General features: G+C 38.9%; 118 protein-coding genes and 3 riboswitches (1 of these 121 running past the window's edge). Of the genes, 80 read left to right on the top strand and 38 right to left on the bottom strand.

Annotation, left to right across the window (positions count from 1 at the left end):
• From ACSKT4_RS12350 to ACSKT4_RS12340, 3 genes are all read right to left on the bottom strand, one after another.
• A protein-coding gene (locus tag ACSKT4_RS12350; RefSeq protein ID WP_465823485.1) for a nuclear transport factor 2 family protein crosses the window boundary here: on the bottom strand, window positions 1-142 show its beginning. The gene continues 236 nt to the left of window position 1, outside the view; 142 of the gene's 378 nt are visible here — the first part of the coding sequence; it begins with the start codon at window positions 140-142; its stop codon lies beyond the left edge, outside the window.
• 309 nt (window positions 143-451) lie between these two features.
• Window positions 452-538 carry a putative holin-like toxin gene (locus ACSKT4_RS12345; protein WP_465823532.1) on the bottom strand — a complete coding sequence of 29 codons (87 nt, stop codon included), beginning with the start codon at window positions 536-538 and terminating at the stop codon, window positions 452-454.
• 171 nt (window positions 539-709) lie between these two features.
• Entirely contained in the window at window positions 710-880 is a 171-nt protein-coding gene (locus ACSKT4_RS12340) for a hypothetical protein (RefSeq protein ID WP_465823484.1), read from the bottom strand.
• A gap of 376 nt (window positions 881-1,256) precedes the next feature.
• Between ACSKT4_RS12340 and ACSKT4_RS12335 the strand changes: the two genes are divergently transcribed.
• On the top strand, window positions 1,257-1,814 hold the full coding sequence (locus tag ACSKT4_RS12335) for a class I SAM-dependent methyltransferase (protein ID WP_465823483.1): 558 nt from the start codon (window positions 1,257-1,259) through the stop codon (window positions 1,812-1,814).
• A gap of 70 nt (window positions 1,815-1,884) precedes the next feature.
• On the opposite strand, the gene ACSKT4_RS12330 is transcribed toward ACSKT4_RS12335, so the two are convergent.
• Window positions 1,885-2,673 carry a CAP domain-containing protein gene (locus ACSKT4_RS12330; protein ID WP_465823482.1) on the bottom strand — a complete coding sequence of 263 codons (789 nt, stop codon included), beginning with the start codon at window positions 2,671-2,673 and terminating at the stop codon, window positions 1,885-1,887.
• 155 nt (window positions 2,674-2,828) lie between these two features.
• Here ACSKT4_RS12330 and ACSKT4_RS12325 point away from each other — a divergent pair, with 155 nt between their 5' ends.
• Together ACSKT4_RS12325 and ACSKT4_RS12320 are read left to right on the top strand one after the other, a co-directional pair.
• Window positions 2,829-3,503, top strand: a complete 675-nt coding sequence (locus ACSKT4_RS12325; RefSeq protein ID WP_465823480.1) for a response regulator transcription factor — start codon at window positions 2,829-2,831, stop codon at window positions 3,501-3,503.
• Entirely contained in the window at window positions 3,496-4,857 is a 1,362-nt protein-coding gene (locus tag ACSKT4_RS12320; RefSeq protein WP_186868091.1) for a sensor histidine kinase, read from the top strand. Before ACSKT4_RS12325 ends, ACSKT4_RS12320 begins: the two co-directional genes overlap by 8 nt.
• A 72-nt stretch (window positions 4,858-4,929) precedes the next feature.
• Here ACSKT4_RS12320 and thiE read toward each other — a convergent pair whose 3' ends face one another.
• The 5 genes from thiE to thiW all read right to left on the bottom strand — a co-directional run bounded on the left by thiE (window position 4,930) and on the right by thiW (window position 8,496).
• Window positions 4,930-5,553 carry a thiamine phosphate synthase gene (thiE, locus tag ACSKT4_RS12315; RefSeq protein WP_222618943.1) on the bottom strand — a complete coding sequence of 208 codons (624 nt, stop codon included), beginning with the start codon at window positions 5,551-5,553 and terminating at the stop codon, window positions 4,930-4,932.
• Window positions 5,553-6,329 (bottom strand): hydroxyethylthiazole kinase, encoded by a 777-nt coding sequence (thiM, locus tag ACSKT4_RS12310; RefSeq protein WP_186868092.1) that lies wholly within the window; start codon window positions 6,327-6,329, stop codon window positions 5,553-5,555. The genes thiE and thiM overlap by 1 nt, the downstream gene beginning before the upstream one ends.
• Window positions 6,310-7,131: a bifunctional hydroxymethylpyrimidine kinase/phosphomethylpyrimidine kinase gene (thiD, locus tag ACSKT4_RS12305; protein ID WP_186868464.1), complete on the bottom strand. Its 822-nt coding sequence runs from the start codon at window positions 7,129-7,131 to the stop codon at window positions 6,310-6,312. Before thiD ends, thiM begins: the two co-directional genes overlap by 20 nt.
• Window positions 7,128-7,817 carry a thiaminase II gene (tenA, locus tag ACSKT4_RS12300; protein ID WP_186868093.1) on the bottom strand — a complete coding sequence of 230 codons (690 nt, stop codon included), beginning with the start codon at window positions 7,815-7,817 and terminating at the stop codon, window positions 7,128-7,130. Before tenA ends, thiD begins: the two co-directional genes overlap by 4 nt.
• 63 nt (window positions 7,818-7,880) lie before the next feature.
• A riboswitch (TPP riboswitch) is annotated at window positions 7,881-7,981 on the bottom strand.
• A 14-nt stretch (window positions 7,982-7,995) separates the two neighbouring features.
• Window positions 7,996-8,496 (bottom strand): energy coupling factor transporter S component ThiW, encoded by a 501-nt coding sequence (thiW, locus tag ACSKT4_RS12295; RefSeq protein WP_186868094.1) that lies wholly within the window; start codon window positions 8,494-8,496, stop codon window positions 7,996-7,998.
• Window positions 8,497-8,578: 82 nt separating this feature from the next.
• Window positions 8,579-8,685, bottom strand: a riboswitch (TPP riboswitch).
• 680 nt (window positions 8,686-9,365) lie between these two features.
• Between thiW and ACSKT4_RS12290 the strand changes: the two genes are divergently transcribed.
• From ACSKT4_RS12290 to ACSKT4_RS12260, 7 genes are all read left to right on the top strand, one after another.
• The gene (locus ACSKT4_RS12290) at window positions 9,366-10,037 is read left to right on the top strand and encodes a zinc metallopeptidase (protein ID WP_186868465.1); all 672 of its coding nucleotides are present in this window, start codon (window positions 9,366-9,368) and stop codon (window positions 10,035-10,037) included.
• Window positions 10,038-10,056: 19 nt separating this feature from the next.
• Window positions 10,057-10,482 carry a YwnF family protein gene (locus ACSKT4_RS12285; RefSeq protein WP_186868095.1) on the top strand — a complete coding sequence of 142 codons (426 nt, stop codon included), beginning with the start codon at window positions 10,057-10,059 and terminating at the stop codon, window positions 10,480-10,482.
• 28 nt (window positions 10,483-10,510) lie between these two features.
• On the top strand, window positions 10,511-10,798 hold the full coding sequence (locus tag ACSKT4_RS12280) for a hypothetical protein (protein WP_186868096.1): 288 nt from the start codon (window positions 10,511-10,513) through the stop codon (window positions 10,796-10,798).
• 39 nt (window positions 10,799-10,837) lie between these two features.
• Complete coding sequence (locus ACSKT4_RS12275) at window positions 10,838-11,254, top strand: Spx/MgsR family RNA polymerase-binding regulatory protein (RefSeq protein WP_186868097.1); 417 nt, start codon at window positions 10,838-10,840, stop codon at window positions 11,252-11,254.
• Between the two features lie 324 nt (window positions 11,255-11,578).
• Window positions 11,579-12,745 carry a TraB/GumN family protein gene (locus ACSKT4_RS12270; RefSeq protein ID WP_186868098.1) on the top strand — a complete coding sequence of 389 codons (1,167 nt, stop codon included), beginning with the start codon at window positions 11,579-11,581 and terminating at the stop codon, window positions 12,743-12,745.
• A gap of 90 nt (window positions 12,746-12,835) precedes the next feature.
• Window positions 12,836-14,083, top strand: coding sequence for a hemolysin family protein (locus tag ACSKT4_RS12265; RefSeq protein ID WP_186868099.1), 1,248 nt, complete (start codon window positions 12,836-12,838; stop codon window positions 14,081-14,083).
• A 260-nt stretch (window positions 14,084-14,343) separates the two neighbouring features.
• Complete coding sequence (locus ACSKT4_RS12260; RefSeq protein ID WP_186868100.1) at window positions 14,344-14,463, top strand: DUF4023 domain-containing protein; 120 nt, start codon at window positions 14,344-14,346, stop codon at window positions 14,461-14,463.
• Window positions 14,464-14,540: 77 nt separating this feature from the next.
• On the opposite strand, the gene ACSKT4_RS12255 is transcribed toward ACSKT4_RS12260, so the two are convergent.
• The 4 genes from ACSKT4_RS12255 to ACSKT4_RS12240 all read right to left on the bottom strand — a co-directional run bounded on the left by ACSKT4_RS12255 (window position 14,541) and on the right by ACSKT4_RS12240 (window position 19,289).
• The gene (locus ACSKT4_RS12255) at window positions 14,541-15,095 is read right to left on the bottom strand and encodes an NADPH-dependent FMN reductase (RefSeq protein WP_186868101.1); all 555 of its coding nucleotides are present in this window, start codon (window positions 15,093-15,095) and stop codon (window positions 14,541-14,543) included.
• Window positions 15,096-15,321: 226 nt separating this feature from the next.
• Entirely contained in the window at window positions 15,322-17,022 is a 1,701-nt protein-coding gene (locus ACSKT4_RS12250) for a methyl-accepting chemotaxis protein (RefSeq protein WP_186868102.1), read from the bottom strand.
• 168 nt (window positions 17,023-17,190) lie between these two features.
• The gene (dacB, locus tag ACSKT4_RS12245; protein ID WP_186868103.1) at window positions 17,191-18,696 is read right to left on the bottom strand and encodes a D-alanyl-D-alanine carboxypeptidase/D-alanyl-D-alanine endopeptidase; all 1,506 of its coding nucleotides are present in this window, start codon (window positions 18,694-18,696) and stop codon (window positions 17,191-17,193) included.
• A 119-nt stretch (window positions 18,697-18,815) separates the two neighbouring features.
• Entirely contained in the window at window positions 18,816-19,289 is a 474-nt protein-coding gene (locus ACSKT4_RS12240) for a GyrI-like domain-containing protein (protein ID WP_186868104.1), read from the bottom strand.
• 140 nt (window positions 19,290-19,429) lie between these two features.
• On the opposite strand from ACSKT4_RS12240, the gene ACSKT4_RS12235 reads away from it, so the two are divergent.
• The 5 genes from ACSKT4_RS12235 (at window position 19,430) to ACSKT4_RS12215 (ending at window position 22,495) form a co-directional block, all read left to right on the top strand.
• Window positions 19,430-19,834, top strand: coding sequence for a hypothetical protein (locus ACSKT4_RS12235; RefSeq protein WP_186868105.1), 405 nt, complete (start codon window positions 19,430-19,432; stop codon window positions 19,832-19,834).
• Window positions 19,835-20,100: 266 nt separating this feature from the next.
• Complete coding sequence (locus tag ACSKT4_RS12230; protein ID WP_425516466.1) at window positions 20,101-20,649, top strand: phosphatase PAP2 family protein; 549 nt, start codon at window positions 20,101-20,103, stop codon at window positions 20,647-20,649.
• A gap of 17 nt (window positions 20,650-20,666) precedes the next feature.
• Window positions 20,667-21,809 (top strand): glycosyltransferase family 4 protein, encoded by a 1,143-nt coding sequence (locus tag ACSKT4_RS12225; RefSeq protein WP_186868106.1) that lies wholly within the window; start codon window positions 20,667-20,669, stop codon window positions 21,807-21,809.
• Between the two features lie 307 nt (window positions 21,810-22,116).
• Complete coding sequence (locus tag ACSKT4_RS12220; protein WP_186868107.1) at window positions 22,117-22,314, top strand: small, acid-soluble spore protein, H family; 198 nt, start codon at window positions 22,117-22,119, stop codon at window positions 22,312-22,314.
• Window position 22,315: 1 nt separating this feature from the next.
• Window positions 22,316-22,495: an H-type small acid-soluble spore protein gene (locus ACSKT4_RS12215; RefSeq protein WP_186868108.1), complete on the top strand. Its 180-nt coding sequence runs from the start codon at window positions 22,316-22,318 to the stop codon at window positions 22,493-22,495.
• Between the two features lie 41 nt (window positions 22,496-22,536).
• On the opposite strand, the gene ACSKT4_RS12210 is transcribed toward ACSKT4_RS12215, so the two are convergent.
• Window positions 22,537-23,100 (bottom strand): YpjP family protein, encoded by a 564-nt coding sequence (locus ACSKT4_RS12210; RefSeq protein ID WP_186868109.1) that lies wholly within the window; start codon window positions 23,098-23,100, stop codon window positions 22,537-22,539.
• Between the two features lie 251 nt (window positions 23,101-23,351).
• On the opposite strand from ACSKT4_RS12210, the gene ACSKT4_RS12205 reads away from it, so the two are divergent.
• The 4 genes from ACSKT4_RS12205 to pstB all read left to right on the top strand — a co-directional run bounded on the left by ACSKT4_RS12205 (window position 23,352) and on the right by pstB (window position 27,184).
• Entirely contained in the window at window positions 23,352-24,377 is a 1,026-nt protein-coding gene (locus tag ACSKT4_RS12205) for a PstS family phosphate ABC transporter substrate-binding protein (RefSeq protein WP_186868110.1), read from the top strand.
• Between the two features lie 109 nt (window positions 24,378-24,486).
• Entirely contained in the window at window positions 24,487-25,443 is a 957-nt protein-coding gene (pstC, locus tag ACSKT4_RS12200) for a phosphate ABC transporter permease subunit PstC (RefSeq protein ID WP_186868111.1), read from the top strand.
• Between the two features lies 1 nt (window position 25,444).
• Window positions 25,445-26,329: a phosphate ABC transporter permease PstA gene (gene pstA, locus ACSKT4_RS12195; protein WP_186868112.1), complete on the top strand. Its 885-nt coding sequence runs from the start codon at window positions 25,445-25,447 to the stop codon at window positions 26,327-26,329.
• Window positions 26,330-26,380: 51 nt separating this feature from the next.
• Window positions 26,381-27,184 (top strand): phosphate ABC transporter ATP-binding protein PstB, encoded by an 804-nt coding sequence (gene pstB, locus ACSKT4_RS12190; protein WP_255488060.1) that lies wholly within the window; start codon window positions 26,381-26,383, stop codon window positions 27,182-27,184.
• 224 nt (window positions 27,185-27,408) lie between these two features.
• Here pstB and ACSKT4_RS12185 read toward each other — a convergent pair whose 3' ends face one another.
• A complete protein-coding gene (locus ACSKT4_RS12185) occupies window positions 27,409-28,968 on the bottom strand; it encodes a methyl-accepting chemotaxis protein (RefSeq protein WP_255488045.1) in 1,560 nt (519 codons plus the stop codon).
• Between the two features lie 411 nt (window positions 28,969-29,379).
• Between ACSKT4_RS12185 and ACSKT4_RS12180 the strand changes: the two genes are divergently transcribed.
• The 3 genes from ACSKT4_RS12180 to ACSKT4_RS12170 are packed head-to-tail and all read left to right on the top strand — an operon-like array spanning window position 29,380 to window position 30,425.
• Window positions 29,380-29,742: a DUF2089 domain-containing protein gene (locus tag ACSKT4_RS12180; protein ID WP_186868114.1), complete on the top strand. Its 363-nt coding sequence runs from the start codon at window positions 29,380-29,382 to the stop codon at window positions 29,740-29,742.
• A 13-nt stretch (window positions 29,743-29,755) separates the two neighbouring features.
• Window positions 29,756-30,130, top strand: a complete 375-nt coding sequence (locus ACSKT4_RS12175) for an SHOCT-like domain-containing protein (RefSeq protein WP_186868115.1) — start codon at window positions 29,756-29,758, stop codon at window positions 30,128-30,130.
• A 4-nt stretch (window positions 30,131-30,134) separates the two neighbouring features.
• Window positions 30,135-30,425 (top strand): hypothetical protein, encoded by a 291-nt coding sequence (locus ACSKT4_RS12170; RefSeq protein WP_186868116.1) that lies wholly within the window; start codon window positions 30,135-30,137, stop codon window positions 30,423-30,425.
• Between the two features lie 48 nt (window positions 30,426-30,473).
• On the opposite strand, the gene ACSKT4_RS12165 is transcribed toward ACSKT4_RS12170, so the two are convergent.
• Window positions 30,474-31,724 (bottom strand): MFS transporter, encoded by a 1,251-nt coding sequence (locus ACSKT4_RS12165; protein ID WP_186868117.1) that lies wholly within the window; start codon window positions 31,722-31,724, stop codon window positions 30,474-30,476.
• A 177-nt stretch (window positions 31,725-31,901) separates the two neighbouring features.
• On the opposite strand from ACSKT4_RS12165, the gene ACSKT4_RS12160 reads away from it, so the two are divergent.
• Together ACSKT4_RS12160 and ACSKT4_RS12155 are read left to right on the top strand one after the other, a co-directional pair.
• Complete coding sequence (locus tag ACSKT4_RS12160; protein WP_186868118.1) at window positions 31,902-32,444, top strand: PadR family transcriptional regulator; 543 nt, start codon at window positions 31,902-31,904, stop codon at window positions 32,442-32,444.
• 11 nt (window positions 32,445-32,455) lie between these two features.
• A complete protein-coding gene (locus ACSKT4_RS12155; protein WP_186868119.1) occupies window positions 32,456-32,950 on the top strand; it encodes a DUF4188 domain-containing protein in 495 nt (164 codons plus the stop codon).
• 112 nt (window positions 32,951-33,062) lie between these two features.
• On the opposite strand, the gene ACSKT4_RS12150 is transcribed toward ACSKT4_RS12155, so the two are convergent.
• The 6 genes from ACSKT4_RS12150 to ACSKT4_RS12125 form a co-directional block, all read right to left on the bottom strand.
• Window positions 33,063-33,989 (bottom strand): ABC transporter permease, encoded by a 927-nt coding sequence (locus ACSKT4_RS12150; protein WP_186868120.1) that lies wholly within the window; start codon window positions 33,987-33,989, stop codon window positions 33,063-33,065.
• 12 nt (window positions 33,990-34,001) lie between these two features.
• The gene (locus ACSKT4_RS12145) at window positions 34,002-35,003 is read right to left on the bottom strand and encodes an ABC transporter permease (RefSeq protein WP_186868121.1); all 1,002 of its coding nucleotides are present in this window, start codon (window positions 35,001-35,003) and stop codon (window positions 34,002-34,004) included.
• 83 nt (window positions 35,004-35,086) lie between these two features.
• Window positions 35,087-36,793: an ABC transporter substrate-binding protein gene (locus ACSKT4_RS12140; protein ID WP_186868467.1), complete on the bottom strand. Its 1,707-nt coding sequence runs from the start codon at window positions 36,791-36,793 to the stop codon at window positions 35,087-35,089.
• 17 nt (window positions 36,794-36,810) lie between these two features.
• Window positions 36,811-37,788 (bottom strand): ABC transporter ATP-binding protein, encoded by a 978-nt coding sequence (locus ACSKT4_RS12135; RefSeq protein WP_186868468.1) that lies wholly within the window; start codon window positions 37,786-37,788, stop codon window positions 36,811-36,813.
• Window positions 37,763-38,779, bottom strand: a complete 1,017-nt coding sequence (locus ACSKT4_RS12130; protein ID WP_186868122.1) for an oligopeptide/dipeptide ABC transporter ATP-binding protein — start codon at window positions 38,777-38,779, stop codon at window positions 37,763-37,765. Before ACSKT4_RS12130 ends, ACSKT4_RS12135 begins: the two co-directional genes overlap by 26 nt.
• Before the next feature lie 342 nt (window positions 38,780-39,121).
• Window positions 39,122-39,682: a CDP-alcohol phosphatidyltransferase family protein gene (locus ACSKT4_RS12125; protein ID WP_186868123.1), complete on the bottom strand. Its 561-nt coding sequence runs from the start codon at window positions 39,680-39,682 to the stop codon at window positions 39,122-39,124.
• A 610-nt stretch (window positions 39,683-40,292) separates the two neighbouring features.
• On the opposite strand from ACSKT4_RS12125, the gene spxA reads away from it, so the two are divergent.
• Window positions 40,293-40,688 carry a transcriptional regulator SpxA gene (gene spxA / locus ACSKT4_RS12120; protein WP_186868124.1) on the top strand — a complete coding sequence of 132 codons (396 nt, stop codon included), beginning with the start codon at window positions 40,293-40,295 and terminating at the stop codon, window positions 40,686-40,688.
• A 657-nt stretch (window positions 40,689-41,345) separates the two neighbouring features.
• On the opposite strand, the gene guaC is transcribed toward spxA, so the two are convergent.
• Together guaC and ACSKT4_RS12110 are read right to left on the bottom strand one after the other, a co-directional pair.
• Window positions 41,346-42,329 carry a GMP reductase gene (guaC, locus tag ACSKT4_RS12115; RefSeq protein WP_186868125.1) on the bottom strand — a complete coding sequence of 328 codons (984 nt, stop codon included), beginning with the start codon at window positions 42,327-42,329 and terminating at the stop codon, window positions 41,346-41,348.
• A 199-nt stretch (window positions 42,330-42,528) separates the two neighbouring features.
• Complete coding sequence (locus ACSKT4_RS12110) at window positions 42,529-43,182, bottom strand: YdeI/OmpD-associated family protein (RefSeq protein WP_186868126.1); 654 nt, start codon at window positions 43,180-43,182, stop codon at window positions 42,529-42,531.
• Between the two features lie 119 nt (window positions 43,183-43,301).
• Between ACSKT4_RS12110 and ACSKT4_RS12105 the strand changes: the two genes are divergently transcribed.
• On the top strand, window positions 43,302-43,838 hold the full coding sequence (locus ACSKT4_RS12105) for a D-glycero-alpha-D-manno-heptose-1,7-bisphosphate 7-phosphatase (RefSeq protein ID WP_186868127.1): 537 nt from the start codon (window positions 43,302-43,304) through the stop codon (window positions 43,836-43,838).
• Window positions 43,839-43,883: 45 nt separating this feature from the next.
• Here the strand turns inward: ACSKT4_RS12105 and ACSKT4_RS12100 are convergent, their stop codons facing one another.
• From ACSKT4_RS12100 to ACSKT4_RS12090, 3 genes are read right to left on the bottom strand one after another with little or no spacing between them, the layout of a single operon-like run.
• Window positions 43,884-44,663 (bottom strand): ABC transporter permease, encoded by a 780-nt coding sequence (locus ACSKT4_RS12100; protein ID WP_186868128.1) that lies wholly within the window; start codon window positions 44,661-44,663, stop codon window positions 43,884-43,886.
• Window positions 44,623-45,585: an ATP-binding cassette domain-containing protein gene (locus tag ACSKT4_RS12095; protein ID WP_186868129.1), complete on the bottom strand. Its 963-nt coding sequence runs from the start codon at window positions 45,583-45,585 to the stop codon at window positions 44,623-44,625. Before ACSKT4_RS12095 ends, ACSKT4_RS12100 begins: the two co-directional genes overlap by 41 nt.
• A gap of 3 nt (window positions 45,586-45,588) precedes the next feature.
• A complete protein-coding gene (locus tag ACSKT4_RS12090; protein WP_186868130.1) occupies window positions 45,589-46,188 on the bottom strand; it encodes a TetR/AcrR family transcriptional regulator in 600 nt (199 codons plus the stop codon).
• A gap of 304 nt (window positions 46,189-46,492) precedes the next feature.
• Here ACSKT4_RS12090 and ACSKT4_RS12085 point away from each other — a divergent pair, with 304 nt between their 5' ends.
• The 4 genes from ACSKT4_RS12085 to ACSKT4_RS12070 all read left to right on the top strand — a co-directional run bounded on the left by ACSKT4_RS12085 (window position 46,493) and on the right by ACSKT4_RS12070 (window position 49,223).
• Window positions 46,493-47,059 carry a DJ-1/PfpI family protein gene (locus ACSKT4_RS12085; RefSeq protein WP_186868131.1) on the top strand — a complete coding sequence of 189 codons (567 nt, stop codon included), beginning with the start codon at window positions 46,493-46,495 and terminating at the stop codon, window positions 47,057-47,059.
• 211 nt (window positions 47,060-47,270) lie between these two features.
• Entirely contained in the window at window positions 47,271-47,849 is a 579-nt protein-coding gene (locus tag ACSKT4_RS12080; protein ID WP_186868132.1) for a GNAT family N-acetyltransferase, read from the top strand.
• Window positions 47,850-47,953: 104 nt separating this feature from the next.
• Window positions 47,954-48,883 (top strand): fumarylacetoacetate hydrolase family protein, encoded by a 930-nt coding sequence (locus tag ACSKT4_RS12075; protein ID WP_186868133.1) that lies wholly within the window; start codon window positions 47,954-47,956, stop codon window positions 48,881-48,883.
• 124 nt (window positions 48,884-49,007) lie between these two features.
• On the top strand, window positions 49,008-49,223 hold the full coding sequence (locus tag ACSKT4_RS12070) for a CDGSH iron-sulfur domain-containing protein (RefSeq protein ID WP_186868134.1): 216 nt from the start codon (window positions 49,008-49,010) through the stop codon (window positions 49,221-49,223).
• Between the two features lie 108 nt (window positions 49,224-49,331).
• Here the strand turns inward: ACSKT4_RS12070 and ACSKT4_RS12065 are convergent, their stop codons facing one another.
• Entirely contained in the window at window positions 49,332-50,078 is a 747-nt protein-coding gene (locus tag ACSKT4_RS12065; protein WP_465823472.1) for a hypothetical protein, read from the bottom strand.
• Complete coding sequence (locus tag ACSKT4_RS12060) at window positions 50,071-50,664, bottom strand: sigma-70 family RNA polymerase sigma factor (protein ID WP_186868136.1); 594 nt, start codon at window positions 50,662-50,664, stop codon at window positions 50,071-50,073. Before ACSKT4_RS12060 ends, ACSKT4_RS12065 begins: the two co-directional genes overlap by 8 nt.
• A 303-nt stretch (window positions 50,665-50,967) precedes the next feature.
• Here ACSKT4_RS12060 and ACSKT4_RS12055 point away from each other — a divergent pair, with 303 nt between their 5' ends.
• Together ACSKT4_RS12055 and ACSKT4_RS12050 are read left to right on the top strand one after the other, a co-directional pair.
• Window positions 50,968-51,114 (top strand): hypothetical protein, encoded by a 147-nt coding sequence (locus ACSKT4_RS12055; RefSeq protein WP_186868137.1) that lies wholly within the window; start codon window positions 50,968-50,970, stop codon window positions 51,112-51,114.
• Window positions 51,115-51,294: 180 nt separating this feature from the next.
• Window positions 51,295-52,035, top strand: a complete 741-nt coding sequence (locus tag ACSKT4_RS12050; RefSeq protein WP_186868138.1) for a hypothetical protein — start codon at window positions 51,295-51,297, stop codon at window positions 52,033-52,035.
• Window positions 52,036-52,224: 189 nt separating this feature from the next.
• On the opposite strand, the gene ACSKT4_RS12045 is transcribed toward ACSKT4_RS12050, so the two are convergent.
• A complete protein-coding gene (locus ACSKT4_RS12045; protein WP_186868139.1) occupies window positions 52,225-53,286 on the bottom strand; it encodes an NAD(P)/FAD-dependent oxidoreductase in 1,062 nt (353 codons plus the stop codon).
• Between the two features lie 240 nt (window positions 53,287-53,526).
• On the opposite strand from ACSKT4_RS12045, the gene ACSKT4_RS12040 reads away from it, so the two are divergent.
• Entirely contained in the window at window positions 53,527-54,300 is a 774-nt protein-coding gene (locus ACSKT4_RS12040; RefSeq protein ID WP_186868140.1) for a transporter, read from the top strand.
• Between the two features lie 57 nt (window positions 54,301-54,357).
• Here ACSKT4_RS12040 and ACSKT4_RS12035 read toward each other — a convergent pair whose 3' ends face one another.
• Entirely contained in the window at window positions 54,358-55,032 is a 675-nt protein-coding gene (locus tag ACSKT4_RS12035; protein ID WP_186868141.1) for an SIMPL domain-containing protein, read from the bottom strand.
• A gap of 220 nt (window positions 55,033-55,252) precedes the next feature.
• Entirely contained in the window at window positions 55,253-56,128 is an 876-nt protein-coding gene (htpX, locus tag ACSKT4_RS12030; RefSeq protein WP_186868142.1) for a protease HtpX, read from the bottom strand.
• Window positions 56,129-56,268: 140 nt separating this feature from the next.
• On the opposite strand from htpX, the gene ACSKT4_RS12025 reads away from it, so the two are divergent.
• The 4 genes from ACSKT4_RS12025 (at window position 56,269) to ACSKT4_RS12010 (ending at window position 59,493) form a co-directional block, all read left to right on the top strand.
• Complete coding sequence (locus ACSKT4_RS12025) at window positions 56,269-56,754, top strand: PaaI family thioesterase (RefSeq protein ID WP_186868143.1); 486 nt, start codon at window positions 56,269-56,271, stop codon at window positions 56,752-56,754.
• A gap of 15 nt (window positions 56,755-56,769) precedes the next feature.
• Window positions 56,770-57,060, top strand: a complete 291-nt coding sequence (locus tag ACSKT4_RS12020; protein WP_186868144.1) for a DUF3219 family protein — start codon at window positions 56,770-56,772, stop codon at window positions 57,058-57,060.
• A 165-nt stretch (window positions 57,061-57,225) separates the two neighbouring features.
• Window positions 57,226-57,852: a LytTR family DNA-binding domain-containing protein gene (locus ACSKT4_RS12015; RefSeq protein ID WP_186868145.1), complete on the top strand. Its 627-nt coding sequence runs from the start codon at window positions 57,226-57,228 to the stop codon at window positions 57,850-57,852.
• A gap of 123 nt (window positions 57,853-57,975) precedes the next feature.
• On the top strand, window positions 57,976-59,493 hold the full coding sequence (locus ACSKT4_RS12010) for an acetyl-CoA hydrolase/transferase family protein (protein ID WP_186868146.1): 1,518 nt from the start codon (window positions 57,976-57,978) through the stop codon (window positions 59,491-59,493).
• Window positions 59,494-59,691: 198 nt separating this feature from the next.
• On the opposite strand, the gene ACSKT4_RS12005 is transcribed toward ACSKT4_RS12010, so the two are convergent.
• Window positions 59,692-61,131: a potassium/proton antiporter gene (locus ACSKT4_RS12005; RefSeq protein ID WP_186868147.1), complete on the bottom strand. Its 1,440-nt coding sequence runs from the start codon at window positions 61,129-61,131 to the stop codon at window positions 59,692-59,694.
• Window positions 61,132-61,293: 162 nt separating this feature from the next.
• Between ACSKT4_RS12005 and ACSKT4_RS12000 the strand changes: the two genes are divergently transcribed.
• Window positions 61,294-63,225 carry an ATP-dependent DNA helicase gene (locus ACSKT4_RS12000; RefSeq protein WP_465823470.1) on the top strand — a complete coding sequence of 644 codons (1,932 nt, stop codon included), beginning with the start codon at window positions 61,294-61,296 and terminating at the stop codon, window positions 63,223-63,225.
• Between the two features lie 405 nt (window positions 63,226-63,630).
• Here ACSKT4_RS12000 and ACSKT4_RS11995 read toward each other — a convergent pair whose 3' ends face one another.
• Window positions 63,631-64,257, bottom strand: coding sequence for an NUDIX domain-containing protein (locus tag ACSKT4_RS11995; RefSeq protein WP_186868149.1), 627 nt, complete (start codon window positions 64,255-64,257; stop codon window positions 63,631-63,633).
• A gap of 193 nt (window positions 64,258-64,450) precedes the next feature.
• On the opposite strand from ACSKT4_RS11995, the gene ACSKT4_RS11990 reads away from it, so the two are divergent.
• The 11 genes from ACSKT4_RS11990 (at window position 64,451) to ACSKT4_RS11940 (ending at window position 74,720) form a co-directional block, all read left to right on the top strand.
• Window positions 64,451-64,963 (top strand): DUF3231 family protein, encoded by a 513-nt coding sequence (locus tag ACSKT4_RS11990; RefSeq protein ID WP_186868469.1) that lies wholly within the window; start codon window positions 64,451-64,453, stop codon window positions 64,961-64,963.
• Between the two features lie 203 nt (window positions 64,964-65,166).
• The gene (gene desA / locus ACSKT4_RS11985; RefSeq protein WP_186868150.1) at window positions 65,167-66,219 is read left to right on the top strand and encodes a Delta(5) desaturase DesA; all 1,053 of its coding nucleotides are present in this window, start codon (window positions 65,167-65,169) and stop codon (window positions 66,217-66,219) included.
• Window positions 66,220-66,313: 94 nt separating this feature from the next.
• A complete protein-coding gene (locus tag ACSKT4_RS11980) occupies window positions 66,314-67,447 on the top strand; it encodes a sensor histidine kinase (RefSeq protein ID WP_186868151.1) in 1,134 nt (377 codons plus the stop codon).
• A complete protein-coding gene (locus tag ACSKT4_RS11975) occupies window positions 67,444-68,046 on the top strand; it encodes a response regulator transcription factor (RefSeq protein WP_186868152.1) in 603 nt (200 codons plus the stop codon). The genes ACSKT4_RS11980 and ACSKT4_RS11975 overlap by 4 nt, the downstream gene beginning before the upstream one ends.
• A gap of 199 nt (window positions 68,047-68,245) precedes the next feature.
• On the top strand, window positions 68,246-69,355 hold the full coding sequence (locus ACSKT4_RS11970) for a carbohydrate kinase (protein WP_186868153.1): 1,110 nt from the start codon (window positions 68,246-68,248) through the stop codon (window positions 69,353-69,355).
• The gene (locus ACSKT4_RS11965) at window positions 69,352-70,266 is read left to right on the top strand and encodes a pseudouridine-5'-phosphate glycosidase (protein ID WP_186868154.1); all 915 of its coding nucleotides are present in this window, start codon (window positions 69,352-69,354) and stop codon (window positions 70,264-70,266) included. The genes ACSKT4_RS11970 and ACSKT4_RS11965 overlap by 4 nt, the downstream gene beginning before the upstream one ends.
• Before the next feature lie 218 nt (window positions 70,267-70,484).
• Window positions 70,485-71,243: a helix-turn-helix domain-containing protein gene (locus ACSKT4_RS11960; RefSeq protein ID WP_186868155.1), complete on the top strand. Its 759-nt coding sequence runs from the start codon at window positions 70,485-70,487 to the stop codon at window positions 71,241-71,243.
• Entirely contained in the window at window positions 71,244-72,278 is a 1,035-nt protein-coding gene (locus tag ACSKT4_RS11955) for a C45 family autoproteolytic acyltransferase/hydolase (protein WP_186868156.1), read from the top strand.
• Between the two features lie 49 nt (window positions 72,279-72,327).
• A complete protein-coding gene (gene wrbA, locus ACSKT4_RS11950) occupies window positions 72,328-72,933 on the top strand; it encodes an NAD(P)H:quinone oxidoreductase (RefSeq protein ID WP_186868157.1) in 606 nt (201 codons plus the stop codon).
• A 236-nt stretch (window positions 72,934-73,169) separates the two neighbouring features.
• Window positions 73,170-73,955 (top strand): ion transporter, encoded by a 786-nt coding sequence (locus ACSKT4_RS11945; protein WP_186868158.1) that lies wholly within the window; start codon window positions 73,170-73,172, stop codon window positions 73,953-73,955.
• Window positions 73,956-74,084: 129 nt separating this feature from the next.
• Window positions 74,085-74,720, top strand: a complete 636-nt coding sequence (locus ACSKT4_RS11940) for a pentapeptide repeat-containing protein (RefSeq protein ID WP_186868159.1) — start codon at window positions 74,085-74,087, stop codon at window positions 74,718-74,720.
• A gap of 202 nt (window positions 74,721-74,922) precedes the next feature.
• Here ACSKT4_RS11940 and ACSKT4_RS11935 read toward each other — a convergent pair whose 3' ends face one another.
• Entirely contained in the window at window positions 74,923-75,945 is a 1,023-nt protein-coding gene (locus tag ACSKT4_RS11935) for an LLM class flavin-dependent oxidoreductase (RefSeq protein ID WP_186868160.1), read from the bottom strand.
• Between the two features lie 226 nt (window positions 75,946-76,171).
• On the opposite strand from ACSKT4_RS11935, the gene gltB reads away from it, so the two are divergent.
• The 8 genes from gltB to ACSKT4_RS11895 all read left to right on the top strand — a co-directional run bounded on the left by gltB (window position 76,172) and on the right by ACSKT4_RS11895 (window position 89,602).
• A complete protein-coding gene (gltB, locus tag ACSKT4_RS11930) occupies window positions 76,172-80,806 on the top strand; it encodes a glutamate synthase large subunit (protein WP_465823466.1) in 4,635 nt (1,544 codons plus the stop codon).
• A gap of 16 nt (window positions 80,807-80,822) precedes the next feature.
• Window positions 80,823-82,307 carry a glutamate synthase subunit beta gene (locus ACSKT4_RS11925; RefSeq protein WP_186868162.1) on the top strand — a complete coding sequence of 495 codons (1,485 nt, stop codon included), beginning with the start codon at window positions 80,823-80,825 and terminating at the stop codon, window positions 82,305-82,307.
• 142 nt (window positions 82,308-82,449) lie between these two features.
• Window positions 82,450-83,517 (top strand): dual-specificity RNA methyltransferase RlmN, encoded by a 1,068-nt coding sequence (gene rlmN / locus ACSKT4_RS11920; protein WP_186868163.1) that lies wholly within the window; start codon window positions 82,450-82,452, stop codon window positions 83,515-83,517.
• A gap of 104 nt (window positions 83,518-83,621) precedes the next feature.
• Window positions 83,622-85,451 (top strand): asparagine synthase (glutamine-hydrolyzing), encoded by a 1,830-nt coding sequence (asnB, locus tag ACSKT4_RS11915; protein ID WP_465823463.1) that lies wholly within the window; start codon window positions 83,622-83,624, stop codon window positions 85,449-85,451.
• 387 nt (window positions 85,452-85,838) lie between these two features.
• On the top strand, window positions 85,839-87,020 hold the full coding sequence (locus tag ACSKT4_RS11910; RefSeq protein ID WP_186868165.1) for a carboxylate--amine ligase: 1,182 nt from the start codon (window positions 85,839-85,841) through the stop codon (window positions 87,018-87,020).
• Window positions 87,021-87,032: 12 nt separating this feature from the next.
• Window positions 87,033-88,526 (top strand): Mur ligase family protein, encoded by a 1,494-nt coding sequence (locus ACSKT4_RS11905; protein ID WP_186868166.1) that lies wholly within the window; start codon window positions 87,033-87,035, stop codon window positions 88,524-88,526.
• A gap of 37 nt (window positions 88,527-88,563) precedes the next feature.
• On the top strand, window positions 88,564-89,298 hold the full coding sequence (gene cuyB, locus ACSKT4_RS11900) for a cysteate racemase (protein WP_186868167.1): 735 nt from the start codon (window positions 88,564-88,566) through the stop codon (window positions 89,296-89,298).
• Window positions 89,299-89,398: 100 nt separating this feature from the next.
• Window positions 89,399-89,602 carry a hypothetical protein gene (locus tag ACSKT4_RS11895; protein ID WP_186868168.1) on the top strand — a complete coding sequence of 68 codons (204 nt, stop codon included), beginning with the start codon at window positions 89,399-89,401 and terminating at the stop codon, window positions 89,600-89,602.
• A gap of 375 nt (window positions 89,603-89,977) precedes the next feature.
• On the opposite strand, the gene ACSKT4_RS11890 is transcribed toward ACSKT4_RS11895, so the two are convergent.
• On the bottom strand, window positions 89,978-90,967 hold the full coding sequence (locus ACSKT4_RS11890; protein ID WP_186868169.1) for an NAD(P)/FAD-dependent oxidoreductase: 990 nt from the start codon (window positions 90,965-90,967) through the stop codon (window positions 89,978-89,980).
• A gap of 360 nt (window positions 90,968-91,327) precedes the next feature.
• Between ACSKT4_RS11890 and ACSKT4_RS11885 the strand changes: the two genes are divergently transcribed.
• Together ACSKT4_RS11885 and ACSKT4_RS11880 are read left to right on the top strand one after the other, a co-directional pair.
• Window positions 91,328-91,744: a PaaI family thioesterase gene (locus ACSKT4_RS11885; RefSeq protein WP_246521266.1), complete on the top strand. Its 417-nt coding sequence runs from the start codon at window positions 91,328-91,330 to the stop codon at window positions 91,742-91,744.
• A gap of 98 nt (window positions 91,745-91,842) precedes the next feature.
• Window positions 91,843-92,292, top strand: a complete 450-nt coding sequence (locus ACSKT4_RS11880; protein WP_186868170.1) for a GNAT family N-acetyltransferase — start codon at window positions 91,843-91,845, stop codon at window positions 92,290-92,292.
• A 99-nt stretch (window positions 92,293-92,391) separates the two neighbouring features.
• Here the strand turns inward: ACSKT4_RS11880 and paaX are convergent, their stop codons facing one another.
• Complete coding sequence (paaX, locus tag ACSKT4_RS11875; RefSeq protein ID WP_186868471.1) at window positions 92,392-93,225, bottom strand: phenylacetic acid degradation operon negative regulatory protein PaaX; 834 nt, start codon at window positions 93,223-93,225, stop codon at window positions 92,392-92,394.
• A 331-nt stretch (window positions 93,226-93,556) separates the two neighbouring features.
• Here paaX and paaA point away from each other — a divergent pair, with 331 nt between their 5' ends.
• The 17 genes from paaA to ACSKT4_RS11790 all read left to right on the top strand — a co-directional run bounded on the left by paaA (window position 93,557) and on the right by ACSKT4_RS11790 (window position 109,135).
• Window positions 93,557-94,546 carry a 1,2-phenylacetyl-CoA epoxidase subunit PaaA gene (gene paaA, locus ACSKT4_RS11870; protein ID WP_186868171.1) on the top strand — a complete coding sequence of 330 codons (990 nt, stop codon included), beginning with the start codon at window positions 93,557-93,559 and terminating at the stop codon, window positions 94,544-94,546.
• Window positions 94,547-94,565: 19 nt separating this feature from the next.
• Complete coding sequence (gene paaB, locus ACSKT4_RS11865) at window positions 94,566-94,919, top strand: 1,2-phenylacetyl-CoA epoxidase subunit PaaB (protein WP_186868172.1); 354 nt, start codon at window positions 94,566-94,568, stop codon at window positions 94,917-94,919.
• Window positions 94,916-95,737: a 1,2-phenylacetyl-CoA epoxidase subunit PaaC gene (gene paaC / locus ACSKT4_RS11860; RefSeq protein WP_465823457.1), complete on the top strand. Its 822-nt coding sequence runs from the start codon at window positions 94,916-94,918 to the stop codon at window positions 95,735-95,737. Before paaB ends, paaC begins: the two co-directional genes overlap by 4 nt.
• Before the next feature lie 45 nt (window positions 95,738-95,782).
• Complete coding sequence (gene paaD / locus ACSKT4_RS11855; protein ID WP_186868174.1) at window positions 95,783-96,289, top strand: 1,2-phenylacetyl-CoA epoxidase subunit PaaD; 507 nt, start codon at window positions 95,783-95,785, stop codon at window positions 96,287-96,289.
• 11 nt (window positions 96,290-96,300) lie between these two features.
• Window positions 96,301-96,606 carry an EthD family reductase gene (locus ACSKT4_RS11850; protein WP_186868175.1) on the top strand — a complete coding sequence of 102 codons (306 nt, stop codon included), beginning with the start codon at window positions 96,301-96,303 and terminating at the stop codon, window positions 96,604-96,606.
• The gene (locus ACSKT4_RS11845) at window positions 96,599-97,369 is read left to right on the top strand and encodes an enoyl-CoA hydratase/isomerase family protein (protein WP_211741077.1); all 771 of its coding nucleotides are present in this window, start codon (window positions 96,599-96,601) and stop codon (window positions 97,367-97,369) included. The genes ACSKT4_RS11850 and ACSKT4_RS11845 overlap by 8 nt, the downstream gene beginning before the upstream one ends.
• Window positions 97,370-97,373: 4 nt before the next feature.
• On the top strand, window positions 97,374-98,150 hold the full coding sequence (locus ACSKT4_RS11840; RefSeq protein WP_465823454.1) for an enoyl-CoA hydratase-related protein: 777 nt from the start codon (window positions 97,374-97,376) through the stop codon (window positions 98,148-98,150).
• A gap of 12 nt (window positions 98,151-98,162) precedes the next feature.
• Entirely contained in the window at window positions 98,163-99,683 is a 1,521-nt protein-coding gene (locus ACSKT4_RS11835; protein WP_186868178.1) for an aldehyde dehydrogenase family protein, read from the top strand.
• A gap of 286 nt (window positions 99,684-99,969) precedes the next feature.
• On the top strand, window positions 99,970-100,845 hold the full coding sequence (locus ACSKT4_RS11830) for a 3-hydroxyacyl-CoA dehydrogenase (RefSeq protein ID WP_465823452.1): 876 nt from the start codon (window positions 99,970-99,972) through the stop codon (window positions 100,843-100,845).
• Window positions 100,842-102,044: an acetyl-CoA C-acyltransferase gene (locus ACSKT4_RS11825; RefSeq protein ID WP_186868180.1), complete on the top strand. Its 1,203-nt coding sequence runs from the start codon at window positions 100,842-100,844 to the stop codon at window positions 102,042-102,044. The genes ACSKT4_RS11830 and ACSKT4_RS11825 overlap by 4 nt, the downstream gene beginning before the upstream one ends.
• Window positions 102,045-102,132: 88 nt before the next feature.
• On the top strand, window positions 102,133-102,909 hold the full coding sequence (locus tag ACSKT4_RS11820; RefSeq protein WP_186868181.1) for an enoyl-CoA hydratase-related protein: 777 nt from the start codon (window positions 102,133-102,135) through the stop codon (window positions 102,907-102,909).
• A gap of 11 nt (window positions 102,910-102,920) precedes the next feature.
• Complete coding sequence (locus ACSKT4_RS11815; RefSeq protein WP_186868182.1) at window positions 102,921-103,889, top strand: NAD(P)H-dependent flavin oxidoreductase; 969 nt, start codon at window positions 102,921-102,923, stop codon at window positions 103,887-103,889.
• Between the two features lie 137 nt (window positions 103,890-104,026).
• Window positions 104,027-105,082, top strand: a complete 1,056-nt coding sequence (gene pdhA, locus ACSKT4_RS11810; protein ID WP_186868183.1) for a pyruvate dehydrogenase (acetyl-transferring) E1 component subunit alpha — start codon at window positions 104,027-104,029, stop codon at window positions 105,080-105,082.
• 1 nt (window position 105,083) lies between these two features.
• Complete coding sequence (locus tag ACSKT4_RS11805; RefSeq protein ID WP_186868184.1) at window positions 105,084-106,097, top strand: alpha-ketoacid dehydrogenase subunit beta; 1,014 nt, start codon at window positions 105,084-105,086, stop codon at window positions 106,095-106,097.
• Between the two features lie 153 nt (window positions 106,098-106,250).
• Complete coding sequence (locus tag ACSKT4_RS11800) at window positions 106,251-107,231, top strand: ABC transporter substrate-binding protein (RefSeq protein WP_186868185.1); 981 nt, start codon at window positions 106,251-106,253, stop codon at window positions 107,229-107,231.
• Window positions 107,232-107,358: 127 nt separating this feature from the next.
• Window positions 107,359-108,339, top strand: a complete 981-nt coding sequence (locus ACSKT4_RS11795; protein ID WP_186868186.1) for an ABC transporter permease — start codon at window positions 107,359-107,361, stop codon at window positions 108,337-108,339.
• Window position 108,340: 1 nt separating this feature from the next.
• Window positions 108,341-109,135, top strand: a complete 795-nt coding sequence (locus ACSKT4_RS11790; RefSeq protein ID WP_186868187.1) for an ABC transporter ATP-binding protein — start codon at window positions 108,341-108,343, stop codon at window positions 109,133-109,135.
• A 272-nt stretch (window positions 109,136-109,407) separates the two neighbouring features.
• Here the strand turns inward: ACSKT4_RS11790 and ACSKT4_RS11785 are convergent, their stop codons facing one another.
• Window positions 109,408-110,127, bottom strand: coding sequence for an NAD-dependent deacylase (locus ACSKT4_RS11785; protein WP_186868188.1), 720 nt, complete (start codon window positions 110,125-110,127; stop codon window positions 109,408-109,410).
• Between the two features lie 139 nt (window positions 110,128-110,266).
• Between ACSKT4_RS11785 and ACSKT4_RS11780 the strand changes: the two genes are divergently transcribed.
• The 4 genes from ACSKT4_RS11780 to ACSKT4_RS11765 all read left to right on the top strand — a co-directional run bounded on the left by ACSKT4_RS11780 (window position 110,267) and on the right by ACSKT4_RS11765 (window position 114,786).
• Entirely contained in the window at window positions 110,267-110,938 is a 672-nt protein-coding gene (locus tag ACSKT4_RS11780) for a response regulator transcription factor (RefSeq protein ID WP_186868189.1), read from the top strand.
• Window position 110,939: 1 nt separating this feature from the next.
• A complete protein-coding gene (locus ACSKT4_RS11775; protein ID WP_186868190.1) occupies window positions 110,940-111,950 on the top strand; it encodes a sensor histidine kinase in 1,011 nt (336 codons plus the stop codon).
• 111 nt (window positions 111,951-112,061) lie between these two features.
• Window positions 112,062-112,829 (top strand): ABC transporter ATP-binding protein, encoded by a 768-nt coding sequence (locus ACSKT4_RS11770; protein WP_465823446.1) that lies wholly within the window; start codon window positions 112,062-112,064, stop codon window positions 112,827-112,829.
• Window positions 112,822-114,786 carry an FtsX-like permease family protein gene (locus ACSKT4_RS11765; protein ID WP_465823444.1) on the top strand — a complete coding sequence of 655 codons (1,965 nt, stop codon included), beginning with the start codon at window positions 112,822-112,824 and terminating at the stop codon, window positions 114,784-114,786. Before ACSKT4_RS11770 ends, ACSKT4_RS11765 begins: the two co-directional genes overlap by 8 nt.
• A 159-nt stretch (window positions 114,787-114,945) precedes the next feature.
• Window positions 114,946-115,133: riboswitch (cobalamin riboswitch) on the top strand.
• Window positions 115,134-115,343 lie beyond the last annotated feature (210 nt).

The raw sequence follows: 115,343 nt of genomic DNA, 5'->3' as shown, positions 1-115,343 counted from the left end.
CTTCAGGCTTTTCTATCGATGAATAGCCGAAAATACCAACAAATCGTTCAGACATATAGCTTCTTATTTTGGCGTCATCCTTTGATGAGAAACCTTCGTTCCAGCTATTGTAATAGTTGGTTAATGTATTTTCTAATGACATCATATTTGTTCTCCTATTCGTATTTTTATTTAGCTTATCATAAATATTCTGATAAATGAATATGGAGAGAACAAATGTTTTTATGAAATGATTGGGGGATATAGTTGGTGAGGGCTGTAGACAGATAAAGAGGTAAGATGTATAATAATAGCCAAATTAGCATAATATGAACCGAGGATGTTACCGATCATCCCCGGCCCGCACATGGTTAAGAAGTTTCGGGGGGAGTTCCCTCTGAACATCTAACAATTGAAAAAATGAACAAAAGAACCCTCACCCTAAAGTGATTTAGCCGTCACGGGTGGGGGTTCACTTATTGTTAATCTTGTCGTCAATCAACCGCCTTATAAACTCCAGCAACGATATCAAAAAAGACCCCGCTGCGATGAGTAACATCAATATAGATATTACGATATCCAAAGGCATCCCCCCTTTCACCGATAAAATGGATCCAGAGGGAAGTGAAGGTCCCACCCTAACGACTCACCATGCTTATATTTATTGTAGCCTAAACAATGCAATTGGTAATCATCCGATAGTCATAAGGATAGGAATAGTTATAATGACCTATTTTTCTAATTTGGATTGAAGTGCGTCTACTTTTTCTGCAAGTTGATCTAGTTGCTTCTTACGCTTTCTGGAAGAACGAAAAAAAATAATAAGTACCATCGAGGTAAGTATAATGAAAGCAATAAAGGCTAATTGAAAAATCATATCCGCTATATGGAAGCCATCCATGATTATTCCTCCTTGCATTGATTTCCTATCTTTATTGTATCATTTTTTTTTCAAAGATTGTATCAGGCTTGATAATGTCCTTACGAAGGAAAGTAGAATTAGTTTCGAAAAAATTTTTATTTTCTTAATTATTATAGTTTGGTATGCTTTTATCTACAAGCATTAAAAAGGGAGATGAGGGGTATGAAAACGGAAGAAATATTACAGTTAAATAAAACAGGTTGGGAGCAATCGGCTGAGCGTTTTTTTTGGCCGAACTGCACTACCGGAATTAGGCCCATTTGCACCAACCGAGAATGATTTACATCTGTTTGGAGAGGTTGCCAATAAGAAAGTGCTTGATATTGGCTGTGGAAGCGGACATTCTCTGCAGTATATGGGGAATAATGGGGCTAAGGAGTTATGGGGATTAGATCTAACGAAGAAGCAAATTGAAACTGCTCAAGAATTACTCCAAGAACAGCGAGCGTTAGTAAAGTTATATGAATCCCCTATGGAAGAAAATCCCGGACTACCTCAGGATTACTTTGATATAGCGTATTCTATCTATGCTTTAGGGTGGACGGTTGAATTAGAGAAAACATTGACACATATCCATCGATATTTAAAGCCTGGTGGAATATTCATTTTTAGCTGGGAGCATCCGATGCATGACCGAATAAGACGAGTAGACGATTCATTTATACTAGATAAGTCCTACTTACAAGAGGGTCCCGAGTACAATGAAGCATGGAATAATACGGTAATCATACCACATCGAAAGTTAAGTACTTACATAAATACACTTGTTACGGTTGGGTTTGAAATAGAGAAAGTAATCGATGATGTCGTATTACCCAATGTAGCAACGGAAGGTAATGATCACCGGTGGTATTCGGTCGACAAGGCGAAGCTAATTCCAGCGACGTTTATAATCAAGGCTAGGAAGAAATAGTTTGGGATAAACGAAATAATACAAATCAGATCAAAAAAAGGTGCCACGATACGTTCGTGACACCTTTTAACTATTTTGTTATAAACATCTGTGTCCAGTGGTTTCCATTCTGTTCATAGCCAACACCGATGTGGGTAAAGTTAGCGTTTAAAATGTTCTCGCGATGGCCTTGGCTGTTCATCCATGCTTGGACTACTTCTTCTGGTGACGTTTGACCTTTGGCTATATTTTCACCTGCAGAACGATACGTAATACCGAAGTCACGCATCATATCAAACGGGGAGCCATAAGTAGGACTAGTATGCGAGAAATAATTTTGTTGCTGCATGTCAGTCGACTTCTGACGAGCAACTTGACTTAGACTTGTATCAATCTCTAAGGCATTTAACCCAGCTTGTCTTCTTTCTCTATTCGTTAAAGCGACAACATCGCTTTCAAATTTACTTAACCCATGATTCTCCGTTGTTTGCTGCTCTGGTGCTTGTTGCCCCTCTTGTCGTTGTTCTTGACCACGCTGTGGCTGTTGATTCTGTTGCGGTGCTTGCTGGAATTCTTGCCTGTCTTGTGGTTGTTGTGGTCCCTGTGGAGCTGGAGTTCTCGCTGTTATATTGTTTGTATTCGGAACTTGGTCTCCATCTGGTAAGTTTTGATCTTGTTGTGGTGCTTCGCGAGCCTCATACTTTGCATCTTGTGTTTTGATTGGTTGTGTATGTGGATACTCACTACTAGTTTGATCGGTGCTTATACTAGAGATATTAGGATTTTCATGGTTTTCATTATTGGCGTTATCAGTATTACATGCAGCAAGCACGAACAGTATTAGGATTCCAATCAAAAGTTTAACTAAGTTTCCTTTCATAATATATCACTCCTTTTTCATGTTTCTCATAGTATTAGTCATCTATGGAAAAATATTGATACGAATTTGGCTTTTTTTGAACGTGTTGGAGATTTACGGTACCTATTACTGGTGCTAAACTAAAAATAGTAAATACTATAGGAAGTGAATACTAGATGAATACGATTCTTGTTGTGGATGACGATGCACATATTCGAAAATTAATTCGATTATATTTGGAAAATAGTAGTTATGGTGTAGTGGAAGCAGAGGATGGAGAAGAAGCCATTAACTTGTTAGGGAAGCATAAAATTGACTTAGCTATTGTCGATGTTATGATGCCTAAGGTGGATGGGTATGAACTTACAGAAGACATTCGTTCTTATTTAGACATTCCTATCCTGATGGTGACAGCAAAAGGAGAATCACAGGATAAAGTAAAAGGCTTTCGTGCAGGAACCGATGATTACTTAGTGAAGCCATTTGATCCAGTCGAATTAATCCTGCGAATAGAAGCCTTATTAAAGCGTTATAATCTAACCAATGAAAATATTGTTAAAGTAGGGAACACCCTTATTGATAAAGAGAAATTAGTCGTTCAAACAGAAGAAGAGACGGTTACTTTAAAAAGAAAAGAATGTGAATTATTAGCGGTCTTAGCTAGTTCTCCAGGAAAGATTTTCACTAGAAATCAATTAATTGAGAAAATCTGGGGATTTGATTATGAGGGGGATGAAAGAACCGTTGATGTCCATATTAAACGGCTAAGAGAGCAGCTAGAACACTTTCACGATATCACGATAACCACCGTAAGAGGTCTCGGCTATCGGTTGGAGGCAATTCATGGTTAGGAGCTTGTATCTAAAGATCGTTGGTACATTTATATCGGTTGTGATTGTTAGTATTTGTCTGTCCTATGTGCTAACACCGTATTCCTTAAATCAGGAAGTCATCTTTAAAGAAGAATTGTCCAAAATATCTATCGGTCTAGCTGAAGTCATTCAAATGACTGGGCCAGAGAGTATCCCAGAATTAATGGATAAATTTGATGACATCGAATTTGAAGTGTTGATTACCAATGGGGAGGATATCTTTTTTAAGAAGGAAGATAAATTCTCTATTCCAGTTCGTATGGAGGACGTTGAGGAAATTTTAAGGCATTCCTTTGATGATCCGGTAGTATTACTGGATAAGAACAATAGGTCTGCGAGGATTGTCGGTGTTCCGATATATGTTTCGGGAGAACCCTACGCACTTATTACTAGAATTGATTATGAAGATGAATTTGAGGATATGAAGCAGGGGATTTTTATATCGCTATTATTAGTGTTATTGGTCGGAAGTTTATTAATATTCCTTGCTTCGAGATATTTAGTAAATCCAATTCGTAAATTAACCATTGCTGCTCGACAAATTGCTAAGGGTGACTTTTCTGTACGAGTAGATAAAAAGCGGGGTAAGCATCAAGATGAGGTTGGCGAGCTAATTGATAGCTTTAATCACATGACTGGAGAGCTAGAAAAAATCGATACGATGCGAGCTGATTTTGTAAGCAATGTATCACATGAAATCCAATCTCCACTAACATCTATAAAAGGGTTCACCAAAGCAATAATGGATGATGTGGTACCACAGGAAAATCAAAAAGAATATTTAACGATTATTTACCAAGAAATCGAAAGGATGTCTCGCTTAAGTGATAATCTCTTACGAATTGCATCTTTAGATTCCGAGCACCATCCTTATAACCCTGTTTCCTATCGCTTAGATGAGCAAATACGAAACTCGGTACTAACGACAGAACCGCAATGGACGAAGAAACATATTGATATCCAATTAGATTTAGAGCCGGTGGAAATTTTTGCTGATAAAGACTTAATGGAACAAGTGTGGCTTAATTTGATTACCAATGCGATTAAATATACGGATGAAAACGGCGTAATCCAAATTGCTATACAGATTATTGGTGGCAAAATAACGGTTAGGGTAAGAGATTATGGTATTGGAATACCAAAAGAAGCCATCCCGAATCTGTTTGCTCGCTTTTACAAGGTGGACCGTTCAAGAAATCGGTCGGTAGAGGGGAATGGATTAGGCTTATCCATCGTAAAGAAAATTTTATCCATCCATAAGTTCAGTATCAGTGTGAAGAGTGAAGAAGGAAAAGGATCTACTTTTACCGTACACATCCCAATAAGTCATTAGAATAAGGCATAAGAAATGGTTCCATTCCAAACATCTGTTTAGAATGGAACCATCTTTTACAGTTATAATACTCTATAGTTTCTCTACGGAAGACGGAATGTTAGCTGCTTGGGTAATGGCAGAAATAACGGCCACTCCATCAGCGCCAGCCTCCATAACATAGGCAGCAGTGTCTATCTGGATTCCGCCAATCCCAACTATAGGAAGGTCAGGATATTGATGACGTATCGCTTTAATCCATGCAACACCAACTGCAGCTTTGGCATCTGTTTTTGTTGAAGTAGGATATATTGGCCCAGCCCCAATATAATCCACTAAATGAATAGGGCTATTATTTAGTTCATTCCAATTAGAAACCGAAAGGCCAATAAGTAAATGCGGAAATTCTTCTCGAACCTTCTCTACAGGCTGATCATCTTGACCAACATGTATTCCATCGACATCTAGAGCATTTGCTAATTCTATATCGTCATTGATAAAGAATGGGATATGATATCTTTTGCAAACTGCTCTTAATTTTTTTCCAAGCTCCAACTTTTCCTTTCCCTTTAACGAACCGTACCCCTTTTCCCGATATTGAAAAGCGGTAATACCACTTTTTGCTGCTATTTCTAGGATTTCTACAGGGTCTCTAGTGCAATCTTGACTACCCATTATAAAATATTTTCGCAAGATCTGTTTATTCATAGTAGGCATTACAGTGATTCTCCTTTAAGCGCTGTGACATCCATCGATAGCGCATCAATAAAATGAGGAATGAAGGTTCCAGATGCTTTCACCTGTTCTTGCGATGCAGTGTATTCCGCTGCTAATCCATAAAAGGCTACTGCAGTTTCTGCTTGCTCGTAAGGAGAGTCATCTGTTGTTAAACAGGCAGCTATAATGGAACCTAATAAGCAGCCTGCTCCGGTTACTTTCGCTAGTAATGGGTGTCCGGTTCCATTTATGGTAGTCGATTCTGTTGTACTAATGACATCGCGTTTCCCAGTTAGTACAGCCGTTGTCTGATATGTTTTGGCAACCTTTCTGGCTATTTCCTCTATGTTTCCGTCACCAAAAGAATCGACACCTTTTGTCTGCCAAGGGACATTAACTAGATGAGCAAGCTCCCCAGCGTTTCCTTTAATAACAGTTGGCTGCACTTCTTCCAATAGTTGTTTTACTGCATTAGAACGATAAGGAGTTGCAGCTACTCCAACTGGATCAAGTACGACGGGAATTCCTTTTTGATTAGCTGCTTTTCCAGCAGCAATCATGGCCTGTAAATCATTTGCAGATAGTGTCCCGATATTCAATAACACACCATCAGCAATCGTAGCCATTGCAGCGGCTTCTTCTTCAGCCTTTGCCATGATTGGTGCCCCACCAAATGACAATAGACCATTGGCAGTGAAATTCATTACGACTTGATTTGTTAGATGGTGAATTAAAGGTTTATTTTTTCGTACAGTATCAATTATTTGCGTGTTCATAGCGGTTTTTCTCCTCTCGTATGCCCCAGTGATTAGTAGGGCCATTACCAGCTCCTAGATTAGATGCGTGCTTGATAGCTAGCGTGATAAAATGTTTTGCTTTTTCAACCGCAGCAACTAAGGAATCCCCTTTGCTTAAATAGGCAGTAATGGCTGCCGAATACGTACATCCTGTGCCGTGGGTGTTTTTACTAGGTATTCGCTCTGCAGCAAAGGAATAGAAACGCTCTCCATCGTACAGAAAATCAATTGCTTCCTCTTGTAAATGCCCACCTTTTATTAATGCGGCTTTAGCACCTAACTCATGAACAATAATTGTAGCGGCTTTTTTCATGTCTTCTAGAGAAGTAATTTTCTCTCCAGTTAAATATTCTGCCTCTGGTATATTTGGTGTGACGACAGATGTTAATGGTAGTAGTTGTTCTCTTAAAAAATCTCGTGCAGTGCTTTCAATTAGAGTATCTCCACTTGTTGCAACCATAACAGGATCCATAACATAAGGAGCATCGAGGTTGCTAATTTGATTGGCAATGATTCTCATCATATCGACAGTAGCAAGCATACCAGTCTTAAAGGCGTGAATAGGCATATCAGATATCACAGATTCGAGCTGTTGTTCAATCATATCCAATGGAATATGGTGGATCGCTTGCACGCCAGTTGTGTTTTGGGCAACAACCGAGGTAATGACGGACATTCCATAGCTCTGCAGTTCTTGAAATGTTTTCAAATCAGCATGGATACCTGCACCCCCACTTGGATCGGTTCCTGCGATAGTTAGTGCACATGGGACTTGGGTCATATCCGCTTCACTACCTTTCCTGATGGCCATTCTTCGCATGTATAAGCCATTTCCCAAAACGCTAATTCAAGTTCACAGCTTTTACGAAAGGCATCACGTATGCGGTTCTTTTCAGAAGGAGACGCCTCTTTGGCAAGATTATCTAATCGTTCACGCATTTCTGTTGTGGTACTCCTCGTACGAGCATCACTATAAAAGGTAATCCATTGATAAAAAGGATGATCTGGTGTTGGCTGATACCTCTTCATTAATTCGTCGCCAATTTCTAAATAGGTCCATGGGCAAGGTAGTAAGGCTCCTAATATTTCGCCCATAGAACCGGTATGTGCATGGTACAGCATATGTTTTATATAATGGTCGGCAGTCGGTGGTAGTGGGTGTCCTTGGAGAGACTCATAAGGAACACCAATGTACTCACAAAAATTATGATGCGGATGAATCTCATCCTTTAATATAAACTCCATTTTATTGAAGAAATATCGTATATCATCCCTGCTAGAGGATTTAGACGCAGCTAACCCATAAATTTTCATGAATGCATTAAGGTACTCGAAGTCTGCCTTAATATAATGAGCGATTGCTTCCTTTGAGATATCGCCCTCTCCAATTCCTTTAACAAAGGGATGGTCAAAAATAAGTTGAAATATATCATTGTTTTCTTCTCGTAATGATTCTGTGAATAACATGGATAAACTCCTCCTTAGAATGTGAAAGCTACTAGGAGAGTACCGTAGATATGTGAGGGATATATGCGGCCTCAACTACTTCCCTTCGCTAGCATTACCTAGATCAGGTTATTAAGGGACAAAGGATATACCTTATCTCAGCAAAAGCGCCCCTAGTAGTTTTCAGTGTTTAGTTAATTTACCTTTTCAAATGAATAGAGCCTACATTTTCTAGCTTAGTAATGTGAGATACAACGAACCAACCGAGTATAGCCCCTGGTAAACTACTTACAAGAAACGCGGGCATAAAGGCAAAAGCGCCAGTAGCATTTCCCATAAATAGGTAGGCTAAAGGGACGGAAGCCAATGCTCCGATTACCCCACTTCCGACTCCTTCCCCGATAACTGCCAAGCCTATTCTTCCTGACCTTTTATATAAGTAGCCAGCTAAAAAGGCACCAATCATACCACCTGGAAAGGCGAGTATGGTACCGAGTCCGAGAACATTACGAAGCAGGCCAATCATAAAAGCGACAATCACTGCTGGACCTGGTCCAAGAAGGACACCTGTAAGAACATTTATTGCATGCTGCATAGGGTAGGCTCGTGCTACCCCTGCTGGAAACCAAATAAGCTGAGCAGTAACGGTCCCAATAGCTATCAAGACAGCCATCGTTGTAATGAGACGAGTTTTATTCATCGTTCCTCCTTTCTGCAAGGGACACAAAAAAAGCCAGACCCATAGAAGGACCTAGCTTAATTGATTGAGATTAATAGATTGACTAATTGTCGTACTACTTCCCTCCGCTGGTACTAACCAGATCAGGTCCATAAGGGTCGGAAAAATCTATTCCTCTCAGCCCACATTAGAGCGCCCCTAGTAGTTTTACTATTCATTTGTCATGAATCACTATTATCATATCAAATGAAAAAGCATTTGTCACTGTGGTACTTGTTTTTAGGTGTAGAGAAGATGGAGTTAAACGATGGAGCATGCAAGGTATAACTACTGTAGTAGCGGGAGGTTATCGTTTTGGTGAAAGAGAGTAAAAGTCTAACAGAGGGAGGCTATCGCTGCCCTTTTTTGGTAGAAGAAGCTGGAAAAGGTACCAGAGGGAGGCTATCGGCGCCCTTTTTTAGCAGAAGGAGAAGGAAAAGGTAAACAGAGGGAAGGTGTCAGCGCCCTTTTTTGGCAGAAGAAGTTGGAAAAGGTGACAGATGGAGATTATCGCTGCCCTTTTCCAGCTGAACGAGAATAAAAAGGTAATAGAGAAAGGCTATATTACCCTTATCAGGTTAAACCATCCGAAAAAGGTAACGGAGAAAGTGTATCGAAATTATAGGATTAAATAATTTTTTTTAGTTCATATTCAGTTCATATTTGTTTTTTATACTAATGATACACCCAGAAGAAATAAATTTTTTCTTATTTGTGCAACAAAACACAAACTTATTTCGTATATATATTGAAAAACAATTCTAATAAGTATAAATCTGGGATGATATTGGCAAGTCTTATAGAAAAAAGAGACACATCTAGGGGGAATTGTCGTGTTTTTATTTCATCCAATGGATTTTCTAATACTCATTGCATTTGGGCTTGCGCTATGGGCGCAATCTAGTGTACAAGGAAATTTTAAAAAGGGTTCCAAAATAAAGGCCTCCTCTAACATGACAGGTGTAGAGGTTGCGAGAAGAATACTAGACAGTGAGGGGCTTTCTGATGTAAGAATAGAACTCTCTAAACGAGGAACACTTTCCGATCACTATGATCCAACTGCTAAAGTAATTCGATTATCGGAACCGGTTTATCGAGGGAATTCAATTGCATCCCTTTCTGTTGCCGCACATGAAGTCGGTCACGCAATTCAACATGCGAATCATTATTCGATGTTAGTACTGCGACATAAACTTGTCCCGTTTGCAAATATAGGGTCACAGCTTGCACCATTTCTTTTAATTGCTGGGTTTATATTTACCCAGGGTAGTATGTTGATAGGAATTGGGATTATCCTATTCTCAGCAGCTGTACTATTTCAGATTGTTACATTACCAGTAGAATTTGATGCCTCAAGGCGTGCTAAGAATAAACTAATAGAATTAGGTATGATTGCGAATCAAGAGGAACGAGGCGTTAGTAAAGTGTTGAACGCTGCTGCATTAACGTATGTAGCAAGTACCTTGATTGCTGTCTTAGAGCTTATAAAATACATCATGATTTTTAGAGGAAGACAAAATTAATGAAAAGGTGGGATTTTTAATGAACTTACCTGTAACAGATATGCCGAGCTTTATAAAAAAAGAAGTGGATAAATTAAACGAAACGATTTCTCCTTTCATCAAGAAAGTATCGAAATATTCATTTTGGGCATTTCCTCTCATTGTATTTTCGCTAATTAATTTATTCTTTTTGCTAGTGGTTATGCCGGAAACGAGAACAACCGTATCACTTATTTTGTATGCGGTAATGGGAGCATTCGGTTTTGCCCTATCAAAAGAAGCGAAGCATCAGAGGAAAGAAATTTTAAAAGTGAGTGAGGATTATATCATTAAGCGTATCAATAAAAGTGATGTAATAGCAAGTGCTGTTAAGGATCGCTATATTCGCAGAGTCAAGGAGCAGCCGGCCTTTGCGATGAATCATTTTATAAAGTTTTTAGAAGAAGAAAATCGTTTAATGGAGTAGTAAGTATGATATACCCTGGAGGGATTTCGTGACATTATTAGCGGAACAAGAGTATTTTAAGATTGAACGAAAGGTAGACCGTATAACACAAGTTGATGTGGAGCATAAACGCTATCTGAAGCTATATACGGACAAAATCCAGAGTAAACATCGCGAGTTTCCAATTAAGGACGTATTAGATATTTCTTACCGAGAAATAGGAGGTGAAGGAGCTGGCCTTCTTTACTTACATACAACTCGTGGTGTATTTTCATATACATTGAAATCATCTCCAAGGCATTTTATTGAAATCTTTAAACAACACATTAAAAAGTAAGACAAAGTTTTCAAAAATAGTAGAAATGGGGAATGGTAAATGACTGTCATGATTTATGGTGCAGCATGTTCATCAACCAGAAAAGCAAAAGAATGGTTTAGGAAAAATAATATTAATTATATTGAACGAAATATATTAAAGGATCCATTAACGGTTCCAGAATTACAGCAAATATTAAGCAGAACGGTAGAAGGAACGGAAGAAATTATCTCAACACGATCTAAAGTTTATAAAGAACTCGATGTGGATATTGATTCCCTTCCACTTCAAGAATTACTAACTCTGATTCATAAACATCCTAGACTGCTTAGAAGTCCTATCATGTTAGATGAAAAGAGACTTCAAGTAGGATTCCATATCGATGACATTAGACAATTCTTACCAAGAAAAACTAGAGAACGTCAATGGCTTCAATGGAGAATGAATTACCTTCCAATGACAGAAATTGTGAAATAATAAATAAATGGAACGAAGAGGTTGAGACTTTACTATATGTTTTAGTAAAAATCCGATAGAGTCACTATATTATTTAGGAATATACGTAGAAGTTAGCGGGTCACAGACAGATCTCCTTGAATAGATTACTGTCCTCCCGGTGCTGAAAGTGAAGACATCGTATTTTTCTGAAGCTAGTAAGTGGTGCGAACGAGGATGCGGATTATGTTTTGCTTGAAACGGTTGTCACAACCTCTTTTTTCTCGTTCACAATAAATTTATTTCAAATTTTTAGCAAACTAGTTTATTATTAATTTTATATAGATATATAAAGGAAGGTACTTTATGTCAGAAGATAATATATCACGTTTAGAGATAAATGGAAAAGAGATTATTCTGATTGGTACAGCACATGTATCCAAAACAAGCGCAGAACAAGTTAAACAAGTTATCGAACTAGAACAACCAGATTCCGTCTGTGTGGAACTTGACGAACAACGTTATAAGTCCATTACAGAAGGGAATAAATGGAAAGAAACAGATATTTTTCAAATTATTAAAGATAGAAAAACAACACTACTATTGATGAACCTTGCTATTTCCTCTTTTCAAAAACGGATGGCTAGCCAATTTGGTATAAATCCTGGACAAGAAATGATTCAAGGTATTGAATCGGCAAAAGAGATAAATGCTAATCTTGTATTAGCAGATCGAAATATCCAAACGACATTCTCACGGATTTGGCGTGGCATTGGGTTAAAAGGAAAGCTGATGCTTTTAACACAAGTCATTGCTAGTATCTTTACGAGAGAGACCATATCGGAAGAAGAGCTGGAGAAGATGAAGTCACAGGATATGATCGATTCGATGCTACAGGAATTTACCGAGAGCTTTCCGAGATTAAAAAAGCCTCTCATAGATGAGCGTGACCAGTATCTTGCTCAAAAGATTAAGGAAGCGCCAGGAGATAAAATTGTTGCGGTACTAGGTGCGGCACACGTACCTGGGATAAAGGAGCAAATCAAGCAGGACCATGACCTTAAAACGTTATCGCAGCTACCTCCTAAATCGAAAATTCCCAAAATAATCGGATGGACAATTCCATTACTTATCATTACGCTTATTGTTCTTACGTTTATGACAGATCAACAAGCTGGATGGGTGCAAATTGTAAGCTGGATCCTGTGGAACGGTTCCTTATCTGCACTTGGAACACTAATTGCGTTTGGGCATCCACTCGCTGTTCTCACGGCATTTATTGCAGCTCCAATTACCTCGTTAGAGCCATTTCTAGCGGCAGGCTGGTTTGCTGGATTTGTCCAAGCATATTTTAAAAGACCTAATGTGCAGGATTTCGAAAATCTATCGAATGATGTCCATAGTTTAAAGGGATTTTGGAATAATAAAGTAACACGTGTCCTTTTAGTGGTCATCTTTGCAAACATTGGAAGTTCAATCGGAACATTTATAGGAGGAGCAGATGTCATTCGATTGTTTATAGAAAATCTATAGACACTTTTCTTCTAACATTGTTCTAAATAGATTAAAGTATAAGTAACCATAATATATAGTTATTGTAAATTTTTAAGGGGGAACGATCTAGTGATCATTGCGATCATCGTATTATTGTTTGTATCCTTTTTCTTTTCAGGGAGTGAGACTGCCCTTACTGCAACAAATAAAATGAAGCTACAAACAAAAGCAAGCAATAATGATAAAAAGTCTGAGAAATTATTGAATTTAGTTTCAAAACCGAGTGAATTTATTACGACGATTTTAATTGGGAATAACATCGCTAACATTCTTTTGCCTACTTTAGTAACGATGGTGGCATTAGAATACGGAGTTAATGTGGGCTTAGCGTCGGCTATTTTGACGATTACGATCATTATATTTTCAGAAGTAATACCAAAGTCGGTAGCTGCTACATTCCCAGACCGAATCGCATATATCGTGTATCCGGTTATTCGTTTTTTCACCATCGTGTTCAAGCCATTCACGACTCTATTAAATAGCCTTACCGGATTAATTATAAAGTCATTGTCTAAGGGGAATGAAGACAACGTCTCCATTTCCAAGGAAGAGTTAAGGGCGATGGTTGATATTGCAGGAACGGAAGGTACATTTAAACAGGAAGAGTCTTATCGTATTAAAGGTGTGCTTGATTTCCAAGACTTAAATGTGAAGGACGTCATGAAAACCCCTCGTATAGATATTGTCGCTGTACCGATTGATGCGACTTATGAAGAAGTACGGGATATTGTTATCGAAAATCAGTTCACACGATACCCAGTGTATGATGGTGAAATAGATAATATTGTTGGTGTATTCCATTCGAAATATTTATTATCCTGGTCGATAGAGCCGGGGAATACGTTAGAATCCTATTGTGATATGAATCCAATGGTATTCTTTGAGTTCCATTCAATTGAAATGGTATTTCGCCAAATGACAAGAGAGAGAAAGCATCTAGCCATTGTATTGGATGAATATGGTGGAACAGAAGGTATCGTAACCCATGAAGATATTATCGAGGCGATGATAGGACTGGAAATTGAGGATGAGATGGACTTAGAAAGTGAGAAGCTAATCGAGAAGCTTACTGATAAAGAGATTATATGTGATGGTAAAATAACGCTACATCGCTTAAACTCCATTTTCAATACGGATATTCCTGAGGAAGAGGACGTATTATCCGGCTATTTACTGACAGAGTTCAATCAATTTCCTAAGCAAGGTGATATTTTAGAAAAAGATCAGCTTATTTTTAAAATATTAGAAGTAGATGGAAGGACATTAAAGCAAATCCAAATCGTAAAAAATGACTTCGTTGAGGTAGAGGAAGGGTAATTCTCGTCCCTACTAATTGTGAATAAGAAAGTAGAATAAGATGTGCCTTTATTCCATCTATTCTTGTAGTAAGATAATAAAGTTCCGAATCAACTCATGATTCGGGACTTTTCGTTGTAATAGGCGATAGGAACAAGTATCAATCTATTACGGAGAGTGCGGATAGTTAATTTATGTATTAGCAGTAAAGTGATTAGCCTATCATAAGCTATTACCAATTAGGGCATACTAAATAGAAAATAGGAAAAAGGAGAGTCGATATGGAAGACACATCCACATTTGTAGCCAAATTTAATGAACGGAAGCGAAAAGATGAATTAAACAGGAAAAGACAAGGCGGGGGTACTCGTTCCGACCGTTTACCTAGTAAACGTCATTAAAATAACTAGAAACATAAAAAAGAGCCGTGGATTGATAAATTTACTTACCGCCACGGCTCTTTTAGTTAAATTAACATTTAACGTAATGTTTTTAATGCACGGCTCCAAGCAATAACTTGGTCAAACATGCCATTAGCATTGTCTGCATGATAATCTGCTGGTTTGAATACAGAGAAGTTTTCAAAGTCAGAAAGTAGTGAGAATGTAACAGCTGTACGAACGTCAGCCACTTGAAGCTCACCTAAGATTAGACGTAGGTTTTCATGGGCACGAGTACCCCCAAGGCTACCATATCCAACAAATCCTGCAGCTTTATTGTTTACTTCAGGGTTTAAGTAATCAAGAGCGTTCTTTAATGCACCACCAACAGAATGGTTGTATTCAGGTGCAATAAATACGTAACCATCAAAAGAAGCCATTTTCTCAGACCAAGCTTTTGCAGCAGCTTGAGCTTCTTCTTTTTGTGCAGCTTTAGAGCCTAGGAAAGCTAGATCATAATCAGCTAGATCAACTAACTCATATTCTACACCTTCATCATTACGATTTTTAGCGAAGTCTAGTGTCCAGTCTGCAACTGCTTGTCCGTTACGACCTTCACGAACACTACCAAGTACAATACCGATTTTTAACATAATTAGTTCCTCCTCTGAGTTGTGTTTATAGGTTGAATTAACGATAATAGAAAACTATTTATCTTTAATTCAATATATTTGAATTAAACATTAATAATCTTATCACGTCTATTTATCGATTGCAACTATAAAGAATAATAATTTGATATTTAGTTACAAAAAGTAATTATAATTACAGTTAAAGAGGTTGGGGATAAAGTGTTTATACTATATCCCAACCTCTAAATTAAATCTTAAATTTATTAATCGTCATTTGGGAGTCATCTGCAATATCGGAAAGATTAGCTATCGATTGATTGACTTGTTTCATCAGATCCACTTGCTCTTCCGTTTTTGCGGATACCTCTTGGGAATTTACTGCTGCTGCTTCTGAAATCTCCGTAATATGGTTCATGGAATCAACCATTTCTTGAGCACCAATTGTCATTTGTTGTACAGCTTGGGATACATCCTGAATTTTTGTGCTAACGTCTTGAATGTAGCTGTTCATTTGCTCGAATGAATTTCCTACATCTGTAACAACGCCTATACCAGTTTCCACTTCATTAGAAGCCATTTTCATCGTGTTAACGGCTGTACTCGTCTCTACTTGTATCGTATTAATTAATTGAGAGATCTGTAATGAAGAGTCGGCTGATTGCTCTGCTAATTTCTTCACTTCATTTGCAACAACTGCAAAACCTTGTCCATGTTCACCAGCTCTTGCTGCCTCTATGGATGCATTTAAGGATAATAGATTTGTTTGCTCGGCAATATCAGTAATAACCTCGATAATGTGGTTTATTTCCTTGGAGCGCTCTCCTAGACCTTTAATAACTTCAGACAATCCATTTACAGTATGCTTAATTTCATTCATTTGTTTAATGGCTACAGAGATAGACTCTTGCCCTCTAGTTGCATTTTCTGTAGCTTCTTGGGCAGTATTAGAAACATTATGTGCGCTTGTAGCGATTTGCTGTATACCACTAGACATTTCTTGGATGGTGCCGGATGTTTCTTCGATAGTCTGTACTTGTGTATCGACACCAGCTGATAATTCTTCCATTGTAGCTGCAATTTCTTCTGAAGCTTCATTTGTTTGTTCAACATGTCCTACCAGTGATTTAGCGGAAGTCGCAACATGTTTTGCACTAGTATTAAATTCCATAATCACTTGTCTTAGGTCGTCAGCCATTTGGTTCAATGTTTCAGCTAAAAGCCCAATCTCATCTTTATTTTTCACCCGTAGCTTTTCAACGGTTAAATCACCTGCAGCTATCTGTTTAGCATATTCGATTAGTGAAGTGATCGGCTTTGTTTTTCTACCGATAATAAAAATCGTGAAAATGCACGCAATCAACAATGGAATAAGACCAAGTAAAATACTAGATTTTACAGAGTCTAACGTACGCTCCGAAACAATACTCGCATTGAAATCAATAGCATTCAAGGCAATAATTTCTTTATTCGGGTCATGGTCTTTAAAGATTGGTGCATAGCCGGTTAATCGTTTCATTCCTCCCGCTTGATAGATTTCAGAATATGCTGGTTGTTTCGTGTCTAGTATGGTTTGTACTACTTGTTCATCTAGATAAAAGCTATCCCCAGCATGGAATCCTTGTTTCTCAAAATGTTTATCAGCGACTAAAATGGTTCCATCTAGTGAAATAATATATTGGTTTTCGAAAATATGTTTATGATCGACTGTCCAATTGATGGAATCTTGTAAATCGATTTCTTTATTACTATTTCCATTCAGAATATCTTCCACATCATTCGTGTTAATTAGACCTGTGGTGATATTTGCACACCCAATTGCTTCAATTCCTGCAGCTTCATACGTATGTTGATAGGTTACCCAATAGTTTGATATAGAAGTAATAATGAGGGAAATCAAAAATACGCCTATAATAATTACTCCAAGTTGTCTCGTTATCCCTTTTTTCATCTAATTACGCCCCCGGTTTAGTATGTCTCTGTCTCTATCTTTGTCTATGTCTATACCCTTACTTTTAATATCGACAGTGGTACTGTTAAATTTAGTAAATTGGCCAAAAAGGAACAAAAAAGCTACATATTAGACTTAGTGAAGTCTATAATATGTAGCTTGGTATTCCTATTCGTGATTTGCTAATTCGGTTGCGATGGCATCCTCAATGGCTGTTATAGTACTGGAGGAACCTAAATAGTTATTTACCATAATCGAGAATATTAATTTCTGGCCGTCTTTCGCTGTGACATAGCCAGATAAACTAGACACTCCTGTTAAGGAACCTGTCTTTGCTTTGACATTGTTCGTTGCTGGTCCATCGGTCATCCGATAACGAAGTGTACCACCAACGAATCGTTCTGAATTACCAGCAACAGGTAATGACCGTTCAAAGGATGTATACCAATCTTCCTCTTGCACTGCATAAAGTAATTGGGATAGCTCGTTTGCAGGGATTAAGTTTTTATGGGACATACCGGACCCATCACGTAAAAGGATAGTATCAGGGTTAACGCCATATTGTATTAATACCTCTTCCATGACAGAAAGCCCTTTATCCCAACTACCTTCATTATGAACTACTTTACCCATTTCCTTCGTCAAGGTTTCACCATGGCCGTTATTACTTAGCTTCATAAAGGGAATTAGTAAGTCTTCTAAAGTCATCGACTCTTTTGATGTAAGCAATGTAGCATTCTCTGGTGTTGTTCCAGTTGTCGTTTGAGCATTCCCGACGAACGAAATCCCGTTCTCTTCTAATGCTTTCTTGAAAACATCGACTGCATAACCGGTAGGCTCCCAAACCGATACCCAGGACCTAGCCATGGATCCATCAATCGGAATGACGCCATTAATGACAATGTTATTGGTTCCGTGTTCTCGTTCGATGGAGATAGCTCTACTATGATCTGAACTTACCGTTTTCGCATTGTTGATGATGTTGACGTAGTCTGTATGGGGTGTTAGTTTTACGAAGGGCTTTCCATCTACATCTTCAGCAGGATAGACCTCTACAATTACGGTCGATGCATCATAATCTTCGTTAGGAGATAATGTCAGAGCTGATATTTGTGCACCTGTATAGAAAGGTTCATCAGACCAGTTCAGATCTTGAGATAGCCTTACATCATCATACCAAGTGTCATCTCCGATTAGGTTGCCCTTAATATTCTTGATTCCTCTCGCTTTTAAATCAGCAGCAAATTGATCTAAATCCTGTTTGAGTAAGGTAGGGTCCCCTTTTCCCTTTAAGTAAAGATTCCCTTGAAGTACGGCTCCTTTAATAGATCCGTCTGTTAATACTTCTGTTGTAAATCGATAATCTGGTCCAAGGGTTTCTAGTGCGGCAATGGTGGTAAGAATTTTCATATTAGATGCAGGGTGTAAGCGGTGATCTCCGTAGTAAGAAAATAATAGTTCTCCTGAATCTGCATTTCGAATGCTTACCCCTGTTGTCGTTCCATCTAATGCTGGATTACTCAAAATCTGATTTAGTTTATCTGGTAAAGATACTTCTTCGGTAGTCTCATTATTAGCTGATGGTGTTTGATTTTGTATTACAAAGAGAGTACTTACCATGCATACTACTAAAAAACTTAGAAGTATTCGCTTACAAAGCTTTGTTTGATTCATTTCCCCACTCCTTTGTTCATTTTTAAATATATATGAAATAATGGATAGGCTTATCCTAGGTCTAAAGTATACTTATAAGTATTTCCAAAGGAGGTGGAGGTTAACTATGCATGATGAATCTAGGAAATTTTATTGATTGCTACACAAATATCAACATTGGAATCATTTTGACCTTTCCAAACTTCCATATCATATCCTAATGGAATGAATCGATTCTGCTGTAGCCAATTATTGTAGAGGAAATCATACGTTTTATAAACATCTGTTTTCGTACCTGTATGCTTACAATTAACATACATATTTTCTTCCATGGTGTAAAGCGTTGTATCATCTGGCGCCTCATCCATATGCTGAACCTCATACCCTATGATGAGGCGTTCCTTATTTAGAAAAGGATTAAACTGCTCCATCAAAGGATAAATATGAATGACGTATACATCATCACGTACTTTATTTGGTATTTTGTCGGAAATAGATTGAAGGCGTGAGACGGTATGTTGAATTGCTTTTCTTTCCTCTTCGTCGCTAAGTTGAGTTGGTAGGCAATATCCAATCAGTTGAAATGATTTTTTCTTAATTATTTTTGGCCCCAAATCGGTACACCTCCATATATTTATCCACCATTCATATTCTGACGACCCTCTAAATATGCATAAAAAGCTCGTCCTATTTGGAATGATACGCTCTTTCGTGACATAGAAATGAATAAAAGTCTATGTTAGGGGGTTATAAGATGGAAGAGGTACTAACGATTACGGAAGAGGATATGAAACGATATTATGATCTTAACCAGAAGAAAAAAGAGATTGAAAACGAGATGAATGGCTTAAAGAAAAAGTTTCATGGCGTACTTGATGCATCCTATGGAAAACAAACAAAAGGTGAGATACAGCGAGGGAATTATAAATTGCAGCGTCAAATTAGAACGGCAACCAGTTATGACGATAATGGTACGATTGAGAAGTTAGAAGAGCTGAATTTACAAGAATTTATTATAGAAACAAAGGTACCTGATACGGATAAGCTTGACTCCGCGATTAAACTAGGGCTCGTCGAGGAAGCAGACTTTAAAGAACACAAGAAAACACGAATCACCCAAACAATTGTTGTTAAAGAGACGTTTTCAAGTGAACAATAATGACTTAATAACTAGCTAGTAGAGATACTGGCTAGTTTTTATTTGCGTTCCGTTTGTTCAAAATTTGAAGCTGAACCATGTATAGCACCGGGTTAAAATTTACGGAAAATTCATTTTTAGTTAGCAATTACTTAATCTTACTACTTTACACTTGAGGTGAAGTTACTCAATTGATGGGAGTGAGACGATGAAGTTACTTATCAAGGTATTTGTTTCTCTTTCTGCAATCTTAGTTTATATTACTTATTAATTCTGAAGGTGGGTTATTGGTGGTGAAATACTTTTCCCAAATGTATGCATTAGATTGTAAATCATTTCATTATATCAATCAGTACTTCGATTATAAGCGTCTTAATACTATATTTCGTAAAATAACCCATATGGGTGGTGCAACGTTCACAATTTTAACCGTATTGTTACTGATCTTATTTACATCAGGTGTTGAACAAATGACGGCTATTGCTAGTGCTTTATCATTAACAATTAGTCACATTCCGGTTGCGCTTGTGAAAAAGCTGTGTCCACGTAAAAGGCCTTATTTAGTTCTTCAAAATAGTCGTGTGTTGGAAAATCCTTTAACAGACTGTTCATTTCCATCAGGCCATACAACAGCAATATTTTCTATTATAACTCCATTTATTCTACTGTTTCCGCTCTTTTCTATAGCTTTAATTCCAATAGCTTTTCTAGTAGCTATATCACGTGTATACCTTGGTTTACATTACCCTTCTGATGTCCTAGTAGGAAGTTTACTTGGCATAAGTTCCGGAGTGATCTGTTTTAACTTGTTGGTAACGAGTATAACTACTTTATAGAAATGGGGAGGATAAGCATGAAAATCGCAATTTTTACGGATACTTTTGCACCAGATGTGAACGGTGTGGCAAAGACATTAAAACGGTTTACTGACTTTTTAAGTGACAAAGGGCTGGAATATAAGGTGTTTGCCCCCAAAAGTGCGAGTCAAAGTATGTATTCTAGTGATATTTATCGATTTAAAAGCCTCCCGCTTTTTCTTTATCCTGAATGTCGATTTGCGTTCCCGAATATGCTTCATGTGCGTGAAGAACTTATCCAATTCAAACCCGATATTATTCATGTTGCCACACCTTTTAATGTTGGGTTATGTGGCTTACATTACGCCAAAAAGTTAAATATCCCTCTAGTGGGATCCTATCATACTGATTTTGATAAGTACCTGGAATATTACGATTTGCAGTTTTTAACGAAGGTTTTATGGCGTTATATGCGCTGGTTTCATCGACCAATGCGTAAAATTTATGTACCATCTGTTGATACGATGGAAAACCTAAAAAAACACGGCTTTATGAATTTAGATATTTGGGCAAGAGGCATTGATTGTTCTACATTTCATCCTAATTTTGACCGGGAAGCTATGCGAAGGAAATATGGTATTAAAGAGAAGCATGTCCTTTTATATGTCGGTAGGATTGCACCAGAGAAGGATGTTATGCTTCTTCCGGAAATACATAATTCATTACCTGAACGAGTAAGAGAGGATGTGCACTGGCTAGTAGTAGGTGATGGCCCGAACCAAGAGGAATTAAGAAAAAAGTCCCCTGAGAAGATGACGTTTACCGGATTTTTATCTGGTCAGGTGCTTGCTCATGTTTATGCTGCCAGTGATTTGTTTGTTTTTCCTTCACCAACTGAAACATTTGGTAATGTTGTGCTAGAAGCGATAGCTAGTGGGACGCCAGCAATTGTGGCTAATGCGGGTGGTGTTCGGACGATTGTCAAGCATCAGAGAACAGGCATGTTATGTGAAGAAAAAGATATAGAGGGATTTGCTAAGGCTATTACAGAGCTGTTACTAGACAGGAAAAAACGAAGAGAAATGGGTTTGAATGGCAGAGAGTATGCATTAACGCAAACGTGGGATAGTATATTTGAAGCACTATTAAAAGGTTATGAAGAAGCTATTGATGAAAAGCAATTGGCCGTTTTAGCGTAAAAGAGTATATAGTAGTCATTAATGGTCGCTTAATTTAGTAGCAATGGAATTATTATCTATCATCATTTCGGACGAGCGGATTTCTATTTTGGGAATAGCGCTCGTCTATTTATTATGTGCTGATTCTTTCATGTAAATACGTGTTAACTCTGATATAGATCAAGAGAAAGTGGCTCCAAAGCTTTATATAATTTTTCGGTATATACGGAACTGGAAAAATGTATCAAATCAACCCAATAAATCTTCGAATAGTACATGTTTTAAACGTTAAAAATAAATGACAAAGGAGCTATAGGAGGAGAGGCAGTTGGATAATGAGCGAGCAGAAAAAATTATTCAATCTGATGTATTTGTAAATGTGAATTATCATGGCATTCCCGTTTATATTCAGGAAGTGAATCATGATAAAGCGAAAGTTTTTCCACTTGATGCGCTTCATCATGAGCAAGAGGTTGATCTGGCGGGACTATACGAATCTGGTCCAATTATACTGGAGGTGGATTAAGATGCACCGGATGAGAGCAGCTGATATTGCACAATCACCAGATATGAAGCGTGTGTGGTATAACGGCCAACAGGTGTATATTCAGCAGGTCAATGAAAATAATACAGCACGAATATTTCCACTTGATGATCCACAGAACGAGATGGATGTACAACTGACTAATTTGTATGAGTTGCTATAAGATGTAAAATAAAAAACCTCCTACATCTAGGAGGTTTTACCTTATGACATCCACTTTGGTGGAGTGTTTTTATCCCAATATATTTCACCTAATAGATGATGTGCTTCAAAATTATCATCTTTTAAGTGGTAGTGGAAGTTAAACCAGTACCCATCTTGTGGTCTGTTGTCACGTCTTACGTGGAATTTCGCGACATCTTCCTTAGTTAATTCATTGTATACATTAAAAATTCTTTCTCCATAGCCTTGTGATGGCTGTTCTGTAATGGAAAGATAGGATGCATCTTCATTTGCAAGAATAGTCTCTAATGCTAGTTCCATCTTAGGTAAAATGATCTGCGTGAATTCATCTTCTACTTTTTGGGAAATTTTAGGTCCAAATTTTACAAAACTTTGTTCTTTAGCCTTTTCCGTTAAGGAGCTAATGACATCTGTTTCTTCTTCAATTTCCGTGCGAATCTCAGTAGGAATGGCACTGCCATCATTCTCTTTTGGACGAACAACTTCATTATTGTCTTCGTCCGCAATTAAATAAGTAGGCGTATATAATCCAAATGTTACGATTGCGATTAATGCGACGGCTATTTTTCTCATCCACAGATTCATCTTTATTCCCCTCTTTTCTCCCTTACTTAAAAGTTTAGCATGATATTTTCATAGCTGTCTACTGAATAAAAGGTGCAATACTAAAAAATAGGAAAATAGACTTAAAATTTAATCTATTTCTAAGTGATAGGAATTTACAAACGATTTACATTTACAACATATCCACTTAATATTTGTCTCTTATACTTAAGTCTGTGAGAGGGGATAACCCTTAAATAAATATAAATTGCACTTTGGGGAGGACAATTTAGATGAAATTCAAAAAGTACTTGATGTTCCTATTTGTGGCTGCATTAGCAGTAATGCTAGTAGCTTGTGGGAATAACAATGATGAAGACAATTCTGACGACGACAAAGGTTCTGAAGAAACACCTGCAGAAAACGCAGATAACGGAACTGATACTGAATCAGAAGGCGATGAAGGTTCAAACGAGTTAGAAGGTAGTGTAGTAATTGACGGATCTGGTACAGTTTATCCGTTAATGTCAGAAATTGCTCTTGAATATATGACAAACGAACAACCAAATGTTTCTGTTGAAGTAAGCCGTGCGGGAACAAGTGCAGGATTTGAAAAATTCTTACAAGAGAATGGTACAGATTTTAACGATGCATCTCGCTACATTAAAGATGAAGAAAAAGCAAAAGCAGAAGAGTTAGGTATTGAAGTATTAGAAATGAAAGTTGCTCTTGATGGCTTAACAATCGTAGTTAACCCAGAAAACGACTTTGCTACTGAATTAACACCTGACCAAGTAATTTCAATCTTTACTGGTGAGTATGTAAATTGGTCTGATGTAAATCCGGACTGGCCAAATGAAAAAATTCAAACATATGGTCCGAACGAAAACCACGGAACTTATGAGTTCTTCTATGAAACAATCCTTGAAGAACAAGATTTAGCAAGTGATATTAATCTTCAACAAGAATATTCAACTCTAGTAACGCTAGTTTCTGAAGATGTAAATGCTATTGGATTCTTCGGCTTTGGTTACTACGACAGCAATAAAGATAATTTAAATGCTGTGTCAATTGATTTTGGTGATGGCCCTGTAGCTCCATCTCTAGATACAATTGCAGAAGATGGTGACTATGCAGATTACACTCGTCCAGTATTCACATATTTGAACGTTAACAATGCTAAAGAAAAGGCACAAGTTCTAGACTATGCTATCTATGTAATGGAAAACAACAATAGATTAGCTGGTAAAACTGGATTTGCACCAATTCCTGATGAGGAAGCACAAGCGCTTGTTGATCAGCTGAAAGAATTACAATAATTGAATATTAACTAATCTAGATAACTTGTAAATATATACCATAAGATGAGGGCACCATATGCTCTCATCTTATTGTGACTTTTAGATTTGGAAGGAGAGCTGCAAAGAGATGGCAGCAAACAGTAAGCTTAAGCGCGATGATGCGATAGATGTAAAACGTATGATAGAGCAAAACAAGCAGTCCAAGAGCTTATCGGCAGTAACAGAAAGAGCTATTCCGATACTGTTATTCCTGTTTGCGATTATTACTGTTTTGACTACGGTTGGGATTGTATTGACACTGCTCTCTGAGACGATTGAATTTTTTAAGTTGGTTCCAATCTGGGAATTCTTTACTGGAACGGTGTTAAAACCGATTAGTCAAAATCCGGAATTTGGTGTGTTACCACTTATTAATGGGACTATTATTTCTTCCTTAATTGCCATGCTAGTGGCAGGACCTATCGGATTAATGGCTGCTATATATTTAAGTGAATATGCCTCTGATCGTGTAAGAAGAGTATTAAAGCCAATGCTAGAAATACTAGCAGGGATTCCTACCATTGTATACGGATTTTTTGCCTTCACATTTGTAACACCACTAATCCGCTCCATTTGGCCGGAAGTAGGGGCTACAAATATATTAAGCCCAGGTATTGTAATGGGAATCATGATTATTCCGATGATTGCTTCTTTGTCTGAAGATGCTATGTCATCTGTTCCTAATTCCATCCGCGAAGGTGCCTTAGGACTTGGGGCAACAAAGTTAGAAACGACATTTAAGGTCGTTATGCCAGCAGCACTGTCAGGAATTATTGCATCATTTGTACTTGGTATTTCACGTGCTATTGGCGAGACAATGATTGTTACAATCGCCAGTGGTAGTTCGAAAAACTTCACCTTTGATATTACCCAATCTATGCAGACGATGACGGCATATATAGTGGAGGTTTCTGGTGGAGAAGCCGCTGCAGGTACTACCGTTTACTACAGCCTTTATGCAGTAGCAATGACACTATTTGTCTTTACACTCATTATGAATTTACTTGCAAGATACGTCTCTCGTAAGTTTAGGGAGGAATATTAAGATGAAATATATGGATGCAGATAAAGTATCAAAGCGAATGGGTCCAAGAATCCTGAAGAATAATTTATTGAAAGGCCTTTTCCTATTAGCAACACTCTTTGGACTATTGGTATTAGCAATCTTAATATATCGTGTGGTAGTGGATAGTGTTGGTTGGATAGATTGGGACTTTTTAACGGGTAAATTATCAACAGACGCAGAACGTGCAGGAATTATGGGAGCTATTCTTGGTACTGTTTGGATGATGGCTGTGGTGGCACCAGTTACCTTGATTTTAGGAATTGGAACAGCTATTTACTTGGAGCTATATGCAAGAAAAGGACGCTTTCAATCTATCATTCAAACAAATATTGCCAACCTTGCCGGTGTACCGTCAATCGTTTATGGAATCTTAGGATTAACTATTTTTGTACGTGCAATGGAGATGGGTAATATCGTGTTAGCTGGTGGATTAACGCTATCTTTATTAATCTTACCGATTGTCATTGTGGCAGCACAAGAAGCAATTCGTGCAGTTCCAGGCTATTTAAGTGAAGCATCATATGGAATGGGTGCAACCAAATGGCAAACTATCAAGAATGTAATCTTACCAGCGGCCTTACCTGGAATATTAACGGGTGCGATATTAGCGCTTTCCCGTGCAATTGGAGAGACCGCTCCACTTACTGTAATTGGAATACCTGCATTGATTTTACCGTTCCCAGGAGGAATCTTTGATAAGTTCACAGCACTTCCAATGCAAATTTACTATTGGACATTAGATTCATCCTTGGTAGCAGAATATGCAAACTTAGCAGCAGCAACTATAGTCGTTTTATTACTGCTATTGTTTGTATTGAATTCGGCAGCAATCTTTATCCGAAATAAGTTCCAACAACGTTTCTAAGTTAAGGAGGATATAGTCTTGAGTCTTTTAACAGTTAAGGAGAATAGTAGTATGTTAAATAATAGTGAAACCGTTGCGGTATCTCCTAGTCTTGCGAATAAAAATGTTGTGTTTGACACAAAGGAGTTAAACCTTTGGTATGGTGAGACACATGCTTTAAAAGATATTAATCTTACTATTAATGAAAAAGAGGTAACAGCCATTATTGGTCCATCTGGCTGTGGTAAATCGACCTATTTAAAAACATTAAATCGTATGGTGGAATTAGTTCCAACCGTCCGCACAACTGGTGAAATCAATTACAAAGGTAGAAGTATTCTAGATAAGTCATTCAAAGTAGAAGATTTAAGAACTCATGTTGGTATGGTATTCCAAAAACCAAATCCATTTCCAAAATCAATCTATGATAATATTGCCTATGGTCCAAGAATTCATGGAATCCGTAATAAAAAGATTCTAGATGAAATCGTGGAGAAAAGTCTTCGTGGTGCTTATATTTGGGATGAAGTGAAGGATCGATTAAAGGAAAATGCTTACGGACTTTCCGGTGGGCAGCAACAACGTTTATGTATAGCTCGTACACTAGCAATCGAACCAGATGTTATCCTAATGGATGAGCCTACCTCAGCGCTAGATCCAAAGTCTACATTAAAGATTGAGGACCTTGTTCAAGAGCTGAAAAAGGATTACTCCATTATCATCGTAACGCATAATATGCAACAAGCAGCCCGTATTTCTGATCGTACTGCCTTTTTCTTAAATGGAGAAGTAGTAGAGATGGACGAAACAGATACTATTTTTACAAAACCAAAAGATAATCGCACAGAAGATTATATTTCTGGACGTTTTGGATAAACTATATAATGAATTTCATCTTCCCCCTTTGATGAATATAGAAAAGACCGGCCAAAGTGCCGGTCTTTTTGTATGCATTCTAATATTTATAAAGTAAAAGCCTCAGGTCGTAAATCGTTTAGGATAATGTCTTTTCATAAAAATAATGCGGAATACATGATAAAACCTCTTATTATGTATTCCGCAGTTTAGTTCATCAAGATTATGATAGAGTTAACTACCCACTACTGTATAGTAAATTGCTTCGTGCTTTCTGTCAGTGATTTCGATATGTCGGTAAGCTTTAATCCGACCTCATGTGTATGTTCCATCTGCTTTATTTGACCTTCACTACTTGCAAGCATTTCTTCTGCGCTTGCCAGTGTCTCTTGTGACACCGATAGGAAGCCAAATGTTTCTTTTTCTAATGACGGTAATAGCTGCTCTAGTTCCTTTAATTCCCCTTGAACACCTTGAAGCTCTGTACTTACTTCAAATATTTCTTGCATCATTTCATCTATCGAAAACTTGGCTTCGTTAGACTTGATTAGTGTATTGGTTGTCTTGACTAACATATTTTCAAATTCATTTGTCGCGGTCTCGGTGACCTGCTCCATGTTAGAAATGGATTCGGTGATCTGTTCGGCAGCATTTGACGATTGTTCAGCGAGTTTGCCCACTTCATTTGCGACTACAGCGAAGCCTTTACCAGCATCTCCTGCGCGGGCAGCCTCAATGGACGCATTTAAAGATAGTAATTTAGTTTGTTCTGCAATGCCTTGAATCAGCCCAACTAGCTTATTAATGGACTTTGAATAGGATTGGACATGTTGGATTGTCTTAGTTAAGTGTTCGAACTCTTGCTTAAATGTATTGACCGTGTTAATTAACTCTGTCATATTCTTTTCACCATGTTGTGCGGAGTGATTCATTTGATTTGCACTGGAAAAGATTTCTCCCATGCTTTCAATCATTTGTTCAATTTTATCCTTCATAATTTTAAAGGACTCAGAACTCCCCTCTGAGCTACTTGCGGTTTGCTCTGCTCCTACTTTTACGGTCTGTATGGCATCGATTAAATCTTGACTAGATGCAAGTGTATTTTCGGACGATTGCTGTAACTCTGTACCAGTTTGTTCAAGGTTAGTGGTTGTATCTTTAATTTGATGGAGCATGGAACGCATATGATTAATCATAGCATTGTAGCTTTTATCTAAAGAGGATATTTCTGGGATGCTCGTATTTATTTCAGTGGAATCCTCTCGTAAATCACCATTTCTCACTTTCTTCATTTTTTCTCTTAAGATGGAAAGTGGCTTTGATATCTTATTGGTAAAAATAGTAATGACGAATGAGGATATTAGAATACCGATAAGAATAATACTAATCATAATGATAGCGAGTTGGTTAACTGGCTTCATATAGGTAGCGGTCGGTACGACTAATACATATTTTCCCTCAAGGTTACTAATCGCTTTAATACTTAATGTGAAGTCCTGTCCGTCAATTGAAGTATGTAGGATACCATCCTCTGCATTTAGTATGGTTTCTAGCAAGGAATCGGATATCGGCGGAAGGGTGTTATCACTAACTTTAAATGGAATGAGTTCATCATCTATCGTATAAAAATAATCGGAGACGATTTCATCATTGGTTAGCTTTGTTTGCTGGTCACGTACACTGATGTTAACCTGCTGCATGAAGTAATCATATTGATCGTCACTAGGATAGACAAATTTTAAATTGTCCACCAGATACTCCATTAATTCGGCTTCACGTACGAGTCTATTTTCAATTGCTTCCATTGTGGTATTACGCGAAATCGTGTACGCACTTACACCTACTGCAACGACTGTGAGGGTTAAAAGAATAATGAATATCTAGGATACGACTTCGTAGGCTTCTTTCCCGTTTGTTTCGGCTTTTATTCTTATCAGAGCTGTTCAATGTAAAACCTCCACATTAGCATTCTAGTATATAGTAAATTATACCAACGTAGTGTAAAGCCAATGTTAAATTCATGTGAATTTATAGTTCTTTAGACATAGGAATCAATTACCCGATGGTTAGGCGTGTGCGAATTGTAAATTAAAATTATTAACTAACGGATTAAAAATATTAATCAAAATGATAAATAATCTTAAAATAATCCATTTCATGTTTACAAAAATGCTGGAATTGTATATAATAATATCAAAATAAGGAAAGGGATTATCATGACACATCCATTAATTACGCAATGTCCAGTTTGTAGCAATACATTAACCGTAACGAAACTTCAATGTAACCACTGTAATACGACAATTGAAAATGACTTTTCACTTTCCAAATTTAACCTTTTATCCAAGGAACAGCTAGACTTTATTGAAACCTTTATTGTTGCGAGAGGGAATATTAAAGAAGTTGAAAAGGAGCTAGGAATTTCATATCCAACTGTTAGAGGAAAATTAAGTGATATTATTCAAGCATTAGGATATGAAACTAGACAAAAGACCGTCCTAGATGAACGTGCAATTCTTGGTATGCTGGAAAAAGGGGAAATTACACCTGACGAAGCAATTAAAATGTTAAAAGAATAAGGAGGAGAATAAAGTGAAGGAAGAAATTTCAAAAATATTGAAGATGATGGAAGAAGGAAAGATTGATGCAGATAAAGCGGGTGAGTTAATAGCTGTATTAAAGGATAAAGAAGAGAAAGGGAAGTCTTCCAATTATCTCAATAAAACGTTAAAGGTTAGAATTCAATCCAATGAAAGTGATATCGTTAATGTTAACTTGCCAATAAGACTATGTCAGGCAGTATTGAAGGCTGGCCACGGCATAGCAGCTAATATTCCAGAGGCAGAGAAATATGTAAAGGATATAGATATTAATCTTATTTTAGAAGCAATTGATCAAGAAGTAGAAGGTCAAATCGTCGATATCGTATCAGGAGATGGCGATAAAGTCGCTATATTCGTAGAGTAAGAGAATGATTAAAGTAACGATAAGAACGAGTAAGAATAGAGGATTTACCATTCCAGTACCCTACTTTGTATTACATCTTGGAACCAACATAATTTGTACGAATATGGTTTGGAAAAGGATTATAAGACGAACCAATAACTCCTATGACAATCATTCCACAACATTGACTCCTATTCATAAACAATTGATCAAACCACTTCTCAAACAAGTAATCAAAGAAGCACAAAATTACCGAGGCGAAACAATAGTAGAATTACGACAATCAGGTAAGGAAGAAATAACGATTAGACTATAAGGGAGATCGCCCATAACTGAGGGCAATCTCTCTTCGTTATTCCTCAAACTATTCTTCTTCTGTAGATTTCAATCGACGAAATACAACAAAGAAGTAAACCGATCCAATTAGATACAATCCTGCCGTTATCGTAAAGATATGTGCATACCCCCAATAGGAGCCGTACATCATCACTATCGAAGTAGATACCGGTCCCATAAACGCCCAACCAAGTTGAAATACCATTTGGTTAATCGAGTTCGCTAATCCCTTCACAGAATCATCGACTTTAGACATCATAAGTGATGACTGAATCGGGTTACCAGCATTCATAAGTGCCTGCCTGAATAAGAATCCAAGGCTAGCTAAGAGTAGATTTTCCGTATAGGCTGTTAACAATAGAAACGGAAGAGAGGAAAGCTGTAAATAAACAACGGCCCGAACTTCTCCAACCTTCTTTACTACAACTGGACCAATAAACATGGCAACCGCTGTAGCGGCCTGACCTAATGAAATGATTAGTCCAATCATGGAATTAGATGCAGCAAACCGGTCAGCGAAATATAGGTTTAAATAGGGAATGACAAGCCCACTACCAAACCCGATTAATAGCTGTGCTACTGCAAATAAAGCAATGACCTTAAAACCAGTTTTATTTACCTTTAAAAACTCTCTAAATGGTACTCTATCAACTTTCTCCACTTTAGGTTTCGGCTTCTCAACCATTTTAATAATGGGGAAGAATGCTACTAAATAAAAGATACTCCCAATCATTAATGTAAAACGAATAGCACTTAAATCACTGGTAAACAGTGAAAAGAAGTCCGTTAACGTACCACCAAGTAAACTGCCAACGACATTAGCCGCCGTCATAATAGCAGCGTGCAGACTAAAGAGATGAACACGTTGCTTTGGGTTCGAGTTCTCTGCGAGCCAGGGAATCGAAGAAACCTGAAGGAACGCTGTGAAGACCCCGGTAGCAAACCCTGTTATTAATAGAAGTGATTGCAGTTCTACTAAACTACGTAAAATAAGAATTAGTCCGGTAAGTAGCACGCCAAATGCCATAACTCGCTTTCTACCTAGCTTATCACTCATTATCCCAGCTGGAACAAGAATAATAGCCGTGGCTAGAGCAGTTAATGCAATGACTTGACCATTAACATCATGGCTAAGTCCAAGCTCTTGGATATAAATATTATAAATGACCATAAACATACCCATCCCGATTTGGGAGAAGATGTTGGCCCATATTGCTAGTTTAATATTTTGGTTGTAGGTCTTTAGCTGTTCAGACCATTCTTTAAGGAATATCGCCATTGTTATGTCGCCTCTCCTGGTATTTCGTGTCCCTAAGTAATATACAATCAATTGCGTGAAAAGTAAACGGAAGTGATGAGAATTTAATGAAAAAAATAAAAAAACCTATTGCCAATTTTCGCAAATTACGATAAATTATATATCATAAAGATATATATCAAGAAGATAGGTGTTAATATGGCGAAAACAAATCATACAAAATATGCAATATTAGGCTTACTAACAACAGGCTGTAGAACAGGTTATCAAATGAAGCAAATGATGGATACGAGCTTGAATCACTTTTGGAAAATAAGCTACGGACAAATTTATCCAACGCTGAAGCAAATAGTGGAGGAGGGGCTAGCAACTGTACAAGATATACCTCAGGATGGAAAACCAGATATAAAAGAGTACTTACTTACCGAAGCAGGGGAGAAGGAACTTCGTCAATGGCTCTCCTCACCATTAGAAAATATCCCAGTGGCAAAGAATGAAGTACTCCTAAAGCTATTCTTTAGTCGACATCAACCTAAGGAAACTACTATCGAGTATTTAGTGCATTATCAAGAAATTCTACAAGAACGACTTCACACATATGAGGGAATAGAGGAATTAATTCAGATTCATTCTATAGAGAAGGCGGATGCACAATATTGGCTGTTTACGCTAGATTACGGTAAGCAAATAACGGCCGCTGAAATTATGTGGTGTAAGGATACAATAAATAAATTAAGTTAAGGGGGAGTATTATGGGGCAGAAAGTATATCCGGGTAGATACACAACAGAAAATAATGAGGATGTCGTCGTATTTATTATTGGAATGAGGATTAATAAACGATGGGCATTTCGTAAATGGTTTCCTGTGTTTAAAGCTATGCCTGGCATGATCAGGGAGTTATATGAGAATAAAGACGAATTAGGCTTTCTTTCCATGGAAAGCTTCTATGGATTGCGTACAACTATTATGATTTCCTATTGGCGGTCAACAGATGATTTACTAGCCTATGCTAGGGGTGCTAAACATTTAGCTGCCTGGAGAGAATTTAATCAGAAGGTCGGGGATAATGATGCGGTCGGTATCTATCATGAAACCTATTCCGTTCCAAAAGGAAGCTATGAATCGGTGTATGGTAATATGCCATTATTTGGTCTAGCAAAGGCAAAAAAAAATCGGCTCATTACACCTGAGATCAGAACAGCTAAAAAACGATTATCAGCGGTAAAGACAAATTCTTCAAACTGATGATTTTGCTGGTAAGAAGGGATATCATAAACTTCCGCAAGATGTTTATAACTAGCTAGGATAAAAGGGATTAGCTCCCAATATAAGGAGCTAATCCCTTTTATATGAATTCCTAATTCTTCATCTTCGGATCAAGTGCATCCCTTAACCCATCTCCAACAAGGTTAAATCCTAATACGACTAACATAATCGATACACCTGGGAAAATTAATGTCCATGGTGCTAATTGGATAAAGTCACGAGAGCTTGCTAGCATTGCTCCCCATTCTGGATCAGGTGGCTGAGCGCCAAGCCCTAGGAACCCAAGTGCTGCTGCTTCTAAAATAGCGGTACCAAAGCTTAATGTTGCTTGAACGATTATCGGGGCAACACTATTTGGTAGTATGTGATGAAAAATAATTCTTCCATTCTTCATCCCTTGGGCCCTTGCTGCCATAATAAATTCTTCTTCTCGTAAACTAATTACTTTAGATCGTATTAGTCTACCAAATATCGGGATATTAACAATAGCAATAGCGATTAATGCATTTTGTAGTGATGCCCCTAAGATTGCTACAATTGCAATGGCAAGGAGAATACTAGGAAAGGCTAGTAAAATATCAAACATACGTGAAATGATCATGTCAATCCATCTTCCATAATACCCAGCAATAACGCCAAGCAACGTACCGAAAAGAAGAGCGCCTGTAACAGCGAAAAATCCAACCTGTAGGGATATCCGTGCCCCATAAGCGATTCTAGTAAAAATATCTCTCCCAACATCATCAGTACCAAACCAATGCTCACCAGATGGCGGTTGTAGGCGGTTAACTGGATTAATCTTATCGTATGGATAGGATGTAATCAAAGGAGCAAAGAGAGCAATTAAAATGAAAAATAGAATAATGATCATACCGGCTATTGCGAAATGATTTTTACGCAGCTGACGTAAGGAATCCTTCCATGGTGATATGGCTTTTATGTCTTCTTGTTCTGGTTGAATGGTATCGCTCAAATGATTATGTTGTGTGGATGTTTCATTCTTGTCTTGTAATTTCATGACCCGCCCCCCTTAGTAATTAATCCTTGGATCAATAAATTTATAGAGTAGGTCTACAACCAGATTAATGATCACAAATAAAAATGCAATAACTAAGATGCCGGACTGTATAACCGGGTAGTCCCGATACGTAATAGCCTCGTAGATATAACGTCCAACACCTGGCCAACTAAATATCGTTTCGGTTAATATCGCGCCACCTAAGAGAACTCCAGTTTGAAGGCCGATGACGGTTAGGACAGGGATTAAGGCATTTTTAAGCGCATGCTTATAAATGATTAAGAACTGGCCAGATCCTTTAGCTCGTACAGTTCTAATGTAATCTGACTTCATGACCTCTAGCATGCTGGAACGAGTCATCCTAGCGATAATGGCCATAGGAATGGTTCCTAAGGCGATACTTGGTAATACTAAGTGCTTTAATATGGTCACGGTCCTAGAAAAATCACCATGTAATATCGAATCCAGTACATAAAAATATGTAATTGGTTCCATTGGATCTCGATTATCTTGTCTTCCGCTCGAAGGAAACCAGCTTAGTTCTTGAGCAAAAATCCATTGCTCCATTAATGCTAGCCAGAACACGGGAATCGATACGCCAATTAGAGCAACTAACATGGCGAGAAAGTCAAACCACGAATTTTGCTTCCATGCACTAATAATTCCTGCATTCACACCGATAATGATTGCGAACGCCATCGCAAATAAGGTTAATTCAAATGTAGCTGCAATATAAGGCCATATTTCCTCAGAGATAGGCGTCTTTGTTTTTAATGATGTTCCTAAATCACCCTGAAGTAGATCAGATATATAAATGGTATATTGTACGGCATATGGTTCGTTTAGTCCCATGCTTTCTTCCAAGTCCCTTATGGCTGTTTCGCTTGCTGTTTCTCCTAAGATGACTTGTGCAGGGTTACCTGGTATTAGATGGACAATAGAAAATGTAATGAGTGTCATCCCGATTAAGACGGGAATGAGCATTAGTAAACGACGGACGGTATAGGAGAACATTCTTTCACCTCAGTCTTTTGGGAAATCCGAGTCTATAAAAGGGAAGGGTAGTAGAAAGTGCTACTACCCTTATCTCTGTTACATTAATTCTCAATTTCGACTTCTGCTAAGGATTCGCTTGTTGATGGGTGTGGTACATAATTCTTTACTTGTGATGTTGTTGCTAATACAGGTCTAGAGTGCACTAACGGAACCATTGGGGCGTCTTCTGCTATTAGGGCTTGTGCCTGTTTATACAGCTCAGCACGTTCATCTTGGTCTATAGCTACTTTAGCTGCATCAAGTAATTTATCCACTTCTGGATTAGCATAGAATTCACGGTTACTTGTTCCAACATTGCTACCGTGAAGTAAGCTACTTAAGAAATAATCAGGATCCCCATTCGTACCTGACCATCCCAGCATATACATTTGATGTTCCCCGTTCATTGTTTTCTCAAGATATGGGGCCCATTCTTCTCTGACAATCTTAGCCGTAATACCGATGTCAGCTAAATTACTTTGAATAATAACCGCAACAGTTTCTGGATCTGGCATATATGGACGAGCAACAGGCATTGTCCATAATTCGATTTCCAGTCCATCTGCATAACCAGCTTCGGCTAATAGCTCCTTCGCTTTGTCGACATCATATGGGTAGCCTTCTAATTCATCGTTATACCCCATATAGCTTGGAGGTAATGGGTTCTTAGCTGGTACAGCATACCCGGCATACAAGGCGTCTGCAATTGCTTGACGGTCGATAGCATAACTGATTGCTTGACGTAGTGTTTTATTTGTAAATGGTTCCTTTTCAACATTAAAGCCAACATAACCAAAGTTATTCTCTGCACGTTCGTGAAGAATTAGATTTTCATCTGTTTCAACACCGGCAGCATCATCTGGATTTAATCCATCCATAATGTCAATTTCTCCAGAACGAAGTGCGATAAGTCGCGCCGCGTTATCCGGAATAACCGTAAATACGACACGGTCTAATTTTGGCTGCCCCTCGACACGATAGTCTTCAAATTTCTCTAAAACTATGGAATCATCCTTACTCCAGCTGACAAATTTAAAAGGCCCAGTACCCACCGGATTTTCATTAATTCTTGAACCAAATTCCTCAAGAGCAGCTGGTGATGTAATAGCAAAGTAGGACATCGCCATATTCTGTAAGAAGAATCCTAAAGGTCGATTTAGGACAAATTCAATTTCATGATCATTGATGACGTTAATTTCTTTAATGACATGCCCCTCGTCTCCTTTGTACCCGCCAAACATCGTTCCGTACATGGAGTATACGTAGCCATCATCTGAAAAGGAATAATCGTGATCTGGATCTGACCAACGTTCAAAGTTAACCTTAACGGCCTCCGCATTAAACTCTGTTCCGTCATGGAATGTTACCCCTTCTTCTAAATAAAAGGTATAGGTTAACCCGTCTTCAGAAACTTCCCAGTCATGGGCTAACGATGGAACTACCTCAAAAGATTCCTTATCAAAATCAAGTAAACCTTCTAATACCTGCTTCGTTACCCTAGAGGATTCCCCATCTGTCGTACTACCAGGGTCAAGACTTTCTGAATCACCACCACGTGCAAAGATTAGAACTTGATCCCCGCCACCAGCTGCTGCTTCTTCGGTATCGTTTTCCTTATCATCTGTTTCGGTAGAGTCAGTATCTGCTGGATTGTCTGTTTCCTCTGGCTCATTACCACCACTACATGCAGCCAATAATAAAAGAAAAGCTAGAAATAGTGTGATAAACAGTGATTGCTTAAACTTCACATAAATTCCCCCTATTAACATTTTAATATTGTAATATTTCATTGCGCTGTCTCATTGTATAAATGACAGGCAACAAAATGATTAACCTCAACTGGTTCAAACTCAGGCCTTACCTGTTTGCAAATCTCCATCGCCACCGGGCATCTGGTGTGAAATGCGCAGCCAGAAGGTGGATTAGATGGACTTGGAACATCACCTTGCAATATAATTCTTTCCTTTTCCACATCCGGGTCAGGTACTGGTACAGCGGATAGAAGTGCCTTTGTATATGGATGTTTTGGTTCATCGTAGAGTTTATCTTTTTCCGTTAGTTCTACCAATCTACCTAAATACATAACACCTACACGGTCACTGATATGCTTAACTACACTTAGATCATGGGCGATAAAGACATAGGTTAAGTTAAATTGATCGCGTAAGTTTTCCATTAAGTTTAGAATTTGTGATTGTACGGAAACATCAAGTGCTGACACAGGCTCATCACAGATAATGAGTTTTGGGTTATTCGCTAGTGCTCTTGCAATACCTATCCGCTGTCTTTGTCCCCCACTGAATTGATGTGGGTAACGGGAGGCGTGATAGCTGCTGAGCCCAACAACCTCTAACAATTCCTTCACACGAGCTTTGCGTTCTAATTTGCTCATGCCATGAACTAAGAGAGGCTCGCTAATAATCTTTTCTACGGTATGCCTCGGGTTTAAAGAAGCATATGGATCTTGGAAAATGATTTGCATGTCTCGGCGTAGCTTTCTCATCGATTCGGCGTTCAGCTTCGTTACGTCCTGCCCTTCAAATTTTACTTCTCCATCAGTAGGTTCAATCAGGCGGAGTATGCTTTTTCCAGTTGTAGATTTACCACATCCGGACTCTCCAACGATTCCTAATATTTCTCCGGGGTTAACGGTAAATGAAATATCATCTACTGCCTTTACCTCGCCCACCTTTTTTCCAAGCACCCCACCCCGGATGTCAAAGTATTTCTTTAAATGATTAACTTCTAATATTGGATTGTGCATCATGTACTACCTTCCTTTCTCCATCGTTTAATAAAAAGCACCGGCTGGAACGATTGTTAGCTAAGGAAAATAGTTCGGGAGTTTCTGTACTGCAACGCTCAAAGGCGAATTCACAACGATCTTTGAACCTGCAGCCGTTCATCCCCATCTTGGGTTTTGGAACCGTACCAGGGATGGAGTATAGTTTTTGATTTTTTTCATGGAGTTTTGGAATGGAGCGGATTAGCCCTTTCGTATAGGGATGTGTTGGATCTTTTAATATCTCTCGGGTGGTTCCTTCTTCTACTACTTGACCAGCATACATAACCACTACTCGGTCACAGATTTCAGCTACGACACCGAGGTCATGTGTAATCAATAAAATAGCAGTATCCTTCTCTTTATTTAACTTCTTCATGAGGTCTAGAATCTGGGCTTGTATCGTCACATCTAATGCGGTTGTTGGTTCATCGGCAATCAATATCTCTGGATCACAAGACATTGCGATGGCAATCATTACCCGCTGTCGCATACCACCGGATAATTGATGCGGATATTCGTTCATGACTTCTTCCGCACGTGGTATTCCTACTAGCTTAAGCATCTCAATCGACTTTTGGTTAGCTTTATTTTTAGACACCTTTTGATGGATTCGAATTGCCTCGCGTAACTGATTACCAATTGTGAATAATGGGTCTAACGAGGTCATTGGTTCTTGGAATATCATGGATATTTCATTACCTCGTATATCTTTGATTCTTTTCTTTGATGCTTTTAGAAGATCTTCATCTTTAAAATAGATAGACCCTCCTACGATTTTTCCGGGAGGACTGGGTACCAATTGCATAATCGATAGAGAGGTAACACTTTTTCCACAGCCTGATTCACCGACAATGCCAACTACTTCTCCCTTATGTACAGTAATACTTACACCATCTACAGCAGGAATTTCTCCTTGATCGGTAAAGAAGTGTGTATGTAGGTCTACAATTTTTAGAACTTCATCTGACACACAAGTAACCCCCTTTGGTAGTTGCTTTTCTAGACCTTTTTAAGTAGCATATTGAATTTTTGCTTGTGATATTACTAGGTCAGTAAAATTAGCTATAAAAAGAAAGGAAAGCATCATCGTCATGCTAATGCTTTAGCAATACTTATTCCACATAATAGAACAAAAACCCTTCTAAATGTCGAAAGATTACAATAATTCTTAAAAATGGACAGCGGTCGACATCGATGTGTCGAAAGGGGGATGTTGAGGGGATAAAAGAAGGACAAATGCCATTGGGCGCCATAAAGGGAAAGTAACAGTGATGTAATAGAGCTTATAAAAAGACCGCCTAAATGGGCGGTCTTAAGAAGGGTTCCGATATAGCTTTAAAAATTCCGGAATATATAAGATGAACGATAACGCTAGAAATACTCCTGTAATCAACATCAGGAGTGAGGCGTAGTGTGGGCTGATTTCAGGAAAAGCAATAAGGATAAATGCTGCAGCGTAAAATATAGCTGTAGAAACTTTTCCGAACCACATGGCCCCATCTAACTTTTTACCTTTTTTCAGAAGGATTAGTCCGTTTATACCCATGAACAATTCTTTCACAACTAGTAATAAGACTAGTATCCACATGTAGTCATACCGAAACATCAAGCACCCAACAATAGCTGCCTGCGTTAACTTGTCTGCAATAGGATCTATTGTTTTACCGAGTTCGGTTATTTGATTAAACTTCCGGGCGATGAGCCCATCGAACATATCTGTTAGTCCTGATAATAAAATGATAAGTGCTGCTACGTAATAATCGGACGTACTGTTTGCGGTTATGTAAATATAAACGAAAATTGGAATTAAAAGCAGTCTTATGTAAGATAGAATATTCGGTATGGACCATATTTCTTTTGCTGTAAGCTTCATATAATTTCCTCCTAGGAGCAGCTTAACTTAGATAGTAATTTGTCCCTATTGGTATTGTAATGGTTATGGATAATATTGGGAAGTAGAAGGTAACAAAAAAGTAGCATTGGAATGAAAGAATCCAAATGGTAAGGTTTTCATGATAAAGTAATAGTAGTTATTGGTTAGTGTATGACGAAATGGAATATAAAAGAATCATGTAGAAAAGGGTTATGCTTTAGTAAAGAAATATACGTGAAGTAGGATGGGTCCCGAAAGAATGTCTGTAGAGGGAAATGGCTTTGGATGGAGACCAATAAAAATGAATTTACATGAGTAAATAAAATAAAACACTTATTCTGCATAATTTACAAACCTTTTTGGGCATACTTTCCAATGTGGCTTTTTCTTGTGTTATAATTAATATATTGATTATAACTGAGTAAAGAAAGTAAGGTTGACAGTGCAGATTAGCTGTAATAAAATTATATTGAATTAAAGATATTTATAAGGATAACTATATCAGTTTTTTATATGGGCAAAGCCTAGTCTTTCAAAGATTGAACCATAGGAAATACATCTGTGGATGAGTTTTTGTTAAATCTCTTATAGAGAGAAAGGAAGTAATTACATGGTAACACTTTACGTTACACCAAGTTGTACATCCTGCAGAAAGGCAAAAGCATGGTTTCAAGAAAACAATATACCATACAAAGAAAGAAATATCTTTTCGGAACCGTTAACATTCGAAGAAATAAAAGGGATTTTACGCCTAACTGAAGACGGTACCGAGGAAATTATTTCAGAACGGTCAAAAGTTTTCAAGGAGATTGATGTAGACATTGAGCAATTACCAATGAAGGAGCTATATCAATTAATCCAAGAAAATCCAGGATTATTAAGAAGACCGATTATTATTGACGAGAAGCGTCTTCAAGTAGGCTATAACGAAGATGAAATTCGTCGTTTCTTACCAAGATCAGTTCGTACATTCCAGCTACACCAACTTCAAAAGATGGTGGACTAGATTAAATGGGGTGAGCACTTTTAAACAGTGCTCACCTTTTTTTTAAAGATAAGAAAAAAATTCCGCTTTGCCACAGTGTTTCTAGCTGTGGTATTTTTATGCGGATGGGATGGAGGCGGACAGTTGGTGCCCTATTTCGGTTGGGTGAGGAGAAAAGGGTAACAGAGGGAAAGTGTCAGTGCCCTATTTCGGTTGGGCGAGGAGAAAAAGGTAACAGAGGGAAAGTGTCAGTGCCCTTATTTGATAGGGTGAGGAGAAAAGGGTAACAGAGAGATAGTGTCAGTGCCCTTATTCGGTTGAGCGAGGAGAAAAAGGTAACAGAGGGGTAGTATCAGTGCCCTAATTCGGTTGAGCGAGGAGAAAAAGGTAACAGAGGAGTAGTATCAATGCCCTAATTCGGTTAAGCGAGGAGAAAAAGGTAACAGAGGAAAGTGTCAGTGCCCTAATTCGGTTAAGCGAGGATAAAAAGGTAACAGAGGGAAAGTGTCAGTGCCCTAATTCGGTTGAGTGAGGATAAAAAGGTAACAGAGGGGAAGTATCAGTGCCTTAATTCGGTTGGTTGAGGAGAAGAGGGTAACAGGGGGAAGTATCAATATCTTTTCGGCAGCATAGAAAAACGAACACATTCTGTAATGACAAGAATGTGTTCGTTTTTTTTTAGTATACTTTGTCACCATTAAAAATAGAGTTTTTAACGATTACATAATCCACATTACGAATAGCATCGAGCGTTTTGCCACCAGCATAGGAAATAGAAGATTGAAGATCTTGCTCCATTTCAATGAGTGTATCCTTTAGTGAGCCTCTATGCTCCACTAGCATTTTCTTACCTTCTACATTCTTTCTTTCACCCTTTTGGAATTCAGAAGCGGAACCAAAGTATTCCTTATATAGCTTGCCATCTCTCTCTACAGTCTCACCAGGTGATTCCTCGTGCCCAGCAAATAGAGAACCAATCATGACCATGCTAGCGCCAAAACGGACAGACTTCGCAATATCACCGTGTGTACGAATGCCACCGTCAGCAATGATAGGTTTACTTGCTGCTTTTGCACACCAACGAAGTGCAGCTAATTGCCATCCGCCAGTACCAAAGCCAGTTTTAATTTTTGTTATACATACTTTACCAGGTCCAATTCCAACCTTAGTAGCGTCAGCACCAGCATTTTCTAATTCTCGTACTGCTTCTGGTGTTCCGACATTACCAGCAATAACAAAGCTTCCTGGTAGTGTCTTTTTAATATGTTGAATCATTTCGATAACCGCATTGGAATGACCATGGGCAATATCGATTGTAATATATTCTGGTGTTAAATTATTAGTAGCTAATTCTTCAATAAAGCGATATTCCTCTTCTTTTACGCCAACACTAATGGATGCGTATAATCCGCGTTCTTGCATATCCTTAACGAAGTCTAAACGCTTCTCTGGTTGGAAGCGATGCATGATATAGAAATAGCCTTCCTCAGCTAATTTCAAGGCAATCGTTTCATCTATAATGGTTTGCATATTAGCGGGTACTACAGGTAATTTAAATTTGCGACCACCGAATGTAATAGATGTATCACATTCTGAACGGCTATTTACAACACATTTTGCGGGAATTAACTGGATATCTTCGTAATCAAATACGTTTTCCATAATTAGCACTCCTAAATACGAATATTTTATCGTATGATAATAATAATTGTTCGCCATCAGCTAATTTACTACATTTTCTTTTGTGTGTCAAATTCCATTTATAGGCTATGCTAATTAGTGCAATTTAATCCATTATAAAACACCCCCGAAAGTTAGGGATTCACTCTAATTTCGGGGGTGTTTCTAGTTAAAGTTGTGATTATTTCTTTTTTTGACGGAAAAAATCGATCGTCTTATACCCTTGGGATAATACCTCTACCATTTGTTCAACTCGTTTATCTCGGGTTTTTTGCTGTTTGGCAGAAAAGATGAATCGTGCCCAGTCTCTTCTATAGCCAGGGGTTAGACTCTGATAGAATGAAAATTCACTTGGATGATCGATTAACATTGCTTCCACGTCCTTAACATTAACGTTATAATCGGCTACAGATTGACTAGAGGGAGACGTTTTTTTCTCCTTTTTCTTTTCACGCTTAAGTCCTACAACGGTAAATACATCATCCATACTAACCATTCGAGCAAATTTAATATCACTATCGTAGACATATCCATCTTCATCAACCTTTAACGCAGGGAAAATTTCATCGCGATGGACATGTGTATCGTATCGTTTGTTTCCTTTTTTAGGGTAGGCGAAAAAGAGGTAGCCCTTTTCCTGCAATAATTCATTACCCTCGATAACTTTGATTGTGTGTTTTACCATTTCCTCAATCGTTTCAATAAAAATAAAAATGGCATCATGATTCTTTATCAATTCTGTAGCAAAGTTGTCGAATATTATATAGTCTTCAGGTTTATTCAATACTACGAGGTTATGATATTTTGATAACTTTAATTTCTCTATAATAGACATCTTAGAATACTCCTTTTCCCATGAAACTAATTATTATATTGAACATATCTCTCTTTACGGGTGGTGTCAATGTAGTTAAATGGGTAAACTGACTAATAATAATATTGGAAGGTGATATCATGCAAGAGGCAGTTTTTTTAGATAGAGATGGGGTCATTAATGAGGTATTGTCCCATCGGGTGAGATTTGTTAATAAGGCTAGTGACTTTTATTTACTAGAAGGGGTTGGAGAAGCCGTTAAGTCATTAAATAATATGGGGTTTAAAGTGTTTGTGGTCACTAATCAAGGTGGTGTTGGATTGGGATATATGACGGAATCAGCGCTTGAGGAGGTCCACCAAAAAATGCGTGATGATTTAGCAGCATTCGGAGCAAGAATTGATGATATTGCATATTGTCCACATAAGCCACGAGCCAGCTGCGCATGCAGAAAACCAGGTGCTCAAATGTTACTTGATTTAGCAGAAAAACATGGGGTGAATTTAAGGAAGAGCTATATGGTTGGCGATCGTGACCAGGATATTGAAGCTGGGAAGAGAGCTGGAACCAAAACAGTGTTGGTTGGAACTCGAGAAGAAACGAAGAGTGAAGCAGATATGAAGTTTAAAGATTTGTTAACTTTTACAAAATGGCTAATAGATGGTGCCCCAGATTAAGGGGCACCTAATATTGATTGTTAATACTAGAAAATCAAGTAAGATCTATCTGTGGTCAGATATTCTCCACCATATAAAAGTAGTAGTTAATCCAATAATACTAATCAATATTACTAGTGTAAAGCTTAGTAAACCGATACTTTCACTTGTACCATCAATGCCACTATAAAGAGCAGGTATTGCCCATGGGAAGTATGCCCCATACCCTATTGTAGCGAGGATTTGTGAGAAGACTACCATTAAGATTACAAAACCCAAAGGAACTAAGTACCCTCGACCTAAACAAGCAAATAAAGCTACTGGTGTACTTAACAAAACTGTTAAAAGTGTTGTGACAATTAATGTATAAAGACCTTCTACCAGAGTTGTAATAGACCAATCAGGTAGAATAATGATAAGTCCTAGGATAATGCCAAATGCGATAATATATAACGCCAATGCCATATTAGCTACAAATGCAGTGAAAAACTTTGCTAGAATAATGGTTCTTCTTGGGAAGGGAAGAGCAATTAGGTCTTTTATTGTTCTATCCGAATATTCCCTCCCAAATATCCAACTTGTTACAAATCCGAATATGACTATTCCTCCAATTGCTAATATTTGTGATAGTAAATTGAGGTAAGATGGCCAGCTAGCTTCCCCTATGATCTTGGCTTTAGCTCCGATTAGACCATTGTTTTGTGCAAGGATTGGATCCTTAAGGATAATCATAAAGAGTCCTCCCATTAAGGGTGCGAATGAAAAAGCTCCTAAGGTTATCCAGAACATTTTTGATTTGCGTAATTTAAATAACTCTGTTTGAATTGCTCCTAATGCAGGATTCATGTAAATGGTCTCCTTTCTCTTGAATAATACGCAGAAAATAGCTTTCTAGGTCTTCTTGTTCAACCGATAATTTAGTGAGTAAATGACCGCCTTGAACTAGAATTTGGGCAACTTGTTCGGGTGAGGTGATTGCCTTTTGCTGATGCAATTCTATTGTCCCTGCTTGCGATACATGGGGATCATACCCATGTTGCAGTAATAGATCCACAGTAGATGATAGGTTTTTTGTTTGAATATGTAGTCGTTGATTCAATAATTGTGGTAGTTCTTTAGATGATAGCTCTTGATGTAAATTCCCATTATGAATAATCCCTATTTTTGTCGCAGTTCTAGCAACTTCACTAAGAAGATGGCTGGAAATAAAGATAGTTACTCCGTGATTATGAGCTAAATCCTGTAGTAGTTCTCTAATTTCTACTATTCCAGCGGGATCAAGTCCGTTAACAGGCTCATCCATTATTAATATTTGAGGGTGATGTAATAATGCCTTTGCAATGCCTAAACGCTGTGCATTTCCTAGGGAAAGGTGTTTGGCCTTTTTATTGGCGTATCTTGTCAAGTTTAGCCGCTCCAAAATATTTGTTACGGACTGTGGGTCCAGAATGCCATATAGTCGACGAAATATATTAAGGTTTTCTTTAACGGTTAGTTCCGGGTAGGCATATGGAGTTTCTACTATATAGCCCACATCCTGCCAAATAGGGTAGTTAGATAGATTTACATGTTTCCCATTAATAAAGCAAGCCCCTTCACTAGGGTTTATCATACCAAGCATCATTCTTATCATGGTTGTTTTTCCTGCTCCGTTTAAGCCAATAAATCCATAAATCTCTCCTCTGTTTACTTGAAGCGATACCTGATTGACAGCCTGAAATCCTCTATAGTTTTTTGAAAGGCTCTCTGTTTGAATCACAGCTTGCACGACTTATTCCTCCTTTATAAGTCCATTAACTGTATGGTTAATGAGAAACTCTATTGTTTTTGGATATTCCAATTCACCAATTTTTTCCTTTTGGAATGAAAGAAATACCAACGATCGTAATATGCTAGCTATCATCTTTGGTGATTCTGTAAACTGTAACCCTTGTTTTTCCCACTTTTGAATTAATATGGATGAAAAGTCAGAGTCTTTATCGAAGTGACTTTCTAGTTTCTCCGGTGGTAGCTTTCTAAATAAGTACTCCAAATTGTTCTCTAAGTACAGCTGCTGAATAATGGTAGATTTTTCTATACTAGTAATCATTCTTAGAAGCGTTATCTTAACAGTTTGTTTAGGGTTATCTCCGAGTTCAAGCTGTAATAGCTCATTCTTTATTTGCGCTTCTTCTTGTTCGAGAACCTCAAAATAAAGTTCTTCTTTTGATTGATAGAATTTATAAAAGCTACCAGCAGCAATACCTACTTTCGATGTAATATCTTGAATACTAGTTTTTTGTAGACCATGTATCGAAAATAGTTGTTTCCCTTGTTCGATTAACGCTTCCTTGATGACCTTCTTTTCATGATTGTTGAACCCTTTTGGCATATCGTTATATCCTTTCTTTTGAATGTGTGAATAAAATATTTTTTTATTCACATAAAGCATAGCATCTTTTTCTGAATAATTCCAGAACAATTTTCAATTTTTTTTAAAAGGAAGCTAGTGTGCGTAGAATGGCTACAGCTTGAATGATTATGATAACCATGGATAGCTAAGGTCTTTTAAGATTATGTTTAATTGTATAGAATTTGTTAAATTTTATATCAATTTAATGATTTTAGCAGGATTCACCGAAGTCCCGATAGAATATAGTATCTAGGAATGATTAACAAATAGAGGAGGAATTATCATGTCCAAGAAAGTATTGATTCTTGCTGGTGATGCAGTAGAGGCGTTAGAAATTTACTATCCATATTTCCGTTGCCTAGAGGAAGGGTTTGAAACGACTATTGCTGCATCATCACCAAAGAAGTTGCATACTGTTGTTCATGACTTCATCGGTTGGGAAACATACACAGAGAAAGAAGGATACTTAATCGAGGCGACAGCGAGCTTTGAAGCAATTAAACCAGAGGAATATGACGGGTTGATTATTCCAGGAGGTCGTGCACCGGAATTTATGCGTCTGAATGAGCATGTACCAGCTATTGTAAGACACTTTTTTGAAGCGGATAAGCCGATTGCAGCGGTTTGTCATGCTGCTCAGGTACTAACGACAGTACGTGAGCATATGAAGGGAAGAGAGCTAACGGCCTATATTGCGTGTAAGCCGGAAGTAGAAGCGTTAGGCTCAACATATGTTAGTGAGCCAAACCATGTTGATGGGAATTTAATCTCTGGTCATGCTTGGCCGGATTTGCCTGGGTTGATGAAGGAGTTCGTGAAACAAGTAAATGGTGTAGGAGTAGAGGCGTAATCTAGCAAGAACATCGAAAGAAATTTCTTCATGTAAGCCATAAAGAGTAAATTTCAAAGAAAAGAAATAATTGCCCTATTACTTGTTAGGGCAATTATTTTGTTTTGGTTTAAGGTATATCATGTTATGGTATGAGATAACGTGCTGAACGGAAAATTGTAACGAACAACCATAAGATAATCCTAAACAATACAGCATATGGAGGCTAACTATGAACAATGATCAATGGTTTACCACTATTCCAACATTAGAGACGGAAAAATACATACTTAGAGGAATTCAGCTAGAGGATGCTAGCCGTTTATTTCCATTTTTACGTGATAAGGAGACAATGAAAAATATTACTGCCCATCCGGTTCAGAGTGAGGAAGAGGTACGGCAAGGAATTATCGACTCATTAGCGAAATTTGATAAACAACAGGAAATTCCATGGGTAATTATCCATAAAAGGAACAATGACTTAGTAGGGCAATTCCGACTACATAAACTTAGCTTATGGCATCAGAAGGCAGAAATGGGTGCCGTTATTCGCGAGGATTATCAGAATAAAGGCGTAATGACGGAAATAATAAAAGTTCTCCTACCATTTGTGTTTGACACCCTTCGACTACATCGGCTTGTAGGGGATATTTTTGCTAGAAATGATGGTTCCAGGAAGCTATTAGAAAAATTCGGGTTTACGAAAGAAGGCGTTCTTCGTGACACCGACTATGATGGAGTGAAGTTCCATGATACCGTAGTGTACTCTATGTTGCGTAAGGAATATGAATGGAAAAAGAAATACGCTTGATGGAGGTACAAGCTTTAGCTGGAAAGCTGAAAAGTGGACTAATTTACAAAATTATTAGAAAAATATATGATATAACTATATTTAGTTAGATATGAGGTGTGATAATGAAACTAGTTAGTTACCGATTAATAAACGAGGAACCCCCCTTACGTGTAGGAATAGTACTGGAAAATGACGATATAGTGGATGCTCAACAAGTCTATGAAATTTACCAGCAGATGGAATCACAAAGCAAACTAGAAACGTTATTACCATCGGATCCAACAACGTTTTTTAAGCAAGGGCTACCTCTTATAGAAAAGGTAAAGGAAGCATATGGATATGCAAAGGATAATCGGTTAGAAAAGGTAAAGCGATACGAGAGAAGGGAAGTGTATTTAGGACCTGTAATTCCAGCACCATCGAAGATTATTTGTGTAGGTCGAAACTATGTAGAGCATGCTCAAGAAATGAAAAGTGAGATACCGGAATACCCAGTACTATTTGCGAAATTTGCCAATTCGTTAATCGGAGCGGATGATGCAATCGAAAAAACCTCTTTTACAGATAAGCTAGATTATGAAGTAGAGTTAACCGTCGTTATTGGAAAAGAGGCCGCTAAAGTAAAAAGAGAAGATGCTCTTGACTATATTGCAGGGTATACAATAGGAAATGATGTGTCAGCCAGGGACTTACAGAAACGTACTCCTCAATGGTTACAAGGCAAGACAGTGGATAGAAGTACACCAATTGGTCCGTGGATCGTAACTCCAGATGAAGTAGGGGATCCTGGGAAACTGGATATTACATGCTATGTCAATGGAGAAGTACGTCAATCATCAAACACGGAGAAATTCATTTTTGATATTCCGTATTTAATTGAATTTATCTCTCATCTGATTACTTTAAATCCGGGAGACATCATCATGACTGGTACACCAGACGGGGTAGCTTTTGGCATGGAAACTCCTAAATTCTTACAAGACGGAGATATTGTTCGTTTGGAGATTTCCAAGATTGGTCACATGGAGAATCGTGTCAAACAAGCTGACTAGCGCAATAACCCATCATATTCTGATGGATGAAACGTAAGCTGTTAGTATAGGTTTATCTCGTATGAAACAGGTATTATGAGTTCCTATGGAATAAAGTTTAACTTTCACAAGAAGGAGTGATCACATGAGTGAAAAGGTTGTTATCAAGGTGAATGATAATGGTTCATACCGAATTACTGGTGATGTAGAATTAGTCGATGCTGAGGGCAATGTTTTTGAAACGAAAAAGAGTTTTTCCTTATGTCGTTGTGGGCACTCAGCGATAAAGCCATTCTGTGATGGTACTCATCGAAAAATCGGGTTTGAAAGTGCACCTAGGGCAAATAAAGAAAATCCGTAATCCATTCAATCGGGTTACGGATTTTTTTAGCTTAATCATTGGATGACATAAAAGCATCCTTGCCCACGCGGAAATCTAGAATCGTTGAAACGAAAAAGATAATATTCCTTACTCATCTATAATCGTTAAATTAATTTCTGATCCATCTGGTGAATAGTGATAACTCACTTCGGATACCTCTAACGTGACAATGGAATGGTTCTGACTATCTTTATATTGGTTAGCTAATTCTTCATTAGTAAAGTAAAATTTCACATTACCGTGTGCATCACGATCAGCCAGTGGTAACCAGCTTGGCGGTAAATGGCCTTCAGGGATAAAGCTTAACCGTTCATCGCTTGTGAATTGTCCAGATATTGCTTGGGCTTCACGATTACGAAGTGTGATGATAGCTTCTTCACCTTGATGCTTCACCTCTTCCACTTGCATATTTCCTAACCACATATCTGGTTCAATTGTGTCGGGATTAAATAGTAGAGAATCTGCTTCTTCTTTTTTATTGTTCGTTTCTTGATCAAACGTAGATGCATGATCCTCCATCGATTCTTCTATTGCCATCCCTGCTTCCACTTCGGATCCATCACTATCGAAGCTAACCATTTCATTCTCTGCACCATTCGTATCGTTGCTACTTATCATCATACCCATTTGATTTTGCACTACGACAATCAATAATAGTGCAACAGCGGTAATGGCTGAAGCAGTAATCCAGACTGGAATGGCTGGTTTAGACTTGCGAATCGGTTTATTCGTAAGCTCCTCTATTTTATTGCGGACCGCTTGTTTATCGTTCTCGGTAAATGATGTGGGAATTTGGTTAAATTCATTTTTTAAATCGTTAAACTGCTTATCCATGGCTGACACCACCCTTTTCAGAAGATAAGCATTCCTTCAATTTACTCCGCCCACGATTAAGACGTGTTCGTACAGTAGCCTCATTCATAGTCAGTACCTTTGCGATTTCCTTCGTTGAAAGGTCCTTAAAATAGAAAAGAATGATGACTTCTCGGTATTTAATGGGTAGATCCATTACTTTTTGAAAAAGCTCGCTGGAATTATCCTTTTGGAGGGTCATTTCTTCTGGCGTCAATTCTACTGTTTTCATTGATTGTGAGGAAGAAATGAGCTTCTCCTTTAAGCGTTTATTCCTTGATTGCCAGCTTCTTAAATGATCCTTGCATTTATTAATTGCGATGGAATAAATCCAGCTTCTTAAGGAAGAGTTCCCTTGAAACGTATTTAATTTTTGATAAATCGTGACAAATACTTCTTGTGTCACATCGTCCGTATCTGCTGAATTTTTCATATATGCAAAGACTAAGCGCTTTATTTCATCACCGTACGTATCCATAATTGTTTCAATGGCAAGGGCTGGATTGGACTGCAGTTCCTTAATGCCCTCATTATCGTACGTCGGATGGAATGCTTTCGAGTGGCCCACTCTAATTCCTCCTAACTTCCTAATCTCTTATAAGACGCCATCACGTCGTATTATGTTTCACTTAACGTAAAGTTTGTTGTTAGTTGTAGTCTACCATATTTACATTTTAAATATTCTAAAATTTAATGATAAGTAGGCAATTTTAGGAACAATCATGTTGGGAATTTGGTATTTACTGCTGTTTGGAGTAGAGGAGAATGATTAAGGAATTATTAAATAGCAGTTCTAAAGCATATTTGATATGTGTATAAGTTTATCCACTAATCCTAACACTAATTTTCATACGGGAAGGGAGGCGAAACGATGGTCAATAAGGAAAAGGAATTCAATAATATGTTCAAGGAAAACAGAAATCATGGCGAGCACCGTAACGGGAGAAAGAGTCAATACAAAAATAGCTCTGCCCATGGCGGAGACCAGCCAGACGAGTACTTAAACCGAAAAGATTAATGGGTAAAGGCATTCGCTAATAATTTAGTGAATGCCTTTTAAGTTTCCTGCTATAACAACGTACTACCTGCCGCATTCTCAGTGGTTTTAATTAGTTTTTTGTCCCGTGTTTTTCCATGTGTGCATACGATAAAGTAGTGGAAATGGAATAGTAAGGGAGAGGGCATTGTGAGTCTTTTCATGAATACACAAACACATCCGAATTTATTTAAGAATAATAATCAAATAGAAGAACCGAATCAGTCCTATTATAAAAGTGATTATGTAAAGGAACTACTGGCCGAGCAGGAGGAAAGGAATAATTCCTTTCAGAAAGCGATGAGAGACATACGTCGATCCTTCCAAAGTCACTGGTTACTTGAGGAGAAACGATGGGGAGAAGTGTCAGAGGATCTTAAAACCTTGAAGGAAAAGGATAAGCAGCACCAGGTTTTTGAAAAACAGACGAGGGAGTGGATCATGATGTTAGAGCGTGACAGTCAGGAGCTTCATCGTATTGTGGAGAAGAACAGTACTATTAATGAAGATATTTTAAAGGAGATTAATCGAATTCATCAATCCAATGAAGCTATGATAGACCAGCTGGCGAAGTTCTACGAAGCAAATCAACAATTCACTCATAAAATGGATGTGATTAGTGAGCAGCAACAAGTGATGGCGGAGCAAGTAACCAAGCAACAAGATAAGCAAGATAAAGTAATCGGTCAGTTAGAAAACCAAGAAGCATTAATGGAGAAGTCATACCGCCAATTAAGTATCTTGCGATCGATATTGTTCGAACGAACCAGTTTTGTCGTAGAAAAGATAGAGGAAAGCTATCAGCTTACATCATCTGTTTTGTATCAGTATTTAACAGGAAATGACAAACCATTAACACTAATGATAAGAGATCAAAGTAAGGGAAATAATAATAATGGGTAATGGAATGGGCGATATCGATATAGGTATCGTCTCTTGCTTAATGGGGAAATACCACATCTCTTGAGGTTAGCGCATACTTTATGTATAACCGAATAATGCGTTCACCAGCTCCGGATATATAGGTAGGATGTACGTATATTCCCGGTAGCTGGTAAGGATGCATAAATGAAATTTTTCTTCAAGCTAGTTCTAGTGACGTTTATTCAACCATAATACGCCAGATTTTACTAATCGAGGAACAATACCAGTCATTGGCTGCTTCATCATATTGCCAAAGCCATCACTTTTACCTAATGATCCTAGTGTTCCTTTTAAGCGAATTTCTTTTGGCTTTTTCGGTTCTTTATTTTTCAAGACGCAATTTAACACGGCTGCTGTTTGTTCGCCTTGAATACCAGCTAGCTGTGCACTTGGTGAGTGTATGGAAGATGCACAATCACCAATCACATATACGTTTGGTTGCGCTGGTACCTGGAAGAAATCATTAACGACGATTTTTTCATGCTGGTCCTTTTGGAAAGGTAATTCTCGGACAACCTTGTTCGGGCGTACCCCAGCAGTCCAAATCGTTACATCATTCACATAACAGACACCGTTATTACAAACACCGTCTTTTTCTACGTATTCCACATTGGCATGATGCAGTACCTCGACATCGTTTTTATTAAACCAGTCTGCCACGTAACCTTGAATCCGTGGATCGAACGCTCTAAGTACAGAGCCGCCGCGATCTAGAAGGCGAATGTTAAGGTCTTCTCTGCTTTCGCGTATTTCAGAAGCTACTTCAATACCACTTAAGCCCGCACCAACAATCGTTACTTTACCATAGGCTTTTAGGTTTCCTACTGCAAGACCCGCTCTTCGTGATCCAGCAAAAGATTGTACACTTTCTGTATAAATATCTGCCCCTTCAATACCGTGATAATTATCTTCACATCCCAGTGCGACAACTAAATAATCATATGAAATTACTTCACTACGATCTCGAAAAACGATTTGCTGATGTTCTGCATCAATCTTTTCTACTTCTGCAAACACATACTGGATTCGGTCATTCTTTGGAAAGTCTACTCGTACTTCGCGATCGGCAACGGTACCGGCTACAATCGTATAAAATTCTGTCTTTAATGATTGGTATGGATTGCGATCTACTATGGTTAGATTTACGTCTTCTGGTAAGCCTTTATCCAGTAAACCTAATGCAACCTTAATCCCTCCATAGCCACCGCCTAGTATTACTAAATTTCTCATATCTTTTACCCCCATCCCCTGCTAGAAATCAGAATGCTAGTATTTTGGGATATTTTTTATCCGGAAACGCTTTCCACTTTTAAGAGTATCAAAGAAATGCTTGTTAGACTAGTAGAAATCATAAAGACTTTAAAAAAATATAGTAAAAATTTCCCAACATTTATTCATGAATTTTCATTATTTGGAAATAGTAACGAGTGAAATGGTGGAAATATCAATCAGAACGAAAGGAAGATTATAGTGAAGAATAAACATTTCCTATTATTAGCGGCTATTATCGTTGCTGGATCCTGGCAGCTTTCTAATGTGTTCGCCGAAAAACAAGATGAAGCTTGGTTTGACTTCTTCCAAAAGGATGGGGAGAAAAAAGAGAAAGAGGAATTTCGACACGAACATAAGGGAATTCAACATGAAGCCTGGATTAAATATAAGGCGAAGGAATTAGGGATTGAAACAGAAGGAAAAGATCTCCATGCATTGGCAAAGGAAGTAAAAGAAGCAAAGCTATTAAAAAAAGCTGAGGAACTAGGTATCGAAATAGAAGGCAAGGATATAAAAGAACTTGCAAGAGAAATCCATCATACGAAGGTAGTAAACGAGGCAGAAGCGCTTGGTATTGAAACAGAAGGGAAGGAACCGGAAGCAATTGCCCAAGAAGTAATGGATGTAAAGCTTAAGCATAAGGCAGAAGAATTAGGAATCGATATGGATGGGAAAGAGACAGAGGAGCTACTAAAGGAAGTGAAGACAGTTATTCTAGAAAAGGAAGCAGAGGCCTACCATATTGACATAGATGGGAAAAAGCACCATGAGATTGTTATGGAAATCCATGAGGCTAAAATTTATGACACTGCAGAAAAGCTAGGTATCGAAACGGAAGGTAAGAACCCACAAGATATCTTAAATGAAATTTTCGAAGAACATGCTGATAAAGCGAAAGAATTAAAACTATTTCCTTTTGAGGATAATAAGGATAAATTTTACTTAGAACACCATAGAGAAGACATGGATTAATCAAGAGGGAAAAGTTCCCTCTTGATTTTTGATTTGGAATTGACTGAAATAGATTTATTAGTAATGAAAGGTTGCCTCTACGAATGCTGTAATTTGATTTTGTCCGGCTTCAATTGGGGTTGTCACGGCACTATCAGTTGCAACGCCTAGTACATATGGGCGAGGAGTTTCTGGTGCATGGCTAGTTAGTTCTTTTAATTGGGTAGGGGTTTGAGGAATGGAAACGCCGAGCGTCTCTGCGATTGTGGCAGCTTTTTCTTGAGCATTTCGAATGGCGCTTGCCAGTGCTTGTTGATAATAACGTTGCTCATTGCCAACACGTAGCGCTATATTTCGTACCGTATTCGCACCATTTTCCATCGCTATATCGACTATTTCCCCTACTCTTTCTATATGTTCTATTTTTATGGTAAGCAAATTACTCACGCGGTAGCCTCGGAATACTTGAGTACCGTCTTGGTAGTCATATTGAATGTCTACTCGAAAATCAGATGTTTGAATGTTTTCCCGAGAAATCCCAGCATTAACGAGAGCGTTGATGACATTGGTTGTCCTTTGCGCATTGGCTTGCTGTGCTTCTTGTAACTGCTCATCCTCCGTAATGACACCAAGTAAGATAGTGGCATGATCTGGTGTAGCGAACACACTACCTTCTCCGACGACCTTTACTTTGTTTTCAGTTTGTCTTGTCGGAATCGTACCACGGTTTTGGTAGTTCGTATGATAATACATGTTTATTCACCTCTTATAGGTTAAATATATGATAGTTGACTGATATAGGTGTAAGAAATAGTGGTAAAAGTTAATATTTACAAGTTGTAGTAATGAAATAGGAATAAAAATGTTCAAAACCAGAAGGGTATAAAAAGGAATGACTAGCGATAAAATCATATAAACAAGCCATCCCGTACTGTTTTATAAAGGTACTGGATGGCTTGTTATATTTATTGGCTTATGCTAAACGCTTAATACGCTCATCTAAATCTGGATGTGTAGAAAATATGGATGATTTACGTTTGTTATTAATTTTTAATGTTGCAATGGATGTATCGTCTTCACCTTTAATACGGCTAGTGTATGCTTTTAGGCTTTCTAGCGCATGGCGCATTTTATCCTTACCAGCTAAGTCAGCTCCACCACGGTCTGCGTGGTATTCGCGATGTCTTGAGTACGCAAATACGACAATACTTCCTAGGATTGAGAAGACAATCTGGAATACGATAATCGCGATGAAATGGACAATTGGTGCAAGCTCTTCCTTAACAAAGCGAGAAACAGCAAATGCAACGATTCGGGATAGGAATACGACAAATGTATTCACGATTCCTTGTAGTAATGTCATGGTTACCATATCGCCATTCGCAATATGTGCAACCTCATGAGCGATAACGCCTTCAACTGCATCATCATCCATTTCTTGTAATAAACCAGTTGAAACGGCTACTAATGAACGTTTCTTGGATGGCCCAGTTGCAAAAGCGTTAACCTCAGGAGAATGATAGATTCCAACCTCAGGCATATGCATTAATCCAGCAGCTCTGGATAAGCGATGTACTTTTTCCACAACAGCTCTTTCATATTCGTTCATCGGTCCATTAGGATCAATAACCTTTACACCCATCATTTTCTTAGCCATCCAGCGGGACATGCCAAGTGATATGAATGATCCAGTGAAACCAATCACAGCACTGAAAATGAGGAGGGTACCAAATTGAATTTGCCCATCATTACCAATATAATTTCCGATAGGTAAAATACTAAAGATAATACCAATGGTTAATAAAACAAGTACGTTAGTTAGTAGGAAGTAAAAAATTCTTTTTCCCATACTCTCACCTTTCTATTTAAAATTTTTAAAATTGTATTCACAACGTTAATACGTATATTATAAAGGCAAATACAATTGTTGTCATCTCTGGTATCAATATATGAACAAAAGGGACAAGATATTCAAAAAAGAGCGATAAAATGAGAGGAAAAGTGGTACATGCAATTCAAGATGAATATGCAGAAGACTATTCATGGTGTTACGGATGTGGCCGATTAAATGAACAGGGGCTTCATTTACGAACAGGATGGGATGGAGATAGGACGGTTACCTACTATGCCCCTCGTGCAGAACAGATGGCTGTTCCTGGATTTGTTTATGGAGGGCTTATTGCTTCTCTTATTGATTGCCATGGAACAGGCTCTGCCTCCTTAGCATTACATCGTAAAAACGGTTATGAACCAGGAAGTAAGGCTCCTGAACCGCCTAGGTTTGTTACAGCATCTCTTAAGGTAGACTTTGTAAAGCCCACTCCACATGGTGTACCATTAAAAGCAATTGGTGTGACCGAAGAGATTCATCCAAAGAAGTGGAAGGTATCTATTGAAGTATTTGCGGAGGATACATGCTGTGCTATGGGTGAAGTGATAGCGGTTGTGATGCCAAAAACATTTCAGAATAAATGACAAAGGGTGAGCAAAATGGGAAAAACAGTAGCATTAAATGAGTTAACGATTGATGCAGACGAAGTGGAATTATCAAAAGCTGAAGTAGGTGGACAAAGTCGATATCAATTAAAACTAGCGTTCAAAGTGACCCATAAGGATTATCATGATGTAACTGTTGAATTATATAAAAATGACTTCCTAGTCAAAGTAGAAGGCGCTGAATTTCATGCTGAAATTCAACACTATGCTACGTCTGTTACCAACTTGTATGAAGAAGGTGCAGTAGGCGATTTTAGCTTAACATTAATAGAAAAATCGAATTAAATGATGTCAGGCTTACCACAAGCAGGATAGTATTATTCCTTCCTAATAAAGTGCATTTGGTTGCGTCTGACTAACAGAGAGTTTATGGATGTAAACCAAGTTAGAATAACCGTTATTCTATCTTTATCCAACAGGAACGTGTGAATGTAAGGTGGGAGATTAAATATGGAGATTTTAGAAATTATTGGTGAACTATTTTCAGATGAAATATCGATTGCAGTTTCTAATGGAGGGGAATACGTTTATTATCGACCTAGTAAGCGGATAGACCTTAAAATCAGTCCTGGAGATCCGGTGAAAGAAGGGAGCATTGCACATAAGGCATTTATGACCAATCAAAAGGTATCTGAATTTATTGATCGTAATGTGTTTGGGGTGCCTTATCATGGTATGGCGGTTCCTTTCCATGAGAATGGGCAGGTAGCAGGCTGTGTATTAGCGATTTTCCCAACTTATACAGACGGCAAATCGGTTATTACGTTAAAGACCAATGATGGATGGAAGCCTATTCCATTTCATGATGTATATTATTTAGAAGTAAAAGAAAGAAAAACACATGTCTATGCGAAGGCAATGTGTGGGACACATAAAAATACATTACAAGAGTTTGAATATAATCTACCCCGGGATGTGTTTATTCGTTGTCATCGTTCTTATATTGTGAATGTCCATTATATCAAGGAAATCTTTCCTGATACACATTCTACATTTTTATTAGAAATGGTAAATGGGGATAGTATTCCAGTTAGCCAATCCTATTCTAGTCATTTCAGGAAAATGTTGGGATTCTAAAATCTTCTGTTTTAGTTTTCGTTTATTCTAGGTTAAACAAAAATCCAGTCATTCCATCAAAATTCCCCAAATTCAGAATTTGATGCGTTAAACTAATTGAAAACGCTTTTATGGGGGTTGGCTATGGAAGTTTTTCAAAATCGAATAAAGAATCCTCGCTTACTTGACCGTGTAGTCTCTGCAGAAGAAGCGGCATCCTGGATACAGGATGGTATGACATTAGGGTTAAGTGGATTTACTCGTGCTGGGGATGTAAAAGCAGTACCAATGGCACTAGTGAAACGTGCTGAAGCGGGAGAGAAGTTTAAGGTTAATGTATTTACTGGGGCTTCACTTGGGTCTGATGTAGATAAGATGTTTGCCGAGGTTGGCATTATTCATAAGCGTCTACCTTTCCAGGCAGATCCAACCATGAGGAAGAAGATAAATGCTGGGGAGCATTTGTTTGTTGATCATCATTTATCACATACAGCAGAATTACTTCGAGCAAATGTGGTGGAACGAGTTGATTATGCGATTTTAGAAGCCATTTCCATTACGGAAGATGGCATGCTCATTCCGACAACTTCTATCGGTAATTCGATGGCTTTTGCTGAAAATGCAGAATCCATTATTGTGGAGATAAATCTGGCGCAATCTGAATTGTTAGAGGGTCTACATGATGTATATAGCCCGGGTAAACAAGGGGAACGTGATCCAATTCCATTAACCAAGGCAAATGATCGAATTGGAACACTAGGAATACCTGTAGACGAAAGTAAGATTAAAGGGATCGTCTTTACAAATCAAGTAGATTCCCCATCGACGATAGTACCACCAGATGAAGAAACACAAATCATGGCTAATCACTTACTAGATTTTCTTCGTAAAGAGATTGCTAAAGGCCGGTTAACTGAAAAACTAGCACCATTGCAATCGGGGATAGGTTCAGTCGCCAATGCTGTATTACATGGCATGATAGAATCCGAGTTTACAAACTTAGAAGTGTACTCGGAAGTATTACAGGATGCGGTATTCGATTTAATGGATGCAGGAAAAGTGGATGTGGCATCTTGCTGCTCTATTACATTATCAGAGGAAAAGATGAATCAAGTCTATCGTAATTTTGAGAAATACCGTGATAAGTTAATCATGCGTCCACAGGAGATTTCCAATCATCCTGAAATTATTAGACGTCTCGGACTAATTTCGATTAATACGGCGTTAGAGTTTGATATTTATGGAAATGTGAACTCGACACATGTGTCCGGTACAAGGATGATGAATGGAATTGGTGGCTCTGGTGACTTTGCTCGTAATGCAAGGCTAGCTATCTTTGTTACTAAATCTATAGCAAAAGGCGGAGCTATTTCCAGTATCGTTCCATTTGTATCTCACGTGGACCATACCGAACATGATGTGGATGTGGTAGTAACAGAGCAAGGTTATGCAGATTTACGTGGGCTTGCACCACGTGAGCGAGTACCTTTGATCATCGAAAATTGTGCACATCCAACATACCGACCGCAGCTGTGGAAATATTACGAGGAAGCACTAGAACGGGGTGGGCAGACCCCACATGTGCTGGAAAAGGCATTTTCATGGCATGGAAATTTTGCGAAATATGGTTCCATGCTAGAGGCGGAAACGGTGACGAAATAGCTTTTTAAAGAAAAAGGGGGCAGATGGATTGGCTACCGAGTAGATAGTCAATTCCATGATAACGGTAATCTTGGGGCAGCTTGATTACTGACGATAAAAGGGTTTTGTTTTATATAGAACGAAAAAACCGATTAGCTTTCTGGGGAGGGAGCTAATCGGTTTTTAAATTTATTCTAGACTATTACATGCTGTTCATTACTACTTTCCTACTAATGCTTCTTTTGCTTTTGGTCTACTCTCTTTATCACTTAATACATACACGGTGTCACCTTTTTGAATTACCGTTTCTCCTGTCGGTGTGATGAGCTTGTTGTTCCGGGTTACACCAATAATTAATGTATCCTTAGGTAAATCCAGCGTATTAAGGGAGAGCCCATTGGCAGGACTTCCTTTTACAATCGTCATTTTCATTATCTCAGACTCTGTCGTTCCAAGATTGATTAATTCAATACTTGGTGCTGTTTCATCTTGGTCATTATCCAGTCCTAGCTTTTTAGCGAGCCAAGGTAAAGATCCCCCTTGGACGAGAGCGGAGAAGAAGACAACGAAGAACACCGCATTGAAAATCAATTCACTATTTTCTACCCCAGCAATAATTGGGTAGGTACCAAGAACAATCGGTACGGCTCCCTTTAACCCTGCCCATGATATAAAAACTTTTTCTTTTAGATTATATTTCATGAACATCATACTGATAAAGATCGCAACAGGACGGGCAATAAACATTAAGATTATCGCTAATAGAATTCCTTGCCAGATGACATCGACAAGATGGCTTGGGAAAACTAATAGACCTAGTAGGATAAACATTACAATCTGCATCATCCAGGCGAAACCTTCATTAAAGCGGGTAATGGTAAAGCGATAGGTTAGATCACTATTGCCCACAAATACAGCCATGACATAAACCGCTAGTAGTCCACTTCCACCTACAAAATCGGTGAAGGCATAGGTGAAGATTGCAGCACCCATTGCTAGAACAGGATAGAGTCCCGATGTATCTAATTTAATATTATTGATGATAGCAACTGTTATTTTACCAAAGAGTAAACCGAGCAATAATCCTAATCCCATTTGAAGGAAGAAGCTACCAATCGCCATCCAAATAGAAGCATCTGGTGATTGAATCAATTCAATTAGTGCTACTGTTAAAAATACTGCCATTGGATCATTTGACCCTGATTCTGCTTCTAGTGTAGCAGTGAGTCGCTTTTTGAAATTCGTGTTTCCTAATACGGAGAATACTGCAGCGGCATCTGTGGAACCAACAATTGCTCCAAAGAGCATCCCTTCTAATAACGAGAGGTTAAAGATATACATAGCGGCTAAACCAGTAATAACCGTTGTTAATAGCACGCCTAGCGTTGCTAAAACACCAGCTGGTCCAATAATTGGTCTGATGCTGGTCCACTTGGTTTGCGTACCACCATCAAATAGGATGACGATTAATGCCATAATTCCAATTAATTGGGTTAATTTAACATCATCAAAATAAATATAGCCATTCATAAGCATTCCGGCTAATAAAAACAGAATAAGTGCAGGTAGACCGAGTCGAGAAGAGAATTTGGTGGCTAGAACACCGATGATTAACATAGCGGAAAATAGAAAAATTAGTGTTTCTATGCTTAGGTTCATATGATTCCTCCGATGCAAAAAGATACTATCTTAATGATAAACTAAAATTGCTAAAAAACAAAATGTAAGCAACTTTTTTGATGGAAAATCTTTTAAATACGAATACTTCTCTACTACATGGTACAATATGATTCATGATAAATCGTAAAGAGGGAATAAACAATGACGAAAATAAATGCCTTACCATTTACCGTATCGAAGACGGAAAACTTCTTTGACCGACTAGGTGATTATGTTGGAGATGTTTTCTATGATATTTTACCGGAACAAGGATACGAATTACGTGATGAACAAATCTATATGGCTTTTCAATTGGAGCAAGCTTTTAAGAATAAACGAACAATCTTTGCGGAGGCAGGAGTTGGTACAGGAAAGACGTTTGTTTATTTGATTTATGCAATATGCTATGCACGTTATATAGGCAAGCCAGCAATTATCTCCTGTGCTGATGAAACTCTTATTGAACAGCTTGTCAAACAAGGTGGAGATATAGAGAAACTAGAAAAGGCACTTGGGATTGAAGTTGATGTCAGGCTTACTAAGGCGAGAGAGAATTATGTTTGTGCACGAAAGCTGGACCGGGTTGCGGAAATTACAGATAACGAGGATATCATAAGAGTACATGATGAAATTCCGGACTTTGTTTATGATTATAGTTCTGCTAAGAAGATTTTTGAACGATATGGAGACAGGAAAGAATATCCGTGGGTTTCGGATGAAACATGGGAGAAAATTGCATGGGATCCTCTGCAGCAATGTTCTACCTGTGAACTAAGACATCGCAGTGGGCAAACATTAAACAGGGAATATTATCGTCATGCCAAGGATTTAATCATCTGTTCCCATGATTTTTATATGGAGCATGTTTGGACGAAGGAATCTCGTAAGCGTGAAGGTCAGATTCCATTACTACCAGAGGCAAGTGCGGTTATCTTTGACGAAGGACATCTATTAGAATTTGCTGCGCAAAAGGGATTAACGTATCGTTTTCATTCGGAAACATTACATAATGTTCTTACAGGATACATGGGCCAGGACGTTCGTGAGGAATCGCTTTATTTGATTGAAGATATCCTAACCTTACATGAGGATTGGTTTGATCTGCTAGGTAGTGTGGCAATAGATGTAGTAGGCTCTAACCGGAAAGAAATTGAATTATCAGATCGTATGCTAGCTATCGCTTCTAGCTTATTTGAAAAAGTGGAAAAACTTCTCGATCAGCTAGTATTTGATTCGGAGATGTTTACGATAGATGGCTACCATCTAAAGATTATTGAAGAATACTTGGAGTTCTATCATTATGGTTTATCCATTTTCTTAAAAGAAGATGAGGGTATCTTCTGGTTGGAAGAAACACGTGATACGACAACATTAGTCATGATGCCTAGATTGGTAGAAGATGTGTTTAAAAAGGAAGTATTTTCCAAGGGCATTCCATTTGTCTTTTCATCTGCCACCCTTTCTCAAGGTGGAGATTTCTCCTATCTGGCAAACAGTTTAGGAATAGATACGTATGATTCGTTTTCTGTTGATTCACCATTTGATTATGAACAGCAAATGAAGATGAATGCCTATATGGAGAATACAAAAGAAGATAAATGGCTCACTATACAAAAGCAAATGGAGCAAAATAATGGAAGTACACTTCTCTTATTTTCAACCGTAGAAGAAATGGATGATTTCCGCATATGGTCGAACCAGAAATCATGGGTGCAACCTATTTATTTCGAAGGCGATCAAGAAATAAGTGAGACCGTACGAAGATTCCAAGAAAATCCAGAATCCGTGCTATGTGCGTATCATTTATGGGAAGGCTTAGATATTCCGGGCGAGGCATTAACACAGGTTATTATCTCTTCCTTACCATTCCCGCCAAAAGATCCAGTGTTTAAAGCAAAACGGAAACATGCAATCGACCCAGAACGAGAAGTAGATGCGCCTTATATGCTATTGCGATTACGCCAAGGAATTGGCCGACTAATTCGAACAAGCACCGATTATGGAATAGTTCACCTATGGATGAGAAAAGAAGAACGAGATACCTATAAAGAAGTAATCGATGAAATTGCCCCAGTTACGATAACCTGGGATTAAAATAGTCATCACATTAGACCCCCCGGCCTTGGCTTGGGGGTTTTTACCATGACATTATTCAGGGATTCTTGTCCGTTGAGGTTATAGGGGAGGGTAATTAGTGCCTTTTATGGGAAAGCTAGCATGAAAAGGTAACAGAGGGGAGTGATCAATGCTCATAATGGGAGATGTAAGCGTGAAAAGGTAGCAGAGGAGAGTTATCAGTGCCCATAATGGGAGGCCCCAGTATGAAAAAGGTACAGAGGAGCGAACTCTGTTCCCCTTTTCAAGGCTACGCGCAAGAAATGGTAACAGAGGCCCGCATCTCAGCGCAATAATCGAACAGAATAGCTCACTCTGCACTCTTATCCAGAGTTTCACCCCTAAAGTCCTCACCGTCAAGTCGTCCACCTAAGGCCACAAACATTATTCTTCACGACAGTCCGCTACATATAAAAAATGATTTAGTATCTTTGCTGTTAGTCCCCAAATTACTTTATCTTGATAACGATAAAATAATTCTTCAAAATGCCGTGTCTGCCAGTTGTATTTTTCGCCACCTACGATTAGATCAAAGGGGAAGTTTTCTTCTGGAATCACTTCTACGTTAACTTTATACGATTCCGGTTTTGTTTGTTTGAGGTATGAGATTGGAACATAGAATACTTCGCCAACTTCAGACTCATTCGGTGCGATTTGGTTTATGTTCGTAATTCTTCCCACGTATGGATAGATGATTCTCCCCATATCCGCTACGACATAATCAATTGGGGTCACATCCGTTATTTGATCATAGTGGATTCCTAGCTCTTCAGTAGTTTCTCTTATTGCACAGTCCATCGGGGATGCGTCTTCTGGGTCCATCCTCCCGCCAGGAAAGCAAATATCCCCGGGTTGTCTCCTTAATTGCATAGATCGGACCTCAAATAAGATATGTGCTTCACCTTCTATTTCAACAAGTGGAATGAGAACAGCGGATTGCTTAAAATTCTCCCTGCCCATAATACCGGGTTCCCTAGTAGCTAAATGCTTCAAAATCGTTTCGATGTTCACGATTCCCCCTCCAGTACGTGGTTGTTATTATATTCATTATACTATGTAAACCAATATTATTCATTTTCCATAAAGGGGTTAAAGTGTAAAAGAAAGTAAATAATTTATGTTTTATTTTCTTAGAAATAGACAATCTAAGGATGTGCGAATCAGAAAGGTGGCACATTGAATGAATTTTATAAGGAAGATGGCAATGGGAATCCTAAGTGGAAATCCACAAGAAGAACCGATGCATTATGGTGAGGTGTTTGGAGCATGGACAGCTGTTTATGCTGGAAAAGGTATGATTGCATCGTACCAAACACTGTTAAACCATGCAGGTGACGAAGACTTAAAAAAGTTAATACAAGAAGCCATTGATCTAGGCAATCAGGAAATGTCAGATATTGAAATGCTGCTCAAGAATAATGGGATTGGTTTACCACCTACCCCACCTGAACGTCCAAAAGCTGATTTGGAATCCATTCCAACTGGTGCGCGTTTTATGGATAACGAGATCGCTTCTAAAATGTCAGCCGATGTTGCTGCGGGCTTAATAGCGGCTAGTGAAATGATTGGTCAATCGGTTCGTGAGGATATAGCAACACTATTTGGTACAATTCATAACCAAAAGGCAGCTTTAGGTATGAAGATTCTTCGCTTGAATAAAGAAAAAGGATGGCTTGTACCGCCTCCTTTACACCTATCTAATGTGGATGAAAAATAAAGAATTTTTATGGTGGTGATGAAAATCATCACCTTTTCTAATTTCGCTAAAAAACTCTGTGCCTTATACAAAACTGATTAATAACCATCGCGTGCAGCTAATATGACATTTGTCATATGAAGAAACTGACGAATGTGACTTAAAACGGACAACCTCTCCGATTATTATTAAAGATAATATATGAATGAAATAGGGGGAACAAGATGAGTAAAGAAAAGCAGGCACAATTAAGAAAAAGTGTAACACCATATGCAAAGTCAAACACTAAAACCAGTATTATTCAGATCTTGAATACAATCATTCCGTTTATTCTCCTTTGGTTTCTCGCCTATCAAAGCCTTTCCATATCGATTTGGTTAACGATAGCTCTATCCATTATCGCTGCAGGTTTTGTTGTGCGAACGTTTATTATTTTCCATGACTGTACCCATATGTCCTTTTTCAAAAATAAAAAGGCCAATCGAATTGTTGGTACGATTACGGGAATTATCACCCATTTTGCATTTGAAAAGTGGAAATGGAGTCATTCTATCCATCATGCAACAAGCAGCAATTTAGACAAACGCGGAATCGGTGATGTCTGGGTAATGACGGTTGATGAGTATGTAGAAGCCTCTACATGGAAAAGGATAGTTTATCGTCTTTACCGAAATCCAATCGTCATGTTCGGGCTAGGTCCTCTTTATTTATTTTTAATCTCGAATCGATTTAATCGTAAAGGGGCAAAGCGAAAAGAGCGGTTCAATACGTATTTAATCAATTTATTCATTGCAGCTATTTATGCCCTTTTGATTTGGGCGATAGGCTGGCAGGCATTTTTAATTATTCAAGTCCCTATTTTATTTATTGCAGGTGCGGCAGGCATTTGGTTGTTTTATGTTCAACATCAGTTCGAGGATTCCTACTTTGAGAATGAAGAGGAATGGGATTATGTGAAGGCTGCTGTTGATGGGAGCTCTTATTACAAGCTTCCTAAGATTATCGAATGGTTAACAGGTAGTATTGGGTATCATCATGTACACCACTTAAGCCCAAGAGTGCCAAATTATAACCTAGAAAAGGCACATGAATCCACACCACCATTGCAAAAGGCGACAACAATCACTTTAGCAACAAGCTTAAAATCGATTCATTTCCGATTGTATGATGAAGCTAGTAAAACCTTTGTCAGTTTTAAGGAAATAAAGGATCAAGTGAAAGCGCAAAAGAACGACCTGCAGTTATCGACGAGAAGAGCTAGTATAGAAGATAAATAGTGAATCCAAAAGCCCTTTTATTATCGATGAAAGGGTTTTTGTATGACTGGTTATCTGCTATACTCAGGAGAAATAGAACTTAGGAGGGTATCAAATGCAAAAATGGTATCAAATTATCTACAAGAATACAGGACTTAGCATTTATTTGTGGATTGTATTTTGTATTTTACCCTTCTATTTCATTATTCGTTACTTTACGCCAATCGAAATATTAGTTGGCATTTTGATGGTTGTATTGTTTTTTACCGCATATCGATTATCGTTTATCAAAAAAGGCTGGACGGTTTATTTGTCTGTTGGAATAGAAATAGCAATTAGCATTGGAATGACGATTTACTTTGGATTTGTATATTTTTCTCTTTTTCTTGCCTTCTATATGGGAAATATCCAAAATAAGGCAGGATTTATTACATTATATGTCGTTAATTTAGTTACCACTATTTCTGCAACTACTCTTGGTTTCTTTACGCAAAGCCAAATCTTCTTTTCTCAATTACCATTCATCGTAATTAGTGTTATTGGGGTAATACTAATTCCTGTTAATATATTCTACCGTATAAATCGAGAAAAACTGGAGGACCAATTAGAGGATGCCAATAATCGAATCTCCCAATTAATGATTTTAGAAGAAAGGCAACGCATCGCTCGGGATTTGCATGATACATTGGGACAAAAGCTATCTTTAATTGGATTGAAAAGTGATTTAGCTGCAAGATTACTTCAAAAGCATCCAGAAAGGGTCCAAAAAGAGATTCTTGATATTCATCAAACAGCAAGAACAGCATTAAAGGAAGTACGGGAAATGGTTTCCGATATGCGTACGACAAGATTAGAGGATGAAGTAATTCATGTTCAACAGGTGCTGGAGGCTGCGGAAATGGAATACGTGTTAGAAGGTGACCCGAAGCTTGTGCATACGCCATTATTTGTAGAAGGAGTACTCAGTATGTGCCTAAAGGAAGCTGTAACCAATATCATAAAGCATAGCAAGGCTACATCCTGTCGAATTGCCATTCAACAAACACCGAGTGAGATTTGTATCCAAGTACAAGATGATGGTGTCGGGATCGGAGAGATTACAGATAAAAAAGGTAATGGGCTACGTGGTATGAGAGAACGTTTAGACTTTGTTAACGGAATTTTACATATGGAAAGTGGGAATGGTACCCTGCTTTCGATAAGCGTTCCAAATGTTGTTCAACCATTACCAGAGGAGAGGTTGTCATGATTCGAATTGTGATTGCAGAGGACCAACGGATGCTACTCGGGGCACTTGGTTCATTGCTAGATTTAGAGGATGATATGGAGGTTGTCGGAAAAGCCCAAGATGGCGTCGAAGCCTTAGAAATGGTTAAGCTCCATCAACCGGATATTTGTATAATGGACATTGAAATGCCTTTAAAGAGTGGCTTAGATGTAGCCGAAGAATTAAAAAATGAGGCATGTAAAATCATTATATTAACAACATTTGCTAGAGCAGGTTATTTTGAACGTGCAAGGGATGCCAATGTAAGTGGATATTTATTAAAAGACAGTCCAAGTGAAGAATTGGCAAATTCAATCCGCATCATTATGGAAGGAAGAAAAATCTATGCACCTGAATTAATCGATATAGCATTCAATAAAGAGCAAAACCCACTTTCCGACCGGGAAGAGCAGGTTATTCATTTGATTGCGGAAGGAAAGAACACAGAAGAAATAGCAAACCAGCTCTTCCTTACCAAAGGAACAGTGCGGAATTATGTATCGGTAATCCTAGACAAATTGGAGGCTAGCAATCGGATCGAAGCTATCTCTCGTTTTAAGGAAAAGGGTTGGTTTAAATAATCGCCATGCTTGTTTGTTAGACCTCGCTTCGGTAGGAAGCGAGGTCTTTTTTACAGCTTCTGCATCGAAAAGAGAATCGAAAGCCATTTTAATACCTATCAGTTTTTCTTCCATAAACAATTGACTTTATCCAATAAACATACTAACATAATAAACATAAGTTTATAATATAAACAAAAGTTTGGTTAGGTGGCATGATATGAATTTCTCACTTAATGAAAATGAACAAAAACTCTTTAATTTAATTAAGAAAAACCCTTTTATTTCACAGCAGGAACTGGCAGAGGAGATGAATCTATCCAGACCTTCCGTTGCGAACCTTATTTCAGGTCTAGTGAAAAAAGGTTATATTCACGGCAAAGCCTATATTGTAGGGGACGATAAGCAAATTGTCTGCATAGGTGGCGCGAATGTTGACCGGAAGTTTTACATAAAGGGTAAGCTTCAGTATGGGACTTCGAATCCAATCAGGTCTGTACAAAGTGCAGGTGGAGTGGCTAGAAATGTCGCAGAGAATCTAGGACGGTTAGGGAAAAATGTATCGCTACTCACGGCCAGCGGTTTTGACGCGGAATGGCATTTTATTGAAGAGGCTTCCTCTAGCTATATGAGCCTAACCCATACCATTCCATTAGTAAAAGAAGCGACAGGGTCTTATTCAGCTGTGATTGATCAATCGGGTGAGTTAGTATTGGCTTTAGCGGATATGGATATTTATGATTCCATTACACCAGAAGTACTACAACCAAAGCTTTCTAAGTTCTCCCTGGCAAGATGTTTCGTAGCCGATTTGAACTTGCCTATGGATACGTTAGCTTCTATCAAACAGTTTGCCTTAAGTAGAAATATTCCACTAGTATTTATTGCGGTATCTGCCCCGAAGATGGACAGACTACCGAAGGACTTACAAGGACTAACCTGGTTAATTACGAACTGTGATGAGACCGAGGCCTTTTTCGATATCGCTATTAAGACGAAGGCAGACTGGCAAGAAGCAGCTCATAAATGGTTGCAATTAGGAATTGAAAATATTGTAGTAACCAATGGAAAAGAAGGAGCACTAATCGGAAATCTAGAAGAAGGAATTCATCATATGCCAGCATTAGAAGTGACGAATGTCCATGATGTTACAGGGGCAGGAGATGCCTTTTCTGCAGGGGTAATCTATGCATGGCTGGAAGGGGAAAGTCTTCCTACTATCGCGAAGGCAGCTGCCGTTAATTCTTCTAAAACAATCCAAACGAATTATACCGTAAGACAAGATTTGACACCTCAACAACTTAAATTAGATATGGAGGAAGTAGAATGAGACATTATGTAGAACTATCAGCAGAAGTAAAACAAGCAAAGGAACAAGGAAAACCAGTAGTTGCATTGGAATCGACTATCATCTCTCATGGGATGCCATATCCACAAAACGTGCAAACAGCTCGCGAAGTGGAACAAATCATTCGTGATAATGGTGCTGTACCTGCTACGATAGCATTGATTGATGGGAAAATTAAAGTAGGCTTAACAGATGAGGAATTAGAGCAATTTGGCAATAGTCAAGGTGTTGCGAAGGTTTCCCGTCGTGACCTTCCATACATTTTAGCTACGAAGCAATTAGGAGCAACTACAGTAGCTGCTACAATGATTTGTGCAGAGCTTGCTGATATTAACATATTTGTTACGGGAGGTATTGGTGGTGTACACCGAGGTGCAGAAACAACCATGGATATTTCGGCAGATTTAGAAGAGCTTGCACAAACGAATGTAGCAGTAGTATGTGCTGGAGCTAAATCCATTCTCGATTTAGGACTAACAATGGAATACCTAGAAACAAAAGGGGTTCCCGTAATCGGTTACCAGACAGAAGTTTTACCTGCATTTTATACGAGAACAAGCGAATATCCGGTCAACTTCTCAGCGGAGAACGTAGATGTCATTGCGAAGACATTAAAATCAAAATGGGATATAGAGCTTCAAGGTGGAGCGGTTATTGCTAATCCAATTCCGGAAGAGCATGCAATGCCTGAGGAAGTAATTAATCATGCCATTGCTTCAGCCGTAAAGGAAGCAGATGAAAAAGGGATAACAGGAAAGGACACAACGCCATTCCTACTTGGAAAGATTAAAGAAATTACTGGCGGAAAGAGTTTAGATTCTAATATTGCACTTGTTAAAAATAATGCAGTATTAGGTGCGAAATTAGCCGTAGAGCTAAATTCACTAGTCTAATCTATGGAAGTAGTGCAGACATAACGATAAGATAGAGACCCGAATGAAGCACAACGTTACACTGACATATCCTCTCATGAAAAGTTAAGGATATGTTAGTGTGATATTGTAGAGTCATTCGGGTTTTTTAACGTGGATAAGCCCATGCTGTTTTTACTCACCTTCCCCTTGACCTTCAAGTTACTTTAAGGTTTATCTTAAATGTAGGAGGGAATGAGATGCTATCTATACAAGAATTTTCCAAAAGAAGTGGAATACCGAAAAGCACGCTACGTTTCTATGAAGAAAAGGGCTTACTGATGCCCAATAGAAAGGAAGGGAACGGTTATCGGGTATATCAAGAAGAACAAATAGACCTTGCTAGATTAATTGTAAGTTTGCGCTTAGCAAATGTGCCGATAAGTGACATTCAAACATATCTCTTAGCCACTGAGCCTGCTCAGGAGCAAATGAAACAATCATGGATTCGTCTATTAAACCAGCAAAAAGCATTACTGGATGTGCAAATTAAGTTCTTAGAGAGTAACAGTTCCATAAAGGAATTCTTTTTATATGAACGAAAACGGGAGAGAGTGGTCTGGTTTTTGGCTGAAGGTCATCAGGGGGAATTCGGAGCAGCGTTATTAAGGGGAATAGAAGAGCTAAATAAGTATAATGTGGCGGTTCGAAATTCTTACTTACAATATGCGTCTGGAACGGAAACGGTAAAAGCATGGATAGGCTTTGGAATCGATAATTCCAGTGACATTTCGAGCAGTACCTTATTTGAAAAAGAAGAAATGATCAATGAAGCTCTATGTGTAGCGACAACCTTTCAAGGAGACTTTTCCAACATTGGTAGTGTTTATCGTAGTCTTATGAAATATGTTAGTGACAATGGCTATATTTCTACTGGCTCCTTGATGGAAAAGTATCACGGAGATAACTTAAAGCAAGTCACGATGATGATACCAGTAATGAAATTAGGGGGAGAATAAATGAGAAAGAAACTATTTGTACATGTAGTGGAATTAGAGGGGACCAATTATGAAATTGGCCGTTTACAGGCAGAGCATATAGAATTCGGTCATCGGTTTGATGAGCTTCAGGCTACTTCTTCTAAGACAGACGCAGAAGAAATCTATACTTTATTAAAGCGGGATTTTTCAAGTTTTTTAGAAGAGTTGCAGGGCCTAGCAGCTGGGTTAGAGCTGGATTTTTATACGATATTACGAATGTACAGTGGATACAATCTATCATTACCCTCCATGGGATGTACAGCCTTCTCACAGGGGAGCTACTATGTTCGCAATTATGATTTTACCCCAGAACTATATGACGGCCGTTTGGTTTTCCATAAGCCAGAAAAGGGCTATGCAAGTATCGGGTTTAGCCAACAAATGGTCGGTAGACTAGATGGAATGAATGAGCATGGGCTAGTTGTTGGATTACACTTAGTAAACGAACGCCATACCGGTATTGGTTTTATCGCGACAACCATTGTCCGACTAGTTTTAGAGCATTGTAAAAACGTGATAGAAGCAGCAGACTTTATAACGAAGCTTCCACATGGCTATTGTTATAACTATTCATTGACCGATCGTTCTGGAAAGAATTGTCTAATAGAGGCTACGCCAAATGAACAATTGGTACAATATCCATCCGATTTAATGTGTACGAACCACTTCAATACAGAACAATTAACCGGCAAAAACAGGTCCTATATTGCATCCTCCTTACACCGTCAGCATATCCTCCAAGGATTTAAAGCTGAGCCCCTATCACCAGAAGAAGCGTTTCGAAGGTTTAACAACGAAGATTCACCACTCTTTTACAAAGATTATCATCATTTCTTTGGTACGTTACACACCGTAGTTTACATGCCTGAAAAATTAGAGGTTATAGTTGGAATAGGCGGAAATGCTAAACCAACTAGATTCTCTTTAGCGAAATGGCTTAGTGGTAGGTTAAATGTAGGAAAGACGCTACTAGGCGAAATAGATTATCAACAAAATCATGCTAGTCATGATTAAATGAATCGAATTGGTAAATAATACAAGCGTAACGATGATGAAAAGGAGAATGAATATGGTAAAACTAGCGGTAATTTATTATAGTTCTACAGGCATTAACTATCAGCTTGCAAAATGGGCAGAAGAAGCGGGAAAAGAAGCAGGTGCTGAGGTGAAAGTGGTAAAAGTACCAGAGCTTGCACCAGAAGCAGCTATTGCATCTAACCCTGCATGGAAGGAACATTACGAAGCAACAAAGGATGTACCAGAAGCAACTAGTGATGACATTGAATGGGCCGATGCGATTATCTTTAGCGCGCCAACTCGCTTTGGTAATGTTCCGTCTCAAATGAAGCAATTCATTGATACACAAGGTGGTCTTTGGGCGTCTGGGAAAACGGTAAATAAAGTAGTTAGTGCAATGACATCAGCACAAAACCCTCACGGCGGTCATGAAGCAACCATCCTGGCACTATATACATCGATGATGCATTGGGGTGCAATCATCGTACCTCCTGGATATACCGACCAGGTACTATTTCAAGCAGGTGGCAATCCGTATGGAACCAGTGTATCTCAGGGTCAAGATGGAAAAATGGTGGAAGATGTTCAAGGTGCAGTCAAACATCAAGTGAAACGAACACTAGAAATTGCTCAAAAGGTAGCAGGCAGCTGAAAAGTTTGAGAAAGGTGGTATAGAGCTTAATAGCTTTATACCATCTTTTTTGTAGATAGGAAAATAAATTCTTTCTCGCTAGTAGTAGAAAAAGCTAATACATTAGCTATGAGCGAATGTGTTGGCTTTTTTATTTTCTACCAGCAATTGATTCATAAATAATGATTCCTAACAATTAATAGATGACAGAATTGCCTGTGTTCCGTAAAATGTTATGAGAGGAGGAGCGTCTACAAATGAATCCATTAAGAAAAGCATGTGCTAGAATTTCAGAACATCCTGTTTTCACGAATACGATAATTGTATTAATTATGATAAATGCTATATTAGTAGGGTTAGAGACTTACGCAGGTATAGCGAGCAAATACCACGATTGGATCTATTTAGGTGACAAGCTGTTATTATGGATATTTACAATCGAAATTATTATCCGTCTAATCGGAAGGAAATCGATAAAGGGATTTTTAAAGGATCCATGGAACATATTTGATTTTGTTATTGTGACATTAGGTCATGTCCTAGTTGGTAGTCATTATGTAACAGTACTTCGTATTATCCGAGTACTAAGGGTGCTTCGTGCAGTGTCTGTTATACCTTCGCTCCGAAAAATGGTTAATGCATTAATTTTAACCATCCCTTCTATGGGTACGATTGTATTGTTATTAAGTATATTCTTTTATATTTATGGCGTTATTGGTACGATGTTATTCAACGAAATTGCACCTGAGTATTTTGGAACGTTGCATGACTCTCTGCTCTCCCTTTTCCAGGTCATTACACTGGAATCCTGGGCAAGTGGTGTCATGAGGCCAATACTAGCGGAGGATCCTTCCTCATGGTGGTATTTTGTTACATTCATTATGATTGGCTCGTTTGTTATTGTAAATTTATTTATTGGTGTTATTGTCAATAATGTCGAAGAGGCAAATCGTGAAGAAAGCCCTTCTCCAACTGATATTAAGCTTGCTGAAGTACAGAAAGAGCTAGCGGAGATTAAAGAACTTCTAAACAAGAAAAACTAACTAAAAGTCCCTCTATGTGATCACATAAGAGGGAGATTTTTTTGAGAAGATAGGAAAGTATAAAGTCTTTCTCGATTGTGTAAAAAAACGAATTTTACTAATGATAGTTTCGTAATAAAGGAGGATATGATGGGGCAAGAAATGAAAATTAATCGGCCAAAATTACCAGCAGATTTACCAATCACAGCTTTTCAGCCTTCGGAAGATGGATATTATGATAATTGCATGTTCAAAGATTGCTTGATTTCGAGTGAGGATATCGATAGGGCGCGTTTTGATCAAGTTGTATTTGATCATGTTACCTTGGAAGGGGATTTTTCCCATATTGAATTAACCGATTGTCTCTTTATTCAATGTGATCTTTCCAATGTTGATTTTACGAAATCCAGTATCCATCGGGTTGAGTTCAAGCAGTCCAAATTAATTGGGATTGGATTGGCGGAATCAAGCCTAGGGAATGTTGTTTTTGAAAGCTGCCAGTTAAATTTTAGTGCATATGGATACGCTAAATTAAAACAAGTACGTTTTCTCGATTGTACAATGAAAAATAGCGATTTTTACGAATGTAAATTTGAAAAGGTCGACATACAGTATTCCGATATGGAAGATGCGAATTTTACCAATACTAAGCTAAAAGGTGTCGACCTATCCACTTGTAAATTTGAAAGATTACAAGTCTCATTAGAAAGTATGCAAGGCTGTAAAGTCTCCACCGAACAAGCTCTTGGCTTTGTGAGACTATTAGGTTTAGAGATTAAGGAATAGATATTGGAACGCGAAGCTATCAACAAGATAAATCCTTAGGAAGAAAAAAGAACACAGAACGCTCTCTGTGCCCTAAATGAGGAAAGAAAGCCGAAAAAGGTAATAGAGAGCGCCTCTCTGTGCCCTAAATGAGGAAGGAAAGCGAAAAAAGGTAACGGTGAAGCTTAATCCGTTACCTTTCTTCTTTTCTCACTGCCTTCATTCACTTCATCAAATTCCCGACAATCTCAAAGGAGCGTAGACGGTCCTCAAGATGGAAAATTTGCGATCCGATGATTAATTCATCGGCTTGTGTTTCTTCGATAAAGCTCTCTATTCCTTTTCGTACGGTGTCAGGGCTTCCGACAATGGTTGTTTTTGGATCAAGGGTTTCCGAAACTGCTGCAATTTCTCCCGGTGAATACAGATCTTCCAGATTCTTCACTGGTGGCTGCAGTTTTCCGGGATTACCACGACGTAGATTTAAGAATTGTTGCTGTTGAGATGTGGCAATAAACTGAGCCTTTTCATCTGTATCTGCAGCTATTACATTTATACCTAGCATAACATATGGCTTTTCCTGTACCTTAGATGGCTGGAAGTTATCGCGATATAACTTTAGTGCTTGGAATAAATATGCAGGTGCAAAATGACTAGCAAAGGAGAAAGGTAATCCTTTGTGTGCCGCAAGTTGTGCACTAAAACCACTAGACCCAAGTAACCAAAGCGGAACGTTCGCACCTTGGCCGGGTATGGCTTTCACTCGTGAAACTGGCTCATCAGAGAAATAATCCTGCAATTCATTAACTTGCATAGGAAAATCCTCTACACTCGCATTTAAGGTTCTCCGTAATGCATAGGCAGTTGCTTGGTCACTACCAGGTGCTCTTCCTAGGCCGAGATCAATTCTTCCAGGGTATAAGGCTTCCAATGTCCCAAATTGTTCAGCAATTACTAGTGTCGCATGATTTGGAAGCATGACTCCCCCTGCTCCGACACGAATGTGCTTAGTTGCCCCAGCAATATGGCCAATGACAACAGAAGTAGCAGAGCTAGCAATACCAGGCATATTATGATGTTCGGCTAGCCAATAACGATTAAACCCCCATTTTTCTACATGCTGTGCTAATTCTACACTATTTTTAAAGGACTCACTAGCATTACTTCCTTCTGTAATGGGTGCAAGATCTAAAACAGAAAGTGGTATATGATGAAAAGTTTTTGCATGATTTGATATCAAATTCATTCACTCCTTTTATGCGCTCTTCGTAAGCAATAATAAATATATTAAAGGCTATAGTCCAATTTAACGCTTGAAAACTAACGTGTTACTATGTTAGCGTTTACAACCATTGATATAAAAAGGTTTGCATAAATATAACTTTCTGAATATTGTGTATTAACTGGAATTGTGCTATAATATGAATTACTGTTTGATTGTGAAAAAAGGTTATCCAGAAAGGAGCAAGGTTATGACGAAACGTAACTACCCTAGAGCACAGGGTTTATATAACCCAGTTTTTGAACATGAAGCATGTGGTATAGGTATGATTGCGAATATAAATGGAAATCGAACACATAGTATTGTTCAAAACGCGATTAATATGCTTTGTAATATGGAGCATAGGGGAGGACAATCTGCTGATACAAGCACTGGTGACGGTGCAGGGATTTTAACGCAAATACCAGATCGGTTCTTTCAGAAGCAATGCGCAAAAGAAGGTGTACGATTACCCCGAGCAGGGGAATATGCCATTGCGATGATTTTTCTGCCTAATGAATTAGAAACTAGGGTAGAATGTAAGCGAATTATTGAGTCGATCGTAGAAGAAGAAGGACAGACCTTCCTTGGGTGGAGACCAGTTCCACTGAATGATTCCTTTATCGGGTCGCTTGCCGCTAAAACAAAACCAACAATTAGACAAGGTTTTATCCAAAAATCTCCAGATATTACAGATAGTAAAAGCTTTGAACGAAAGCTATATATAATCCGAAAACGCATTGAGCATGTCATGAATCAGAATCCCGCTTATTACGATACTTACATATCCAGCCTATCATCTAGAACCATCGTATATAAAGGGATGTTAATTCCAGAACAATTAGACTCCTTCTACATTGATTTAAACCACCCTGAATTTAAATCCGCATTGGCATTAGTACATTCCCGTTTCAGCACCAATACATTCCCGAGTTGGAATCGAGCACATCCAAACCGGTATACAATCCATAATGGTGAATTTAATACGATACGTGGAAATGTCAATTGGATGAAAGCACGAGAGAGATTATGTACATCTAGTTTTTTTGAAGCGGAGGATTTAGAAAAAATACTACCGATCATCGATGCAGATGGAAGTGATTCTTCGATATTTGATAATACGTTTGAATTCTTACACCTATCAGGCTATTCATTAGCACATGCTGCCATGATGATGATACCCGAGCCTTGGGCAAATAATCCTCATATGACAGAGGAGAAAAGAGATTTTTACGAGTTTCATAGTACATTTATGGAGCCGTGGGATGGACCGAGTGCCATTGTATACACGGACGGGGTTCAGGTTGGAGCCACACTCGATCGAAATGGCTTACGGCCTGCTCGCTATTATGTAACGAAGAATGGGATGATTGTTCTTGGCTCAGAAGTAGGTGCCCTCGATATATTCGCTGATGATATTTTGTATAAGAAACGTCTAGAGCCTGGAAAGATGCTTCTAGTCGATTTAGAAAAGGGAATAATCATACCAGATGAAACGATAAAACTACAAGTTGCTACAGAAAAGCCGTATAAGGAATGGTTGATGGAGCTGAAGGATATCGATACTATTCCCAATACAGCGACATCTCAACCAACCTATCGAGGCAAGAAATTGTTGGAAAATCAAGTTGCCTTTGGTTATACCCGTGAGGAATTAGAGAAAATTATGAAACCATTAGTATCAGGTGGAAAGGATCCAATTGGGTCTATGGGATATGATGCTCCATTAGCTGTCTTATCGAAGAAGCCGAGGCTTTTATTTGACTATTTTAAGCAATTATTTGCCCAGGTAACCAATCCTCCAATTGACGCGATACGGGAAAAAATGATCACGATGACAACGACCACGATTGGTCCTGTGGGGAATATCGTGGCTCCCAATGCAGATAGCTGCAAAAAAATTCGATTAAATACACCGCTCCTAACGAAACAACAACTAGAGAAGCTACGCCATAATAGAATGCACGGCTACCGTTCAAAGACGATTTCTACCTTATTTGGCATACACAATGAAATGGAACAAGCATTGCATAATATGCTCGAACAAGCGGTTCAAGCAATAGAACAAGGGGCAACGTTTATTATCCTTTCTGATCATGGGCTTTCCGAGTCAAAAGCTGCGATTCCATCTTTACTTGCAGTAAGTGGGCTACACCACCACTTGATTCGCTTAGGATTACGTACACAAGTCAGCATTATTGTAGAGTCAGGGGAACCGAGAGAGGTTCACCATTTTGCAACCCTAATTGGCTATGGAGCAGAGGGGATCACACCGTATCTCGCCTTTGATACAATCGAAGCCCTTTTGCAGAACGATGAAATTAATGCTAAATCCGTAGAAGAAGCTATCAATCAATATATTCATGCTGTAACAGATGGGATTGTCAAAGTTTTATCTAAAATGGGAATTTCTACGATTCAAAGTTACCTTGGGGCACAGATATTTGAGGCTGTTGGAATCGCCAATCAGGTGATAGAACAATACTTCACAGGTACATCTTCTCGTATCGGTGGTATTGGACTAGCAATAATACAACAGGAAGTTCTCATGCGCCATAAAAAGGCGTATAAGCCGAAACGTGGAACTACGCTTGCTTTGGAGGACGGTGATGATTATCAATATCGTTCGAATGGCGAGGATCATCAATATAATCCGAAAACAATCTATACTTTACAACATGCCGTACGTTCAGGGGATTACGAATTATTCAAAACTTATTCTAGCATGATTACGAATGAAAAGGAGAACTTACAATCATTAAGAGGGTTATTACAATTTAAAAAACGCAAGCCAATTCCGATTGATGAAGTGGAATCTGTGGATGAAATATGTGCCCGTTTTCGAACAGGTGCCATGTCTTTTGGGGCATTAAGTAAGGAAGCGCATGAGTCATTGGCTATTGCTATGAACCGTCTTGGAGGAAGAAGTAACTCTGGTGAAGGTGGAGAATCTGTTGATCGAAATCAAACCGATGCTAATGGTGATTTGCGTAAAAGTGCTATTAAACAGGTGGCCTCTGGTAGGTTCGGGGTTACAAGTAATTATTTAGTCCATGCAGAGGAGATTCAGATAAAAGTAGCACAAGGTGCCAAGCCGGGTGAGGGAGGACATCTCCCAGGAAACAAAGTATATCCATGGGTTGCCGAGGTACGGAACTCAACACCAGGTGTTGAGCTCATATCACCACCACCACATCATGATATCTATTCAATTGAAGACTTAGCAGAATTAATTTTTAACTTAAAGAATACGAATCCGAATGCACGAATTAGCGTGAAATTAGTTTCTGCTGTCGGTGTTGGGACCATTGCAGCAGGAGTAGCGAAGGGGCGCGCAGATCACATTCTAATTAGTGGCTATGATGGTGGTACGGGTGCTGCACCATACACGAGCTTAAAGCATGCGGGGCTACCTTGGGAAATAGGCTTAGCTGAAGTCCATCAAACTTTACTGTTAAATGGGCTACGTGACCGTGTTGCAGTGGAAGCAGATGGAAAGCTGATGACAGGAAGAGATGTTGTTATTGCTGCCTTACTAGGGGCAGAGGAGTTTGGCTTCTCGACTGCACCGTTAGTAGCGTTAGGGTGCGTAATGATGCGAGTTTGTCATTTAGACACTTGTCCAGTTGGAATCGCCACACAAAATCCGGAGCTACGTAGAAAGTTTTCCGGAAAGCCGGAGCATGTCGTTAATTTCATGCGCTTTATTGCTATGGAAACACGAGAGATCATGGCAGCGTTAGGTTTTAGAACGATAGAGGAAATGGTTGGCTGTACAGATGTATTAGAGGTTAACGACGAGATTGAACATTGGAAGGCGAAGAAGATTGACTTGGCAAGCCTACTCTTTCAGCCGAAGCCAGCTTCTGGTATGATAGCACGTTATAAACAAATCGAGCAGGACCACGGGATTACTTCTACGTTGGATTATCAGGAACTAATCCCTAATTGTAAACGTGCATTTAAAGAAGGAAAGCAAGTAGAATTTACAACCGCTATTCGGAATATTCACCGAGCAACAGGGACATTATTAGGTAGCGAGATTTCGAAAAGATATGGCGAATCAGGTTTGCCGGAAGACACGATTAAATTGAACTTTAGTGGTTCTGCTGGTCAGAGCTTTGGCGCGTTCATTCCAAAGGGGATCACCTTACGATTAATTGGAGATGCCAATGACTTTGTCGGAAAGGGACTTTCTGGAGGGAAAATTATTGTTCATCCAGACCCTGTTGTGACCTTCCAACCGGAGGAAAACATTATTGTTGGTAATGTTGCCTTTTATGGGGCAACCTCTGGTGAAGCCTTCATACGGGGGATCGCTGGAGAGCGTTTCGCAGTGCGCAATAGTGGAGCCAATATCGTCGTAGAAGGTGTTGGTGACCATGGATGTGAATATATGACCGGAGGAAGAGTTGTTGTTTTAGGTCTAACAGGGAAGAACTTTGCTGCTGGGATGTCTGGTGGTGTTGCCTATATTTATGATGTAGATGGAAGATTCCGTGAACGAGTAAATCCAGATAGGCTTCATATTCAAGGTCTCGAGGATTTGTCCGAAGTCGATGAGCTATACAGCTTAATCGAAAAACATGTTCACTATACCAATAGTATATATGCGGAACGAATTTTAGCATACTGGGAAACCAATTCTGCAAAATTTCTCCGTGTTATCCCTAAGGCATATGCCAAAATACAAGAGCGGATAAAGGCATTAATGGCGCTTGGGTTAAATAAGAATGAGGCAGAAATGCAAGCCTTTCAAGAGATCCATGGGCAACGTGACCATCATAAGGAAAAGCAAATAATAGGTAATCATCGAAAGAAATCTGAAATGCTTCCTAGCTTTTAATCGAAAGGAGGATTTTATGGGAAATCATACCGGTTTTATGCAGTATGAACGACAAACACAACCCGAAAGAGGGCCAACGGAAAGAATTAAGGATTGGAGAGACTATACAGCTTCATTTACAACCCAGGATATACAGGTACAAGGTGCCCGTTGCATGGGGTGTGGTGTTCCAACTTGTCATGTTGGCATGGAAATTAATGGGGTTACAACGGGGTGCCCATTAAATCATTTAATACCGGAATGGAATCATCTCGTTTATGAAGGAAAATGGCAAGAGGCGCTTTATCGTGCCCATGCTAAAAATAATTTTCCGGAATTTACGGGAATTGCATGCCCTGCTCCATGTGAGGGGGCATGTGTTCTCGGCATTAATGAGCCACCAGTAGCCATCAGATCTATTGAACGGGCAATTGTAGAAAAAGGTTTTGAAGAGGGCTGGATAACAGCAAATCCCCCCGAAAAAAGAACCGGAAGACGGGTAGCGGTAGTCGGCTCCGGGCCAGCTGGCTTAGCTGCAGCGGCACAATTGAACCAAGCAGGACATGAGGTTACGGTCTTTGAGAGAGAGGATCGTATTGGTGGGCTATTAACATATGGAATTCCAGAGATGAAGCTTTCCTATCAGGTGGTGAAAAGAAGAGTAGACATTTTAGAACAAGAAGGGGTTCACTTTATTACGAATACAGAAGTTGGCAAGGACATCCCAGTAGAAAAGCTCAGGTCCGAATATGATGCGATCATTCTAGCTACTGGTGCAACGGTGCATCGAACTATGCCAGTAGAAGGAAATAATCTTAAGGGAATTCACTATGCAATGGACTTTCTCCATCAGAATACGAAGAGCCTACTGGACTCAGGGCTAGAAGACAATAACTATATCTCCGCAAAAGATAAGAATGTTATTGTCATCGGTGGTGGTGATACGGGGACGGATTGCTTGGCGACTGCCGTACGTCATAATTGCAAATCACTAACCCAATTTGATATTTATGAAAAGAAAGGCACAGAGCGTGATGCTACTTCCAATCCATGGCCACAATACCCTATTATCCATCGGGTTGAATATGGTCATAAGGAAGCGGCAGGGAAATTGGGAAGGGACCCACGTGCATTTGCTGTCATGACAACGAAATTTGTAGGAGATGAAACCGGACATATTAAAGAAGTTCATACGATTAATGTGCGTAACAAAATAGAAAACGGCCGGAGAATCCGTGAAGAAATAAAAGGAACCGAGCAAATATGGCCTGCCGATTTAGTATTAATTGCCATCGGATTTACTGGCCCAGAACAGGGCTTACTCGATCAATTAAATCTTGAACGTAATCCCAATACTACAGTGAAAGCAACGTATGGAGACTATCAAACGAATGTAGAAGGTGTCTTTTCTGCAGGGGATATGCGAAGGGGTCAGAGTCTAATTGTATGGGCTATCCATGAAGGAAGAGAGGTTGCACGGGAATGTGATCGCTATCTCATGGGAGAAACGGACTTACCTTAATATAAAAGGCTGTAAAAGCTAGATACTAAAAGGGAAATTTAATTTGATTCCGGTCACTATATCAAGTATGATTAGAAAGTGATTTAGCGAATACGATTACTAGTTATAGTACGATATAGTTATTTGGAGATGAGGATATATTATGAAATTAAGATCCATTTATGGATTAACAATGGAACAATTAACAGAATGGTTAATAGAAAAAGGACAAAAAAGATTCCGTGCTGAACAAGTTTGGGATTGGTTATATAAGAAACGGGTCCGTCATTTTACAGAAATGAAAAATGTAAATAAAGAAACGATTGAACTATTACAAGAGAATTTTGTTATTGAAACATTGGAAGAGGAAATCGAACAAGTCTCTAAAGATGGGACAGTTAAATTTCTGTTCAAATTAGCAGATGGAAATTTAATTGAAACGGTGTTGATGCGTTTTAATTATGGTCTTTCTGTATGTGTCACAACACAGGTCGGGTGTAATATTGGTTGTACCTTCTGTGCTAGTGGTCTACTTAGAAAGAGCAGAGATTTAGATAGTGGCGAAATTGTAGAGCAGATTATGAAGGTGCAAAAGCATCTGGATGAACAAGGAAAAGATGAACGGGTTAGCCATATTGTCGTAATGGGAATTGGTGAGCCGTTTGATAACTTTACGAACTTAATTGATTTCATTAAAGTCGTAAATGATGAGAATGGCCTTAAAATTGGTCAGCGTCATATTACTGTATCAACTAGTGGCTTAGCTCACAAAATTTATGAATTTGCTGATACCGGTTTACAAGTAAACCTAGCTATTTCCTTACACGCACCGAACAATGAACTAAGAACTAGCATTATGAAGATAAACCGAGCATTTCCTATTGAAAAGCTGATGAAGGCTGTAGATTATTACTTAGAGAATTCTAATCGTAGAATAACGTATGAGTATATTATGCTTAAGGATGTCAATGATCACGAGGAAGAAGCGATACAGCTTGCCAAATTACTACGTAGCAAACGCCATCTTTCCTATGTGAACCTCATCCCTTACAATTCTGTTGAGGAGCATGGCCAGTATCAACGAAGTGAGACACATGTCATCCAAGCATTCCACGAAGTATTGAAGAAAAATGGTATTAATAGTGGAGTTCGCTGGGAAAATGGAGCTGACATAGATGCAGCATGTGGGCAATTACGAAGCAAACAAATTAAAAAGCAAAAGATTGTATAAGCGGAAACGAAAAGACCGACTCATCATAATTTTGAGTCAGTCTTTTTTTGTTTGAATATAATATTGCAAAAGATACGTTTACTATACGAAAAGGGGAAATTAGTGTGTCTGGATTTGTTGGTTTACTCACATCTAAAAGATTTAAGCAAGATAGCAAACCGACGCAAGAGGCAAATTTAACTGAGCTTGAGAATGAGGAAATGCATGATGAAATGGAAACTATGGAGCAAGCTGATTTTCTGGTTATGAAACTCACCGATTATCGTAATGTTCGACCCTTTATATTCAATAATGAACGATATGGACTAGTTTTCGATGGAACCATTTATAATGAGGGAGACTTACGTAAAAGGCTAGAGAAGAAAGGCTATATGCTTAACTTGGATACAGCAGAAGAAGTCCTTGGTAACCTATTTCTAGAATGCGGTGTTAAGGGATTCCAACTGTTAAGGGGCACATTTGCATTGGTAATATGGGATTATCAAGAAAAGATTCTCTATGCTGCTAGAGATCCCTTTGGAATTAAACCGCTTTACATGATGGATACAGAAGAGGAGGTTCTTTTTTCTACAGAAATACAAGCTATAACTAGGCTAAGGAAAGATCTAACATTCCATTATCAAGCATTACAACACTACTTTTCATTTCAATATATTCCCCCACCACTCACCTTGAAAAAAGAAATTACTAGCTTAAAACCAGGTCACTACTTAATCAAAAAAGCCTATCAACCTCTGGAAACCTATGCTTATTTTAAAGCAGCATTCCATCCCGTAAACGGCAACGAGAACCAAATTATTAATCGGATCCAAGAGATTTTAGTAGACTCAGTAAAGGTGCATATACAAGAAGAAAAGTTCTTGGGAGCATTATTATCAGGTGGTATTGATTCAAGCCTTCTTGTTGGGATAGCCAAGCAGTTTAACCCTAGTATAAAAACTTTCTCTGTTGGATTTGATGTAGAAGGATATTCTGAAATTCCCATTGCACAGCAAACCGCAGAAGAGCTAGGAGTAGAGAATATCTCGTATCTAATTAGTCCGGCAGAATTTGTAGCCAGCCTACCAACTATTATTCACTTGCTAGAAGAACCGTTAGCAGATCCATCATGTGTTCCATTATATTTTGCTGCCCGAAAAGCAAGTGGCCATACGAAAATAGTGCTATCAGGTGAGGGGGCTGATGAATTATTTGGAGGCTATAACATCTATCATGAATTTCATTCGTTAAAAGTATTTCAATATCTGCCGGATACAATAAGAAAATGGCTGAGAACATTATCCCGAATTGTTCCTGATGGGATAATAGGAAGGGGCTTTCTAGAACGTGGTACCACCCCACTCCATGAGCGGTATATTGGAAATGCTAAGATCTTTGAAGAAGAGGAAAAAAGTCGCTTTATGAGAACGTATGATGAATTAACTAATTACAAGCACATGACAGCCGACTTATTTGCCATGGTGAAAGAGGCCCATCCAGCTCATCAAATGCAATATGTAGATATGCATACTTGGTTACCTGGGGATATATTAAGAAAGGCAGACCGAATGACGAAAGCACATTCCATTGAGCTTAGGACACCATTTTTAGATAAAGAAGTCTTTGATGTTGCAAGCAAAATACCAGTATCTTATAAAATTACCAATAAACAAACCAAAGCAATATTACGTAAAGCTGCCATCGGTTTCATTCCAGAGCACGTTACCAATCGGAAAAAGCTAGGCTTTCCTGTACCATTAAAAAACTGGTTAAGAAATGAACTGTATGATTGGGCAACCGAAATCATTCAAGAAAGTAACACCGATCACATTCTGGATAAAACCTATTGCATGAAGCTCTTAAAGAGTCATTACAAAGGGTATCACAATAACGCAAGAAAACTATGGACCATCCTTGTCTTTATGATGTGGCATCAATTATTTATCGAGTCGTAAATGTACTATCATGGTTTACACAGAGACATAGAAATGAATTTAATCGTAAATCGAATGAAACATAAATACTAGCCCCGCAACTATAGATAGACTTGAGCGAAGGGGCTTACCTTATCACCCGTGGAAGGCGGTGAGGCCTGCTACTAGATTGGGAGGGATATGCTATTCATTCGGTTTTTTTTTCTTTACCACTTATGTCCAAGCTTCTATCTGCTTTCTTTATAGATAAACATCGTTCATTCACTTATATAGACTTATTGAAGTTAACTTTGTACACAGGTATAATGAGGTGTATAATGTAATGAACAATCATGAAAAAGTCTATGATATTTAATAAAAATACAATATTATGAATAGGATAGTAACACCCTAATAGGAGTAATCGATATGAATCATAAAGCAGTGATTTTAGGTAATAATTATTATATAGGATTAAGTGCGATTAGAAGTCTAGGTAAAGAAGGCGTTCATACAGTTGCGGTAGATTATTCAGAAGATGATCGCTATGGTGCGGCTTCGAAATATTGCTCAGAAAAAATAATAGTGCCACATTACAAAGAAGAGACGGAAGAATTTATTCAAGCATTAATTGATTATGCAAAGAAGCAAGATAAAAAGCCAGTGTTGATTCCATGTCATGATACATATTTGGAGGTTATCGACGCGCATTTACATCGGATTAAGGAATATTACTTAATCCCTCAAACAGAGCAAGGCTTAGCAACACGTGTAATAAATAAAGATACATTACACGCACTAGCGACAGAGCATGGTGTACGAGTACCGGAGACAGTTAGGGTAAAGGAACCGAATTTTAAAGAACGAGTAGAACAGGAAATAAAGTTTCCTTGTTTAGTAAAACCGTTCGATTCCCCTAGCTTTGTTGCTACCTTTAGAAAGAAAATCTTTAAAGTTCATAACATGGAAGAACTAGAAGAAGCATTGGAAAAGGCGAAATCCGCCAATCAAGAAGTGTTCGTTCAACGGATTATTCCGGGTTTTGACGACCATATGTACACATTCGATGCTTATTTGAACCAAGATTCTAAGGTGACCCATTGGACCACTTGCCAAAAGCTTCGCCAATACCCTATTAATTTTGGAGCATCGGTATACACAATCCAAAAATACACCCCCGAATTATTTGAGCTTGGTTCGAAGTTTCTAGAGGGGATTCAATATAAAGGCTTTGCTGAGATTGAATTTAAAAAAGACGAAGAGACTGGCGAGTTCTATTTAATTGAAATCAACGCAAGAATTACCAATTTTAATCATTTATTATATAAAGTTGGCTTGAATTTCCCATACATCACATACCGGGAAATGATCGGTGATCCATTAGAGCCAAAAGCAGTGACCGAAACGACAAACCGTGCTTTCTGGTATGGATATGAAGATTTACTAGCAGTAAAGGATTATGTCAAAACAGGTCAGTTAAAATCTTCAGAGGTCGTAAAATCGTTATTTCGACCAAAGGCATATGCAATCTGGAGCTTGAGCGACCCTAAACCTGCGTTTGTATTTATGAAAACGAGAATTGGTAAATTGTTTGGCCAAAGGAAAGGATAGGAGGAATTTTGTATGCAATTAAAACAATTATTACAAGCTATTGAAGTAACCAATGGTAGGGAAGTAGAGCCGTTAGAAATTCGTAATGTCTCCTATCATTCCCAAAAGGTTCAAGAAGGAGATTTATTTGTCTGTGTAAAAGGTTATAAAACGGATGGTCATCAGTACTTGGCAGATGCAGTAAAGCGTGGCGCTGTGGCTGCGGTAGTAGAGGACTTCCAAGATGGGATTGATATTCCACAATATGTTGTAAAAGATAGTCGTATTGCATTAGCGAGACTAGGGGCATGCTTTTATCAAGATCCATCATCCAAGTTGAACATGATTGGGATTACAGCAACAAATGGTAAAACAACAACTACGTACATGACGAATGCTATTTTAGAAAACGAAGGGCGTCGCACAGGTCTAATTGGAACTGTCATTATCAAAAATGGTGACGAGTCAATCCCTGCTGAACTGACAACCCCTGAGTCCTTAGATTTACAACGCTATTTAAATGAAATGGTTCAGAATGATGTGACCCATGTCACGATGGAGGTGTCCTCAGCTGCACTAGAATTACACCGTGTAGAAGGGGTCAACTATGATATTGTGTCTTTAAACAATATGAGTAAAGAGCATATGGAGATGCATGGCACCTTCGAACGCTATTTTGAAGCAAAATCGAGCTTAATTCGGAATGCATCTGAGAATAGCTTTGCGATTTTAAATTTAGATGATCAATATTCTGCTTCATTAGTGGATAAAACAAAAGCAAAGGTTATTTCATTTGGAATCGACAGTAAAGATGGCTATGTCCATTGCAAAAACTTGGATTTAACTACTGGTAGAGGTAAGTTTACCGTTGAGATTTTAAAGTCATTTGAAGCAAATGGTATTTCATATGAGCCAAGTGAATTCGATGTTGAATTAGCTGTACCAGGACTTCACTCTGTGTATAATGCGATGGTTGCGATCATTGCTTCACTTATTAGCGGAGTTCGAATAAGCACGATTCAAGAGACGCTAAAAGAATTTTCTGGAGTACCTCGTCGTTTTGAATTCATCTATGAAAATGAAATTAAAGTAGTAGATGACCATTTTGCAAACCCAGGAAATATAAATGTTACCTTACAAACATTAGACTTTATGGATTTCGAGCAATTACAGCTTGTCTATGCTGTTCGTGGACAGCGTGGGGCAACCATTAACCGTGAAAATGCGGAAGTCATTGTGGAATGGGCAGATAAGCTTGATATTAAGGAAGTTATTGCAACTCGAAGCGTATCCCATACTACCTCGAAAGACGAAGTGACAGATGATGAAGTCAAGGCATTTTTAGATGTGATGGAAAAAGCTAATATTAAAGTTAACTTATATAATGAATTACCAGATGCGATACATGAAGCATTATCAAAAGCGAATAAAGGTGACTTAGTACTACTTGCTGGATGTCAAGGTATGGATTATGGTGCAGGTATCGCCTTAGAAGCGTTAAACAAAGAAAATGCGGAAGTCAAATAGTGTCTATGCACAGTATGATATAAAGCAGGTGGATTGATTGAAACAGAAAAAGCTAGGAGTTTTAGGTGGGATGGGACCTGCTGCTACATCGTTATTTTTTGATCGAGTTATTGAAAATACGGTAGCCAATAAGGACCAAGACCACATTGATATGGTTATTCTTAACCATGCTACGATTCCGGATCGGACAAGAGCAATTCTTGAAGATAATAAAGAACCGTTTTTACAAGCGGTTAAAAAAGATTTTGAGATTTTTGAAGCTGCTGGAATAGATAACATTGCCATTCCATGCAATACGTCCCATTATTTCTTCCGTGAAATGCAGGAAATGACTTCGATAAACATAATTAATATGATCGAAGAAACGGTAACCCATATTCGAAATACGTTTGGTAGTACGGCTAAAGTGGGGATTTTAGCAACGGATGGGACAATTAATACAGGTATATATCAGGCTGAGTGTCATAAATATAATATGAAGGCTCCTATCCCAAATGTGCATGACCAACAAAAAGTGATGCAAACAATATATAATTTCAAAGCAGACCAACCTGTTGATGTTCACGGGTTCGAGCAAATTATTGCAAAGCTGATAGAGGATGAGAACTGTGATTGTGTCATTTTAGGATGTACAGAGCTTTCTTGTATTGAAATCTCAGAGCATTGGAAGCAGTATTGTGTAGATGCAATGCAGGTGTTAGTAAATGAGTCCATCATTCGCTCAGGCAAAGAATTAAAAAAGCGAGTAGTGGTCTCTAACCTACCTATTTAGTTCAGCCATAATAGGGATTTTATAATGACTAACGTATAAGAATAGCTACCGCATGAAAACTTTGTGAATGTTATTTCTCTAAGTGTAAGGAGGGAAGTTCGTGTTATCAGATAAAGAAGCATTTGATGAATTCTTACTCGAATCCTTCAAGGACGGTAGAAGTGTACGTGAATTGAGGCTTTCAGAGGAGGAAGCTAATTACATTAAAGTTAAAATACCTAAAGCAAAGTTTCGAAAAATAGCAGAATGCTGTAACGCATCTGTTAAAGAATGGTATGAAGTAGATACTCGTGGTATGAAATAATGAATGTTAGGATGTTTCAGGAAGTTTAATTCTGAAGCATCCTTTTTTAATAGATGAAAAAGGATGAGGTATAGCCCCTAGTCTTATAGAGTGGAGTTATTGGATTAGGCGATTTCAACATGGTTTTAGCGCGAAGTTACGTTGGATTCGCGCGGGAGTTATCGGAAAACGCGCAGGAAGCTCCAGAAAACGCGCGAGAGTCATAGAAAATCGCGCGAGCACCACAGAGTCGCGCGATTTTTATATAAGGTCGCGCGAAACAAAACCAAGCCCGCGCGAAATACCCAAACCCTCGCGCGAATTGCTTTGCTTACCGAATGCGAGCTTATCTTAAACGATAAGAAAGAATAAACAAACGTGTCTACGTATTCCTCATTAGGATGAAGAAAACAGGTGTGTACTATGGACACTTAATTTAGCCTTTGGATCCAAATAGGCTTTTGCGTGATTGATAGCGATAGTTGCTTCCCCAAATCCAGTAGCAATAAGCTTTGGCTTCCCTTCATACGAGCAAATATCTCCACAAGCATAGATTCCGGGAATGTTAGTCTCCATTTTACCATTCACGAAAACAGCATTTTTAGTCGTTTCTAGTCCCCAAGATTTTATCGGTCCAATATTTGTGATAAAGCCATAATTGACGATGACCTCATCGACCGTGACCGTCTTCCTGTCTTGTTCTTTCACCTTCTGGAGTGTGACATGATGTATTTCATGCTCCTTTCCAATTAATTCGGTAACTTCATATGGGGTGAGGATAGTTACGGACGAATGTTTAAGCTGTGTGAGACTATGCTCATGCGCCCTAAATGCGTCTCTCCGATGGACAAGCGTAACATCCTCTGCAATATCTACTAGTGCAAGCGCCCAGTCCACAGCTGAATCCCCGCCGCCACATACTAATACCCTTTTGTTACGAAACCTTTCTAACTCCCTAATAAAGTAGTGTAAGGTATGCTCTTCGAATTGAGCTATATTAGCTAGTTTTAATTTTCTAGGTTCAAAAGCGCCTGCACCTGCTGAAATGAGAATGCTTTTCGAATAATGAACGGTTTTAGTTGTATAAATTTCAAACGTACCGTTCTCTAGACGGATAATATCTAGTACTTGCTCATTCAGACAGATGCTAGGAGAAAATGTTAGTGCCTGCTTATGTAGCTCCTTTACGAGATCCTTTGCCTTAACTCCCGGAAATCCTGCCACATCATAAATGTACTTTTCTGGATATAAGGCCGCTAACTGCCCACCAACCTCTGGCATACTATCAATCACTTTCACACTTGCTTCCCGCATACCTGCGTAAAATGCACTGAACAAACCAATCGGTCCAGCACCGATAATCGTTATATCCACCATCTCTTTCATGTGTTAGTCTCCTTTTTACTATTTTCAAGCACATTAAATAACAAAAATTCATATAACGTGTAAAATACGAACGAATATATTTTGATACATAAATAATAAGAATATTATAAATAAAAGTCAATCATTATTCTGAAATTTTAAATATGAAGGTCTCTTCTCCTACATTTTAATGGGAAAATACTCTTGAAATCGTTTTATATTCAAGTTTAACCTTAATTGTTAGAATACACATTTAGTTGACTTAATTTGGATTATATTGACAACTGGTAGAGTAATATTTAAACTGAAATAAACGTATTTTAAACGGACTAAGAATTTAAGTTTTATTTTAGTAAACATGTAATTTGAGGAGTGGAGAATTTGAGATATTCTATTTCTGATTTGCAAAAAGTTGTATCAGATGGATTAACCCCGCCACCTTGTGATGTAACGATGCAAATAAAGGTGGATGATGCAAATGATGGCATAGCCAATGGGATTTGGACGGTAGATGATAAATATATTAATGGTTTAGGAGTCGTCATGGGGGGGTTTTTATCATCGGCAGCCGATATTTTAATGGCCTATGCAGTTGCTTCTAAACTGACAGAAAATCAGGGCTTTGTGTCGATTGATCTAGATACAACTTTTCATCGACCAGGTGTAAAGGGGGAAATAGAGGTAACCGCTAGAGTCGAGAAGATGGGAAGGACCTTAGCATATGTGGTGGCGGATCTAGTGCAGAATGGGAAGAAGATTGCTACTTGTGTATCGTCTGTACTAATTCAGTCACAGTAATCGAAAGTATAAAACATGATGAACTGGAGTATCGATGTCATGATATAAAAAATATGGGGTTAACGAAAGAAAGTATTATATAGTGAAGAGGGGTTGCAATGATTAAAGAAATGGTCATGGCAAATAGGAGCAACGCAGAAGAGGTATTAACCTTGCAACTAGCATCATACAAGGTCGAGGCGGAAATAATTGGCTCCTATGAAATTCCACCATTAAAGGATACCGTTTCTACTTTACAATATTGTGGAGAAACCTTCTTTGGGTATTATGAAGCGGATAAATTATGTGGAGCAATCTCTTTCAAGCTAGACAATGGGGAGATGGACATCCATAGGTTAATCGTACATCCAAGCCATTTTAGACGAGGAATCGCACAAGTGCTTTTCACGTTTATTGAAAATGCGTTTGAAGTGGAAACGATAAAGGTAGCAACAGGCTCTAAAAATACACCAGCAATTCAGTTTTATAAGAAAAATGGATTTCAATTTATGAACGAAATAACGGTGAATGAATTATTGTCTTTATCTTTTTTTCAAAAGAAGGCTTAAACGTAACGGACAATGGTAGCACAATTGGTAGTAAACTCTACTCTACGTAACAAAAAACGCCAATTGGCGTTTTTTGTACATATTATGTAAGGAGTTGATTTATTCTTTCAGGCTCTCCTGGAACCTTTGGATATCGCCCTGCTCGTAGACATTCTTGAAAAATCGTCTTGCTGGCTCAATTAACATATTATAGTAGTCCGTGAACAAGGAAGCAGCAGAGTCACCAAGCCATCTTGTTGGTAAAAGCTCCTGCGGTAGGTTTGGGTCAATGAATAAAAACTTCCGATATTGATGGACTAAAAGCGCTGACTTCACAAAGCAACTACCATCCGTTAATTCCCCTTTTTCAATTTTATTTTTGTCTATAACGTATTTTTGACTATATTCTTGAATGAATAATTGATACTTGTCGTTCACATCATCAAGATTCCAGCATTTTTGAACTAGATCTTCCTCATTATTCATCCCAATATAAGAGGCATCGAAGAACGAAACATACTCATGGATATCGTATTTCTCCATTAACAAATTTACTTGCTCTTCTAATGGATTTGGGGTAATCCAGCAGCTATTTGATAATAAGCCAAATCCACTCCACACCAGCTCTTTTCTTAATTCATCTCGTAAATGGCGTTTATTCTCAGGAATGGTGTATACAAGAATTCGCCACTGTCCATCCCAAGATGGGTGCTCGGTTTTATAGATACGCTTCGATGCTTCTTCCATCCTTGCTTTCCCTCGGTCAGTCAATGAATAAAAGCTCTTGTTGCCAATCTTTTCTGACTGTACCCAGCCCTGTTTACTCATTCTGGAAATAGCTGCTCGAACCGATTGTTCGTTATGACCAAATTCCTCTAATAATCGAATTAAGCTTCCAATCCATATCACATTATCATAATGCCTAATATAATCTCCAAATAACGTGAAGATCATTGACCTCGTATTAAATTGCTTTTCCACCTGAAACGTCCTCTCTTATGTCCATCCGGTTATGTAATTTTTATATGTTCAAATTTTAACAAAAAATCTGTGAGCTGAACAGTAATTGCCTTGCTTTTTCCATTCTTATCATTATAACAGAAATAAAACGTTTTATATCTAACTGTCATATAGATTTGATTTCTAGTCCTTATAACTAGATTGGCAGAACCCATTATAGCATAAAATGTCGATTAAATTTGAGAAAATTTAAAATTATTATATTGTCATATATATGACACTTTGTTATCATTGCGTTAAAGAAACGTTATGAAGGGGTGGTAGAATGTATAACTATGTGGAGGACGGGGATTCCAAAACAACCGCATATGTTGAACACGATCCAGAGAAATATGATGCATTTATGGCCCGAATTAATTCTGGGGAAAAAATTGAAGCAGATGACTGGATGCCTGTCGATTATCGTATGGCCCTGATCAAGCTAATTTCCATGCATGGAATAAGTGAAATAATGGGAGCACTTCCTGAAAAAGAATGGGTGCCAAAAGCTCCAACCTTGAGAAGAAAGCTAGGCATAATGGCAAAGGTGCAAGATGAAATGGGCCATGGTCAATTATTACTTCGGGTCGCAGAAGACCTTATGAAGCCTTTTGGGAAGACGAGAGAAAATCTGATAGAGGATTTATTAAATGGAGATTTAAAGTTTCATAATGTCTTTCATATGCCAACCAAAACATGGGCAGATGCCGGTATGGTTGGTTGGCTAGTTGATGGCGCGGCAATTATGTCACAAACCAATATGCTAGATGCGTCCTATGGTCCATACCAACGGGCATTACAACGAATTTGCCAGGAGGAAGTTTTTCACGCCCAACATGGCGAGTCCATCATTATGGCATTAGCGGAAGGAAATGCGTACCAACGTGACATTTTACAGGAATCACTGAATCGTTGGTGGCCGGCACTACTCATGTTCTTTGGGCCTGCTTCAGCTGAAACGACTGGATCCTCGAAGCAAGACATTATGATTAAATACAAAATTCGAAAGAGTACCAATGAAGAATTGCGCCAAACATTCTTATCAAAGTATTTGCCTAGAGTATTTTCACTCGGACTAACCGTTCCAGACGATACGATTCGTTATGATGAAAAAGAAGAAAAATGGATTTACAAGCAACCTGATTGGGATGAATTCAAACAAATTATTAGAAATAAAGGGCCAAAATCAAAGGAGCGTTTACGATTAAGAGAGATTGCGTATAGCCATAACCGTTGGGTACGCCAAGCGCTTGCTGAGGATATAGTCACGGTGTAATGAGAGGAGGGAGAGACAAATGACGAAGGAAACCGATTTTTATCAGGTCTATGAGGTGTTCAGCAGAAGGGGTAACAAAGCGCCAATGCAGCATCAATTTAGTTTGCTAGCACCGAACCAAGAGATGGCCATGATCATGGCACAGGAAAATTTTATGCGCCGGGAAGACGTAGTGGATGTATGGGTTGTAAAGCAAAGTGATATTCGAAAGATGAATAGCGAGGAAAGACAGGTCTGGACTAAGCGCTTGGATAATAAAGAGTATCGGACAACTAAAGGATATGGGTATTTACGACAAAAGTGGAAGGAGAAAGAGCAGGGCATGCTTGATGAAAAAGAAATCATGTCTTGGAAAGAGGTGAAGAGAAAATGAGCGAGATAATCGAAACACCAGATCAAGCAAAGCAAGACCCTACGTATTTTCAAGCGTTAAAGGAGCTCTTATTTCAGTTAGCGGATGACAATTTATTGATAGCATTTAGAGGCTCCGAATGGTTAGGGTTAGCTCCTCATATTGAAGAGGATGTGGCTTACTCTTCTATTACCCAAAATACAATGGGTCATGCGGTAATGTACTACAACCTTTTAGAGGCGTTAGGGGTAGGAAAGGCAGATATATTGGCACATGATCGAAAGCCAAGTGAACGACGGAATGGCAGCTACTTGGAAAAACGCAATGGTGAGGGAACGTATTTAGAAGAACCATATTACGACTGGGCATTAGCAGTAGTGAGAAACTATTTCTATGAAACGTTTAAAAAGATTAAATTGGAAGCGATTGCAAATAGCTCTTATCAACCGTTAGCTCACGTTGCTAGAAAGGTATTAATGGAGCATCCGTATCACTTGGCTCATTGGAGGATTTGGATGAGACAGCTTCAAGGCGCTACCGAAGAGGCGAAGAAACGGATACAAGATCGCGTCGAGGAAGCATGGAATGAATTTGCTGATGTATTAGAACTTGGCGCATTGGAAGCAGATATGAGGAAGCATCAATTAATTATGATCAGTGCAGAGGAACTAAAGGCTAAATGGCTAGAGGAAGTGAACAATGTGTTACGAGAGACACCACAAAGCCCACTTCAACAGAAATATGGTAATGGTAGAAACGGAGAGCATACTGGTGATTTAGAACAGGCGCTGGATACTTTAGCGGAAGTATATAACAGTGATAAAACAGCAGCATGGTAAACGAATCATCTTAATGTGTCATGTTACAGGAGAGGAGGAGAGACATTGGAGGAGATTACGAATTTAGAAGCGATTTATGCTGTCTTAAGGACTGTCGATGACCCGGAGCTCCCTTCTGTTAGTGTCTATGATTTAGGTATGGTACATGAAGTCGCTATCGACGGAAATCAGGTGGAAATCAAAATGGTTCCAACGTTTGCAGGCTGCCCTGCGTTAGACTTTATCGGGGTAAATGTGCAAAAGGCTGTTGAAACATTAGAGTGGGTTACTAGTTGCCAGGTGAAATTTACGATGGAGCATCAATGGTCAACCGATACCATAACTGAAAAAGGGAAACAGGAGCTAAAGAAACATGGTATTGCACCGCCACCAGAAAATTATCAACCAGGGGATGAGTGGACGGTGAATTGTCCATATTGTGACTCGGATTACACTTCGATGGAAAATGTTTTTGGACCAACTGCATGCCGTAGTATCTTGTATTGCCGTGCCTGCAGGAATCCATTTGAAGCAATGAAACCAGTGGTAAAACCACTTCATACCAATTATTAGGAGGAGAAAGTATGGTAAAACTTATTGCGTTATACAAGCAACCAGCAGATAAGGAAAATTTTGATGAGCATTATTTTAACACCCATGCACCAATTACAAGCAAGATTCCAGGATTAAGAAAGATGGAGGTTACTAGAATTGTAGGTTCACCAATGGGAGAGAGTGAATTCTATCTATTGTGTGAGATGTACTATGACGATCATGAATCCTTACAAAAGGCGATGAGAACAGATGAAGGGAAGGCATCTGGGAGAGATGTTATGAAATTTGCGGGCGATATTGTCACGCTCATGATTGGTGAAGAGGTAAATGACTAGATTCATTAAAGTCTACTCGGAAGACGGTGTTGGTGTCATTCAGTTCGATCGCCCAAAAGTGCTTAATGCCTTGAACCGAGAAATGGTCGATGAAATTGTGACACAGCTTGAAGCCTTTGATCTGAATGAGTCCATCCGGGTCATTGTGTTAAAAGGGAGTGAAAAGGCCTTTGCAGCTGGTGCTGATATTGAAGAAATGATGGAAGAAACGTCACTCTCATTAGAGCTCTTAAATCCTTTTGCACAGTGGGATAGAATTAGTCTAATTAAAAAGCCACTACTAGCAGCGGTAAATGGTTTTGCACTTGGTGGCGGATTTGAGTTAGCGCTTCACTGTGATCTTATTATTGCAAGCGAAGATGCTAAGTTTGGTTTTCCAGAAGTAAAGCTCGGTATATTACCCGGGGCAGGTGGAACCCAGTTTCTTACGAAAGTGATGGGAGTTAGAAGGGCGTTAGAGTGGATTTGGCTAGGAGAACAAATGACAGCAAGGGAAGCTCTTCACTACGGGGTCATTAATCGGAGTGTAGCACCGGAGCTAGTGGAGGAGGAAACAATGAGGCTAGCCCACCAACTATCCAAACAAGCTCCAATATCATTACGGTTAATTAAGGAGGCCGTTCATGCAGCAGCTGACTTATCTCTACTTGAGGGGAAAATGCTAGAGAGGAAGAATTTTTATCTTGCTTTTTCCTCGGAAGATCAAAAAGAGGGAATGCGTGCATTCACAGAAAAGCGAACACCTTCGTTTAGGGGGAAGTAGTGATATGGACTATGGAACTATTTTTTATGAGAAAAATGAAAATATCGCCACTATCGTATTAAATCGGCCTGCTGCCTATAATGCATTTACAGAACAGATGAATTTAGAGATAGGAAAAGCATTGAAACAGGCAACGAAGGATGAAGCAGTGACATGTATTGTCATAACGGGGAATGGGAAAGCCTTTTGCTCAGGACAGGATTTAGCGGATGTCGAAGAACATACAAACCATGCTGAATTCCTAAAGAATCGATATCATCCGATGTTAAAGCAGCTTAAGGAAACGCCGAAGCCTGTTATTGCTGCTATTAATGGAATTGCTGCCGGGGCTGGAATGAGCTTAGCACTAGCCTGTGACTTCCGTGTAATGAAGAACACAGCGAAATTCGTTAGTGCCTTTATGAATATTGGATTGGTTCCAGACTCTGGATTTCTTTATCAGCTTCCACGTATGGTTGGCTATGCCAAGGCATTAGAGATTGCAACATTAGGGAAACCAATCTTAGCGGAAGAGGCTCTAGAAATTGGATTAGTCACAAAAGTTATTAGCGAAGAAGCGTGGGTATCACAAATAGGAGAATTTGCTTCACATATTGCAAGTCTACCAACAACGTTATTCTCCCTTATCAAGCGATATATGCTTGATAGTATGCACACGAGCTATGAAACCTTTTTAGAGCAAGAGGCCTTTGCTCAGAGAATCGCAGGATTATCACAAGACCACCAAGAAGGACTCCAAGCATTTATGGAAAAACGCAAACCAAATTTTGTTGGGAAATAAGGAGGAGAAATAATGGAACAAGTGGTATCCGATAAAATCACATCGGTTGGAGAAATGAAGCGTAGTCACTACGGGATGATTATTAATGGTGAGCGAGTAGAAAGTGTTTCAGGCGAAGTGTTTGAAACGTTTAATCCGGCAAAAGGAGAAGTTATTGCGACGATTGCGAAGGCTCAAATAGAAGATGCAGAAAGAGCGGTTCAAGCTGCAAGAAATTCCTTTGACAATGGAAAGTGGCGTAAATATCCAGTAGGAAAGCGTGCCCGTGTGTTAAATAAAATTGCGGAGATAATGCGTAGTCGCTTTCAGGAGCTTGTTGAGCTTGAGGTATTAAATAGTGGGAAATCTCTTGGTGCTGCACAAGTGCAAATTAATCAAGCCATCGAAGACTTTGAATTTTACGCTGGTGCAATTGTTGGACATAGAGGAACGGTAAATAACATGCCGAATGGATTTTTCAATTACACACATAAAGAGCCTGTTGGCGTTTGTGCACAGATTATTCCTTGGAATTATCCGATGATGATGGCTGCGTGGAAGATCGCCCCTGCTATTGCTGCTGGTTGTTCGGTTGTTGTAAAACCAGCAAGCTTAACACCAATAACGGCCCTTCTATTAAATGAGATTTGTCATGAAGCAGGCGTACCAGAAGGTGTAGTAAATACCATTCCTGGTGCCGGCCAAGTTGTGGGAGATTATTTAGTAACCCATAAGGACGTCAATAAGGTGGCATTCACCGGTTCAACACCTACTGGTCGAGACATTATGGAGAAGGCTGCTAGTACGTTAAAGCGTTTAACACTTGAACTAGGTGGGAAATCACCGAGCATTGTTTTTGAAGATGCGGATTTAGAAGCGGCAGTTGCAGGCTCTCTATTCGGAATCTTCTTTAATACCGGTCAGTCCTGTGAGGCAAGATCACGCTTATTCGTTCATGAAGCTATCTATGATGAATTTATGGAGCAGTTCGTTACAAGAACACAGAAATTAAAGCTGGGCGACCCATTTGATAAGTCTACCCATATAGGTTCCATCATAAGTCGTAGCCAGTTGGAAAAGATTGATTCCTATGTGCAATCTGCCCGTGAAGAGGGGGCAACCATTGTAACTGGTGGAAAAGAGATGGAGATAGAGGGCTTTGAAAATGGCTACTGGTATGAGCCAACTATTATTACGAATGTAACACCAGATATGAAGGTCGTTCGTGAAGAAATATTTGGCCCTGTCGTGGTGGTAGAGACATTCTCTGATGAGCGTGACGTAATAAGGAGAGCGAACGATACAGAGTATGGACTAGGCTCTGCTGTTTGGACGACGAATCAAGCGAGAGCAACTAGGGTAGCCCATCAAATTCAAGCGGGGATTGTCATGATTAACAGCCCGTTCTCCGCCTTCCCAGGAACACCATTTGGCGGGTACAAACAATCTGGATATGGAAGAGAATTAACCGTTGAAACACTTGATTTATATATGGAGGATAAAAGTGTCCTATCTTATTACGGACCAAAGCCGATAAATCCATTTGGTGTGTAAGAATAGCTAATGATACGCCTTTGCTCGATTACATGTTACTTATTATAGAGAAAGCATGATGTCTGTTGGCGTTTTCTTTTACCGATAGCGAATAAGCTAGGTTTCCATCGGGGGAATTTGCCAATACCTTGCTACAGGAGGTTACGCGCACGTAGCTAGAGGGAATAAATAGGGTCACCTATCCTCCCTCTGGTTTCTTCTGTGTATTTGGTCTACTAAGGGAATGACCACTATTTAATCACTAGGCAATAATGTTAATGATTCTAATAGAAAGGAATGCTTACACATGACGATAGAAAACATTACGGTCGTAGGAGCAGGTGTGATGGGAAGAGGTATAGCCTATGTCTCAGCACATGCAGGCATACGCACGACACTAGTTGACATATCCGAGGAACAATTAAGGAGTGCCCTAAACGAATTAACCCGTCTTGCAGAAAAAGCAGTCACCTTAAATAAACTATCCGAATCAGCAGCTAACGAACTATTTTCCAAGCTACATACGTCATTAGACCTCGTCAACGCCGTAAGTGATACAGATTTGGTCATTGAAGCAGTTCCGGAAAAACGAGCGTTAAAAAAGCATGTGTTAGAAACCGTTGATCAGCATGCACCGAGCGATATCGTAATCGCTTCGAATACCTCAACCATCAGCCCAACAGAATTAGGCTCTTATACCAAAAGACCAGAGAAAGTGGCAGCTATGCACTTTTTTAATCCGGTTCATCGAATGAAGCTAGTTGAAATCGTAAAGGGACTAGAAACAAGCAGGGAAACGGTCCAAATTATTCGGGAAGTTGCAGAACGAATGAATAAGGAAACCGTTGAAGTGAATGAATTTCCGGGCTTTGTTACGAGCAGGATTAGTGCGATGGTTGGAAATGAAGCCTTCTATATGCTTCAAGAAGGTGTTGCTAGTGCAGAAGATATCGATAAAGCGATAAAACTAGGATTGAATTATCCAATGGGTCCACTGGAGCTTGGCGATCTAGTTGGATTGGACACACGACTCAATAACTTAAAGTATCTTCATGAAACATTAGGGGAAAAATTTCGACCAGCACCATTATTAGAGCAATATGTGAAGGCCGGTAGAATGGGGCGCAAGACTGGTAGAGGAGTCTACGACTATTCTACGGATGGTGAGGTGGTGAAAAAGTGAGAGAAGTTGTAATTGTGGATGCAGTTAGAACGCCGATTGGACGGTATAAGGGAGCGTTAAAGGATATCCGACCAGATGATTTAGCTGCTGTAGTGATTAAGGCACTAGTGGAGAGAAATCCAAATTTGCCTGCTGCGGATATTGAAGAGGTTGTTTTGGGAAATGCTAACCAAGCTGGGGAGGATAATCGTAATGTTGCCAGAATGTCTGCTTTGCTTGCAGGTCTTCCAGTAGAAGTTGGTGGTACCACGATTAATCGTCTTTGTGGTTCTGGATTAGATGCTGTTATGTATGCGGCTAGAGCAATAGCGGTAGGTGAAGGTGATTGTTTCATTGCTGGTGGTACGGAAAGTATGACCCGTGCACCACTTGTTATGGCAAAGCCAGAAAAAGATTTTCCAAGGGGGAATATGGAGCTTTATGATACGACCATAGGGTGGCGTTTCATCAATTCTAAGCTGGATAAATTATATGGTACCGATTCCATGCCACAAACCGCTGAAAATGTAGCCAAACGCTATGGAATTAGTCGAAAGGAACAAGATCAATTTGCCTTTCAAAGTCAAATGCGTGCTAAAAAAGCAGTAGAAGAAAAGCGATTTTCTCGTGAATTAGTTCCTGTCGTCTATCACGATAGGAAAGGGAATGAGATTCGCATTGAACAAGATGAGCATCCCCGCCCAGATACATCCTTGGAGAAGCTAGCAAAGCTAAAGCCTATATTTGAAAGTGGTACGATCACAGCCGGAAATGCTTCTGGGGTTAACGACGGAGCCTCTGCACTTTTATTAATGAGTGTAAGTAAAGCAAAGGAATTAGGCCTTAACTTCTTAGCCCGTTATGTAACGGGTGCAACAGCAGGTCTTGAGCCGGCGGTGATGGGACTTGGCCCAATTCATGCTACGAGAAAAGCGTTGGCACGTGCCAACTTAACCGTACAGGATATTGGATTAGTAGAATTAAACGAAGCATTTGCCTCGCAATCTATTGCCTGCATTCATCAGTTAGAACTAGATTCTGAATTGGTAAATGTTAATGGTGGAGCTATAGCGTATGGTCACCCGCTTGGTGCAAGTGGTGCCCGTATATTAACTACACTAGTACATGAAATGGGAAGACGGAGAAATGTTCACTATGGGTTAGCGACGATGTGTATTGGTGTAGGGCAGGGTATCTCGGTAATTGTAGAAGGAGTATAAGCATGCAAAAAACAAACATGGTATGAATGGAATCCTCCACTAATCATCCAAATATAAATAGAATAGCACCACTCGAAAGGAGAAACCAATGGAAACAATACTTTTCCAAAAAAACAACCAAATCGCCTACATTACGTTAAACCGCCCAAATGCCTTAAATGCTTTTAATTACCAAATGCTAACAGAACTAAAGACGATCGTAAGCCAAATCCATCTGGATCATGAAATTAGAGCGGTTATTATTACCGGTGCCGGTGATAAAGCATTTAGTTCGGGTGCCGATTTGAGAGAACGAAAATCGTTATCAGAACAAGAAGTTAGACGAAATGTGAAAGCGATTCGTGATTGCTTTGAGCGAACTGCTAATCTCCCACAGCCAACTATTGCTGCGATAAATGGTTATTGCTTTGGCGGTGGATTTGAGCTTATGCTCGCTTGCGACTTTGCGATTGCGGCACGTGAGGTGAAAATGGGTCTTACGGAAACAAGCTGGGCAATCATTCCTGGTGCCGGTGGAACACAGCGATTACCTAGATTAATTGGGGAGATGAGAGCCAAGGAGCTAATTCTTACTGCAAGGAAGATTACAGCCGATGAGGCAAAGGAACTTGGCATTTTGCTAAAAGTGGTATCGAAGGATTCCTTGTTAGATGAATGTAATGAGCTAGCCAATTGCATGCTTCAAAACGGGCCGATTGCCGTAACACAAGCAAAATATGCGATAACGGTTGGCATGAATACAGACTTGAAAACGGGCATCGATATTGAGGCAAAAGCATATGAGCTCACGATACCGACAGAGGATAGAATAGAAGCATTACAAGCATTTAGTGAAAAGAGAGCACCTAAGTTCCAGGGGAAGTAGGAGGTCTAGTGATGAACAATGTAACCGAGCTTTTAACTATTTCCTATCCGATTATCCAGGGGGGCATGGGAAATATTTCGAATGCACAGCTCACCGCTGCGGTATCGAATGCAGGGGGACTAGGGACGATTGGTTGTGGCACGATGCCTCCAGAACAAGTAGAAAACATAATCCTCGATACGAAGCGATTAACCAATAAGCCATTTGCCCTTAATATAGCACTGCAAGTATCGCCATTTGTTGACGAATTAATAACGCTAAGTATTCAACATGATATACCGGTGATTTCCCTTTCAGCTGGAAATCCAGCGCCCTATATACCGAAGCTTCATGAACATGGAAAAGTCGTTATAGCAATTGTCGCCTCCGTAAAGCATGCCCAAAAAGCGGAAGCAGCAGGTGCAGATATTCTAGTAGCAGAAGGATTTGAAGCAGCTGGAATTAACTCGGCACTCGAGCTTACTACCTTTACATTGGTTCCACAAGTCGTCCAAAAGGTTACAATACCAGTCATCGCAGCAGGAGGAATTGGTGATGGAAAAGGGTTGGCAGCAGCTCTAATGTTAGGGGCAGAAGGGGTTCAAATTGGCACACGCTTTATTGCTACTAAGGAAGCGCCTTTCCATGAAAACTATAAAGCCCAATTGCTTCAAGCAAATGGTACGGATGCGATTATTATTGGACGAAGCTTTAATAGATTAAGACGTGTAATCGGTACATCCTATGTCAGAAGTCTACTAGAAAAAGAGAAAAACGGTATTGGCTTGCAGGAGTTTGCCTGCCTAACAAGTGAAGCACACCATGTGATCGGTGCGCTCGATGGTGATTTGGATCGGGGATTTATTAATGGTGGTCAAGTAGCAGGATTAATAGAAGATATCCCAAGTGTAAAAGCATTAATAGAGACCATGATGGAAGAGGCGAAAGATCAGCTAAAGTCTGGACTGAAGCAGTTGGAATCGGTTAGTAAGATAGAGTAGTTTGAAAAATTTATATTTTATAATAATTAATTGACCGAAATATTACATAATGATAAAATTACGTTAAAATAACGTTATACTTTTAATTAACATGTATGTAACCCTGGTTCTACTAGACTAGTATTGGAGGTTATTGGATGGAGAACGCTTATCCATTAAAGCAAGTAATCGATGACCAAGGCAATTTGCTCGATGTTACTAGTAAATCTTTGATACAGGAGGAGCTTGTTCAGAAGGCGTATTACCATATGTATCGAATTCGCACATTTGATAAAAAGGCCAAAAGCTTGCAAAGACAAGGGAGAATTGGAACATATCCCCCGTTTGAAGGTCAAGAAGCGGCACAGGTGGGAAGTGCACTAGCATTGCGAGAAAATGATTGGTTATTTCCTACATATCGAGATCATGGGGCGATGTTAACCTTTGGGGCGGACATGACACGGACATTTTTATATTGGAATGGAAGGTTGGAAGGCTGTGTCCCACCAGAAGGGAAACATATCTTTCCAGCAGCTGTCCCAATAGCAACACAACTGCTCCATGCGGTTGGTGCATCGTGGGCTGAGAAGCGGAAAGGGACACAGCATATCGCGATTGCTTATTTTGGTGATGGAGCAACGTCAGAAGGAGACTTTCATGAGGGATTGAATTTCGCTAGTGTCTTTCAAACACCAACGATATTTTTCAACCAGAATAATGGCTATGCCATTTCTGTGCCCTTTGAGCGACAAATGAATTCCAAAACAATTGCCCAAAAGGGAGTAGCTTATGAGATTCCGAGTGTACGGGTAGATGGAAATGACTTTTTTGCAGTTTATTTTGAGATGCAACGTGCCACAGAGCGAGCTAGAAATGGTGGCGGTCCAACCTTGATTGAAGCTGTAACCTGGAGAACAGGAGCACATACCACTGCAGACGATCCAACGAAATATCGTCCAGAGGGGCAGGGAGCAGAAATTGTCGATCCGATTGTCCGACTGGAACGGTTTATGAAAAATGAGGGGTTTTGGCAGGATGCTTATATCCAATCCACTCAAGCAAAGATAGAAGAGGAAATTGAAGAAGCAGTTAAAGCAATGGAAACGTATCCGAAGCCTAAAGTGGAGGATTTGTTTGATCATGTATTTGCAGAGCTTCCTAGTTCACTGGCTACACAAAGAGATTCCTATCTTCAGCTGTTAAGGGGTGAATAAAATGACAACAGATTTTACAGAAGCGAAAAAAACAGCAACGAAAAGCATGACAATGATTCAGGCCATAAACGAAGGGATGAGGGCAGTATTAGAGCAAGATGAAATGTGCTTGATCTTGGGTGAAGATGTTGGTAAGAATGGTGGAGTGTTTCGTGCTACCGATGGATTGCAGGAAGCATTTGGTATAGATCGTGTCATCGATACCCCTCTATCGGAATCTGGCATTATCGGAACATCTGTCGGATTAGCCGTAAATGGATTTAAACCGATAGCAGAGATTCAATTCATGGGCTTTATCTACCCAGCTTATGATCAAATTATGACCCATGTATCGCGGATTCGCTCGCGTACAATGGGAAGATATTCCGTTCCGATGGTCATTCGTGCCCCTTATGGTGCTGGAGTAAGAGCACCGGAGATTCATTCGGATAGTACGGAAAGTTTATTTACTCATATGCCTGGGCTAAAAGTAGTTTGTCCGGCAACACCGTATGATGCAAAGGGATTATTAATAGCAGCGGTAGAGGATCCGGATCCGGTGCTTTACATGGAACCAATGCATAGTTATCGTTCCTTCCGGGAAGAGGTACCAGTAGCTTCATATACAGTTGAGATAGGTAAAGGGAAAAAGCGTATCGAGGGTAATGACGTTACCTTGATTACATGGGGTGCTATGGTCCCTTTAGTTGAAAAGGTTGTAAAACAAGTAGGGGGAGATGGAATTAGCTGTGAAGTGCTTGATCTTCGTACACTTTACCCATTAGATGAGGCACTAATTGCTGAATCTGTGCAAAAGACCGGGCGAGCAGTAGTAATACATGAAGCACCAAGAACAGGTGGACTTGGCAATGATATCGTTTCGATTATCAATGATACAGCTTTCCTGTATTTAAAGGCACCTGTGGAGAGAGTTACAGGTTTTGATGTCCCAGTCCCGTTTTTTAGCTTAGAGAACCATTATTTACCAACACCTGAGCGAATCACAAAAGCTATTGAAAAAGTAATTCATTTCTAAGGGGGGATAAGGGAACGTAGCGAATTTTCCCCTAAATAGTAAGCGGTTACAAGTTGGGCGAATTATCAAAAAATAGGGTTGACTAAAGTTTTCAGTATGTTATAATTTCTCAAATTATACTTTAAGTTTAGAAGAGTTAAGGGGGAGTAGAGAGTGAAAAGAGGACTTCAGTTAATCGTTTTAGCGTGGATTAGTGTAGTAGTTTTAGCTGCATGTGGTACAAGTGGAAGCGGCGATACATACAAAATTGGTGCATCGCAAATAGTGGAGCATCCATCGTTGGATAGAGCCTATGAAGGCTTCCAGGCAGCGCTAGAGGAAGCCGGGTTAGAAGTGGAGTATGACTTTCGGAGTGCCCAAGGAGATCAAAATAATTTAAAGCCAATTTCAGATGGCTTTGTTGCAGATGATGTGGATTTAATTTTTGCAAATTCAACACCTGCAGCATTATCAGCGCTGGAAGCAACAAAAGATGCACGGGATATTCCAATTGTTTTCACATCTGTTACAGATGCGGTAGAGTCAGGATTAGTGGAGGCGATGGATGAACCAGGGGAAAATATTACTGGGGTAACCGATTTACATCCCGAAGCAATCCAAGAGACAGTGAAATTTATTGACCAATACTTCCCAGACTCAACAGTCGGACTGATTTACAATGCAGGGGAATCAAACTCTGTGACACAAATTAACGCAGTCCAAGCGGCTGGTGAGGGAACTTCTTTAAACTTTGTAGAACGTACGGTTGCGAACTCATCTGAAGTTCAACAAGCAGCAACATCATTAGTAAATGACGTTGATTTATTCTATATTGTGACCGACAACACGGTCGTATCTGCGCTGGAAAGTGTAGTAGCGGTTGCCAATGAACAAGATATTCCTTTAGTAGTAGGGGAACCAGATTCCTTAGAAAAGGGTGGATTTGCTACATTTGGAATTGATTATTATACAATTGGTAAGCGGGCAGGGGAAATGGCTGTTGAAATTTTGAAGGACGGTAAGTCTACAAAAGACATCCCAGCCGAGTATCCGCCAGAAATTCAATTATTTATTAATAAAGATGCTGCTGAGGAGCAAGGTGTTGAGTGGAATGCGGAATGGGATGCAACTGCTCAATTTAAAGAGACACAGTAATCATTTGGTTAGCAATGAACCCGATAATGAGACCGATTTGGAAGCAGGCTGTTGGCCTGCTTCTCTATTCTAATGCGTGAGTTATTTCCACTTTATGTAAGTAGGTGGAAAAGGAGGTAAAGGAATCGTGGCTATATCGATATTTGGTGCTGTTGAGTCTGGGATTATTTATGCCATTATGGCTTTAGGGGTATATTTAACCTTCCGGGTATTAGATTTTCCTGATTTAACAGTAGACGGTAGTTTTGTAACTGGTGCAGGTGTTGCTGCCATTTCGATTGTAAACGGCGTATCACCAATCGTGGCTACTTTACTTGCAATCATTGCTGGTTTTATCGCTGGTTGTTTAACAGGCCTTTTGCATACGAAGGGGAAAATAAACGCTTTATTATCCGGTATTTTGATGATGATTGCCTTGTATTCTATTAACCTACGAATTATGGGGCAGCCGACAGTATCCTTGCATAATCAGCCAACTATATTTTCGCAGCTTCGAGATATTTGGCCAGCTAGTATGGATAGCTTTTTTAATGGAATATGGACAGCCATTCTGTCAGGACGTGCACCAGCAACATGGGTCATTGTAATAGTAATGATCATAGTAACGTTAGTAATAAAATTATTGACGGATGCCTTTTTAAAAACGGAAGTAGGATTAGCATTACGAGCAACTGGAGACAACAAACGGATGATTAGAAGTCTATCAGCTAATACCGATAATTTAATCGTGTTAGGGGTCGGCATTTCCAATGCCATGGTTGCACTTAGTGGAGCATTAATTGCACAAATTGGTGGCTTTGCCGATGTTTCGATGGGGATTGGGATGATTGTCATTGGTCTTGCCTCGGTTATTATCGGGGAGGCGCTATTTGGTAAGAAGACTATTGCAATTGCAACAATCGCCGTAATCGGTGGTGCAATTGTGTACCGAATCGTGGTTGCTTTAGCACTTCGCGTAGACTTTTTAGATACCGGTGATATGAAATTGATTACGGCATTTATTGTCATCGTTGCATTAATTACGCCGAAAATACTCCAAGCTCATAAGGAAAAGAAGCGGCGAATCAAAAAACGTGCCGCCATAAGTGGTTTAAAGGAGGGGGCCTAATATGTTACATGTAAAAGAAGTCGCGATAACATTTAATGAAGGTACCCCCGATGAGAAGAAAGCATTACAACGAATTAATTTAACATTAGAAGAGGGAGATTTTGTCACTGTAATCGGCAGTAATGGTGCTGGAAAATCCACCTTAATGAATGTGATTTCAGGTAATCTCATGCCAGATATCGGGGAAGTGGTCATTGGGAATAATGATGTAACACTACTTCCTGAATATAAACGGTCGGCATATATTGGGCGCGTGTTCCAAGATCCTATGGCAGGTACGGCACCTTCTATGACGATTGAAGAAAACTTAGCGATGGCCTACTCGAGAATTCGGAAAAGAAAACTAAGACGGGGAGTAACCAAAAAGCGTAGAGAAGACTTTAAAGAGCATCTAAAAACATTAAACCTAGGATTAGAAGACCGCTTAAATGCGAAAGTTGGGCTATTATCAGGGGGAGAACGCCAAGCATTATCCTTATTAATGGCCACCTTTACAAATCCAAATATTTTATTACTTGATGAGCATACAGCTGCCCTCGATCCATCACGAGCACAACTAATCACAACCTTAACGAAGGAAGTCGTAGAAGAACATGGGCTCACCACCTTAATGGTTACCCATAATATGCAGCAGGCACTTGATTTAGGGAACCGATTAATCATGATGGATAAAGGACAAATAATCTTAGACATTAACAATGAAAAGAAACAGAACCTAACAATTGAAGATTTATTAAGGGAATTCCAACGAATACGCGGAGCACAGTTTGAAAGTGACCGCGCCGTTTTAGGGTAATTCAAGTAGAACAGGAGCATCATTCGATCCTGTTCTTTTTGCTGTTAGAATAGTTGTATGAAGAGATGAGCAATTCGCGCGTCTTTGGGTGCAGAACGCGCGAGCTCCGGAAGAATTCGCGCGACCAAGGGAGAGAACCGCGCGAGCCCTGGAAATATTCGCGCGACAGGGGGAATCTCTCGTGAATCAGGGAGGATCCCGCGCGAACCAGGAGGAATCTCGCGCGAATCAGGAAGCCCCCCGAGCGAGCCAGGAATACCCCCACCCCCCTCCTACAACCGCTCTTCCACCTCAACTAAAAATTCCCGAATACTCTTATCCCGGACAATATAATCAGCATAATGATCCATTGGAGTTGGCTCACGATTCACAATAACTAGCTTTGCACCGTGCTCTTTTGCAATCATGGGGAACATATTAGCAGGGCTTACTGTTAGTGAGGAGCCTAAAACAATAAATAAATCGGCTTTACTTGTTTCTATCTCCGCCTTGTAGAAAACATCCTCTGGAAGCATTTCACCAAAAAGGACAATTCCCGGTCGAACGGGACCATTACAGTACTCACAATGATGCTCCCCATTGATATACCGCTCTCTGTCCTGCTCTCGTTTACATTGATTACAGAAAAACTTCCGAAATGTTCCATGAAGCTCCATCACATTATGACTCCCAGCATCATGGTGAAAGCCATCGACATTCTGTGTGATGATGCCACTAACAAGTCCTTGCTGCTCCCAGCGGCCTAAAATATGATGCCCTTCATGTGGCTTGTATTTTGTTATCTCTCGAAGGCGGAATTGGTAGAATTCAGTAAATTCCTGAAAGTTATGCACTAATGCTTGGACATTCGCTAGTTCATCTGGATTAAATTTGGACCATAATCCTCTATCCTTTGAGCGGAAATCAGGTAGTCCGCTTTCAGTGGACATGCCAGCACCAGTAAAAAAGAGTGTATAAGAAGCAGAGCGAATTAAATTAACTATGTTATCCATCGGTTCACCACCCTCACCTATTTATTATTATTTTACTGAATAATGCCACCAACTTCCAATTCTATTGGGATAATCTGGGACTACGTTGTATACTTTTAATTAGTTTAGAAACGATGGAAAAGAGGAGGGGAAATCTGTTATGTACAAAATTCTAATTGTAGAAGATGATATGACAATCGCTCGTTCAATGAAAAAGCATTTAACATCTTGGGGATATGAAGTAGAATATATAACCGACTTTCATGATGTCATGGCATCATTTATTTCAATAGATCCGCAATTAATTTTACTAGATATTTCACTACCATCATTTAATGGCTTTCATTGGTGCAGTGAGATTCGCAAAGTATCCAAAGTACCAATCATTTTTATTTCTTCTGCATCTGACAATATGAATATTGTCATGGCTATGAATATGGGGGGGGATGATTTTATCTCCAAACCATTTGACTTAAACGTCCTAACCTCCAAAGTGCAAGCAATGTTGAGAAGAACGTATGACTTTACTGGGCAAACGAATCTGCTTCAGCATAAAGGTGCTATCGTTAATGTAAGTGATGGGACGCTGACCTATGACAATCAAAAAGTAGACCTGACTAAAAACGAGTTAAAAATACTACAGTTTTTATTAGAGAGTAAGGGGAAAACCGTTTCTAGGGATGCCTTGATGACAAGACTTTGGGAGACGGATAGCTTTATCGACGATAATACACTTACCGTAAATGTTACGAGACTACGAAAGAAGTTAGAACGTGTAGGTCTCATCGACTTTATCATAACAAAAAAAGGGATAGGATATTTGGTGGAATAAGATGAATCAATCTAAAATTAAATTGTTTCTTCAGTACATAAAGTTTAAAAAGTTTTATATCGTCCTATTTTTACTCATTACCCTTATTTTCTCCTTTGTAATTTATTTATATAACCAATCATTGGAACCGATAATCTATTCTGCCGTACTTTGTTTCTATATCGGAATCGTTGTCTTGGTCATTGGTTTTGCCAAGTTTTATAAACATTATCACAAGCTTCAGGAACTGCAAAACACTATCACGGTAAAATTGGAACAGCTACCAACACCTCAAGATACGTTGGAGGCAACATACCAGGAGATCATCCAACTTCTCTATCAAGAAAATATTGATAGTAAGCTTAGAGCGGATAGTAGCCATACCGATTTAATTGAGTATTTTACCCAATGGACCCATCAAATTAAAACACCAATTGCGGCCATGCGGCTTATCTTACAGACAGAGGAAATGGAGCATCACCAAGAATTATCAATGGAGCTAGTTAAAATAGAACAATATGTGGAATTTGTATTACAATACCTCCGCTTGGATACAATGTCCTCTGATTTAGAGCTGAGAGAATATAGCTTGGATGATATCGTAAAGCAGGCCGTTCGGAAAAATGCAAAGCTGTTTATTCGAAAGAAGATTAGCTTACACTTCGATGACCTGAACTGTCACGTTCTAACAGATGAAAAGTGGCTTCTCTTTGTCATTGAGCAAATTCTATCGAATGCCCTGAAGTATACTAAGGAAGGTTCTGTTTCCATTTATATGGATCCTAACGAAGAAAAAACGCTCGTAATACAAGATACTGGAATTGGGATTCGGGCAGAGGACCTACCGCGAGTGTTTGATAGAGGCTTTACCGGCTTCAATGGTAGGATGTTTAAGAAGTCTACGGGACTTGGACTATACATGTGTAAGCAAATTACAAGCAAACTCTCCCACCAAATGAAAATGGAGTCAGAAATTGGACAAGGTACCAAAGTGTCCATAGATTTAAAAACCACTAATATTGAAATAGAATAGTAACCTTACATTATCGTAAGGTTACTACCAGAATTGTAAGCAAAAGCGATGTCTAACGCGGTTTGATGGTTGGTATACTGAACATGAAATAAGACGTGGAGGTAATAAGAAATGACGATACTTGAAGTGAAAAATGTAAAGAAAGTGTATACGACACGTTTCGGTGGTAATCATGTTCAGGCACTAACAGATGTATCCTTTTCCGTTGAGGAGGGGGAATATGTGGCAATCATGGGGGAGTCAGGATCAGGAAAAACGACCCTATTAAATATCCTGGCTGCTTTAGATAAGCCGACAAGCGGGAATGTGCTATTAGAAGGCAAAAGCATTCTTACTATCAAAGATAAACAACTATCCTCATTTAGACGAGGGAATCTTGGTTTTGTGTTTCAAGATTTTAATCTACTGGATACATTCACCATACAAGACAATATATTCTTACCTTTAGTCTTGTCTGGTAAATCATATAAGGAGATGCGCAGTCGTATAGCACCACTTGCTCAAAAGCTTCGGATCACCAAAATATTAGAAAAGTATCCATATGAAGTGTCTGGAGGGCAAAAGCAACGAGCAGCAGTAGCCAGAGCTTTAATTACCAATCCAAAGCTAATCTTAGCCGATGAGCCAACAGGGGCACTCGATTCACGTGCATCGGATGATTTACTGAAAATGTTTACAACTATTAATGATGAAGGACAAACTGTGCTTATGGTAACCCATAGTACGAAAGCGGCAAGTCATGCAAAACGAGTTCTTTTTATAAAAGATGGTACCGTATTTCACCAAATTTATAAAGGGTCGTTAACGAACGAGGAAATGTATCAAAAAATATCAGATGCCCTCCATGTTATCGCAACAGGCGGTGTGGAATATGAGTAGATTTTTCTATCCAACGTTAGCATGGAATAATTTGAAAAAGAATAGAAAAACATATATTCCGTATATCCTAACCTGTATTGGCACTATTGCGATGTTTTACATGATGGTTTTTATAAGTGGGAACCAGGGGTTAGAAGAAATACCGGGAGTAGAGGTTCTCCAATTATTGCTCACTTTAGGTAGTTATATTATTGGCATATTCTCGATGATTTTTCTATTTTATACAAATAGCTTTATTACGAAACAACGACAAAAAGAGTTTGGCCTCTATAATATTCTAGGGATGGAGAAAAAACATATTGCAAAAATGATTACTTGGGAGGCTTTCTATGTAGCTATATTAAGTCTAGTAGTAGGTTTAATAACAGGAATTGTGGTCAGCAGATTAATGTTTTTATTACTTATGAAGCTATTAACCTTTGAAATACCGTTTACCACAGTAATCTCTATGCAACCATTACTTATTACGGTCATTCTTTTTAGTGTGATATTTTTGCTAACCTTGTTAAACAACTTAAGGCATATTCACTTGTCTAAGCCAATTGAGCTACTTAAGGGAGGGGAAGTTGGCGAGAAAGAGCCAAAGACAAAGTGGTTAATCGTACTAATAGGCATTATCGCACTATCAACTGGATACTATATTGCTTTAGCGACCGAGTCACCTTTAGCTGCTCTTAACAAATTCTTTCTAGCTGTATTACTCGTTATTATTGCAACGTATGCTTTATTTACTGCAGGTACTATAGCCTTATTCAAAATGCTTCGGAAGAACAAGTCGTTCTATTACAAGACAAACCACTTTATTAGTGTTTCTGGAATGATTTATCGAATGAAACAAAATGCGGTTGGACTGGCAAACATTTGCGTACTATCTACGATGGTTCTTGTTATGTTATCGTCAACGGTTTGCCTATATATCGGGATGGAGGAGTTAATTAAAAATCGTTATCCAAAAGAAATTGCGGTTACCGCGTATGATGTTCAACCAGAAGATTTAGCAGTAATGGAAGAACTCATTCAGGAAGGGGCAAATGATCTTGCACTAACAATTGAAAAACCACATTACTATTACTATAAGGAACTTCAAGTAATCAAAAATGGTAGTGAATTCGTAAGTGGGGCTGGAATGGGTTACGGTGCTGACATAGGCATGATAGTCCTCATTCCCTTAAGTGAGTATAATCGGATGGAAAATCGTTCAGAGCAATTAGCTGAAGATGAAGTGCTTTTATACACCTTTAGAGGTGAAGAAATCCAAGATTCGATTACGATGTTTGACCAAACGTTTACCATAAAAGAGCAGTTACCTGATCTACAGGTAGATGGAATTGCTTCAGCCATGATTTTGGATAGCTTTAATTTCGTCATTGTTCCTGATGAAGAAACCATTCGAGAACTCGATCCTACTGATGCTGAAGGCTACAACGTATACTATGGGTTCGATGTAGATGGCGACGTAGATAAAGAAATTGCCTTACCAGGTCAATTGACTGAGAAGTTAAAAGCTGCAAAAATGGTTGGGCACGCAGAAGGTGCCGAGGAAAGTAAAGAGATATTTTACTCGCTATATGGCGGACTATTTTTCTTAGGGATATTCTTAGGTACCCTATTTATCATGGCGACTGTATTAATAATTTACTATAAGCAAATCTCGGAAGGATACCAGGATAAGAACCGTTTTGAAATCATGCAAAAAGTTGGCTTAAGCAAGGATGAAATTAAGAAATCGATTCGCAGTCAAGTATTATTAGTGTTTTTCCTACCGCTAATTGCTGCAGTAGTCCATATTTTATTTGCTTTCAATGTCATTACGAAATTACTAGAAGCTCTAAATTTAACGAACGTTGGATTATTTGCTATGTGTACAGCTGGTGTTATTATTATTTTTGCTGTATTTTATTTACTTGTCTATCTGTTAACGGCAAGAGAATATTATCGCATTGTAAGTAATAATTAAAAATTTTACATGCTTGATACCCTATGGATTAGAAGGTTCATAGGGTATTTTGGTTATATGATTTCTAGAAATCTAGCAAGAATAGGATTGCAAAAATTATTAAACTATGATAGGGTAATAATACAATATATTGTGATGGTTATGTCAAGTAATACCATATATAGTGTCGTGAGTGATGGTGACACACATGTCTTAATAGGGAATCTAGTGAAAGTCTAGAGCTGTCCCCGCAACTGTAAGTGCCGACGAACAAGATATCCACTATATCGATTCATGGAAAGATATGGGAAGGACTTTAGTAGAATGAAGCGCAAGCCAGGAGACCTGCCATTAACTTATAGTTTCATTTTCTTCGGGTTGAAAGAGCATGAGACGATGGATTAAATACATCAATTTGTATGGATTCTGTCGTTTTTTCTATGCCGTTCATCCCTTGGGTGAGCGGTTTTTATTTGATTTATAGGAGCATTCCTGTAATGAAGAAATTTGAGGATTGAAACAAAAAGAGCCCTCTTGGTATCATACGAGGTGTCCAAAGCTTCGAAGCAAAAATGGAC

This window comes from Ornithinibacillus liuyingii (genome assembly GCF_055550225.1).
The sequence above is the reverse complement of the archived record's forward strand: the minus strand, read 5'-3'. Positions and strand labels throughout refer to the sequence as shown.

Coding starts and splice junctions, on each gene's coding strand:
- ACSKT4_RS12345 (WP_465823532.1), bottom strand. CDS start 538: ATGTTACTCATCGCAGCGGGGTCTTTTTTGATATCGTTGCTGGAGTTT.
- ACSKT4_RS12340 (WP_465823484.1), bottom strand. CDS start 880: ATGGATGGCTTCCATATAGCGGATATGATTTTTCAATTAGCCTTTATT.
- ACSKT4_RS12335 (WP_465823483.1), top strand. CDS start 1,257: ATGGGGAATAATGGGGCTAAGGAGTTATGGGGATTAGATCTAACGAAG.
- ACSKT4_RS12330 (WP_465823482.1), bottom strand. CDS start 2,673: ATGAAAGGAAACTTAGTTAAACTTTTGATTGGAATCCTAATACTGTTC.
- ACSKT4_RS12325 (WP_465823480.1), top strand. CDS start 2,829: ATGAATACGATTCTTGTTGTGGATGACGATGCACATATTCGAAAATTA.
- ACSKT4_RS12320 (WP_186868091.1), top strand. CDS start 3,496: ATGGTTAGGAGCTTGTATCTAAAGATCGTTGGTACATTTATATCGGTT.
- thiE (WP_222618943.1), bottom strand. CDS start 5,553: ATGCCTACTATGAATAAACAGATCTTGCGAAAATATTTTATAATGGGT.
- thiM (WP_186868092.1), bottom strand. CDS start 6,329: ATGAACACGCAAATAATTGATACTGTACGAAAAAATAAACCTTTAATT.
- thiD (WP_186868464.1), bottom strand. CDS start 7,131: ATGACCCAAGTCCCATGTGCACTAACTATCGCAGGAACCGATCCAAGT.
- tenA (WP_186868093.1), bottom strand. CDS start 7,817: ATGTTATTCACAGAATCATTACGAGAAGAAAACAATGATATATTTCAA.
- thiW (WP_186868094.1), bottom strand. CDS start 8,496: ATGAATAAAACTCGTCTCATTACAACGATGGCTGTCTTGATAGCTATT.
- ACSKT4_RS12290 (WP_186868465.1), top strand. CDS start 9,366: ATGGATTTTCTAATACTCATTGCATTTGGGCTTGCGCTATGGGCGCAA.
- ACSKT4_RS12285 (WP_186868095.1), top strand. CDS start 10,057: ATGAACTTACCTGTAACAGATATGCCGAGCTTTATAAAAAAAGAAGTG.
- ACSKT4_RS12275 (WP_186868097.1), top strand. CDS start 10,838: ATGACTGTCATGATTTATGGTGCAGCATGTTCATCAACCAGAAAAGCA.
- ACSKT4_RS12270 (WP_186868098.1), top strand. CDS start 11,579: ATGTCAGAAGATAATATATCACGTTTAGAGATAAATGGAAAAGAGATT.
- ACSKT4_RS12260 (WP_186868100.1), top strand. CDS start 14,344: ATGGAAGACACATCCACATTTGTAGCCAAATTTAATGAACGGAAGCGA.
- ACSKT4_RS12255 (WP_186868101.1), bottom strand. CDS start 15,095: ATGTTAAAAATCGGTATTGTACTTGGTAGTGTTCGTGAAGGTCGTAAC.
- ACSKT4_RS12250 (WP_186868102.1), bottom strand. CDS start 17,022: ATGAAAAAAGGGATAACGAGACAACTTGGAGTAATTATTATAGGCGTA.
- dacB (WP_186868103.1), bottom strand. CDS start 18,696: ATGAATCAAACAAAGCTTTGTAAGCGAATACTTCTAAGTTTTTTAGTA.
- ACSKT4_RS12235 (WP_186868105.1), top strand. CDS start 19,430: ATGGAAGAGGTACTAACGATTACGGAAGAGGATATGAAACGATATTAT.
- ACSKT4_RS12225 (WP_186868106.1), top strand. CDS start 20,667: ATGAAAATCGCAATTTTTACGGATACTTTTGCACCAGATGTGAACGGT.
- ACSKT4_RS12215 (WP_186868108.1), top strand. CDS start 22,316: ATGCACCGGATGAGAGCAGCTGATATTGCACAATCACCAGATATGAAG.
- ACSKT4_RS12210 (WP_186868109.1), bottom strand. CDS start 23,100: ATGAATCTGTGGATGAGAAAAATAGCCGTCGCATTAATCGCAATCGTA.
- ACSKT4_RS12205 (WP_186868110.1), top strand. CDS start 23,352: ATGAAATTCAAAAAGTACTTGATGTTCCTATTTGTGGCTGCATTAGCA.
- pstC (WP_186868111.1), top strand. CDS start 24,487: ATGGCAGCAAACAGTAAGCTTAAGCGCGATGATGCGATAGATGTAAAA.
- pstA (WP_186868112.1), top strand. CDS start 25,445: ATGAAATATATGGATGCAGATAAAGTATCAAAGCGAATGGGTCCAAGA.
- pstB (WP_255488060.1), top strand. CDS start 26,381: ATGTTAAATAATAGTGAAACCGTTGCGGTATCTCCTAGTCTTGCGAAT.
- ACSKT4_RS12185 (WP_255488045.1), bottom strand. CDS start 28,968: ATGGAAGCAATTGAAAATAGACTCGTACGTGAAGCCGAATTAATGGAG.
- ACSKT4_RS12180 (WP_186868114.1), top strand. CDS start 29,380: ATGACACATCCATTAATTACGCAATGTCCAGTTTGTAGCAATACATTA.
- ACSKT4_RS12170 (WP_186868116.1), top strand. CDS start 30,135: ATGATTAAAGTAACGATAAGAACGAGTAAGAATAGAGGATTTACCATT.
- ACSKT4_RS12165 (WP_186868117.1), bottom strand. CDS start 31,724: ATGGCGATATTCCTTAAAGAATGGTCTGAACAGCTAAAGACCTACAAC.
- ACSKT4_RS12160 (WP_186868118.1), top strand. CDS start 31,902: ATGGCGAAAACAAATCATACAAAATATGCAATATTAGGCTTACTAACA.
- ACSKT4_RS12155 (WP_186868119.1), top strand. CDS start 32,456: ATGGGGCAGAAAGTATATCCGGGTAGATACACAACAGAAAATAATGAG.
- ACSKT4_RS12150 (WP_186868120.1), bottom strand. CDS start 33,989: ATGAAATTACAAGACAAGAATGAAACATCCACACAACATAATCATTTG.
- ACSKT4_RS12145 (WP_186868121.1), bottom strand. CDS start 35,003: ATGTTCTCCTATACCGTCCGTCGTTTACTAATGCTCATTCCCGTCTTA.
- ACSKT4_RS12140 (WP_186868467.1), bottom strand. CDS start 36,793: ATGTTAATAGGGGGAATTTATGTGAAGTTTAAGCAATCACTGTTTATC.
- ACSKT4_RS12135 (WP_186868468.1), bottom strand. CDS start 37,788: ATGCACAATCCAATATTAGAAGTTAATCATTTAAAGAAATACTTTGAC.
- ACSKT4_RS12125 (WP_186868123.1), bottom strand. CDS start 39,682: ATGAAGCTTACAGCAAAAGAAATATGGTCCATACCGAATATTCTATCT.
- spxA (WP_186868124.1), top strand. CDS start 40,293: ATGGTAACACTTTACGTTACACCAAGTTGTACATCCTGCAGAAAGGCA.
- guaC (WP_186868125.1), bottom strand. CDS start 42,329: ATGGAAAACGTATTTGATTACGAAGATATCCAGTTAATTCCCGCAAAA.
- ACSKT4_RS12110 (WP_186868126.1), bottom strand. CDS start 43,182: ATGTCTATTATAGAGAAATTAAAGTTATCAAAATATCATAACCTCGTA.
- ACSKT4_RS12105 (WP_186868127.1), top strand. CDS start 43,302: ATGCAAGAGGCAGTTTTTTTAGATAGAGATGGGGTCATTAATGAGGTA.
- ACSKT4_RS12100 (WP_186868128.1), bottom strand. CDS start 44,663: ATGAATCCTGCATTAGGAGCAATTCAAACAGAGTTATTTAAATTACGC.
- ACSKT4_RS12090 (WP_186868130.1), bottom strand. CDS start 46,188: ATGCCAAAAGGGTTCAACAATCATGAAAAGAAGGTCATCAAGGAAGCG.
- ACSKT4_RS12085 (WP_186868131.1), top strand. CDS start 46,493: ATGTCCAAGAAAGTATTGATTCTTGCTGGTGATGCAGTAGAGGCGTTA.
- ACSKT4_RS12080 (WP_186868132.1), top strand. CDS start 47,271: ATGAACAATGATCAATGGTTTACCACTATTCCAACATTAGAGACGGAA.
- ACSKT4_RS12075 (WP_186868133.1), top strand. CDS start 47,954: ATGAAACTAGTTAGTTACCGATTAATAAACGAGGAACCCCCCTTACGT.
- ACSKT4_RS12070 (WP_186868134.1), top strand. CDS start 49,008: ATGAGTGAAAAGGTTGTTATCAAGGTGAATGATAATGGTTCATACCGA.
- ACSKT4_RS12065 (WP_465823472.1), bottom strand. CDS start 50,078: ATGGATAAGCAGTTTAACGATTTAAAAAATGAATTTAACCAAATTCCC.
- ACSKT4_RS12055 (WP_186868137.1), top strand. CDS start 50,968: ATGGTCAATAAGGAAAAGGAATTCAATAATATGTTCAAGGAAAACAGA.
- ACSKT4_RS12050 (WP_186868138.1), top strand. CDS start 51,295: ATGAATACACAAACACATCCGAATTTATTTAAGAATAATAATCAAATA.
- ACSKT4_RS12045 (WP_186868139.1), bottom strand. CDS start 53,286: ATGAGAAATTTAGTAATACTAGGCGGTGGCTATGGAGGGATTAAGGTT.
- ACSKT4_RS12035 (WP_186868141.1), bottom strand. CDS start 55,032: ATGTATTATCATACGAACTACCAAAACCGTGGTACGATTCCGACAAGA.
- htpX (WP_186868142.1), bottom strand. CDS start 56,128: ATGGGAAAAAGAATTTTTTACTTCCTACTAACTAACGTACTTGTTTTA.
- ACSKT4_RS12025 (WP_186868143.1), top strand. CDS start 56,269: ATGAGAGGAAAAGTGGTACATGCAATTCAAGATGAATATGCAGAAGAC.
- ACSKT4_RS12020 (WP_186868144.1), top strand. CDS start 56,770: ATGGGAAAAACAGTAGCATTAAATGAGTTAACGATTGATGCAGACGAA.
- ACSKT4_RS12015 (WP_186868145.1), top strand. CDS start 57,226: ATGGAGATTTTAGAAATTATTGGTGAACTATTTTCAGATGAAATATCG.
- ACSKT4_RS12010 (WP_186868146.1), top strand. CDS start 57,976: ATGGAAGTTTTTCAAAATCGAATAAAGAATCCTCGCTTACTTGACCGT.
- ACSKT4_RS12005 (WP_186868147.1), bottom strand. CDS start 61,131: ATGAACCTAAGCATAGAAACACTAATTTTTCTATTTTCCGCTATGTTA.
- ACSKT4_RS12000 (WP_465823470.1), top strand. CDS start 61,294: ATGACGAAAATAAATGCCTTACCATTTACCGTATCGAAGACGGAAAAC.
- ACSKT4_RS11990 (WP_186868469.1), top strand. CDS start 64,451: ATGGGAATCCTAAGTGGAAATCCACAAGAAGAACCGATGCATTATGGT.
- desA (WP_186868150.1), top strand. CDS start 65,167: ATGAGTAAAGAAAAGCAGGCACAATTAAGAAAAAGTGTAACACCATAT.
- ACSKT4_RS11980 (WP_186868151.1), top strand. CDS start 66,314: ATGCAAAAATGGTATCAAATTATCTACAAGAATACAGGACTTAGCATT.
- ACSKT4_RS11975 (WP_186868152.1), top strand. CDS start 67,444: ATGATTCGAATTGTGATTGCAGAGGACCAACGGATGCTACTCGGGGCA.
- ACSKT4_RS11970 (WP_186868153.1), top strand. CDS start 68,246: ATGAATTTCTCACTTAATGAAAATGAACAAAAACTCTTTAATTTAATT.
- ACSKT4_RS11965 (WP_186868154.1), top strand. CDS start 69,352: ATGAGACATTATGTAGAACTATCAGCAGAAGTAAAACAAGCAAAGGAA.
- ACSKT4_RS11960 (WP_186868155.1), top strand. CDS start 70,485: ATGCTATCTATACAAGAATTTTCCAAAAGAAGTGGAATACCGAAAAGC.
- ACSKT4_RS11955 (WP_186868156.1), top strand. CDS start 71,244: ATGAGAAAGAAACTATTTGTACATGTAGTGGAATTAGAGGGGACCAAT.
- wrbA (WP_186868157.1), top strand. CDS start 72,328: ATGAATATGGTAAAACTAGCGGTAATTTATTATAGTTCTACAGGCATT.
- ACSKT4_RS11945 (WP_186868158.1), top strand. CDS start 73,170: ATGAATCCATTAAGAAAAGCATGTGCTAGAATTTCAGAACATCCTGTT.
- ACSKT4_RS11940 (WP_186868159.1), top strand. CDS start 74,085: ATGGGGCAAGAAATGAAAATTAATCGGCCAAAATTACCAGCAGATTTA.
- ACSKT4_RS11935 (WP_186868160.1), bottom strand. CDS start 75,945: ATGAATTTGATATCAAATCATGCAAAAACTTTTCATCATATACCACTT.
- gltB (WP_465823466.1), top strand. CDS start 76,172: ATGACGAAACGTAACTACCCTAGAGCACAGGGTTTATATAACCCAGTT.
- ACSKT4_RS11925 (WP_186868162.1), top strand. CDS start 80,823: ATGGGAAATCATACCGGTTTTATGCAGTATGAACGACAAACACAACCC.
- rlmN (WP_186868163.1), top strand. CDS start 82,450: ATGAAATTAAGATCCATTTATGGATTAACAATGGAACAATTAACAGAA.
- ACSKT4_RS11910 (WP_186868165.1), top strand. CDS start 85,839: ATGAATCATAAAGCAGTGATTTTAGGTAATAATTATTATATAGGATTA.
- ACSKT4_RS11905 (WP_186868166.1), top strand. CDS start 87,033: ATGCAATTAAAACAATTATTACAAGCTATTGAAGTAACCAATGGTAGG.
- ACSKT4_RS11890 (WP_186868169.1), bottom strand. CDS start 90,967: ATGAAAGAGATGGTGGATATAACGATTATCGGTGCTGGACCGATTGGT.
- ACSKT4_RS11880 (WP_186868170.1), top strand. CDS start 91,843: ATGATTAAAGAAATGGTCATGGCAAATAGGAGCAACGCAGAAGAGGTA.
- paaX (WP_186868471.1), bottom strand. CDS start 93,225: ATGATCTTCACGTTATTTGGAGATTATATTAGGCATTATGATAATGTG.
- paaA (WP_186868171.1), top strand. CDS start 93,557: ATGTATAACTATGTGGAGGACGGGGATTCCAAAACAACCGCATATGTT.
- paaB (WP_186868172.1), top strand. CDS start 94,566: ATGACGAAGGAAACCGATTTTTATCAGGTCTATGAGGTGTTCAGCAGA.
- paaC (WP_465823457.1), top strand. CDS start 94,916: ATGAGCGAGATAATCGAAACACCAGATCAAGCAAAGCAAGACCCTACG.
- ACSKT4_RS11850 (WP_186868175.1), top strand. CDS start 96,301: ATGGTAAAACTTATTGCGTTATACAAGCAACCAGCAGATAAGGAAAAT.
- ACSKT4_RS11845 (WP_211741077.1), top strand. CDS start 96,599: ATGACTAGATTCATTAAAGTCTACTCGGAAGACGGTGTTGGTGTCATT.
- ACSKT4_RS11840 (WP_465823454.1), top strand. CDS start 97,374: ATGGACTATGGAACTATTTTTTATGAGAAAAATGAAAATATCGCCACT.
- ACSKT4_RS11835 (WP_186868178.1), top strand. CDS start 98,163: ATGGAACAAGTGGTATCCGATAAAATCACATCGGTTGGAGAAATGAAG.
- ACSKT4_RS11830 (WP_465823452.1), top strand. CDS start 99,970: ATGACGATAGAAAACATTACGGTCGTAGGAGCAGGTGTGATGGGAAGA.
- ACSKT4_RS11820 (WP_186868181.1), top strand. CDS start 102,133: ATGGAAACAATACTTTTCCAAAAAAACAACCAAATCGCCTACATTACG.
- ACSKT4_RS11815 (WP_186868182.1), top strand. CDS start 102,921: ATGAACAATGTAACCGAGCTTTTAACTATTTCCTATCCGATTATCCAG.
- pdhA (WP_186868183.1), top strand. CDS start 104,027: ATGGAGAACGCTTATCCATTAAAGCAAGTAATCGATGACCAAGGCAAT.
- ACSKT4_RS11805 (WP_186868184.1), top strand. CDS start 105,084: ATGACAACAGATTTTACAGAAGCGAAAAAAACAGCAACGAAAAGCATG.
- ACSKT4_RS11790 (WP_186868187.1), top strand. CDS start 108,341: ATGTTACATGTAAAAGAAGTCGCGATAACATTTAATGAAGGTACCCCC.
- ACSKT4_RS11785 (WP_186868188.1), bottom strand. CDS start 110,127: ATGGATAACATAGTTAATTTAATTCGCTCTGCTTCTTATACACTCTTT.
- ACSKT4_RS11780 (WP_186868189.1), top strand. CDS start 110,267: ATGTACAAAATTCTAATTGTAGAAGATGATATGACAATCGCTCGTTCA.
- ACSKT4_RS11775 (WP_186868190.1), top strand. CDS start 110,940: ATGAATCAATCTAAAATTAAATTGTTTCTTCAGTACATAAAGTTTAAA.
- ACSKT4_RS11770 (WP_465823446.1), top strand. CDS start 112,062: ATGACGATACTTGAAGTGAAAAATGTAAAGAAAGTGTATACGACACGT.
- ACSKT4_RS11765 (WP_465823444.1), top strand. CDS start 112,822: ATGAGTAGATTTTTCTATCCAACGTTAGCATGGAATAATTTGAAAAAG.